The organism is Enterobacter sp. BNK-22, from assembly GCF_048684805.1.
Lineage (GTDB): Bacteria > Pseudomonadota > Gammaproteobacteria > Enterobacterales > Enterobacteriaceae > Enterobacter > Enterobacter quasiroggenkampii.
In genome coordinates this window covers 3,892,283-4,002,040 of sequence record NZ_JBLQTT010000001.1, presented here as the reverse complement: position 1 = coordinate 4,002,040, position 109,758 = coordinate 3,892,283, and the positions used below count along the sequence as shown (strand labels likewise).

Genomic DNA, 109,758 nt, shown 5'->3' with positions numbered 1-109,758 from the left:
GGATTCTACTTGCTCTGGGGCGACGTTCCAAAATGCCGATCGTCCGCGTGCTCTCCGTTATCTTCATTGAGTTCTGGCGCGGCGTACCGCTTATCACCGTCCTGTTTATGTCGTCGGTCATGCTACCGCTGTTTATGGCTGAAGGCACAACGATCGACAAACTGATCCGTGCCCTGGTCGGGGTAATTCTCTTCCAGTCCGCCTATGTTGCAGAAGTTGTGCGCGGAGGTCTGCAGGCGTTGCCTAAAGGCCAGTACGAAGCGGCAGAATCACTGGCGCTCGGCTACTGGAAAACGCAGGGGCTGGTCATTCTTCCCCAGGCACTCAAGCTGGTCATCCCGGGTCTGGTCAACACGATCATTGCCCTCTTCAAGGATACCAGCCTGGTGATCATCATCGGATTGTTCGATCTCTTTAGCAGCGTGCAGCAGGCAACCGTTGACCCTGTCTGGCTGGGCATGTCCACCGAAGGATATGTCTTTGCTGCCCTGATCTACTGGATCTTTTGTTTTAGCATGTCGCGCTACAGCCAGCATCTGGAAAAGCGCTTTAACACCGGGCGTACACCGCACTGAGGAAAATATGAGCCAAATAACTATGACACCCGCCGACGCGATGATTACGCTGGAAAACGTGAACAAATGGTACGGACAGTTTCATGTCCTGAAGGACATTAATCTCAAGGTCAAGCAGGGCGAACGCATTGTCCTGTGCGGCCCTTCCGGCTCCGGGAAATCCACAACCATTCGCTGCATTAACCATCTTGAAGAGCATCAGCAAGGACGCATCGTGGTTGATGGTATCGAGCTAAATGAAGATATCCGCAATATCGAACGCGTGCGTCAGGAAGTGGGAATGGTCTTTCAGCACTTTAATCTGTTTCCGCACCTGACCGTTCTGCAGAACTGTACGCTTGCACCGATTTGGGTACGGAAGATGCCGAAAAAGGAAGCCGAGGCGCTGGCAATGCACTACCTGGAGCGCGTACGTATCGCAGAGCATGCGAATAAGTTCCCTGGCCAGATATCGGGTGGCCAGCAGCAGCGTGTGGCTATCGCCCGTTCACTGTGTATGAAACCGAAAATTATGCTGTTTGATGAACCGACATCAGCTCTCGATCCGGAAATGGTGAAGGAGGTTCTGGATACCATGATTGGGCTGGCACAATCCGGCATGACTATGCTGTGCGTCACGCATGAGATGGGGTTCGCGAGAACCGTGGCTGACCGGGTGATCTTTATGGACCGTGGGGAGATTGTTGAGCAGGCGCCACCGGATGAGTTCTTTGCGCATCCGAAGTCAGAACGTACGCGAGCATTCCTGTCGCAGGTGATTCATTAATCTGCTGTTTTTGCCCGGTGGCGCTGCGCTTACCGGGCCTACCGTTTTCACGAGAATCATAACGCAAAAAGGCCATCCTTTCGGATGGCCTTTTCACTTGTTTGATGTCTGGCAGTTCCCTACTCTCACATGGGGAGACCCCACACTACCATCGGCGCTACGGCGTTTCACTTCTGAGTTCGGCATGGGGTCAGGTGGGACCACCGCGCTAAAGCCGCCAGACAAATTCTTTTACTTCTTGCCGAACTTTAACCTAAGTATAAAGTGGTGCTGATACCCAGAGTCGAACTGGGGACCTCACCCTTACCAAGGGTGCGCTCTACCAACTGAGCCATATCAGCACGCTAAATTTGATGCCTGGCAGTTCCCTACTCTCACATGGGGAGACCCCACACTACCATCGGCGCTACGGCGTTTCACTTCTGAGTTCGGCATGGGGTCAGGTGGGACCACCGCGCTAAAGCCGCCAGGCAAATTCTGTTAATCTGTATCAAGGCTGAATTTTGATTGTTCGTCTCTTCGCCAAAACATCTTCGGCGTTGTAAGGTTAAGCCTCACGGTTCATTAGTATCGGTTAGCTCAACGCATCGCTGCGCTTACACACCCGACCTATCAACGTCGTCGTCTTCAACGTTCCTTCAGGAGACTTAAAGTCTCAGGGAGAACTCATCTCGGGGCAAGTTTCGTGCTTAGATGCTTTCAGCACTTATCTTTTCCGCATTTAGCTACCGGGCAGTGCCATTGGCATGACAACCCGAACACCAGTGATGCGTCCACTCCGGTCCTCTCGTACTAGGAGCAGCCCCCCTCAATTCTCCAGCGCCCACGGCAGATAGGGACCGAACTGTCTCACGACGTTCTAAACCCAGCTCGCGTACCACTTTAAATGGCGAACAGCCATACCCTTGGGACCTACTTCAGCCCCAGGATGTGATGAGCCGACATCGAGGTGCCAAACACCGCCGTCGATATGAACTCTTGGGCGGTATCAGCCTGTTATCCCCGGAGTACCTTTTATCCGTTGAGCGATGGCCCTTCCATTCAGAACCACCGGATCACTATGACCTGCTTTCGCACCTGCTCGAGCCGTCACTCTCGCAGTCAAGCTAGCTTATGCCATTGCACTAACCTCCTGATGTCCGACCAGGATTAGCTAACCTTCGTGCTCCTCCGTTACTCTTTGGGAGGAGACCGCCCCAGTCAAACTACCCACCAGACACTGTCCGCAACCCGGATTACGGGTCTACGTTAGAACACCAGCCATTAAAGGGTGGTATTTCAAGGACGGCTCCACGCAGACTGGCGTCCACGCTTCAAAGCCTCCCACCTATCCTACACATCAAGGACCAGTGTTCAGTGTCAAGCTATAGTAAAGGTTCACGGGGTCTTTCCGTCTTGCCGCGGGTACACTGCATCTTCACAGCGAGTTCAATTTCACTGAGTCTCGGGTGGAGACAGCCTGGCCATCATTACGCCATTCGTGCAGGTCGGAACTTACCCGACAAGGAATTTCGCTACCTTAGGACCGTTATAGTTACGGCCGCCGTTTACCGGGGCTTCGATCAAGAGCTTCGCGTTGCCGCTAACCCCATCAATTAACCTTCCGGCACCGGGCAGGCGTCACACCGTATACGTCCACTTTCGTGTTTGCACAGTGCTGTGTTTTTAATAAACAGTTGCAGCCAGCTGGTATCTTCGACTGATTTCAGCTCCACCCGCAGGGGCTTCACCTACATATCAGCGTGCCTTCTCCCGAAGTTACGGCACCATTTTGCCTAGTTCCTTCACCCGAGTTCTCTCAAGCGCCTTGGTATTCTCTACCTGACCACCTGTGTCGGTTTGGGGTACGATTTAATGTTACCTGATGCTTAGAGGCTTTTCCTGGAAGCAGGGCATTTGTTACTTCAGCACCGTAGTGCCTCGTCATCACACCTCAGCGTTAAAAGGTACCGGATTTACCTGGAACCTCCGCCTACATGCTTAAACCGGGACAACCGTCGCCCGGCTAACATAGCCTTCTCCGTCCCCCCTTCGCAGTAACACCAAGTACAGGAATATTAACCTGTTTCCCATCGACTACGCCTTTCGGCCTCGCCTTAGGGGTCGACTCACCCTGCCCCGATTAACGTTGGACAGGAACCCTTGGTCTTCCGGCGAGCGGGCTTTTCACCCGCTTTATCGTTACTTATGTCAGCATTCGCACTTCTGATACCTCCAGCATGCCTCACAGCACACCTTCAACGGCTTACAGAACGCTCCCCTACCCAACAACACATAGTGTCGCTGCCGCAGCTTCGGTGCATGGTTTAGCCCCGTTACATCTTCCGCGCAGGCCGACTCGACCAGTGAGCTATTACGCTTTCTTTAAATGATGGCTGCTTCTAAGCCAACATCCTGGCTGTCTGTGCCTTCCCACATCGTTTCCCACTTAACCATGACTTTGGGACCTTAGCTGGCGGTCTGGGTTGTTTCCCTCTTCACGACGGACGTTAGCACCCGCCGTGTGTCTCCCGTGATAACATTCTTCGGTATTCGTAGTTTGCATCGGGTTGGTAAGCCGGGATGGCCCCCTAGCCGAAACAGTGCTCTACCCCCGAAGATGAGTTCACGAGGCGCTACCTAAATAGCTTTCGGGGAGAACCAGCTATCTCCCGGTTTGATTGGCCTTTCACCCCCAGCCACAAGTCATCCGCTAATTTTTCAACATTAGTCGGTTCGGTCCTCCAGTTAGTGTTACCCAACCTTCAACCTGCCCATGGCTAGATCACCGGGTTTCGGGTCTATACCCTGCAACTTAACGCCCAGTTAAGACTCGGTTTCCCTTCGGCTCCCCTATACGGTTAACCTTGCTACAGAATATAAGTCGCTGACCCATTATACAAAAGGTACGCAGTCACACCACGAAGGTGCTCCCACTGCTTGTACGTACACGGTTTCAGGTTCTTTTTCACTCCCCTCGCCGGGGTTCTTTTCGCCTTTCCCTCACGGTACTGGTTCACTATCGGTCAGTCAGGAGTATTTAGCCTTGGAGGATGGTCCCCCCATATTCAGACAGGATACCACGTGTCCCGCCCTACTCTTCGAGTTCACAACCTGTGTGCTTTCGTGTACGGGACTGTCACCCTGTACCGTGCGACTTTCCAGACGCTTCCACTAACACACAAGCTGATTCAGACTCTGGGCTGCTCCCCGTTCGCTCGCCGCTACTGGGGGAATCTCGGTTGATTTCTTTTCCTCGGGGTACTTAGATGTTTCAGTTCCCCCGGTTCGCCTCGTTAACCTATGTATTCAGTTAACGATAGTGCAACGAATTGCACTGGGTTTCCCCATTCGGACATCGCCGGGTCAAAGGTTCATATCACCTCGCCGGCGCTTTTCGCAGATTAGCACGTCCTTCATCGCCTCTGACTGCCAGGGCATCCACCGTGTACGCTTAGTCGCTTAACCTCACAACCCGAAGATGTTTCACTTCTGATTGCGAAAATTTGAGAGACTCGAACACACCTTAAAGATGTGTCGTTTCAATTTTCAGCTTGATCCAGATTTTTAAAGAGCAAATATCTCAAACGTGACTCGCAAGTCAGTTTTGAGATATGACGGCAGGTGACTTTCACTCACGAACCAGCAAGTGGCGTCCCCTAGGGGATTCGAACCCCTGTTACCGCCGTGAAAGGGCGGTGTCCTGGGCCTCTAGACGAAGGGGACACTGAAGTCTCAATCGCAAGACGCCTTGCTATTTACTTTTCATCAGACAATCTGTGTGAGCACTGCAAAGGCAGGTTCTTTAAGGTAAGGAGGTGATCCAACCGCAGGTTCCCCTACGGTTACCTTGTTACGACTTCACCCCAGTCATGAATCACAAAGTGGTAAGCGCCCTCCCGAAGGTTAAGCTACCTACTTCTTTTGCAACCCACTCCCATGGTGTGACGGGCGGTGTGTACAAGGCCCGGGAACGTATTCACCGTAGCATTCTGATCTACGATTACTAGCGATTCCGACTTCATGGAGTCGAGTTGCAGACTCCAATCCGGACTACGACGCACTTTATGAGGTCCGCTTGCTCTCGCGAGGTCGCTTCTCTTTGTATGCGCCATTGTAGCACGTGTGTAGCCCTACTCGTAAGGGCCATGATGACTTGACGTCATCCCCACCTTCCTCCAGTTTATCACTGGCAGTCTCCTTTGAGTTCCCGGCCTAACCGCTGGCAACAAAGGATAAGGGTTGCGCTCGTTGCGGGACTTAACCCAACATTTCACAACACGAGCTGACGACAGCCATGCAGCACCTGTCTCAGAGTTCCCGAAGGCACCAATCCATCTCTGGAAAGTTCTCTGGATGTCAAGAGTAGGTAAGGTTCTTCGCGTTGCATCGAATTAAACCACATGCTCCACCGCTTGTGCGGGCCCCCGTCAATTCATTTGAGTTTTAACCTTGCGGCCGTACTCCCCAGGCGGTCGACTTAACGCGTTAGCTCCGGAAGCCACGCCTCAAGGGCACAACCTCCAAGTCGACATCGTTTACGGCGTGGACTACCAGGGTATCTAATCCTGTTTGCTCCCCACGCTTTCGCACCTGAGCGTCAGTCTTTGTCCAGGGGGCCGCCTTCGCCACCGGTATTCCTCCAGATCTCTACGCATTTCACCGCTACACCTGGAATTCTACCCCCCTCTACAAGACTCTAGCCTGCCAGTTTCGAATGCAGTTCCCAGGTTGAGCCCGGGGATTTCACATCCGACTTGACAGACCGCCTGCGTGCGCTTTACGCCCAGTAATTCCGATTAACGCTTGCACCCTCCGTATTACCGCGGCTGCTGGCACGGAGTTAGCCGGTGCTTCTTCTGCGGGTAACGTCAATTGCTGAGGTTATTAACCTCAACACCTTCCTCCCCGCTGAAAGTACTTTACAACCCGAAGGCCTTCTTCATACACGCGGCATGGCTGCATCAGGCTTGCGCCCATTGTGCAATATTCCCCACTGCTGCCTCCCGTAGGAGTCTGGACCGTGTCTCAGTTCCAGTGTGGCTGGTCATCCTCTCAGACCAGCTAGGGATCGTCGCCTAGGTGAGCCGTTACCCCACCTACTAGCTAATCCCATCTGGGCACATCTGATGGCAAGAGGCCCGAAGGTCCCCCTCTTTGGTCTTGCGACATTATGCGGTATTAGCTACCGTTTCCAGTAGTTATCCCCCTCCATCAGGCAGTTTCCCAGACATTACTCACCCGTCCGCCGCTCGCCGGCAAAGTAGCAAGCTACTTTCCGCTGCCGCTCGACTTGCATGTGTTAGGCCTGCCGCCAGCGTTCAATCTGAGCCATGATCAAACTCTTCAATTTAAGTTTGATGCTCGTGAATTAAACTTCGTAATGAATTACGCATGTTCACTCAGAGACTTGGTATTCATTTATTGTCCAAAGACATTAAGAATCCATGTCACTTTGAGTGCCCACACAGATTGTCTGATAAATTGTTAAAGAGCAGTGCAACGCGGCTTTCGCTCACCGTTGCGAGGTGGCGTATATTACGCTTTCCTCTTTCAGAGTCAACCCGTTATTTCAGGATTTTTTCTCTTCAACCGACCGCGTTGTCTGTGAAGTGTTTCACATCCGCCGTGTCGATGGAGGCGCATTATAGGGATCCCAATTTTTAGCACAAGTATTTTTTAGATCTTTTTTTCCGACTGCTGATTTTCCGCGCTTTTCGCTGAAATCCCGCCCGATCTGCTTAAATATTGACGTATTTTGCCTTGCCTCGATCCATTAATACGATCAAAGTCTTCTGTATAGCGCTCATTCTTAGAGGTAGATATGTCTGAAGTATTGCGTCCTTATAAAGATCTGTTCCCCCAAAAAGGCGATCGCGTGATGATCGATGCCAGCAGCGTGGTCGTTGGTGATGTGCGAATGGCCGAAGATGTCAGCATCTGGCCGCTCGTCGCCATCAGGGGAGATGTTAACTATGTGTCGATTGGTGCACGTACCAACATTCAGGACGGTAGCGTTCTGCATGTCACGCACAAATCCTCCTATAACCCCGAGGGTAATCCCCTCATCATTGGAGAGGATGTTACCGTCGGCCATAAAGTGATGCTCCACGGCTGCACGATCGGAAATCGCGTCCTTGTTGGCATGGGGTCGATTTTGCTGGATGGCGTCATAGTAGAAGATGACGTAATGATTGGTGCCGGTAGCCTGGTTCCGCAGAACAAACGGCTGGAGAGCGGTTATCTCTATCTGGGAAGTCCGGTAAAACAGATCCGCCCCCTTAAGGAGGCAGAGATCGAAGGATTAAAATACTCGGCGAACAACTACGTAAAATGGAAGAATGACTATCTGGATCAGGATAACCAAACCCAGCCCTGATCGTCTTCCTGCTGTTCGCGGATTAAATCGCTGGCTTCCTCTTCAAGATCCCAGCGATTTTCGCAAAATACCGCTAGCGGGTCTGTGCCGCCAAAACGATGCAACAGCGTTTCTCCATGGATGGCGCAGGTAAGTTGCATGCCCTGCACCAGCACCGGAAAACAGACCGCTTGTTTATGCTCATCCCAGCTCTCTCTGTCCGGGAAATGAATAGCCTGATTCACGCCGAAAGCTCCTGCTTTAGCTTTTCAATGACCGGCTCGACCGCAGGCAACACGCCGTGCCAGAGCAGCACCGCATGCGCAGCCTGCCCCACCAGCATTCCCAGCCCATCGGCTAACTGTTTCGCGCCGTGTTGTTCACACCAGTTCAGGAAAGGCGTCTTCCCTTTCTGATAGAACATGTCATAGAAGTACATATGCGCACTGACCAGCGAAGCGGGGATCGCCGGGATCTCACCGTTGATGCCGCTGGATGTGGCATTAATGACAAGATCGAAATCACGTTCGGCAAGATCGTCAAGCGCTACCGCGCTCACGCTGCCGGTATGCGCAAACAACGCCGCCAGCGCTTCTGCCCGGGAAAAGGTTCTGTTCGTGATGGTCACCGAACAGTCCAGTGAAAGCAGAGGCAACAAAACGCCCCGCGATGCGCCACCCGCGCCAATCAGCAGGATTCGGAATCCGGGCTTGATAAAGGAGAGTCTTTCCAGATCGCTGAGTAAACCAATCCCGTCGGTGTTGTCCCCCAGAAGGCGTCCATCCTCAAGCCGTTTTAGGGTATTGACTGCACCAGCAAGTGAAGCGCGTTCGGTCAGCTCATCCGCACGTTCGAAGGCTTCTTCTTTAAACGGGACCGTCACATTCGCGCCTTTGCCCCCCGCGGCGAAAAAGGCCTCAAGCGTAGGGATAAAGGCATCCACTGGCGCCAGTGCGCGACCATAGGGGTGATCTATCTGCAGCTGCTCCGCGAACTGCTGATGGATCAACGGTGACTTGCTGTGTGCAATGGGATTACCAAAAACAGCATAGGTTTCCATGAGATTACCCCTGGCGAAAACGTTCGCCGGTCAAAGCGTCGCGAATTTCAGATGGATTCAGGCGCCCTCCCGTTTCACCGACAGCGACAGGGAAGTCATTCCCGAACTGCGCCAGCACTTCTTCGGTTGTCCGACATGGCGGCTGCCCGGTCAGGTTGGCGCTGGTTGAGACCAGTGGTTTACCAAATGCCATGCACAACTCCACCACCAGCGGATGGTCAGTGACCCGAACAGCAAGGGAATCAAAGCGTCCGGTTAACCAGCGCGGGGTTGTCGGCTGCGCCGGGAAGACAAAGGTGACCGGTCCAGGCCATACGGAGAAGATTGTCTCGCGCTGTGCTGGGGTTAGCATAGAGTCATCAATATAGGGCTTAAGCTGCTCGTAATTCGCAGCGATCAAAATCAGTCCTTTCTCGACGGGTCTTTGTTTCAGGGTAAGCAGACGGCTCACAGCCGTCTCGCTGTCAGGATCGCAACCGACCCCAAAAACAGCTTCAGTTGGATAGGCGATGACTTCTTCATTTTTCAGTACGTCCACTGCATGGGCAATGGAGCCTGATGGCAGGTTATTATTCACTATATTGATCCGCCGTTACCGGCTTTCCACATTGTTTACTGGCGCAGAAGCGTTTCATGCCTTGCGCGGTTTTCTTCTCTATCAGTAGCGGATAATTGCAATGAGGGCAGATTCCCGCTACCGGCTTAAAATTGATAACGAACTGGCAGTCAGGGTAGCGATCGCACGAATGGAAGGTCTTACCATAACGGGAACGGCGCTGTACCAGCTGACCGCGCTGACACTGAGGGCAGGCAATTGCCGTTTCATCAGGCTTATCAATTTGTTCCGTATGTTCACATTCCGGGTAGCGGCTACATCCAATAAACATGCCGAAACGCCCCTGGCGTAGCGCGAGTTCGCCACCGCAGAGAGGGCACAACTGGCCCTCCAGAATTTTGACGATATGTCCATCCGCCTGGCTTTTCAGAGGACGAACATAATCACATTCCGGATAGTGAGAACAACCGAGAAACGGGCCGTGTTTCCCGGACCGAATAACAAGTTCAGCCCCGCACTGCGGGCAGGGCTCGTTTTTGTGCACCGTGAACAGTGCTGATTTGGCCATAACAACTCTTGGTGCTGCACATTGAATTAGTGCAGCATACCTTCATTCACTTCAAAGAGTAATTCTTCCATTTGCTGATAGGCATTTTCACAGCCCGGGATATTAAACAGAACCATCAGGATCACCCACTTGAGATCTTCCAGTTCAAATTCTGCCGTATCCAGCGCCATGACGCGCTCTATCACCATTTCTCTCGTTTCGAGGTTTAGCACCTGAATCTGCTCAAGGAATAAAATGAATCCCCGGCAGCTGGCGTCCAGCCGTTCACACTCTTCAGCGGTATAAATGCGTACAGACAATGGGTCAGAAGCAAGCTGCATCGGTTCGGCAAGGCCTTCCTGATAATCAGCCAGTTTTTCCAGCCACATCAACGCATTGTAGATATCTTCCCGCTCAAATCCCGCATCGGTAAGATCCTGTGTCAACTTGTCCTGATCCACTCGCATTTCTGCTTCGTTATGGATGTAAGTCTCAAACAAATACATCAGTACGTCGAACATGGCATGCCCTCCTTAATCGGACATAGCCGCCGGGTACAGCTGCGATCCACCCTGCTAACTCCAGTTCGAGTAGCTGTGCTACCGTTACTGGCACAGGTTGGCCGGCACGTTCAGCGACAACGTCAACAGGTGTTACCTCATCTCCTACGTTAGCCAGGAGCTTGGGAAATGGCAATGCCACCTTTCCCTGATCTGATGAATATTGTCGCTTTTCGGGATCTTCCTGCAGCCATTGCAGCCCATATTGCAAATTTTCAAGAATGTCCCCGACTTCCGTTACTGGTGTTGCCCCCTGCTTAATCAGCCAGTGCGGTCCCTCGCATCCGGGATTACCTATCGGGCCTGGCAAGGCGAAGACTTCTCGCCCCTGTTCGAGCGCGCACCGTGCCGTGACCAGCGAACCGCTTCGCCGCGCGGCTTCGACCACCAGCACGCCTTTGCTAAGGCCGCTGATGATGCGATTACGACGCGGAAAGTTTGCCGGTCGGGGCTGCGCGGAAAGCGGAAACTCAGACACTATCGCGCCGTCAGACTCAATAAGCCGCATCGCCAATGCCTGATGCCGGCGTGGGTAAATGCTAAAAAGACCGTTCCCCAGCACCGCGACACTTCGTCCTTTTACTGACAGCGCCGCGCTGTGGGCAACGCCGTCAATACCACAGGCCAGCCCGCTGGTAATCGTGAAACCACTATGTGAAAGTTGTTCGCACAGGATTTTCCCCCATCGCTCGCCGTACCATGACGGCGCACGACTCCCTACCACCGCCAGCTGAACGGTATTAAGCGTCTCAGGGTTACCTTTTATGAATAAAGCCCCGGGATAGTCAGGGATCGTGCGGAGTAGAGGGGGATAAAGGGAATGATTGGCCGTTAATAAATGATGTCCCGGCTGCTCAAGCCATATCAGGCTACGTTCCAGCTCACTCTCATCGAACGCAACGAACCGTTCAGCCTGCTTTGCTGTCAGTCCAGCATTTCTTAAGACAAGCGTATCGATGCCTTCCTGCCTCTGCAATCGTGCAGCCGCTTCCACCATGACATCACCACACAGAGAACCTGTGTGCATGAGCCGTAGCCAAATCTCGGTAGACGTCATCCTTTCCCCTGCCATAAGCGCTCTCCGCAATCATTGCGATTGGTCACTGATGCTGTCAATCGATGGGGGATTTGTCTAGAATAGAGGGAGTATTCTTATCAACTCCTGAACACGACTCTGGAAATTTATGGCAGTTTTGCAAGTGTTACATATTCCGGACGAGCGCCTTCGCATCGTCGCTGAACCGGTCAAAGAAGTGAATGCAGAAATCCAGCGTATCGTTGATGATATGTTCGATACCATGTACGCCGAAGAAGGCATTGGCCTGGCGGCGACGCAGGTGGACATTCACAAGCGTATTATCGTGATTGATGTTTCGGAAAATCGCGATGGCCGCCTGGTGCTGATCAACCCTGAGCTGCTCGAAAAGAGTGGCGAAACCGGTATTGAGGAAGGCTGTCTGTCTATTCCTGAACAGCGTGCGTTAGTGCCTCGTGCCGAAAAAGTGAAAATTCGCGCCCTGGATCGTGACGGTAATCCGTTCGAACTGGAGGCAGACGACCTGCTGGCAATTTGTATTCAGCATGAGATGGATCACCTGGTCGGTAAACTGTTTATCGATTATCTCTCGCCGCTGAAACAGCAGCGTATTCGTCAGAAAGTAGAGAAATTGGATCGTTTGCGTTCTCGCGCATAACGTCCCCCCGGATACAAGGATCATCGTGTCTAAAACACTACGTATTATCTTCGCGGGAACCCCTGATTTTGCAGCGCGTCATCTTGACGCGCTGCTATCGTCTGGTCACCAGGTTGTAGGCGTCTTTACCCAGCCGGACCGTCCTGCTGGTCGCGGCAAAAAACTGATGCCGAGCCCGGTCAAAGTGCTGGCAGAAGAGCATGGGCTTCCCGTTTTTCAGCCCGCATCGCTGCGCCCACAGGAAAATCAGCAGCTGGTTGCTGACCTGAATGCCGACGTAATGGTGGTGGTGGCTTACGGTTTAATTCTGCCAAAAGCCGTGCTTGATATGCCGCGCCTGGGTTGTATCAACGTGCATGGGTCTCTGCTCCCACGCTGGCGTGGTGCAGCTCCTATCCAGCGCGCGCTGTGGGCGGGTGATGCCGAAACGGGCGTGACCATCATGAAGATGGACGTAGGTTTAGACACCGGCGACATGCTGTATAAACTGGCCTGCCCCATTACGCCAGACGATACCAGCGCCACGCTGTATGACAAACTGGCAGACCTTGGCCCACAAGGTCTTATCGAGACGCTTCAGCAGCTTGCTGACAATACGGCAAAACCGGAAGTTCAGGATGACGCGCTGGTAACCTACGCCGAAAAGCTGAGCAAAGAAGAAGCGCGTATCGACTGGTCCCTGTCCGCCGCTCAACTTGAACGCTGCATTCGCGCTTTTAATCCGTGGCCAATGAGCTGGATGGAAATTGATGAGCAGCCAGTAAAAGTCTGGAAGGCCTCCGTCATTAGCGGTGCGACGACGGCGGAACCCGGTACGATTATTGATGCCAGCAAGAACGGTATCCAGGTGGCGACTGCCCAAGGGATTTTGAATCTTGAATCGCTCCAACCGGCCGGTAAGAAAGCCATGAGCGCTCAGGATCTGTTAAATTCCCGTCGTGAATGGTTTATCCCGGGCAATCGCCTTGCCTGAGCAAATTTATTCTTAAGGCCCGGTGTTTCCGGGCATTTTTATTTTTACGGTTATGAAAAAACAAAATCTACGCAGTATGGCGGCCCAGGCCGTCGAGCAGGTTATCGAGCAGGGCCAGTCATTGAGTAACGTCCTGCCTCCCCTGCAGCAAAAAGTTTCTGATAAAGATAAAGCCCTGCTTCAGGAGCTCTGCTTTGGCGTCCTGCGCACACTCTCTCAGCTTGAGTGGCTGATTAATAAGCTGATGTCCCGCCCAATGACGGGCAAGCAGCGTACCGTACATTATTTGATTATGGTGGGTTTTTATCAGCTTCTTCATACCCGCATCCCACCTCACGCCGCGCTGGCAGAGACGGTGGAAGGTGCCGTTTCGATTAAACGTCCTCAGCTGAAAGGGCTGATCAACGGCGTATTGCGCCAGTTCCAGCGACAGCAGGATGAGCTTCTGGCTGAATTTGCCCAAAACGAAGCGCGCTTCCTGCATCCGGACTGGCTGTTGAAGCGCCTGAAAAAAGCTTATCCGCAGCAGTGGCAGGACATTGCCGATGCCAACAACCAGCGTCCGCCAATGTGGTTACGCGTGAATCGTAATCACCACACCCGTGACGCATGGCTGGCATTACTCGAAGAAGCGGGAATGAGCGGCTTCACCCATGACGCATATCCTGATGCCGTGCGCTTAGCATCGCCTGCACCGGTACATGCATTACCCGGCTTTGAAGAGGGTTGGGTAACGGTACAGGATGCTTCTGCTCAGGGTTGCATGACCTGGCTTGAACCCCAAAACGGTGAGCAGATCCTCGATCTCTGCGCCGCACCAGGGGGCAAAACAACGCATATTCTTGAAGTGGCTCCGCAGGCCAGCGTGATGGCAGTGGATGTTGATGAGCAGCGTCTTTCACGCGTCTATGACAACCTCAAGCGCCTGGGCATGAAGGCGCAGGTTAAGCAAGGCGATGGACGCAAACCCGCAGAATGGTGTGGTGAAACACAATTCGATCGCATTTTGCTGGATGCCCCCTGCTCTGCAACCGGCGTGATTCGTCGTCATCCGGATATCAAGTGGCTGCGCCGCGATCGTGATATTAACGAACTTGCCCAGCTGCAATCCGACATCCTCGACGCCATCTGGCCGCATCTCAAGCCCGGCGGCACGCTGGTGTATGCGACCTGCTCGGTACTTCCTGAAGAAAATAGTCAGCAAATCGCGGCCTTCCTTAAACGTACCCCGGACGCGGCGCTGCGCGATACGGGAACGCCTGAACGCCCGGGTCAGCAGAATCTGCCGGGTGCAGAAGAGGGTGATGGCTTCTTTTACGCTAAGCTAATCAAAGAGTGATGTTGAGAACAGGTCACGAGATATGAAGATTATCATTCTGGGCGCAGGACAGGTTGGCGGAACGCTGGCGGAAAACCTGGTTGGCGAAAACAACGACATCACCATCGTGGATACCAACGGCGATCGCCTGCGTGTTTTGCAGGACAAATTTGACCTGCGCGTTGTACAGGGCCATGGTTCGCACCCGCGCGTTCTTCGTGAGGCGGGCGCTGACGATGCCGATATGCTGGTTGCGGTGACCAGTTCTGACGAAACCAATATGGTGGCCTGTCAGGTGGCCTACTCGCTTTTCAACACGCCAAACCGAATCGCGCGCATCCGTTCTCCGGACTATGTCCGCGATGCTGAGAAGCTGTTTAACTCAGAAGCGGTCCCTATTGATCATCTCATCGCCCCAGAGCAGCTGGTTATCGATAATATCTACCGTCTGATCGAATATCCGGGCGCCCTGCAGGTAGTGAATTTTGCCGAAGGTAAAGTGAGCCTGGCCGTCGTTAAGGCCTATTACGGCGGGCCATTGATCGGCAATGCGCTTTCCACCATGCGCGAGCACATGCCGCATATCGATACGCGCGTCGCAGCCATTTTCCGTCACGACAGGCCAATCCGCCCGCAGGGCTCCACGATTGTCGAAGCCGGTGACGAAGTCTTCTTTATTGCCGCTTCACAGCATATTCGTGCGGTGATGAGTGAACTTCAGCGTCTCGAAAAACCCTATAAACGCATTATGCTAGTCGGCGGCGGCAATATCGGTGCAGGTCTGGCACACCGGCTGGAAAAAGATTACAGCGTGAAGTTGATCGAGCGCGATCAGCAGCGTGCTGCTGAACTGGCGGAAAAACTGCAAAATACGATCGTATTTTATGGCGATGCGTCCGATCAGGAATTACTGGCTGAAGAGCATATTGATCAAGTTGATCTCTTTATTGCCGTCACCAACGACGATGAAGCGAATATAATGTCCGCCATGCTCGCCAAACGCATGGGGGCCAAAAAGGTCATGGTGCTTATCCAGCGTCGGGCATACGTTGATCTGGTGCAGGGCAGCGTCATTGATATTGCCATTTCACCTCAGCAGGCGACCATTTCCGCGCTCCTGAGCCATGTGCGTAAAGCCGATATTGTCGGGGTGTCATCGCTCCGCCGCGGTGTCGCGGAAGCCATCGAAGCCGTGGCGCACGGAGATGAAACCACGTCACGCGTCGTGGGCCGTTCGATAGACGAAATTAAGCTGCCACCGGGAACGATTATCGGTGCCGTCGTGCGCGGAAATGATGTCATGATTGCCAATGATAATTTACGTATTGAGCAAGGCGATCACGTTATTATGTTCCTTACCGATAAAAAGTTTATTACCGACGTCGAACGTTTATTCCAGCCCAGCCCATTCTTCCTTTAATGTGTCGGGTGCCTGAAAAAGTGCACCCGCCCTTTATCCTTTTCATTTCTGTGCCTTTTATTTTTCATAACGTTTAATTATCCCGAATGGCAATTAGCTAATCATTTGTTAAACTTATAGTCGTCAGCTGGCACAAGGAGAACAAAATGAGTTTTATTAAAGAATTTCGCGAATTTGCGATGCGCGGAAACGTGGTGGATTTGGCAGTGGGTGTCATTATTGGTGCGGCATTCGGCAAGATTGTTTCATCATTAGTGGCCGACATTATCATGCCACCTTTAGGGTTGCTGATCGGGGGCATTGATTTCAAACAATTCGCTTTCACGCTGCGTGAAGCACAAGGTGATGTTCCGGCAGTCGTGATGCACTACGGCGTATTTATTCAGAACGTATTTGATTTCGTGATTGTGGCGTTTGCCATTTTTATGGCTATCAAGCTGATCAATAAGCTGAACCGTAAAAAAGAAGAGCCGGCAGCGGCGCCTGCACCTACAAAAGAAGAAGTGCTGCTGAGTGAGATTCGCGATCTGTTAAAAGAGCAGAACAACCGCGTTTAATCGAAAGCTTAAAGCAGGGAGGCCAGTGGTAAATAAGCGATTCGCTTGTTTGCCACTGGCCTCCCAGTTACCCCGTTTTGCATGCTTGTCTTTACGCAGATAACTCCCTTTCCCTTTTTTGTTCTTCTCAACACGTTGTCTGAATAGCGGGTCGTGAAGTAGTGCCTCAATGGCATTGTCTTTTATCTGTCCTTTCGTGTGCTGATAGCGGCTCATAAATTCTCCTGAGCATGGTTTATGACGACGGGAGTCTAGATCCGGATGGACTAAAAATCAACAGTCCCCGGTTTCTCCACTGGCCCCCTGTTCAAGGGCTTCCAGTATGGAACAATAAATACTGCTGTGGGCCGTGCCGCAACAAGCATCATTCAGCCTTTGCAGAGAGCGCTGCATGGTTTGCAGTTCCTGGATGCGTGCTTCTACTTCATCCAGCCGGGCCTGCACAATGCTTTTAGACTCCTGGCAGGTGTGATGTGCCGGATCGATGCGGATCGATAATAGCTCGCGGATCGAGTCTAATGTGAAACCGAGCTGGCGCGCATAACGAATAAACCGCAGGCGCTGCAGATCGTTATCGGTATAAAGTCGAAAGCCACCTTCAGTACGGACTTCATGGTCGATCATCTGCTGCTTTTCGTAATATCGGATGGTATCCGGCGTGACGTTAGCGAGCTTCGCAAGTTCACCGATACGGTACATAACTACTCCTCGTTAATTTTCCGCAACAAGCTTTCACCGTATTCACCGTGCAGAAAGTCAGTGCTCATTCCTGCCTGGCGCAGCTTAAGTTCAAGCAGGGCCAGACGGCGGCTCAGTTCAGAATGTCGCGGATCGTCCTGACGGATCCCTTTCAGCAGATCGGCCAGTTCAACAGCCTCTCTGCGCTGTTCAAGTTCCGGAGGGAGACAGCTTGCATTTTTCAGTAAACGGTAGCCCGCCCGTAGTTCAGGTGCAATGTGCGAGTCATCGTCAAGCACAAGGGGTTCGCCGCGTCCCGGAAGATCGTCGAATTCACCTTTTTTTTGGGCATCGCGAATATGGCGTTCTGCCCACTGGTCGAGCAACCACATTACCAGCTCCAGAGGATGAACAGAATTGATACAGGCATTGTAGAGAAGTGGGGATATCGCGGATATAAAAAAACCCGCCGAGGCGGGTTTTTTTACGTTACTGCAGATTACTCTGCAGCAGCTTCTGCTTTCTCTGAACGATCAACCAGCTCGATGTAAGCCATCGGCGCGTTGTCGCCTGCACGGAAACCACACTTCAGAATGCGAGTGTAACCACCGGCACGGCTCGCGAAACGCGGGCCCAGTTCGTTAAACAGTTTTGCCACGATCTCGTTATCACGAGTACGGGCGAATGCCAGACGACGATTAGCAACGCTGTCAGTCTTGGCAAGAGTAATCAGCGGCTCAACTACGCGACGCAGCTCTTTCGCTTTAGGCAGGGTCGTCTTGATGATCTCATGACGAACCAGTGAACCTGCCATGTTGCGGAACATAGCCTGGCGATGGCTGCTGTTGCGGTTCAGTTGACGACCACTCTTACGATGGCGCATGACCTTATCCTTCTCAGTAAAACCTTAACCTGTGATCCGGTTACTCGTCAGCAATGCTTGCCGGTGGCCAGTTTTCCAGGCGCATGCCCAGAGACAGACCACGTGAAGCCAGCACGTCTTTAATCTCAGTAAGAGATTTTTTACCCAGGTTCGGCGTTTTCAGCAACTCAACCTCGGTACGCTGTACCAGATCACCGATATAGTGGATAGCTTCTGCCTTGAGGCAGTTAGCAGAGCGGACAGTCAATTCGAGATCGTCAACAGGGCGCAGCAGGATCGGATCGAATTCTGGTTTCTCTTCTTTCACTTCCGGCTGACGTACATCACGTAAGTCAACGAAAGCTTCCAGTTGTTCTGCCAGGATGGTTGCCGCACGACGAATCGCCTCTTCAGGATCGATTGTGCCGTTGGTTTCCATTTCGATGACCAGCTTGTCCAGGTCGGTACGCTGTTCTACACGCGCTGCTTCAACATTGTAGGCAATACGCTCTACAGGGCTGTAGCATGCGTCGACCAGCAGACGGCCGATTGGGCGCTCATCTTCTTCCGAATGAATTCGGGCAGAAGCCGGCACATAACCACGACCGCGCTGAACTTTGATACGCATGCTAATTGCTGCGTTCTCATCGGTCAGGTGGCAGATCACGTGCTGCGGCTTGACGATTTCAACATCACCGTCGTGGGTGATGTCGGCTGCAGTCACAGGGCCAATGCCAGATTTATTCAGAGTAAGAATAACTTCATCTTTACCCTGAACTCTCACCGCCAGCCCTTTCAGGTTGAGCAGGATTTCAAGGATATCTTCCTGAACGCCTTCTTTGGTGCTGTACTCATGAAGTACACCATCAATCTCAACCTCGGTCACCGCGCAACCCGGCATCGATGAGAGCAGAATACGGCGCAGTGCGTTACCCAGAGTATGGCCAAAGCCACGCTCTAAAGGCTCAAGGGTCACCTTGGCGTGCGTCGAACTCACTTGCTCGATATCTACCAGGCGCGGTTTTAGAAACTCTGTCACAGAACCCTGCATTGTGTCCTCTCTTTGGTACTAAGCTTTACTTGGAGTAAAGCTCGACGATCAGGTGTTCGTTAATGTCCGCAGACAGATCAGAACGTTCTGGCTGACGCTTGAACGTACCTTCCATCTTGCCAGCATCAACTTCCAGCCAGGTTGGCTTTTCACGCTGCTCAGCCAGCTCCAGAGCGGCCTTCACGCGAGATTGCTTTTTCGCTTTCTCACGAATGCTAACAACGTCATTCGCTTTAACCTGATAAGAAGCGATGTTAACAACACGACCGTTTACCATGATTGCTTTGTGGCTAACCAGCTGACGTGATTCAGCACGAGTAGCGCCGAAGCCCATACGGTATACAACGTTGTCCAGACGACCTTCCAGCAGAGCCAGCAGGTTTTCACCTGTGTTGCCTTTCAGACGTGCTGCTTCTTTATAGTAGTTACGGAACTGACGCTCCAGCACACCGTACATACGGCGAACTTTTTGCTTTTCACGCAACTGCACACCATAGTCAGACAGACGCGGTTTACGCGCACCGTGCTGGCCAGGAGCTTGTTCAATTTTACACTTGGTATCGATCGCGCGAACGCCAGACTTAAGGAATAAGTCGGTGCCCTCACGACGGCTCAGCTTGAGCTTAGGACCCAAATATCTTGCCATTTTCTATCTCCAACTAACCTAAAAAACGGAGCGTTATACGCGACGTTTTTTCGGCGGACGACAACCGTTATGAGGGATCGGAGTCACATCAGTAATATTCGTGATGCGGAAACCAGCGGCGTTCAGAGCGCGAACAGTAGATTCACGACCCGGACCCGGACCTTTAACCATAACTTCCAGATTCTTGATGCCGTATTCTTTTACGGCTTCAGCGCAACGCTCTGCTGCAACCTGAGCTGCGAACGGAGTGGATTTGCGAGAACCACGGAAACCGGAACCACCGGCTGTTGCCCAACCCAATGCGTTACCCTGACGATCAGTAATAGTAACGATGGTGTTGTTGAAAGAAGCATGGATATGAGCCACGCCGTCAGAGACTTGTTTTCTTACACGTTTACGTGCACGAACTGGTGCCTTTGCCATTATTCAATCACCCCGATTATTTCTTGATCGGTTTGCGCGGACCCTTACGGGTACGTGCGTTGGTCTTAGTACGCTGACCGCGCACTGGCAGACCACGACGATGACGCAAACCGCGATAGCAACCAAGATCCATCAGGCGCTTGATGCTCATGCTGATTTCACGGCGCAGATCACCTTCAACGACAAATTTGGCAACTTCGTCACGCAGCGTGTCGATTTGTTCTTCAGACAGCTCACTGATCTTAACATCTTCAGCGATACCCGCTGCAGCCAGAATGGCTTTAGAACGGGTCTTGCCGACGCCGTAGATCGAAGTTAATGCGATCACAGCATGTTTCTGATCAGGAATGTTAATGCCTGCTATACGGGCCACTATGCACTCCTACTATTTAATATGTACGCACCATGCTGAAAAGCCCGTTTTCAGGATACTCAAATGGAAACGTACAGACATACAAAAGATTGGCTGGCTAATCTAGCCAGCTCAACCCAACTTTGCAAGAAAAATATGCGAAATAATCAGCCTTGGCGCTGTTTATGCTTCGGCTCGGCACTGCAAATCACACGGATGACACCATCACGCTTAACGATTTTGCAGTTACGGCATAATTTCTTGACGGAAGCACGAACTTTCATTTTTACTCTCCGTAACTTCTCAGGCGACCAATTAGCGGCCGTAGCCTTTCAGGTTCGCCTTCTTCAATGCAGACTCATACTGACTGGACATCATCAGAGTTTGCACTTGAGCCATAAAGTCCATAATCACGACAACAACGATAAGCAGTGAGGTCCCACCGAAGTAGAACGGTACTTTCATTGCATCACGCATGAACTCCGGGATCAGGCAGATAAAAGTAATATAGAGCGCACCAACCAAAGTCAGGCGGGTCATTACTTTATCGATATACTTCGCCGTTTGCTCTCCCGGACGAATTCCTGGTACAAATGCACCGGACTTCTTCAGGTTATCTGCTGTTTCACGCGGGTTGAAGACCAACGCCGTGTAGAAGAAACAGAAGAAGATGATCGCAGACGCATAGAGTAACACATAAAGTGGTTGCCCAGGCTGCAAATACAGCGAAATTGTTGTCAGCCAGTTCCAACCAGTACCGCCCCCGAACCATGACGCGATGGTCGCCGGGAACAGAATAATACTGGAAGCGAAGATAGCCGGGATAACCCCCGCCATGTTCACTTTCAGCGGTAAATGTGTGCTCTGTGCAGCATAGACACGACGACCTTGCTGACGTTTAGCGTAGTTCACCACAATGCGGCGTTGACCACGTTCAACGAAGACAACAAAGAACGTCACTGCAAATACTAATACTGCAACCAACAGCAACAGGAGGAAGTGCAGGTCGCCTTGACGCGCTTGCTCGATAGTGTGGGCGATGGCTGGCGGGAGGCCCGCAACAATACCGGCGAAGATAATGATTGAGATACCGTTACCGATACCACGCTCAGTAATCTGTTCGCCGAGCCACATCAGGAACATTGTCCCTGTGACCAGACTTACAACAGCGGTGAAGTAGAATGCAAAGCCCGGGTTTAACACCAGGCCCTGCATACCAGGCATATTCGGCAGACCGGTAGCAATACCGATCGACTGGAATATTGCCAGCACCAGAGTACCGTAACGGGTGTACTGACTAATCTTACGACGTCCAGACTCCCCTTCTTTCTTCAACTCTGCCAGGGCCGGATGAACGACCGTCAGCAGCTGGATAATAATAGATGCCGAAATGTACGGCATAATACCCAATGCGAAGATAGAAGCACGGCTGAGAGCACCACCAGAGAACATGTTGAACATTTCAATGATGGTGCCTCGCTGTTGCTCAAGCAGTTTGGCAAGTACAGCGGCATCGATACCAGGGATCGGAATAAAAGAGCCAATACGGAACACAATCAGCGCGCCGATAACAAACAGCAGTCTGCGTTTCAGCTCGCCAAATCCACCTTTGGCACTTTGAAAATCTAATCCCGGTTGCTTAGCCATCTGCTACTTATTCCTCAATTTTACCGCCAGCAGCTTCGATAGCAGCACGAGCACCTTTAGTAACACGCAGGCCACGAACAGTTACCGGAGTAGAAACTTCACCAGCCAGGATCACTTTCGCGAACTCGATCTGGATACCGATAATGTTTGCTGCTTTCAGCGTGTTCAGGTCTACAACGCCGCCTTCAACTTTCGCCAGGTCAGACAGACGGATTTCCGCTGTGATCGCTGCTTTGCGAGAGGTGAAGCCGAACTTCGGCAGACGACGGTACAGTGGCATCTGGCCACCCTCGAAACCGCGACGTACGCCACCGCCAGAACGAGAGTTCTGACCTTTGTGACCACGACCACCGGTTTTGCCGAGGCCAGAACCGATACCACGACCCAGGCGTTTACCCGCCTTTTTAGAGCCTTCGGCCGGAGACAGAGTATTTAAACGCATCTCTTACTCCTCAACTTTAACCATGAAGTAAACCGCGTTGACCATACCACGAACAGCAGGAGTATCCTCGCGCTCAACGGTATGACCAATACGACGCAGACCCAGGCCAAGCAGCGTTGCCTTGTGTTTCGGCAGACGACCGATTGCACTGCGGGTTTGAGTGATTTTAATAGTCTTTGCCATGGTCAATTACCCCAGAATTTCTTCAACGGATTTACCACGCTTGGCAGCGACCATTTCTGGAGAATTCATATTTTCCAGGCCATCAATAGTTGCACGAACCACGTTGATCGGGTTGGTGGAACCATATGCTTTAGCCAGAACGTTATGAACCCCAGCAACTTCCAGAACGGCGCGCATTGCACCACCGGCGATGATACCGGTACCTTCTGAAGCTGGCTGCATGAATACACGAGAACCCGTGTGAACACCTTTAACTGGGTGCTGCAGGGTGCCGTTGTTCAGCGCGACGTTAATCATGTTGCGACGGGCTTTTTCCATCGCTTTCTGGATCGCTGCTGGAACTTCACGCGCTTTACCGTAACCAAAACCAACGCGACCGTTACCATCGCCTACTACAGTCAGAGCTGTGAAGGAGAAAATACGACCACCTTTAACGGTTTTAGATACGCGGTTTACCGCGATCAGCTTTTCCTGCAGTTCGCCAGCCTGTTTTTCGATGTGAGCCATCTTACACCTCTACCTTAGAACTGAAGGCCAGCTTCACGGGCAGCATCTGCCAGTGCCTGGACACGACCATGATATTGGAACCCGGAACGGTCAAAGGAAACATTGCTGATGCCTTTTTCCAGAGCGCGTTCAGCAACAGCTTTACCTACAGCTGCAGCGGCGTCTTTGTTACCGGTGTACTTCAATTGTTCTGAGATAGCTTTTTCTACAGTAGAAGCAGCTACCAGAACTTCAGAACCGTTCGGTGCAATTACCTGTGCGTAAATATGACGCGGGGTACGATGTACCACCAGGCGAGTTGCACCCAGCTCTTTGAGCTTGCGGCGTGCGCGGGTCGCACGACGGATACGAGCAGATTTCTTATCCATAGTGTTACCTTACTTCTTCTTAGCCTCTTTGGTACGCACGACTTCGTCGGCGTAACGAACACCCTTGCCTTTGTAAGGCTCAGGACGACGGTAGGCGCGCAGATCTGCTGCAACCTGACCGATCAGCTGTTTATCAGCGCCTTTCAGCACGATTTCAGTTTGAGTCGGGCATTCTGCAGTGATACCGGCCGGCAGCGGATGCTCAACAGGGTGTGAGAAGCCCAGAGACAGGCCTACTGCATTCCCTTTGATAGCTGCACGATAACCTACACCAACCAGCTGAAGCTTTTTAGTGAAGCCTTCGGTAACACCAACAACCATTGAGTTCAGCAGGGCACGCGCGGTACCAGCCTGAGCCCATCCATCCACGAAACCATCACGTGGACCGAAGGTCAGAGCGTTATCTGCATGTTTAACTTCAACAGCTTTGTTGAGGGTACGAGTCAGCTCGCCGTTTTTACCTTTGATCGTAATAACCTGACCGTCGATTTTTACATCAACGCCGGCAGGAATAACGACCGGTGCTTTAGCAACACGAGACATTCTTTCCTCCGATTAGGCTACGTAGCAGATAATTTCGCCACCAAGACCAGCCTGGCGCGCTGCACGATCAGTCATAACACCTTTAGAGGTAGAAACAACTGCGATACCAAGACCAGCCATAACTTTTGGCAGCTCATCTTTTTTCTTATAGATGCGCAGGCCTGGGCGGCTGACACGCTGAATGCTTTCTACAACAGCTTTACCCTGGAAATACTTGAGAGTAAGTTCCAGTTCCGGCTTGGTGTCGCCTTCAACTTTAAAATCTTCGATAAAACCTTCTTCCTTCAGCACGTTGGCAATTGCCACTTTCAGCTTGGCGGAAGGCATGGTGACCGCAACTTTGTTCGCGGCCTGACCGTTACGGATACGGGTCAGCATATCCGCGATCGGATCTTGCATGCTCATCTGTCTTTACTCCCGTGATTCAATTGGTAATTACCAGCTAGCCTTTTTCAAGCCTGGCACTTCACCGCGCATAGCGGCTTCACGCAGTTTGATACGGCTCAACCCAAACTTGCCCACATAACCATGTGGACGACCTGTTTGACGACAGCGGTTACGCTGACGAGACGGGCTGGAATCACGCGGCAGAGACTGCAGCTTGAGAACCGCATTCCAACGATCTTCGTCGGAAGCGTTCACATCAGAAATGATCGCTTTCAGTTCAGCGCGTTTAGCGAAGAATTTATCAGCTAAAGCTACGCGCTTTACTTCGCGTGCTTTCATTGATTGCTTAGCCATTCAGTAACCCTACCTTACTTGCGGAACGGGAAGTCAAAGGCAGCCAGCAGAGCACGGCCTTCTTCGTCAGATTTCGCAGTAGTGGTAATGGTAATATCCAAACCACGCACGCGGTCGACTTTATCGTAGTCGATTTCTGGGAAGATGATCTGCTCACGGACACCCATGCTGTAGTTACCACGACCGTCGAAAGACTTAGCGGACAAGCCACGGAAGTCACGGATACGTGGAACAGCAATAGTGATCAGGCGCTCAAAGAACTCCCACATGCGTTCGCCACGCAGAGTTACTTTACAGCCGATCGGATAGCCCTGACGGATTTTGAAGCCTGCAACAGATTTGCGTGCTTTGGTGATCAGCGGTTTTTGACCGGAGATTGCTGTCAGGTCAGCTGCTGCGTTATCCAGCAGTTTCTTGTCAGCGATCGCTTCACCAACACCCATGTTCAGGGTGATCTTCTCGACCCGAGGGACTTGCATGACAGAATTGTAGTTAAACTCGGTCATGAGTTTCTTAACTACTTCGTCTTTGTAGTAATCATGCAGTTTCGCCATCGTACTACTCCAAATTACTTGATAGTTTCGCTGTTAGACTTGAAGAAACGGACTTTTTTGCCGTCTTCGAATCTAAAGCCTACACGGTCAGCCTTGCCGGTAGCCGCATTGAAGATTGCAACGTTAGAAACCTGAATAGCAGCTTCTTTTTCAACGATGCCACCTGGTTGGTTCAGGGCCGGAACCGGCTTCTGATGTTTCTTAACCAGGTTGATACCTTCAACGACAAGTTTGCCGGAAGACAGAACATTTTTTACTTTACCGCGTTTACCTTTATCTTTACCGGTTAACACGATAACTTCGTCATCACGACGGATTTTCGCTGCCATGATTCGCTCCTTAGAGTACTTCTGGTGCCAGAGAGATAATTTTCATGAACTTCTCAGTACGAAGTTCACGAGTTACCGGCCCAAAGATACGCGTGCCGATAGGCTGCTCGCTGTTATTGTTTAAAATAACGCATGCATTACCATCGAAGCGAATGACAGAACCGTCAGGGCGACGAACACCCTTCTTGGTGCGCACCACTACCGCCTTCAGCACATCACCTTTTTTGACCTTACCACGTGGAATTGCTTCCTTGATGGTGATCTTGATGATGTCGCCTACGCCTGCGTAGCGACGGTGCGAGCCACCCAGAACCTTGATACACATTACGCGACGTGCACCGGAGTTGTCGGCGACGTTCAGCATAGTCTGTTCTTGGATCATTTTAGTGCTCCGCTAATGTCAACTACTACCTGAGACTCTAAAATCAGAGCCGTTAAAAAGCCCCATATCGAGGGCGCGGCATTATAACACCGCTTCTGCAATATGGGTAGAAAAAATAAACGGCTCATCGCTGAGCCGTTTATTCGTATTGAGAAGGCGTACTGTATTACAGAACCGCTTTCTCTACAACGCGAACCAGCGTCCAGGACTTAGTCTTGGACAGTGGACGGCATTCACGGATTTCAACCTTGTCGCCGATACCACATTCGTTGTTCTCGTCATGTACGTGCAGTTTGGTCGTACGCTTGATGAATTTACCGTAGATCGGGTGTTTCACAATACGTTCGATAGCTACAACAATGGATTTCTCCATTTTGTCGCTAACAACACGACCTTGCAGAGTACGGATTTTATCGGTCATTACGCACCCGCCTTCTGAGTCAGTAAAGTCTTAACGCGTGCAACATTGCGACGCACTTGCTTCAGCAGGTGAGTCTGTTGCAGCTGGCCACTTGCAGCCTGCATACGCAGGTTGAACTGCTCACGCAGCAGGTTCAGCAGCTCAGCGTTCAGCTCTTCAACGCTTTTTTCACGCAGCTCTTTTGCTTTCATTACATCACCGTCTTAGTTACAAAGGTGGTTTTGATAGGCAGTTTCGCTGCTGCCAGGCCGAAGGCTTCACGGGCCAGCTCTTCCGGAACACCGTCCATTTCATAAAGGACTTTGCCCGGTTGGATCAAGGCAACCCAGTACTCCACGTTACCTTTACCTTTACCCATACGAACTTCCAGCGGCTTCTCGGTGATCGGTTTGTCCGGGAATACACGGATCCAGATCTTACCTTGACGCTTAACTGCACGGGTCATTGCACGACGTGCTGCTTCGATCTGACGTGCAGTCAGACGACCACGGCCAACAGCTTTCAGACCGAAAGTGCCGAAGCTAACATCCGTACCCTGCGCCAGACCACGGTTGCGGCCTTTGTGCACTTTACGGAATTTTGTACGCTTTGGTTGTAACATCAGCGACGCTCCTTATTTACGGCCTTTACGCTGCTGCTTTTTAGGTTGAGCAGCCGGTTTTTCCGGTTGTTCAACAGCAGCCATACCACCCAGGATCTCACCTTTGAAGATCCATACCTTAACGCCGATTACACCGTAAGTGGTGTGCGCTTCAGAGGTGTTGTAGTCGATGTCAGCACGCAGAGTGTGCAGCGGTACGCGACCTTCACGGTACCATTCGGTACGTGCGATTTCCGCGCCGCCCAGACGGCCGCTAACTTCAACTTTGATACCTTTAGCGCCCAGACGCATTGCGTTCTGTACAGCACGCTTCATAGCACGACGGAACATAACACGACGTTCCAGCTGAGAAGTGATGCTGTCAGCAACCAATTTAGCGTCCAGTTCAGGCTTACGAACTTCAGCGATATTGATCTGTGCAGGAACGCCAGCGATATCCGCTACGACCTTGCGCAGTTTTTCTACGTCTTCGCCTTTCTTACCGATAACGATGCCAGGACGAGCAGTGTGAATAGTCACACGGATGCTCTTCGCTGGACGCTCGATAACGATACGAGATACAGACGCTTTAGCCAGTTCCTTAGTCAGGTACTGACGTACTTTAAAATCGCTGTCCAGGTTGTCAGCGAATTCTTTGGTGTTCGCAAACCAGGTAGAGTTCCATGGTTTTACAATACCCAGGCGAATACCATTAGGATGTACTTTCTGACCCATTGCTAGTCTCCAGAGTCTCAGCGATCGGACACAACCACAGTAATGTGGCTGGTGCGCTTCAGGATGCGATCTGCACGACCTTTCGCACGCGGCATAATGCGCTTCATGCTTGGGCCTTCATCTACGAAAATTTTCGCGACTTTCAGATCGTCGATGTCAGCGCCATCGTTGTGTTCAGCGTTAGCAATGGCAGATTCCAGTACTTTCTTGACCAATACCGCAGCTTTCTTGTTGGTATAGGTCAGGATGTCCAGGGCCTGCGACACTTTCTTACCGCGAATCAGGTCAGCAACAAGGCGAACCTTCTGTGCAGAAGAACGAGCATGGCGATGTTGAGCTAAAGTTTCCATCTCTTCCTCCTACCTTATTTCTTCTTCGCTTTTTTATCAGCAGCGTGGCCGCGATAAGTACGAGTCGGTGCGAATTCACCCAGTTTGTGACCAACCATTTCGTCGGTAACAAAGACTGGAACGTGCTGACGACCATTATGGACAGCGATGGTCAAACCGATCATGTTAGGAAAGATCGTTGAACGACGGGACCAAGTGCGCAGGGGCTTCTTGTCTCCGCTTTCCACCGCTTTCTCTACCTTCTTCAGCAAGTGCAGGTCAATAAAAGGACCTTTCTTGAGAGAACGTGGCATGGCTTATCCTCTAAAATTATTTGCTACGGCGACGTACGATAAATTTATCAGTACGCTTGTTGCTGCGGGTCTTCTTACCTTTGGTCTGAACGCCCCACGGAGATACCGGGTGCTTACCAAAGTTACGACCTTCACCACCACCATGTGGGTGGTCGACTGGGTTCATCGCAGTACCGCGAACGGTAGGACGAACACCACGCCAGCGTGCAGCACCTGCTTTACCCAGAACGCGCAGCATATGCTCAGCATTGCCAACTTCGCCCAGAGTAGCGCGGCAGTCTGCTTCGACTTTACGCATTTCACCAGAACGCAGACGCAGGGTGACATAAGCACCATCACGCGCAACGATCTGAACGTAAGTACCCGCGGAACGCGCCAGCTGACCGCCTTTACCTGGTTTCATTTCTACGTTATGAACGGTAGAACCAACCGGGATATTGCGCATCGGCAGGGTGTTGCCTGCTTTGATTGCAGCATCAACGCCAGACTGAATCTGGTCGCCAGCTTTCAGGCCTTTAGGGGCCAGGATGTAACGGCGTTCGCCATCTTTGTACAGAACCAGCGCGATGTTCGCGGAACGGTTCGGATCGTACTCAAGACGTTCAACAACTGCTGGGATACCGTCTTTGTTGCGTTTGAAGTCAACAATACGATAAGCCTGCTTGTGGCCACCACCGATGTGACGAGTGGTGATACGGCCATTGTTGTTACGACCACCGGATTTGCTGTTTTTTTCCAGCAACGGAGCAAAAGGTTTGCCCTTGTGCAGCTCAGGGTTAACCACTTTAACTACGTGGCGACGACCCGGAGATGTCGGTTTACATTTAACAACTGCCATTGTATTACTCCTCCGACTTACTCAGCGCCGCCAACGAAGTCCAGATTCTGGCCTTCTTTCAGGGTGACGTAAGCTTTTTTCCAGTCGCTACGACGACCGATACGCTGTCCGTGACGTTTAACTTTCCCTTTAACTACCAGGGTGTTAACGACTTCGACTTCGACTTCAAACAGTTTCTGCACAGCAGCTTTGATCTCTGCTTTGGTCGCGTCTTTAGCAACTTTGAGAACGATGGTGTTTGTTTTTTCCATCGCAGTAGACGCTTTTTCAGAAACGTGCGGTGCGCGAAGCACCTTCAGCAGACGTTCTTCACGAATCATGCCAGCATCTCCTCAACTTGCTTAACAGCATCAGCAGTCATTACGACTTTGTCGAAGGCGATCAGGCTAACCGGGTCGATACCAGTCGCATCGCGTACGTCAACCTTGTGCAGGTTACGTGCGGCCAGGAACAGGTTCTCGTCCAGCTCACCGGTGATGATCAGCACATCTTCCAGAGCCATGTCTTTCAGTTTCTGTGCCAGCAGCTTAGTTTTAGGCGCTTCAACAGAGAACTTCTCGACAACGATCAGACGATCCTGACGTACCAGTTCGGACAGGATGCTTTTCAGCGCGCCGCGGTACATCTTTTTGTTAACTTTTTGACTGTGGTCCTGTGGACGCGCAGCGAAGGTCACGCCACCTGAACGCCAGATCGGGCTCTTGATAGAACCTGAACGCGCACGGCCGGTACCTTTCTGGCGCCATGGCTTTTTGCCAGAACCAGTTACTTCAGCACGAGTCTTCTGAGCACGAGTACCCTGACGAGCACCAGCTGCATAAGCAACAACAACCTGGTGAACCAGCGCTTCGTTGAAATCACGACCGAAGGTAGTTTCGGAAACAGTCAGCGCGCTCTGCGCGTCTTTCAATACTAATTCCATTGCTATCCCCTTACGCCTTCACAGCTGGTTTAACGATCAGGTCGCTACCGGTTGCACCCGGGACCGCACCTTTAACCAGCAGCAGGTTGCGCTCAGCGTCAACACGTACTACGTCCAGGCTCTGAACGGTTACACGTTCGTTGCCCAGCTGACCTGCCATTTTCTTGCCTTTGAACACTTTGCCCGGAGTCTGGTTCTGACCGATAGAACCCGGAACGCGGTGAGACAAGGAGTTACCGTGGGTAGCGTCCTGGGTACGGAAGTTCCAGCGCTTAACGGTACCAGCAAAACCTTTACCTTTAGAGGTACCGGTTACGTCAACTTTTTTAACGTCAGCAAACAGCTCAACGCTAATGTCCTGACCTACGGTGAACTCTTCGCCTTCAGCAAGACGGAATTCCCACAGACCACGGCCAGCTTCTACGCCAGCTTTAGCGAAGTGACCCGCTTCTGGTTTGGTTACACGGTTAGCTTTTTTAGCACCAGTGGTAACCTGAATAGCGCGGTAGCCATCGTTAGCCAGATCTTTAACCTGAGTAACGCGGTTTGCTTCAACTTCGATTACGGTTACTGGGATAGAAACGCCATCTTCAGTGAAGATGCGGGTCATACCCACTTTTTTACCGACTAAACCAATCATTGTTTCAACCTCTCAATCGCTCGATGACCTGATTAACCCAGGCTGATCTGCACGTCTACACCGGCAGCCAGATCCAGACGCATCAGAGCATCAACGGTTTTCTCAGTTGGCTCAACGATGTCAACCAGACGCTTGTGAGTGCGGATTTCGTACTGATCGCGCGCGTCTTTGTTAACGTGCGGAGAGATCAGAACGGTGAAGCGCTCTTTGCGGGTCGGCAGCGGGATCGGACCACGGACTTGCGCACCAGTGCGCTTAGCAGTCTCGACGATTTCCGCGGTTGATTGATCGATCAGACGATGATCAAACGCTTTAAGGCGGATACGGATTCTTTGGTTCTGCATGAGACCAGAGCTCCAATTATTTTATAAACGAAAATGATTACTCCTCAAACCCATTACGATTGATGGGAGAGTGTAACCGTTCTTACGTAGCTCCCCAATTGGGAGCATTGTTGAGTAACAAAATGAGCTACTCTGGTTCTGATTGAACCCGCCGTCAATTACGACAAGCCCGCGCATTATACGTAAATCTGGGCAAGACGCAAGTGCCGTTTAGAAATTAAGCGCCAATGTCGCAGGGTGCGTAAGAGCGCGCAACGTTTTATGCAATGTATTCTGCGGCGATGCTTTGTTTCGAGCCGCTACGCATCTCCGTTTTTTGTGCATTGCCGGACAGGCCGATTATAACGACTATGCGCTCAAACCCGTTTGAGGCCTTTTACATGCTAACCACCCTCCCCTTTCTGCTGATCTATCTTTCACTGACTGCCTTACTGGTACATGCCGATATTCGCTACGGTCTGCTTCCCGATAAATTTCTCTGCCCGCTGCTATGGGCTGGGCTGCTCTTCCAGCTCTGTATCCAACCTGATTTTCTGCCGAGCGCGGTGGCGGGTGCGATGGCTGGATATATTGGCTTTGCCGTTATTTACTGGGGCTACTGGTTTATCTGCCGGCGTGAAGGTATGGGATATGGCGATGTGAAATACCTGGCGGCGCTTGGTGCATGGCATGGCTGGTGCGTACTGCCAACGCTGGCGTTACTCGCGGCGCTGATGGCGCTTCTCTGCATACTTGTCTTTTCGTTAATCCGCCCTGATAAGAAGGCAATAAAAAACCCGCTGCCTTTTGGGCCATTTCTGGCAGCAGCGGGTTTATGCGTAGGCTGGAAGACGTTGCTTATTCTTCCACTTTAATCTGTGACTGAAGATAGTTTTGCAGGCCAATTTTAGCAATGAGATCCAGCTCTGTTTCCAGCCAGTCAATATGCCCTTCTTCATCGGCCAGGATCTGGATCATCATATCGCGACTGACGTAGTCATGTACGCTGTCAGCATAGGCAATGGCTTCACGGAGATCTTTAGCGCCTTCAAGTTCCAGCCTGAGGTCGGAACGCAGCATCTCTTCGACATCTTCTCCGATGCCCAGCTTGCCGAGATCCTGCAGGTTTGGAATGCCTTCAAGGAATAAAATACGCTCGATATATTTATCAGCGTGTTTCATCTCATCTATAGATTCATGGTACTCAACGTCGTTTAAACGTTTGAGTCCCCAGTTTTTGAACATTCTCGCGTGAAGAAAATACTGGTTGATTGCGACAAGCTCATTTCCCAATAATTTATTGAGATAACTTATGATTTTAACATCACCTTTCATTATATAGTCCCTCCGCTTCCACTCATTGAAGCGTAGATCGGGCTACAGGGATGTCAAAAAAAAGATGGGCGCTTACGCGATCTCTTTGTATTCCGGGATCTGCATCAGTTCGTCCTGCATGATCTCTCGCGCAGCACGTACACATTTACCGCATTGATTTCCCACCGGAACAAATTTGCGAAGCTGCTGGAATGACTGGGGCTGAAACTGGCGAACGGCCTGACGTATTTTTTTGTCGCTTACACCATTACATAAACAAACGTACATAGAAACTCCCGTTCAAATTATGCGCAAAGTGTAAGTGAGAATGGTTATGATTACAATAGCACAAACGCCAGAATGCGGGGCGGGAGCAGGCAAAAAATGCGAAATTTTGTGACAACGCCTGAGCGGCAGAAAACAAAAAAGGACGCCGAAGCGTCCTTTTTTTATTCGGGGATAATTAATTAGCCCAGAACTTTAGCAACAACGCCCGCGCCAACGGTACGGCCACCTTCACGGATTGCGAAACGCAGACCGTCGTCCATCGCGATTGGGTGGATCAGAGTCACAACCATCTTGATGTTGTCGCCTGGCATTACCATCTCAACGCCTTCTGGCAGTTCGATGGTACCGGTCACGTCAGTCGTACGGAAGTAGAACTGTGGACGGTAGCCTTTGAAGAACGGAGTATGACGGCCGCCTTCGTCTTTGGACAGGATGTACACTTCAGATTCGAACTTGGTGTGTGGCTTGATTGAGCCTGGCTTAGCCAGAACCTGACCACGTTCGATTTCTTCACGTTTGATACCACGCAGCAGAACACCAACGTTCTCACCAGCACGGCCTTCGTCCAGCAGTTTGCGGAACATTTCAACGCCAGTACAGGTAGACTTCGCAGTCTCTTTGATACCAACGATTTCAACTTCTTCACCAACTTTGATGATACCGCGCTCTACACGACCGGTAACAACGGTACCACGACCGGAGATGGAGAATACGTCTTCGATTGGCAGCAGGAATGGCTTGTCAATCGCACGCTCTGGTTCTGGGATGTAAGAATCCAGGAAACCAGCCAGTTCGATGATTTTCGCTTCCCACTCAGCTTCGCCTTCCAGCGCTTTCAGAGCAGAACCACGAACGATTGGGGTATCGTCGCCTGGGAAATCGTACTGAGACAGCAGTTCACGAACTTCCATCTCTACCAGTTCCAGCAGCTCTTCGTCATCAACCATGTCGCACTTGTTCAGGAACACGATGATGAAAGGAACGCCTACCTGACGACCCAGCAGGATGTGCTCACGAGTCTGAGGCATTGGGCCGTCAGTCGCAGCAACAACCAGGATCGCGCCGTCCATCTGCGCAGCACCGGTGATCATGTTTTTAACATAGTCGGCGTGGCCTGGGCAGTCTACGTGTGCGTAGTGGCGAGTCGGGGTGTCATATTCAACGTGGGAAGTGTTGATGGTGATACCACGAGCTTTTTCTTCTGGTGCGTTATCGATCTGGTCGAATGCACGAGCAGAACCACCGTAGGTTTTAGCCAGAACGGTAGTGATTGCAGCAGTCAGGGTAGTTTTACCATGGTCAACGTGGCCGATAGTACCAACGTTGACGTGCGGTTTTGTACGTTCAAATTTTTCTTTAGACACGGCTATATTCCTTACTATAGTGCTCTCCCCTGTGGAGAGAGCACGGGACTTAGGTTTTAATCCTGTGGATTACTTACCACGGGCTTCAATAACGGCCTGAGCAACGTTGTTAGGCGCATCATCATACTTCAGGAATTCCATGGTGTATGATGCACGACCTTTGGTCAGAGAACGCAGCTGAGTTGCATATCCGAACATTTCAGACAGCGGAACTTCAGCGTGGATCTTAACGCCAGTTACTTCGGATTCCTGACCACGCAGCATACCGCGACGACGGCTCAAGTCACCGATAACGTCACCGGTGTTCTCTTCAGGAGTTTCTACTTCAACCTTCATGATTGGCTCAAGCAGAACTGGTTTTGCTTTCTTAAAGCCTTCTTTAAAGGCAATAGACGCAGCCAGTTTAAACGCCAGTTCAGAGGAGTCAACGTCGTGGTAAGAACCGAAGTGCAGACGAACACCCATGTCAACAACCGGATAGCCAGCCAGAGGGCCCGCTTTCAGCTGTTCCTGGATGCCTTTATCAACGGCTGGGATGTATTCGCCAGGAATTACACCACCTTTGATGTCGTTGATGAACTCGTAACCTTTCGGGTTAGAGCCCGGCTCCAGTGGGTACATGTCGATCACAACGTGACCGTACTGACCGCGACCACCAGACTGCTTAGCGTGTTTACCTTCAATGTCGGTAACTTTCGCGCGAATCGCTTCGCGGTAAGCAACCTGAGGTTTACCCACGTTCGCTTCAACGTTGAATTCACGCTTCATACGGTCAACGATGATGTCCAGGTGCAGTTCACCCATACCAGCGATGATGGTCTGGTTAGATTCTTCATCAGTCCATACGCGGAATGATGGGTCTTCTTTCGCCAGACGGCCCAGAGCCAGACCCATTTTTTCCTGGTCAGCTTTGGTTTTTGGTTCAACTGCGATGGAGATTACCGGCTCTGGGAATTCCATACGCTCCAGAATGATCGGGTGATCCGGGTCACACAGGGTGTCACCAGTGGTCACGTCTTTCAGACCGATAGCTGCAGCGATGTCGCCCGCACGAACTTCTTTGATCTCTTCACGTTTGTTAGCGTGCATCTGTACGATACGGCCAAAACGCTCACGCGCCGCTTTCACGGAGTTCAGGATGGTGTCACCGGAGTTAACCACACCAGAGTAAACGCGGAAGAAGGTCAGGTTACCCACGAATGGGTCGGTAGCAATTTTGAACGCCAGTGCAGAGAATGGCTCTTCGTCGCTTGCGTGACGCTCAGCCGGGGTATCTTTACCGTCGTCCAGGATGCCGTTGATCGCAGGAACGTCAACTGGGGATGGCAGGTAGTCAACTACCGCATCCAGCATCGCCTGAACACCTTTGTTCTTGAACGCAGAACCACAGGTTACCAGGATGATTTCGTTGTTCAGAACGCGCTGACGCAGAGCTTTTTTGATCTCTTCTTCAGTCAGTTCTTCACCACCCAGGTATTTCTCCATCAGCTCTTCAGAAGCTTCAGCAGCGGATTCGATCAGGTTCTGGTGCCATTCGTCAGCCAGGTCCTGCATTGCAGCTGGGATATCTTCGTATTCGAAGGTAACGCCCTGGTCTGCATCGTTCCAGTTGATGGCTTTCATTTTCACCAGGTCGATAACGCCGGTGAAGCCTTCTTCAGCACCAATTGCCAGCTGCAGCGGAACAGGGTTCGCGCCCAGACGGGTTTTGATCTGACCAACAACTTTCAGGAAGTTAGCACCCATACGGTCCATTTTGTTAACGAACGCGATGCGTGGAACTTTATATTTGTTCGCCTGACGCCATACGGTTTCAGACTGTGGCTGAACACCACCAACTGCGCAATAAACCATTACCGCGCCGTCAAGAACACGCATGGAACGTTCTACTTCGATGGTGAAGTCAACGTGCCCTGGGGTGTCGATGATGTTTACGCGATGCGGTTCATACTGCTTAGCCATACCTGACCAGAATGCAGTAGTCGCTGCGGAGGTGATAGTGATACCACGCTCCTGCTCCTGTTCCATCCAGTCCATGGTGGCTGCGCCGTCATGAACTTCACCGATTTTGTGGTTTACACCGGTGTAGAACAGAATACGTTCGGTAGTAGTGGTTTTACCGGCGTCGATGTGCGCACTGATACCGATGTTACGGTAGCGTGCGATGGGTGTTGTACGAGCCATTTGATTCCTCGTTTATATCTTTAGGCGTTCAGTTAAGTTACCCAGAGCGGGCGGCTTCTCTGAAGCGCCCGCCTGGTGACTAAGACTCCGAAGGGATTACCAACGGTAGTGTGCGAACGCCTTGTTGGCTTCTGCCATACGGTGAACGTCTTCACGTTTCTTAACTGCAGTACCTTTGTTGTCTGCAGCATCAGAAAGTTCGTTCGCCAGACGCAGAGCCATGGATTTATCACCGCGTTTACGAGCAGCTTCAACGATCCAACGCATTGCCAGGGCATTACGACGAACCGGACGAACTTCAACTGGAACCTGATAAGTAGAACCACCAACGCGGCGGGACTTAACTTCTACAGTTGGGCGAACGTTGTCGAGAGCGACTTCGAAAGCTTCCAGTTCATTTTTACCAGAACGCTGAGCCAGGGTCTCAAGCGCGCTGTATACGATTGCTTCTGCAGTAGATTTTTTACCATCTACCATCAGGATATTGACAAATTTTGCCAGCAGTTCTGATCCGAATTTCGGATCTGGAAGAATTTTACGCTGACCAATGACGCGACGACGTGGCATGGGAATACTCCGTTGTTAATTCAGGATTGTCCAAAACTCAAAGAGTTTAGTGTGACATTAAGATAAATCAGTTTGGCCTTACTTAACGGAGAACCATTAAGCCTTAGGACGCTTCACGCCGTACTTGGAGCGAGCCTGCTTACGGTCTTTAACACCTGAGCAGTCCAGCGCACCACGAACGGTGTGGTAACGAACACCCGGAAGGTCTTTAACACGACCGCCACGGATCAGGATCACGGAGTGCTCCTGCAGGTTGTGACCTTCACCACCGATGTAGGAAGTCACTTCGAAACCGTTAGTCAAACGCACACGGCATACTTTACGCAGTGCGGAGTTTGGTTTTTTAGGAGTGGTGGTATATACACGAGTACATACGCCACGTTTCTGCGGGCAGGCTTCCAGCGCAGGCACGTTGCTTTTCGCAACTTTGCGTGCACGTGGTTTGCGTACCAGCTGGTTAACTGTTGCCATTAAATAGCTCCTGGTTTTAGCTTTTGCTTCGTAAACACGTAATAAAACGACCTCATACAATATGAGGACGCGAAATTTTAGGGCTACGTCGAAAAGGTGTCAAGAAATATACAGCGATCTCAAATCACCAGTTCATTTGACTGGCGTGCGTCACAGTAAGATTGACGAAATCAGTATAGCCAACCACGTCAATTTTGGCTGAAATTTGACCAGAAAGACCCCGCGCATCCAGATCGTCTTTCAGCGCAGAGACTGTTATGGGGGCATTCGTGAGAATTTCAACGAAACGACTGCCTTCAAGTGCGGCAAGCACGCCGTCCTGAATCAGCAGCAGGTCATCACCGTCGCGCAGCATACTCAGTAACGCGTCGATGTCACATTGCCATGGTGAATGGCTCAAAGTATGGAGCATGGCAGCCTCAGAAAGTCAGAACGGTATCGTAGTGGGAAAGGTGTTCGCGCAACGCCGCAGAAGACACGACGGTCACATCCAGCACGAAAGGCGTCTTCTCATCCAAACCGCGAGCGGCCAGCGAATCGGCGCAGACATACAGGGTTTCAATGTCGTACAGCGGCAGCACTTTGAAGGTCGCGATGTAATCCCGCGCCAGAATGGCCTGTGGCTGCTGACCCGCCAGAAGCTGAAACACCCCGTCCCCCAAAAAGAAGACGCCGATATCTTCGGTCAGCGCGGATGTCGCAAGTAACGCATCGAGCCCTTCGCGGCCGGAAGCGCTGCCGTGCGGCGCAGACGTAAAAACAAATGCCACGCGCTTCATCAGAATTGCACCACTCTGTCGCAGGTTAACGCCGCCTGTGCCAGCGCACCCAGGCCACTTAACGAAAAACCGGGCTGCAGGTTAGAACCCGATAAACCAAGACGCGCGGCTTCGGTTGCATCGGTCACGCCGCGGCGCAGTGCCGCCGCGACGCAGATATGCAGTTCTACGCCCTGCTTTTCGTTTAGTGCCTGCCAGCCGCGCACAACGTCAAACTCATCGCTCGCCGGTGACGTAAACTGGTTCGCGTTATACACCCCTTCCCGATAGAAGAAGACGCTCGCCAGCTCATGTCCGGCTGCCAGCAGCGCATGCGCAAACTGCAGCGCGCTGCTGGCCTGCTGAGTCCCGTACGCCGGGCCTGTCACCATTAACGCAAAACGCATTACTTGTCTTGTCCCAGGAAATCACCGCTTTTGAACTGGCGAATATAGAGATAGACCGTGTGCTTGGAGATGTTCAGACGATCGGCCACCTGGTTGATGGCGTCTTTAATATCAAAAATCCCTTTTTCATAGAGATTGAGCACGATCTGACGATTCTTGGCGTTGTTAGAGACGTTGCGATCGGCATTCACCTCTTCAATGGTGAACTCCAGCGTCTGCGTCACAAGATCTTCGACGGAAGAGGCAAAGTTAACAGAAGAGCCAACATCCGGCGTTTCGGGTGGAACAAAGGTGCTCATGATCTGCGAGAATGGCACATCAAGGTTCATGTTGATGCACAGCAGCCCAATCACGCGATGCTCGCGGTTTCGAATCGCGATGGTTTCTGACTTCATCAGCACGCCGCTTTTGGCGCGGGTGAAATAGCATTTGGAGACGCTGCTGTCCGCGCCGGTCATGTCATGCAACATACGCAATGCAAGGTCGGTAATTGGCGAACCAATTTTACGGCCAGTATGCTCACCATTCGCAATGCGGATGGCGGAACACTTCAGATCTTGCAGGGAGTGCAATACGATTTCGCAGTGGGAGCCAATGAGCATCGCTAACCCGTCCACTACCGCTTCATAGGATTTCAGAATATCGAAGTCGGTCTGATCGAAAGGACGTTGATCCAGTAAATCAAGTTCACTGGTTTCGTTGGTTAAAAGCGACCTGGACATGAAAAAAACACTCCTTTTCAGGAGCCTGTCGTTAGGTTTTCAGGGCAGGCTCATTATCTACACGGACAACTAAATTAATACAGCGTGCCTAACGCTTTCCAGTGTTAATTATACCTGCCCCACAATAAAAACCGCCGCCTTAAAGGCGGCGGTTTTTTTTCAGCATTACTTCTTAGCGGCAGCGGCTTTATCGTCAGCCGGTGCGTCTGCCTTGGCATCCGCTTTCGGTGCCGGTTTGATATCCAGCAGCTCTACGTCAAAGACCAGGGTAGAGTTGGCAGGGATACCCGGAACGCCGGTTTTGCCATAGGCCAGATCCGGTGGAATAACCATCTTGATCTTGCCGCCTTTCTTGATGTTTTTCAGGCCTTCAGTCCAGCCCGGGATCACACCATCCAGACGGAAGGAGAGCGGCTCGCCACGGGTGTAAGAGTTATCAAACTCTTTACCGTCGATCAGCGTACCTTTGTAGTTCACGACAACGGTGTCGCTGTCTTTAGGCGCATCGCCGGTGCCTTCTTTCTCAACTTTGTACACCAGGCCAGTCGAAGAGGTTTTCACACCCTTCTCTTTAGCAAAGGCATCGCGGTAGGCTTTGCCTTTCGCTTCGTTGTCTTTAGCGTCCGCGTCCATCTTGGTCTGCGCGGCGCCCTTCACACGCGCTTCGAACGCCTGCAGAGTCTGTTCAATTTCCTGGTCAGACAGCTTGCTCTTATCGGCAAATGCGTCCTGAACGCCCGCGATCAGCTGAGCTTTATCCAGTTTGATGCCCAGTTTCTCTTGTTCTTTCAGAGAGTTTTCCATGTAACGACCCAGAGATGCGCCCAGTGCGTAGGCGGATTTCTGGTCGTCATTTTTGAACGCCGCTTTGCTGTCTGCAGTGGCAGCAGGCTTCGCAGCAGTATCAGCAGCGAATGACAGCGGCGCGTTCAGCGCAACAGCCATCGTCGTCGCCAGCAGCGTTACTTTAAACAGTGATTTCATCCATATCTCCAGGGCCTGGGGACTCTCACCCCAGCGTTAAACGTAAATGAGTGACGTACTATAAAACGTTGCAGAAGAAATCTACAGACAGACACGTCCAATTCTCGCCACTTTTCAGACTATTTTTGTTTAAATAAGTTTCTTGCCAGAGGGATGCGAACTGTACTTAAGGATAAACTCAGTTAAACTGCGCCGCCGCTGGGCCATTATGGCGAATCTGAAATAAACGAGGTGAATGATGAAGGATACAACGATAGAAGCGAGAATGGCTGAGCTGGAAAGCCGCCTGGCTTTTCAGGACATCACCATCGAAGAGCTAAACCAGACCGTGACCGCACATGAGCTCGAAATGGCGAAACTGCGGGATCATATGCGCCTGCTGACGGAAAAGCTGAAGGCTACGCAGCCGTCGAACATTGCCTCTCAGTCGGAAGAGACGCCACCTCCTCATTATTGAGGCGTAAAAAAAGCGGGATTATCCCGCTTTTTTATTTTCCGCATGACGGAATTAGTGGCAGCCGCAGCCGCCGTTACCGCAACCACCTTTACCGTGGCCGTGGTCATGACCATGGTCGTGCCCGTGACCACCGCAGCAGCCATCGTGGCCGTGATCGTGGTCATGGTCGTGACCGTGCGCACCGTGAACGTGGCCATGAGCCAGCTCTTCTTCGGTCGCTTCACGGATCGCAACAACTTCTACGTTGAACTTCAGGTTCTGGCCAGCCAGCATGTGGTTGCCGTCAACCACGACGTGGTCGTCTTCCACTTCGGTGATTTCAACTGGAACCGGGCCCTGGTCGGTTTCTGCCAGGAAGCGCATGCCAACCTGCAGTTCGTCAACGCCCATGAACACGTCTTTAGGAACGCGCTGAACCAGGTTGTCGTCATACTGACCGTAAGCGTCGTTCGCGCCTACAGCAACGTCAAATTTGTCGCCAACTTCATGACCTTCCAGCGCGTTTTCCAGGCCGGAAATCAGGGAACCGTGACCATGCAGGTAGTCAAGCGGCGCACTCACCGGAGACTCATCAACCAACACACCGTCTTCTGTACGTACCTGATAGGCCAGGCTGACCACCAGGTCTTTTGCTACTTTCATGATATCTCCTGAGCGTGGGAAAATTGCTGGCGCAGATTGTAGCGGAAATCTGCACCTGTGTACCCTTTAGCTTAAAAAAACTCAGGGCATATCGCTAGTCCGGATGAAAAATCCCGATAACTTGCTCTTCTTTGCGAACGTGATCGCGGGCCTCTTTGTCGGCCTCACGCATCTGGTGACCGCACTTAACACACTCAACAACATCAATATTATTTTCCCGCCACATCGCCAGGGTATCTTGTGCCTGGCAGGTCGGGCATTTTGCACCCGCGATAAAGCGTTTACGTACAGCCATCTTTCGTTACCCTTTATTCAAATTCATCCCAGCCATCGAGCTGGCGTCGTTCCTGCTGCATCTCGCGCTGGAAGATCTCCTCCAGCTCGCGACGCGCTTCCCGCACGCGGGAGATCTGCGCCGTATCGGTATGTACCGGCATCAGCTCGCGCAGCATCCGCATATCCAGCCGGCGGAAGTGCATCTGGGCACGCTGTGCCTGATGCGGATGCATGCCAAGCGAGATCAGCGCCTTGCGCCCCAGCTCCAGCGCACTGGAAAACGTCTCACGGGAGAAGTGTTTCACACCCGCCTGCAATAATTCGTGAGCTTCAACACGTCCCCGCGCACGCGCCAGAATATGCAGATGCGGGAAATGCTGCTGGCAGAGATCCACCAGCTTCATCGTGTCTTCCGGGTCGTTACAGGTAATGACGATGGACTCTGCCGCCTCTGCCCCCGCCGAGCGCAGTAGCTCGAGCTGGGTCGCATCGCCGTAGTAAACCTTGTAGCCGTATTTGCGCATCAGGTTCACCGCGCTGATATCCCGCTCCAGCACCGTAATGCGCATTTTGTTCGCCATCAGCAAACGCCCGATCACCTGTCCAAAGCGGCCAAAGCCCACCACGATCACCTGGGGCTTATCATCCTCCACCCACGGCGCTTCGTCTTCATCGTCTGTCGGATTCAGGCGGCGCGACAGCAGTTTATCCACCAGCTTCATCAACAGCGGCGTGGTCATCATTGACAGCGTGACCGTCACCAGCAAAAGCGCCATCTGATCGTCTTTAAACAGCTTCTGGGAGGAGGCGGTAGAGAACAGCACAAACGCGAACTCGCCTCCCTGGCTTAACACGCTGGCAAACTGCATGCGTTCCGAACTGCGCAAGCCGTAAATGCGCGCCATGACGTACAGCACCAGCGTTTTCACCGCCACCAGGATGGCCACGCTCACCACAACCCACAGCAGATGGGTATAGAGCACGCCAAGGTTGAGCGCCATCCCCACCGAAATAAAGAACAGGCCTAACAGCAGCCCTTTAAAGGGATCGATGGCAATTTCCAGCTCGTGCCGGTATTCACTTTCCGCCAGCAGCACCCCGGCGATAAAGGTCCCGAGCGCCATCGACAGCCCCAGCGCATCCATAAACAATGCCGACCCCAGCACCAGCAGCAGCGTCGCGGCGGTAAACACCTCGCGCACGCCGGACGCGGCAATAAAGCGAAACACCGGACGTAACAGGAAACGTCCGCCAATCAGCATCCCCGCGAAGGCCAGCACCTTCATCGCGATTTTCGCCCAGTCGAAGTGGTCGTCGCCGGAGCCCGCCAGCAGCGGCACCAGCGCCAGCGCCGGGATGACCGCCAAATCCTGGAACAGCAGCACCGAAAAACCCAGCTGACCGGCTTCGTTGCGGTTCATCCCCTTGTCGCGCATCAGCTGCAGGGCCATCGCCGTCGACGACATCGCAAGGCCTATCCCGCCGATCACCGCCGCCTGCCAGGAGAAATTCGTCAGCATTAACAGGCCCCCCAGAATCGCGGCGCTGAACACCACCTGCGCGGCACCCACGCCAAAGATGGAGCGTCGGAGCTGCCACAATTTAGAAGGGTTGAGCTCAAGGCCGATGATGAACATCAGAAACACCACGCCCAGTTCGGAGAAGTGAAGAATTTCATCTACATCGCTGATGAATCCCAGTCCCCAGGGGCCAATCGCGATCCCCGCCAGCAGATACCCCAGTACCGCACCGATACCAATACGCGCAGCAAGCGGCACCGCGACGACGGCCGCAAATAAAAACAGCACCCCGGCGAGGAGCAAATTCGATCCTTCCATTAACGACCTCCTGCCGGAATCGGTGACGCCAGCCATTCACCATAGGCTCTGGCGTGGCTGGCCAGTTCTTTCGGATCCTGACGTCGGGCCCAGTAGACAATAATCGGGCTCATCCAGTGCATACGGCACATTGCCGCCGTCAGCTCGAAAGGCCGCAGAATGTCGCTCATCGGATAACGGTTCAGCCCGTCGTGGCGGTAAGCGCTTTCGGGTTCACCGGTCGTAATCACGCTACGCCAGTACTTTCCCGCCAGCTGGTTGCCCCCCACCCCGCTGGAGAAGCCCCGGCTCAGCACGCGGTCCAGCCACTCTTTGAGCAGCGCCGGACAGCTGTAGGTATAAAGCGGATGCTGGAACACAATCACGTCATGCTGACGCAGCAGTTCCTGCTCGTAAGGAATATCAATAAAGAAATCAGGATAGTGCGCGTAGAGATCGTGCACCGTCACGTTACTGAGCTGTGTGGCCGGCTTAAGCAGCACCCGGTTTGCCACCGAGTCCTGAGATTCCGGATGGGCATACAGCAGCAGCACTTTTGCTGTCTGAAACATCATTCCCCTCCCGGTCTTGTTTCTGTTTTTGTGTATCGTTGTTGTTTTGGGCTACCATGGCGGCCCGGTGCGGAAAATGGCCCACACCTTACATTATCATAATGACAAATTAACATAGTCGGAACATACGGCGCTTCTATGATTGTTTTCTCCTCGTTACAAATTCGTCGCGGCGTGCGCGTCCTGCTGGATAACGCCACTGCTACCATCAACCCAGGCCAAAAAGTGGGTCTGGTCGGCAAAAACGGCTGTGGTAAATCCACGCTGCTGGCGTTGCTGAAAAACGAGATTAGCGCGGATGGCGGTAACTTCACCTTCCCGGGGAACTGGCAGCTCGCCTGGGTGAACCAGGAGACGCCAGCCCTGAGCGAACCGGCACTCGACTATGTTATCGACGGCGACCGGGAATACCGCAAGCTCGAGGCGGAACTTAACGCCGCTAACGAGCGCAACGACGGCCACGCCATTGCCACCGTTCACGGCAAGCTGGACGCCATCGACGCGTGGACCATTCGCTCCCGCGCCTCCAGCCTGCTTCACGGCCTGGGCTTCAGCAATGAACAGCTGGAACGCCCGGTCAGTGACTTCTCCGGTGGCTGGCGCATGCGCCTCAACCTGGCGCAGGCGCTGATCTGCCGCTCTGACCTGCTGCTGCTCGATGAACCGACTAACCACCTCGATCTCGATGCGGTTATTTGGCTGGAGAAGTGGCTCAAGAGCTATCAGGGCACTCTGATTCTGATCTCCCACGACCGAGACTTCCTCGACCCGGTGGTGGATAAAATCATTCATATCGAACAGCAAACGATGTTCGAGTACACCGGCAACTACAGCTCCTTCGAGCGCCAGCGCGCGACGCGTCTTGCCCAGCAGCAGTCCATGTACGAAAGCCAGCAGCAGCGCGTGGCGCACCTGCAGAGCTTTGTGGATCGCTTCAAGGCCAAAGCGTCAAAAGCAAAGCAGGCCCAGAGCCGCATCAAGATGCTGGAGCGCATGGAGATGATCGCCCCGGCGCACGTCGACAACCCGTTCCACTTCAGCTTCCGCGCCCCGGAAAGCCTGCCAAATCCGCTGCTGAAAATGGAAAAAGTCAGTGCGGGCTATGCCGACCGCATTATTCTCGACTCCATCAAGCTCAACCTGGTGCCGGGTTCACGTATTGGTTTGCTGGGACGCAACGGTGCCGGTAAATCGACGCTAATCAAACTGCTGGCGGGCGAGCTTAACCCGGTCAAGGGTGAAATCGGCCTGGCGAAGGGCATCAAGCTGGGTTACTTCGCCCAGCATCAGCTGGAATTTTTACGCGCGGATGAATCCCCGATTCAGCATCTCGCGCGTCTGGCGCCGCAGGAGATGGAGCAGAAGCTGCGCGACTACCTCGGCGGCTTCGGCTTCCAGGGCGATAAGGTCACCGAAAACACCGAGCGTTTCTCGGGCGGTGAAAAAGCCCGTCTGGTGCTGGCGCTGATCGTCTGGCAGCGCCCGAACCTGCTGCTGCTCGATGAACCGACCAACCACCTGGATCTCGATATGCGTCAGGCGCTGACCGAAGCGCTGATTGAGTTCGAAGGCGCACTGGTGGTGGTTTCGCACGACCGTCACCTGATCCGCTCCACCACGGACGATCTCTACTTAGTGCACGATGGCAAAGTCGAACCGTTCGACGGCGATCTGGAAGACTACCAGCAGTGGCTGACGGACGTGCAGAAGCAGGAGAACCAGCCGGAGGAGTCGACGAAAGACAACGCCAACAGCGCGCAGGCACGTAAAGACCAGAAGCGCCGTGAAGCGGAGCTGCGCACTCAGACGCAGCCGCTGCGTAAAGAGATTGCCCGTCTCGAAAAAGAGATGGAAAAGCTCAACGCCACGCTTGCTACCGTTGAAGAGAAGCTCGGCGACAGCGGTCTGTATGACCAGAGCCGTAAAGCCGAACTGACGGACTGCCTGCAAACCCAGGCGAAAACCAAATCCAGCCTCGAAGAGTGCGAGATGGCGTGGCTGGACGCGCAGGAACAGCTGGAAGCGATGCTGCAGGCTGACTGATCCACCGGGAGGGCTATGAGTTTCGATAACACGAGCGAGATTACATTCCGCAAGCTCAGCATCTTCATGACGTTTATGGAGAAGGGGAATATCGCGCGTACCGCCGAAACTCTGGGCCTGAGCGGCGTCAGCGTTCACCGTGCGCTGCACACGCTGGAAGAGAACGTGCGCTGCCCGCTCTTTACCCACAAGGGGCGTAACCTGATTGCTCTCCCTTCCGCCTGGACCTTGCTGGAATATTGTCAGGAAGTGATGCAGGTGATGGAGCGCGGGCTGGAAGCGTCGCGCAAAATTGCCGGGATCGGCCAGGGGCGGCTGCGCGTGGGGACGCTCTACTCGCTCACCCTGGAAACCGTGCCGCGCCTGATCATGGGCATGAAGCTGCGCCGTCCGGATCTGGAAATGGATCTGACGATGGGCTCCAACGAAACCCTGCTGCACATGCTGGATGAAGGCTCGCTGGACGCCATTCTTATCTCCATTTCCGAGAGCGATATCGACCGTAACAGCCTGGAAGTGCTCCCCCTGTTCCATGACGACATCTTCCTTGCCGCACCGGCCTCCGCGACGCTCAATACCCGCGGCCCGGCCGATCTGCGCGACTATAAAGATCGAAAATTTGTCTCTCTTGCGGAAGGGTTCGCCACCTATGCAGGCTTCCAGGAGGCGTTTCATATCGCCGGGTTCGAACCGGAGATTGTTACCCGGGTGAATGACATTTTCTCGATGCTCAGTCTGGTGCAGGCGGGAGTGGGCTTTACGCTAATGCCGGGCAGGATGAAAAAGGTCTATGAGAATTCCGTGCAGCTCCTGAAGCTTGCCGAACCATACCAGATGCAACAGCTGATCGCCATCGTCTTTGCCCGCAACCGCGAGCAGGATCCAAGCCTGCGGGCGCTGGCCGCCGAAGGGCGGATGTATGCCCGCAGTTTGCAGGATAGTGCCTGATGTTATTGCCCGGTGGCGGCTGCGCCTTACCGGGCTAAACCATCACGCACGGAGTCGCTTAGCCAGATGTACCGCCACATCAACTCCGCTGCGCTCCAGCGAAATGGTCTCTCCTTCCCACGGCGCCTGACGCGTCAGGCAGGTCAGTACGCCGCCGGGGGGCATCTCGATCGCCAGCCGGGCTTCGCGTTCATTCGCTGAAATCATCGCCTCCTGCCAGCGCACCGTACGCGCCATGTTCATCGCCAGATCGTCGGCGATCTTTTCCGGCTGCCACAGCACGCGCCCGGTGCTGCCGCTCAGGTAGGCGCAGCGTGGGCGTGAAAGCGTGACCGATTCAAACGCCGTTGCCAGCTTTTGCGCAGGTGCTGTCAGCAGTTCGCAGTGCGACGGCACGCTGACCGCCAGCCGTTTGGCCTTGCTCGCCCCTTTCGCCAGCGCGCGCGATGCCGCCTCCGCCATTCCTTCATCGGTTCCGGCAATCACGATCTGCGTTTCGGCATTCAGGTTGGCAATATAGGTCCCGGTGCCCTGGATAAGGTCTTCCACCTGCGGCAGAGTGAGCCCCATAATTGCCGTCAGGCCGTAGCCGTGCGGATACGCCTGCTCCATCAGATCGCCACGCAGCGCCACCAGCTTCAGCGCATCCGTGAAGTCCAGCGCGCCTGCGATGACCGCCGCCGGATAAGCGCCGATGGACAGCCCGCTGACGATATCCGGCGTCACGCCGCGCCGTTCCAGCTGGCGCGCCCAGGCCACGCCTGCAATTAGCAGGCAAAGCTGAACCGCGCGGGTGTGGGTTAACGCGTCTGCGCTATCCAGCGTATCCACTTCGGCGCCAAGCACCTCACGCGCCTGAGCCAGTTCCGTTCCCGGCAGGTTTTGCAGCATGCCTTCGTGCTGCGTGCCCTGCCCCGGAAAGGTAAACACTATTTTCATCACTCCTCCCTGCGCCACGGATCCGCCACCAGGCGCGGTCCACGGCGGGTTTTCAGCAGCGTTTTGCCGTCGCGCAGCCACTCCGCCAGCGCGAAACCGCCCTCGGGCGTATCCACCTGCGTATCGGCACGACACAGCGCGCGGCTTAGCCGGGACTGCCACGTCGTCAGGGCGTCCGGTGAGATTGGCAGTGGAGCGCGGATAAGCAGATCGAGATCGCTGTCGGTATGGATCACCGGGATACCGGTCGCCAGCGCGTAGCCGGTACTGCCGGTAATGCCCCATGTCCACGGCCACGCCTGCTGAGAAAGCTGAAGCGCCACCTGAACGGGTGGCTGAGTCACAAAGGGCGAGCGCAGCAGTTCGGCCGCAGCGCTCAGGTCTTCCGGTGAAACCACGCGTAACACGTTTTCGGGCTTCACCCATCCGGCCGCCCGCTGGTCGCGACGTAAACCGCGTACGCCAACGGGGATCCGGCCTTCGCTATCCACATCACGCCGCACCACCACCGGCAGGCCGGTATGCCAGGCGGCCTCCACCCAGGATTCAGTGATGCCTTCCAGCGCATCGCGGGCAGTAAGCCAGATAAGGTCGTGCGGGCGTAATGGGGTAGTCATGGTTACATTCCTGAAGTCAGCGAGATAAACAGCGGCAGCGACAGGATACACAGGACGGAGCTTAACAGCAGCACGGCTTCTGCATCTGGCGACTGCACGCCAAAGCGGTTACCGAACACAACGCCGAAGAAGCCCGCAGACAGCGCAATCATCAGGATAGCGGTGATCGCCACGGAGCCGTGCAGACCAAAAATCAAGACGATACCCCAGGCAATGGCTGGCTGAATCAGCAGCTTAGCGATCGTGGAGGTGATGACCATGGTATTAATCTGCAGCGTACGGGCAGAGAGGATCACCCCGGTCAGGAACAGCGCCGCAGCGGTCGCGGACAGTCCCAGCGGTTTGATCGCCGCCAGCACCAGCTCCGGCATTTTGATGCCGATGGCGGACAAAATCACGCCCAGCAGCGGGCCCATCACGATCGGTTTTTTAATGGAACGCCACATCAGCACCGGCAGCATTGAGAGCGTTGAGCCGGAGCTATTGCCCTCAGCGCGCGCTTTTTCACGCTCCAGAATGAGCAGGCAGAACGGGGTCATCAGCACCGAACCGCAGGCGATGGAGACCGCGACGGAGAGCGACGTAGAGGAACCTTCACCCAGCACGCTGCCCAGAATCGGCAGACCCAGCGCTGCATAGTTGGGCAACGCGACGGTGAGCGTCAGCACGGCCGCATCCTGTGGCGATTTCTTAAAGACGCCGGTGGCGAGGAAGTAGATGACCGCATAGGTGATCCACATCGCCAGCGTCAGCACCAGAATCAGCGGCGACTGGGCAACGATGCCGGTCCACGGGGTTTGCACGGTGGCGCTGAACAGCGCTGCAGGGAGTGCAAAATCCATTACGAAGATATTAAGCAGGGAAACATTTTTGTTATCGACCATCTTTGCCTTGCCGGCCCAGAATCCCAGCAGCATGATGACGAAAATCGGTGCAAGAGCATGAACAATTACGTAAGTCATAAATCACCTGTAGTAAAAAAGTTTTAGCACTGGCGCGATGATTATTATTTTCAGGATGCAGGTTCCCGCGTGGGCGCTGTCACGCGCCCACGGGTTGATGCATCTGGCAGGTCTCTTTTTACTTACCAGCTGGCTCGCATACGTTCGCGTACGAGCGCCGAGCTGCGGCGATTGTCAGCACCCAGACGGTTTTTCAACGTGGTGTCCTGACGAGCGTCACTGATGGCCTGTTGCAGGGTGGATTTCACCAGCGTCAGATCGTTATCGGACGGGGCATCCGGGTTGCTGATATCCAGCAGGTTAGAGAGCAGCCCCAGCGTGGCGTAGTTGCTGATGTCGTAGGCCATTGGCGGAATGGTCGCCGCCAGTTTTTCCAGCGCGTCGACGGTACGCAGCGTGATGCGCGCCGCAGACTCTTTGCCCATCGCGTGGATCAGCACGCCTTTGTCGTTAAAGGCGATCAGACGGTTAGCCTGGTAGCCGTGCGCCAGGAACGCGCCGGACATCGCCTTGCCGACGATAAGCCCAATCACCGGGTGACCGGCCAGGCGGGCATTTGCATAGGCTGCTGCCGCACCGGCCAGCGCCTGATGAATCCCAAACGCCTCTTCGCGTCGGCCATAGGCCTGGCTTGGGACGTCGATCACCGCCACAATCGGGCGCTTCACGGGTTTGTCAGCATCCGCCGCGACGGTTTCACTGACCACTTTCGCCAGGGTCCAGCCTTCCAGCAGCCCCACTTCTCCTTTCGCCGCGCGCGGGAAGTGGTTGTTGGCATCCGGGACGACGGCAACAAAACGTACCGCCTCGCCGTTTAGCTCACCGTCTGCCGCCCGGACGGACGGGCATAGCCCCTCGATACGTTTGGCGTTCGGGGCGAGGATGTCCAGCCAGCGTTCGCCACGGCTCATTGCGTTACTCATCATTTCACCTCCCGGGCAAAAAGCGCGTTAATCTGTTCGGCATCAGCCTGTTTGCGGGTGTCGAAATTCGTCAGACGGGCGAGGTAATCATCGTAGTTATCGGTGCGATGTTTCGCGGGAACGCCTTTAGCAATCGCGTCGTTCATCGCCTGTTTCACCGCGTTGATACCGTCGCCGACGAGCGCATCCACCAGCCCGCTTTGATAGCGCACTTCACCGCCGGTCATGCTCCAGATAAACGGGCGATCGCGGGAGTCATACTCCTCAATGCCCGCCTCCTGCTCGATAACCTGCGGGCCGTTGAGGCCAAGACGCGCTTCGCGGGTCACGATCAGGTAGCTGCACAGCGCCGCCGCGATGGACATCCCGCCGAAGCAGCCCACGGTTCCGGCCACAATGCCAATAACCGGCGTGTAGCGACGCAGGTCCACAATCGCCGCGTGGATATCGGCAATCGCCGCCAGGCCGAGGTTCGCCTCCTGCAGACGCACGCCGCCGGTTTCGAGGCACAGTACCGCCTGAGTCGGAATGCCGTTGCGGTTATCCTCCGCCGCCAGCTCCAGCGCCGCCGCCATTTTGGCGCCGGAGACTTCGCCCATGCTGCCGCCCTGGAACGCGCCTTCAATCGCCACGACGACGGCAGGCTTGCCGTTGATGGTGCCCTTCGCCACCATCATGCCGTCGTCCGCCTGCGGCACAATGCCCTGTGGCCCAAGCCACGGAGAAATAATGCCTTCAAACGGATCCAGCAGTTCGCGGTAGCTGCCCTCGTCGAGCAGGGCCTGCGCGCGCTGGCGCGCTTTCAGTTCGATAAAGCTGTTGTCATCACGCATGGCTCACCCCCTCAAAAACCTGTTCGATGCGAATGCGCGCCACGCCCGGCGTCGCGCCGAAGTCGTGGATGGTCAGCTTCCCTGCGGGCAGGCTGCTGACGGTTTGCAGACGGTTGAACAGCGCCTCCCAGCGCCCCCGGCTGTTATCCACGGAGGTGGTGATATCAATGGTTAACGTCTGACCCGGTTCGGCGGTGAAGAGCACCTCCATATCCCCGGAACCGACTACCCCTGCCAGCGCCCTGCCGCTTAACGTGCGGCTGGCTGGCACGGTCAATGTGATTTTTTCCATAACATCCTCTTAATGCTTTGAATTTGGCGTTTCGACGCGGTCGAGAAACAGCGTGGCGGCAAGCAGGTCGGCAGCGCCGCCCGGTGAGGCGTTGAGCGCCAGCATCTGACGGTCTAACCTCGCCAGCGCCTGCTGGCCCGCAGGCGTTGCGCTGCCGCCGGCATTCAGCACCGCACGGGCGCCGTCCTGCATAGCATCAAGCCCTTCCATTCCGGCACGTGACAGCACGCAGGTGTCGGTGAGTGAGGTCATGATGGCCATCAGCGCGTCGAGCCTGGCGTGCGTTTCGCTGCTGCCGTTGAGGCGGCTCAGACGAAGCTGCGGCAGCGCGCGCTGCATAACGTGCGGGAACGCCTGCTGCGCCTCTTCACGCGCGCCCGGCACGCGGTAACGGTGCGTGGCGCGCAGGCCTTTACTGAACACCTTCGGCGCCGCGTCGTCCGGCAGTCTCGCCAGCTGTGCGGCGGTGCGGGCGACGTCTTGCGCCCTGGCATCACCGCCGAGCATCGCCACCGCGCTGACCAGCAGCCCCAGCGCCCAAATCGCGCCGCGATGGGTGTTTACGCCACCGGTTGCGGCCATCATCTGCTGCTCGCCTTCGCGACCGAGTCGCCCGACGGTTTGCCGAAGTGCGATATCTGCCGGGCGCTGCCAGCTTTGCAGCGCCAGCGCCTGAAACGTGGAGGTCAGGCTGTGCGCGGAGCGCTCCATCAGCGCAAGGGATAAATCGTGGTGCGCGCCGTTCCCCGACTGTCCACCAGACCGGGTTTCGGGCTTAAACGTGCTTCGTCAATCAGACACTGCGTGGCGGTTCGCGCCAGCCATTCGGCACCGCCTTCAACCTGAATCTGGGGGAGAAGTTTCATTACCAGCTCCGGAATTTCGCAGGTGGGTTATAGAGACCGCCGGACCATTCCACGAGATCAGACACGCTACCTGCCGCCAGCAGAGAGCGGGTGGCATCAGTGCGGCGGATCCCCATATCTTCCGGATAGAGCACCTTGCCGCTCTGACGCAGCTCCGCCACGCGTTTGGCATCTACGCCCAGCCCGAGGTCGGTGATCCCCGCGACGGCGGCGACCATGGCGCGACGCTCTTCCAGATCTTTCGCCCGATAGAGGTAGGCAATCCCCTCTTCCGTCAGCACGTGGGTGACGTCATCGCCGTAGATCATCACCGGCGCCAGCGGCATACCGGAGGCTTTCGCCACGTCAACGGCATCGAGTTTTTCCACGAAGGTCGGCTTCACGCCCGCCTGGAAGGTTTCCACCATCTGCACGACCAGTTTTTTGCCACGCTGCATTGGGTCAGGTTCGGTGATCATGTTCAGCCAGGCTGGCGTGGCGTGGCGACGACCGTGCGGGTCGTGACCCATGTTTGGCGCACCGCCGAAGCCGGACAGACGACCACGGGTCACGGTTGAGGAGTTGGCGTAGCCGTCCACCTGCAACGTAGAGCCGATGAACATATCCACCGCGTACTGACCTGCCAGCTGGCAGAACGCGCGGTTGGAGCGCATGGAGCCGTCGGCACCGGTAAAGAAGACGTCCGGACGCGCGCGGATGTACTCTTCCATCCCCAGCTCGCCGCCGAAGCAGTGCACGCTCTCGACCCAGCCGCTTTCGATGGCCGGGATCAGCGTTGGATGCGGGTTCAGCGTCCAGTGTTTACAGATTTTGCCTTTGAGCCCGAGCTGTTCACCGTAGGTAGGCAGCAGCAGCTCGATCGCCGCAGTGTTAAAGCCGATCCCGTGGTTCAGGGACTGCACCTGGTGTTCCGCATAAATACCCTTGATGGCCATCATCGCCATCAGGATGTGTTCCTGTTTAATCAGGCGCGGGTCGCGGGTAAACAGCGGTTCGATAAAGAACGGCTTATCGGCCACCACCACGAAGTCAATCCACGAGCCCGGAATGTCCACGCGCGGCAGGTCACACTCGTCATCCACCAGCTCGTTCACCTGCGCGATGACGATGCCGTCGTGGAACGCGGCGGCTTCCACCAGCGCCGGGGTATCTTCGGTGCTCGCCCCGGTATAGAGGTTGCCTTTGCGGTCGGCTTTAAAGCCGGCAATCAGCGCCACGTTGGGCGACAGGTCGACGTAGAGACGGGAGTAGAGTTCGATGTAGGTGTGAATCGCGCCGATTTCGAGCTGACCATCCTCCAGCAGTTGGGAGATGCGCAGGCTCTGCGTTCCGGAGAAGGAGAAATCCAGCTTGCGGGCGATGCCTTTCTCAAAGATATCCAGATGTTCGCTACGGCCAACGCTCGGCATGATCATATGCAGGTCGTGGACGATCTGCGGGTTCACTTCGGCCAGCGAGCGGGAAAGGAAATCGGCCTGCTTCTGGTTGTTACCTTCCAGCACGACCTTGTCGCCTGGCGCGATCAGTTTTTCCAGCATGGCGACGAGATCGCCGGTTGGCAGTACCTTGCCCTGCACCGGTACGGAGGCCAGACGACGCGCTTTTTCGCTGCGTCGCGTGTTCCATTGCCGGGTGGGTGTTTGCCCAGATAACATTATTAACCTCCTGATTCAGCTAATCATTTTGATTTGCTTAACGTTGAGTAAAGTGTGCGCTCTGGTGAGAAAGGCATCAATTAAGCGTAGAGCTGAATCATTAGCCTGAGAGTAATAATCAAGGTAAATATTTGTGATCGGGATCAGTTCATGTTTCGGAAAACCAGGCTAAACGGGGTACAATTCGGAAAGTATCGTTAATTTCTGACAAGAATCAGCATCGCGCTTATGACCCAAATCATTCCATCAGGCTTCGAGATTGCAGCCGAAGACAGCACTGAGTTCGTGCCTATGCGCGGCGTCGCCAATCGCCATTTGCAGACCATGCTGCCGCGACTGATCCGCCGCAAGGTGCAATTCACCCCACACTGGCAGCGGCTAGACCTGCCAGACGGTGACTTTCTGGATCTCGCCTGGAGCGAAGCGCCTGATCAGGCTCGCCATAAGCCGCGGCTGGTGGTTTTTCACGGTCTGGAAGGCAGCCTGCACAGCCCGTATGCGCACGGGTTAATTGAGGCGGCCAAAGCGCGCGGCTGGCTCGGCGTGGTGATGCATTTTCGCGGCTGCAGCGGCGAACCGAATCGTCAGAAACGCATCTATCACTCGGGTGAAACCGAAGACGGCACGTGGTTTTTACACTGGCTGCGGGACAACTTCGGTACCGTGCCCACCGCGGCCGTAGGCTACTCGCTGGGCGGCAATATGCTGGCCTGCCTGCTGGCTAAAGAGGGGGAAAGCGTCCCGCTGGATGCCGCCGTCATCGTCTCCGCCCCGTTCATGCTGGAGCAGTGCAGCTACCACATGGATAAAGGCTTTTCCCGCGTCTATCAGCGCTACCTGCTCAACCTGCTGAAGGCCAACGCGGCGCGTAAACTGAAGGCCTACCCGGACACCCTCCCGGTCAGCCTGCGCCAGTTGAAAAAAGTGCGCCGCATTCGCGAATTCGACGATCTGATCACCGCGAAAATTCACGGCTTCGCCGATGCGATTGACTATTATCGTCAGTGCAGCGCCATGCCGCTGCTCAGCAAGATCACGCAGCCGACGCTGATCATTCATGCCAAAGATGACCCGTTTATGGATCATCACTCGATTCCCGCTCAGGAATTCCTGCCCGACAACGTTCACTATCAGTTGACCGAGCACGGCGGCCACGTCGGGTTTATCGGCGGCACGCTGCGCCGCCCGAAAATGTGGCTTGAGACGCGTATTCCTGACTGGCTAACCCCTTATCTGGACGGTGCAACATGATTATTCCCTGGCAGGATCTGGCTCCCGAAACGCTCGATAATCTGATTGAAAGCTTTGTATTACGCGAAGGCACCGATTATGGTGAACAGGAACGCTCGCTTGAGCAAAAGGTCAACGATGTAAAGCGCCAGCTGAAAAGCGGCGACGTGGTGCTGGTGTGGTCAGAACTGCATGAGACGGTCAATATCATGCCCCGCAACGCGTTTCAAGGCTGATCTTCCACCCTTTTCAGTCAGGGAGTTGCTATGTCTGCCAGACATCCGGTTATTGCCGTTACGGGGTCGAGTGGTGCGGGAACCACCACCACCAGCCTCGCATTTCGCAAGATTTTCGCCCAGCTGAATCTCCGTGCGGCGGAGGTCGAAGGCGACAGCTTTCACCGCTACACGCGTCCGGAGATGGACATGGCCATCCGTAAGGCGCGCGATCTGGGAAAACATATCAGCTACTTCGGTCCGGAAGCCAATGACTTCGGCCTGCTGGAACAAACCTTTATTGAGTACGGTCAGAGCGGCAAAGGGCAGTCTCGCAAGTATCTGCATACCTATGATGAAGCCGTTCCCTGGAATCAGGTGCCGGGTACCTTTACCCCCTGGCAGCCCCTGCCGGAACCCACCGACGTGCTGTTTTACGAAGGATTACACGGCGGCGTGGTCACGCCGCAACACGACGTGGCGCGCCACGTGGACCTGCTGGTTGGCGTGGTGCCTATCGTTAACCTGGAGTGGATCCAGAAGCTGACGCGTGACATGAGCGAACGCGGCCATTCGCGAGAGGCGGTGATGGACTCGGTGGTGCGCTCCATGGAAGATTACATCAACTTCCTGACGCCGCAGTTCTCCCGCACCCATATCAACTTCCAGCGCGTGCCGACGGTGGACACCTCCAACCCGTTCGCGGCCAAAAGTATCCCATCCCTGGATGAGAGCTTTGTGGTGATCCATTTCCGCAATCTCGAAGGCATTGATTACCCCTGGCTGCTGGCGATGCTGCAGGGCTCGTTTATTTCTCACATGAATACATTGGTCGTGCCGGGCGGAAAAATGGGGCTGGCGATGGAGCTCATCATGACGCCGCTGGTGGAGCGGTTGATGGAAGGAAAGCAGATTGCGTGACGTCTGTTGCCGGATGGCGCTTCGCTTATCCGGCCTACGTTCGTGCAGTTGTAGCTTTTGTAGGGCGGGTTAGCGAAGCGCCACCCGCCAAAAGATTAAGCCTCGATCACTTCATACGAATGGGTGATTTTTACCGCTTTCTCCAGCATTAACGCCACAGAGCAGTACTTCTCGGCAGACAGGTCCACCGCACGTGAAACCGCCGCGTCTTTCAGCGCTTTACCGGTGACCACAAAGTGCAGATTAATGTGGGTGAACAGGCGTGGCGCCTCTTCGCGACGTTCTGACGTCAGTTTCACCTCACAATCCGTCACGTCATGACGACCTTTTTGCAGAATCGACACCACGTCAATGGCGCTGCATCCCCCTGCCGCCATCAGCACCATTTCCATTGGGCTGGGCGCTTTATCGCCGGAGTTACCGTCCATTAAAATCTGGTGCCCTGACGCGGATTCGCCCAGGAACGTTAAACCTTCAACCCACTTCACGCGCGCTTGCATATTCTTAAACTCCAACGTTGCATTTTTGGTGACAGATTACGCGTGCGTTACATTTCTCGCAATGGAAGGCGACCTGCATCATGCTGAAGCGAGACACCAGGAGACACGCGGCGAAAGCTATGCTAAAACACTCAGGATGCTACAGTAATACATTGACGTTACACATGTATGCAGAGGACATCAAACTTTACTGGCTGCGAAACGTTACGGTAGCCGACTTCCCAGGGTATGGGTAAGAATTCGATTGCAACCCCAGAGTCCGGATGCATCTGATGACTCTGGTGACAGCTTATAACAGAGGATAACAGCGCATGGTGCTTGGCAAACCGCAAACAGACCCGACTCTCGAATGGTTCTTGTCTCATTGCCACATTCATAAGTACCCATCGAAGAGCACGCTGATTCACCAGGGTGAAAAAGCGGAAACGTTGTATTACATCGTTAAAGGCTCGGTGGCAGTGCTGATCAAAGATGAAGAAGGGAAAGAGATGATCCTTTCTTATCTGAACCAGGGCGATTTCATCGGTGAACTGGGCCTGTTTGAAGAGGGCCAGGAACGTAGCGCCTGGGTTCGTGCAAAGACAGCATGTGAAGTGGCTGAAATTTCTTACAAGAAGTTCCGTCAGCTGATTCAGGTTAACCCTGATATTCTGATGCGTCTCTCTTCCCAGATGGCGCGCCGCCTGCAGGTCACCTCAGAGAAAGTGGGCAACCTCGCCTTCCTGGACGTGACGGGCCGCATCGCACAAACTCTGCTGAACCTGGCGAAACAGCCGGACGCCATGACCCACCCGGACGGCATGCAAATTAAAATTACCCGTCAGGAAATTGGTCAGATCGTTGGTTGCTCCCGTGAAACAGTGGGCCGTATCCTGAAAATGCTGGAAGATCAAAACCTGATTTCCGCCCACGGTAAAACCATCGTGGTCTACGGAACGCGTTAATTCCGCTCAAACGGCGTGCCATCGCAAGGTGTCACGCCGTTTTTGTCTCTACTCCCCATGTGGCGCAGGCTGATCTATCACCCGGAAGTTAACTACGCACTGCGACAAACGCTGGTGTTGTGTCTACCCGTGGCCATAGGCCTGATCCTCGGACATCTTCAGCAAGGCCTGCTGTTTTCCCTCGTGCCCGCCTGCTGCAACATCGCCGGTCTGGACACGCCGCATAAGCGCTTTTTCAAACGCCTGATTATTGGTGGCTGCCTGTTTGCCGGCTGTAGCCTCGCCGTACAGCTGTTACTGGCTCGTGATATCCCGCTGCCGCTGATCCTGACCGTGCTGGCGATGACGCTCGGCGTCACGGCGGAAATCAGTTCGCTGCACGCTCGCCTGCTTCCCGCGTCGCTGATTGCGGCCATCTTCACGCTAAGCCTCGCCGGGAATATGCCGGTGTGGGAGCCGCTGCTGATCTACGCCCTGGGGACACTGTGGTACGGGCTGTTCAACTGGTTCTGGTTCTGGCTGTGGCGGGAACAGCCGCTGCGCGAATCCCTGAGCCTGCTCTATGTGCAGCTAGCGGAGTACTGCGAAGCCAAATACACCCTGCTGACCCAGCATACCGATCCGGAAAAAGCCTTACCGCCGCTGCTGACGCGCCAGCAGAAGGTGGTGGATCTGATAAGCCAGTGCTATCAGCAGCTGCATATGCTCGCCGCCAACAAGAACCACGAATACAAACGGCTGCTGCGCACCTTCCAGGTCGGGCTGGATCTGCAGGAGCATATCTCCGTGAGCCTGCACCATCCGCAGGAGGTGCAAAAGCTGGTCGAGCGCAGCCACGCCGAAGCGGTGATCCGCTGGAACGCGCAGACCGTCTCGGCACGACTGCGGGTGCTGGCTGACGACATTCTTTACCACCGCTACCCCACGCGCTTTAACATGGAAAAACAGCTCGGCGCGCTGGAGAAAATCGCCCGTCAGCATCCGGATAACCCGGTCGGCCAGTTTGCCGCCTGGCACTTCAGCCGCATCGCCCGCGTGCTGCGCACCCAGCGCCCGCTCTATCCGCGCGATCTGATGGCGGATAAGCAAAAACGGCTGCCGTTATTGCCCGCGCTCAGGAGCTATCTGTCGCTTAAATCGTCCGCCCTGCGCAACGCCGCACGGATTAGCGTGATGCTCAGTACCGCCAGCCTGATGGGCATGGCGCTGCATCTGCCGAAACCCTACTGGATCTTAATGACCGTGCTGTTTGTCACCCAGAACGGCTACGGCGCCACGCGGGTGCGTATTCTGCATCGGGCGGGCGGCACCATGGCCGGGCTGATCATTGCGGGCGTGACGCTGCACTTCCACGTGCCGGAAGGCTACACCCTGGCAGGGATGCTGGCGATCACGCTGGTGAGCTACCTGATTATCCGCAAAAACTACGGCTGGGCGATGGTGGGCTTCACGGTGACGGCGGTATACACCCTGCAGCTACTCACGCTCAATGGCGAACAGTTTATTGTCGCCAGGCTGATCGATACCCTGATCGGCTGCCTGATTGCCTTCGGCGGTATGGTCTGGCTCTGGCCGCAGTGGCAAAGCGGACTGCTCAGGCAGAACGCCCACGACGCGCTGGAAGCCGACCAGCAGGCCATTCGCCTGATCCTGAGCGACGACCCGCAGCCCTCCCCGCTGGCGTATCAGCGCATGAAGGTCAACCAGGCGCACAACGCCCTGTTTAACTCGCTCAATCAGGCGATGCAGGAGCCGGGCTTTAACTCGCACTATCTGGCCGATATGAAGCTCTGGGTGACGCACAGCCAGTTTATCGTCGAGCACATTAACGCCATGACCACGCTGGCGCGCGAGCACACGATGCTCACGCCGGATCTGGCGCAGCGCTATTTGCAGTCGTGTGAAATTGCGTTGCAGCGGTGTCAGCAGCGTCTGGAGTATGACTCGCCGGGTGAGTCGGGGGATTCAAATATTCTGGAAGCGCCGGAAACGCTGACCCACGGCCCAATGAGCACCCTGGAACAGCATTTACAGCGCGTGCTGGGGCATCTGAACACCATGCACACCATTTCGTCGGTGGCATGGCGTCAGCGTCCGCATCATGGGGTTTGGTTAACGCGCGTGCTGAAACGAACGCCGTACTAATTCTGCTGGACGATCTTTGCAACCGCCGCGGCAAAGCGGGTTAATCCGTCTTCAATATCCTTATCTTCCACCACCAGCGACGGCGCAAAGCGCATGACGTCCGGCCCGGCGTTGAGCACCATCACCCCTTCGCGAGCGGCGGCGTGCAGGAAATCACGCGCGCGGCCCTTGTACTGCGGCTTCAGCTCAGCGCCAATCAGCAGCCCCATCCCACGGATCTCGTTGAACACGTCGAACTGCTCATCAATCTTTTTCAGGTGTTTCACAAACAGCTCGCGCTTCGCGCTAACGCCGTTCAACACCTCTGGCGTGTTGATGATGTCGAACGCGGCACTCGCCACGGCGCTCGCCAGTGGGTTACCGCCGTAGGTTGAGCCGTGAGAACCGACATGGAACGCGGAGGCGATCTCCTGCGTCGTCAGGACCGCACTTACCGGGAATCCACCGCCGAGCGCTTTCGCGCTGGTCAGAATATCCGGCGTCACGCCGTAGTGCATATAAGCAAACAGGTCCCCGGTACGTCCCATCCCGCACTGCACTTCATCAAAGACCAGTAGCGCCTGATGTTCGTCGCACAGCGCGCGCAGCCCTTTCAGGAATTCCGGGGTTGCCGCGGTCACGCCACCTTCCCCCTGAATAGGTTCCACCACCACCGCGCAGGTGTGGTCGTCCATCACCGCTTTTACCGCGTGCAGATCGTTAAACGGCACGTGGACGATGTCGGCCGGTTTCGGGCCAAACCCGTCGGAATACTTCGGCTGGCCGCCAACGGAGACGGTAAAGAAGGAGCGCCCGTGGAAAGCATTATGGAAGGCGATGATTTTGGTTTTATACGGGCTGTGGCGCGTAGTCGCGTAGTAGCGCGCCAGCTTAAAGGCGGTTTCGTTGGCTTCGGTGCCGGAGTTCATAAACAGCACGCGCTCGGCAAAGGTCGCCTCAATGATCTTGCGGCCCAGGCGCAGCGCCGGTTCGTTGGTGAACACGTTGCTGGTGTGCCACAGGGTTTCGCCCTGGGTTTTCAGCGCCTCCACCAGCGCGGGATGGCAATGACCCAGCGCCGTGACCGCAATTCCGCCCGCGAAATCCACATACTCTTTACCCTGCTGATCCCAGACGCGGCTGCCTTTTCCCTTCACCGGGATAAACTCAGCCGGTGCATAAATCGGCAGGATCACTTCATCAAATGTTGCGCGGGTAATTGCTGGTTGTTCAGTTGCCATGTCATGCCCATCCATTTTATGTCACATTGATTGTGAAAATATAATCACAAAATATGCATAAAAAATCACAGCAAGGCAACAGATATTCAGCGATGGAGGAAATTTGCCAGCAGCGCGTGCCCCTGCTCGCTGAGGATACTTTCCGGATGGAACTGCACGCCTTCGAGATCCCATTCGCGGTGGCGAATCCCCATGATCTCCTGCGTATCGCTCCAGGCGGTCACCTCAAAGCCGTCAGGCAGCGTCGGCGGGTCAATCACCAGCGAGTGGTAGCGCGTCACGGTTAACGGATTATTGAGCCCCATGAACACCCCGGTGCCCGCGTGCGTAACCGGCGAGGTTTTACCGTGCATCACTTTGGCGGCCCGCACGATGGTGGCGCCAAACGCCTGGGCAATCGCCTGATGACCCAGGCAGACGCCCAGGATCGGCAGCCTGCCGGCATAGTGCTGGATAACCTCCAGCGAAATACCCGATTCCGACGGGGTGCAGGGGCCGGGTGAAATCACGATTTTCTGCGGAGCCAGCGTCTCGATATCGGCGAGCTCGATCTCGTCGTTGCGACGAACAACCACCTCTGCACCCAGTTCGCAAAAATACTGGTAAAGGTTCCAGGTGAAGGAATCGTAGTTATCAATCAGCAGAATCATGGCGGCTCCCGAAAAAAATGCCGCCCTATTCTACTCAGATTCCCGCGCTTCGCTCACTACTTTGGCAAAGATAGCGTTTAGCGCGGTTAAATCCCCCGTTGCGCCGCTGCGGTTAGCGGTCACCCACTGCTCAGGATCGATATCGCGCCAGTCCAGCGCGTAACCCGCGTGAAGCGCCAGTTGCTCGAAGAACACCCGTTGGGCAATGCCATTGCCGCGCATAAACGGGTGCAGCATGTTGATTTCGCAGTAATAGTGGCTAACCCGGTCAACAAACGCCGCTTTCTCAAGGCCCACAAGATACTTTTCGCTTTCCAGCGCCGCCATCAGTTCATTCCCCATCTTCTCGATGTATTCGAAATGGCAGAAGGGAATATCCCCCTTGAAAATATCGTCGGTACGGAACTCACCTGCCCGCTTCATCTCTCTGCGGTAGAGATGGCGGTGAATAAGGCACAGATGGGGTAACCCGGGCGCGGAAGGCCCAAGCTCAAGGGTCTCAATGTCGGGCTCCGATGGACCATTACCTTTCTCAAGGAGACAACTGGCCTCAAAGTTGACGCTACGCTGCTGCTCCCAGAGACGGGATTTTTGCTTGTCGGTGAGTTTTTTCACTTAACGCCTCCCTGAATAGTCCGTTTGCCACAAGTATAAGCAGCAAAACGCGCTTTCGCAGAGAGGGCGACATCACGCGGGCAGGAGAAGCCCGCGTTCAGAAGAATTACGGCAGAACTTTTGCGGAGAGGATCACGACAGGTTTTGACGGCACATTCTGGTACGGACCGACGTCGTGAGTAGGCACCTGAGAAATCTTGTCGGCGACGTCCATCCCTTTCACAATTTTACCGAAAACGGCATAGCCGAAGTCGCGCTGACCGTGGTCGAGGAAGGCGTTATCCGCCACGTTGAGGAAGAACTGGCTGGTCGCGCTGTCTTTGTCCGCGGTACGCGCCATAGAGATCGTGCCGCGCTTATTCAGCAGGCCGTTATCCGCTTCGTTTTTGATTGGCGGGTTCGGCTGTTTCTGCTGCATCTGCTCGTTGAAGCCGCCGCCCTGAATCATGAAGCCCGGGATCACGCGGTGGAAGGTAGTGTTGTTGTAGAAGCCGCTGTTCACATAGTCGAGGAAGTTTTTCACAGAAACCGGAGCTTTCTGGCTATTCAGTTCCAGCTCAATATTCCCGGCGGAGGTGGTCAGCAGAACGTGAGGGTCCCCTTTTGCTGCCAGCGCAGCAGGGGAAACGGCAGAAAGAGCAAACACAGCTGCGACAGCCGCCAGTGTTGATTTGAGCATGAGAATTCCTTAACAAAGCGCAGTATAAAAAGCGAATGGCTTGATTCTAAAGAGCAGTATGAACGGAGACCAGCCTTTTACCTAATTTTACGAAATTGAAACAGTTGTAACCACGCAAACGATTGGTTTTATCGCCTTTTTATGTGATCACGATCACATAAAAACTTGCAATGAACTTCTAATTTCTCTTAAAAGATATGAATAGATCACTTTAATGTCTAAAATCTGCCCGCTCTCAGCGCCCGATGGGCGCTTTTCTTTTTCTGAACAGGCAAGACATGACTAACAGCAATCGCATCAAGCTCACATGGATCAGCTTCTTCTCCTACGCCCTGACCGGCGCGTTGGTGATCGTCACCGGGATGGTGATGGGGAATATCGCAGACTACTTCCAGCTGCCGGTTTCCAGCATGAGTAACACCTTCACCTTCCTCAACGCGGGGATCCTGATCTCTATCTTCCTGAATGCCTGGCTGATGGAAATCGTGCCGCTGAAAACCCAGCTTCGCTTCGGCTTTGTACTGATGGTCGCCGCCGTGGCGGGGCTGATGCTGAGCCACAGCATCGCCCTGTTCTCTGCCGCCATGTTCGTGCTCGGCCTGGTTAGCGGGATCACCATGTCGATCGGTACGTTCCTGATTACCCATATGTATGAAGGCCGCCAGCGCGGCGCGCGCCTGCTGTTTACCGACTCCTTCTTCAGCATGGCCGGCATGATCTTCCCGATGGTTGCGGCCGTTCTGCTGGCCCGCAGCATTGAATGGTACTGGGTCTATGCCTGCATTGGTCTGGTCTACGTGGCGATCTTTATTCTGACCTTCGGCTGCGAGTTCCCGGTACTGGGCAAGAAAGCGCAAACCACGGCAGAGCCTGTGGCGAAAGAGAAATGGGGTATCGGCGTGCTGTTCCTCTCCATCGCCGCCCTGTGCTACATCCTGGGCCAACTGGGCTTTATCTCCTGGGTACCGGAATACGCCAAAGGTCTGGGCATGAGCCTGAACGATGCGGGTAAACTGGTGAGCGATTTCTGGATGTCTTACATGTTCGGCATGTGGGCGTTTAGCTTCATCCTGCGCTTCTTTGACCTGCAGCGCATTCTGACCGTACTGGCAGGTCTGGCGACCGTGCTGATGTATCTGTTCATCAACGGTTCCCCGGAACATATGCCGTGGTTCATTCTGACCCTGGGCTTCTTCTCCAGCGCGATCTACACCTCGATCATCACCCTGGGCTCTCTGCAGACCAAAGTGGCCTCGCCGAAGCTGGTTAACTTCGTTCTGACCGGCGGCACCATCGGCACCATGCTGACCTTCGTGGTGACGGGCCCGATCGTTGCCCACAGCGGCCCGCTGGCCGCGCTGCACACCGCGAACGGTCTGTACGCCGTGGTGTTCATCATGTGCTTCATCCTGGGCTTTGTGACCCGCCACCGCCAGCACAACGCGGTAGCGGCATCGCACTAAACCCTGCGCCCCTTTGCATTACGCAGAGGGGCTGTTTCTGGCGAAACTGACCTCTTCTCCTCCGGTATCCATCTGGATCCAGGTCTGCGCCAGCTGCGTGGTGGCGATAATCCGCCCCTGACGAATCGACCAGCGCACCGGCACCTGACAGCGCACCGCTTCAAACCCGCTCTCCGCAGGCAAAATAATCAGATTTGCCGGGTTTCCCGTTTCAATACCGTAATCGCTCAGGCCGAAGGTACGGGCGCTGTTATGGGTGATCAGGTTCAGGCCGCTGTCGATTTGCGGATAGCCCATCATCTGGCAGACGTGTAGCCCCATATGCAGCACCTGCAGCATATTGCCGGTGCCGAGCGGGTACCACGGGTCGAAGACGTCGTCGTGACCAAAGCAGACGTTAATGCCCGCCTCCTGCAGTTCTTTCACGCGGGTGATACCGCGACGCTTCGGATAGTCATCAAAGCGCCCCTGCAGGTGGATGTTGACCAGCGGGTTAGCAACGAAGTTAATCCCCGACATCTTCAGCAGACGGAAGAGCCGCGAAGTGTAAGCGCCGTTGTAGGAGTGCATGGCGGTGGTGTGGCTGGCCGTCACGCGCGGACCGATGCCAGCCTCATACGCCAGCGTGGCCACCGTCTCGACAAACCGCGACTGTTCGTCGTCAATTTCATCGCAGTGGATATCCAGCGGTCGGTCATACTTCTTCGCCAGTTCAAAAGCGATGTGCAGCGACTGGACGCCATATTCCCGGGTAAATTCGAAGTGCGGGATCGCCCCCACCACGTCGGCCCCCAGTTTTAACGCCTCTTCCAGCAGCGCCGCGCCGTTCGGGTAAGAGAGAATACCTTCCTGCGGAAACGCGACGATTTGCAGCGTTACCCACGGCGCCACCTCCTGCTTGACCTCCAGCATCGCCTTCAGGGCGGTGAGCGTCGGGTCAGAGACATCCACATGGGTGCGGACAAACTGGATGCCGTTAGCGATTTGCCACTTCAGCGTTTTCCAGGCGCGTGCTTTCACATCCTCATGGCTGAGCAGCGCCTTGCGCTCCGCCCAGCGTTCAATGCCTTCGAACAGCGTGCCGGACTGGTTCCAGTTCGGCTCCCCCGCCGTCTGGGTGGTATCAAGATGAATATGCGGCTCGATGAACGGTGGGAGAGCGAGACCACCGCGCGCGTTCAGTACCTCATAACTTTCGGCGTGAGTATCGTCCATGGGGGTGATGTCACCAAATCGCCCGTTCTCGATGGCAAGTTGCCACAGCCCATCCCGACCCGGTAAACGCACATTCTGAACAAGCCATAACGGTGATGTAGACATACCTTTCCCCTCATAAACGCAGCTGATATTCAGGCGTATCGATTTTTGCAAAACCGCCCCTGAGTTGTACACAAATTCAACGAACACGAAAAGCCTGCGATTTCCGCCACTTATAAAAATCCTGACAAATCAGTCATATACCACCTAAGGAGTAGGCGAAGACGTATTTGATTTGCATCAATAAGCGCCCCTGCTGAATCGTTAAGGTAGGCAATAATAGAAAAGAAATCGAGGCAATAATGAGCAAAGTCAGACTCGCTATCATCGGTAACGGTATGGTCGGCCACCGCTTTATTGAGGATCTTCTCGATAAGGCCGATGCTGAGCAGTTCGATATTACCGTGTTCTGTGAAGAACCCCGCAAGGCGTACGATCGTGTGCACTTGTCTTCCTACTTCTCCCATCATACCGCCGAAGAGCTCTCTCTGGTGCGCGAAGGTTTCTACGAGAAGCATGGCGTAAAAGTGCTGGTGGGCGAACGCGCTATCACCATCAACCGTCAGGAAAAAGTGATCCACTCCAGTGCTGGCCGTACGGTTTTTTACGACAAGCTGATCATGGCGACAGGCTCGTACCCGTGGATCCCGCCAATTAAAGGCTCGGAAACACAGGATTGCTTCGTTTACCGTACCATTGAAGATCTCAACGCTATCGAATCCTGCGCGCGTAGAAGCAAACGCGGCGCGGTCGTCGGCGGCGGCCTGCTGGGTCTGGAAGCGGCAGGCGCGCTGAAAAACCTCGGCGTGGAAACCCACGTCATCGAATTTGCCCCGATGCTGATGGCCGAACAGCTCGACCACATGGGTGGTGACCAGCTGCGTCGTAAAATCGAAAGCATGGGCGTGAAGGTTCACACCAGCAAGAACACCAAAGAGATCGTTCAGGAAGGGACTGAAGCGCGCAAAACCATGCGCTTTGCCGACGGTAGCGAGCTGGAGGTGGATTTCATCGTCTTCTCCACCGGTATTCGTCCACGCGACAAGCTGGCGACGCAGTGCGGTCTGGCCGTGGCGCAGCGCGGCGGGATCATGATTAACGACACCTGCCAGACCTCCGATCCGGATATCTACGCCATCGGCGAATGCGCCAGCTGGAACAACCGCGTATACGGCCTGGTGGCGCCGGGCTACAAAATGGCGCAGGTCGCCGTGGATCATATCCTCGGTAACGAAAACGCCTTCACCGGCGCAGACATGAGCGCCAAGCTGAAGCTGCTGGGCGTGGATGTAGGAGGTATTGGCGATGCGCACGGCCGCACCCCGAATTCCCGCAGCTACGTCTATCTGGACGAAAGCAAAGAGGTCTACAAACGACTCATCGTCAGCAAGGACAACAAAACCCTGCTCGGCGCGGTGCTGGTGGGCGACACCAGCGACTTCGGTAACCTTCTCCAGCTGGTGCTCAACGCCATCGAGCTGCCGGAAAACCCGGACGCGCTGATCCTCCCGGCGCACGCCTCCAGCGGCAAGCCGTCCATCGGCGTGGATAAACTGCCGGACAGCGCGCAGATTTGCTCCTGCTTCGACGTGACCAAAGGCATGCTGATCTCCGCGATCAACAAAGGGTGCCACACCGTTGCGGCGCTGAAAGCGGAAACCAAAGCCGGTACTGGCTGCGGCGGCTGTATTCCGCTGGTCACTCAGGTGCTGAACGCCGAACTGGCGAAACAAGGCATCGAAGTGAACAACAACCTGTGCGAGCACTTCGCGTATTCTCGCCAGGAGCTGTACCACCTGATCCGCGTGGAAGGCATTAAGTCCTTCGACGAACTGCTGGCGAAGCACGGCCACGGCTACGGCTGTGAAGTGTGTAAACCGACCGTCGGCTCCCTGCTGGCCTCCTGCTGGAACGAGTACGTGCTCAAGCCCGAGCATACGCCGCTGCAGGACACCAACGACAACTTCCTGGCCAACATCCAGAAAGACGGCACCTACTCCGTGATTCCACGCTCGGCCGGTGGTGAAATCACGCCGGAAGGGCTGGTCGCGGTGGGCCGTATCGCACGTGAATTTAACCTCTACACCAAAATTACCGGCTCCCAGCGTATCGGCCTGTTTGGCGCGCAGAAGGACGACCTGCCGGAAATCTGGCGTCAGCTGATTGAAGCGGGCTTCGAAACCGGCCACGCGTACGCTAAAGCGCTGCGCATGGCGAAAACCTGCGTGGGCAGCACCTGGTGTCGCTACGGCGTCGGCGACAGCGTGGGCTTCGGCGTTGAGCTGGAAAACCGCTACAAAGGCATCCGTACCCCGCACAAAATGAAGTTCGGCGTCTCCGGCTGCACCCGCGAATGTGCGGAAGCGCAGGGTAAAGACGTGGGTATTATTGCCACCGAGAAAGGCTGGAACCTGTATGTGTGCGGCAACGGCGGGATGAAACCGCGCCATGCGGACCTGCTGGCGGCGGATCTCGATCGCGACACGCTGATTCAGTATCTCGACCGCTTCATGATGTTCTACATCCGTACCGCCGATAAGCTGACCCGTACCGCCTCCTGGCTCGATAACCTCGAGGGCGGCATCGATTACCTGAAATCGGTCATCATCGACGACAAGCTGGGCCTGAACGAACATCTGGAAGCGGAGATGGCGCGCCTGCGCGAGGCGGTGATCTGCGAATGGACGGAAACCGTCAACACCCCGGCGGCGCAGACGCGCTTCAAACACTTTATCAACAGCACACAGCGCGACCCGAACGTACAGGTTGTGCCGGAGCGCGAACAGCATCGTCCGGCGACGCCGTATGAACGTATTCCGGTCACGCTGGTGGAGGAAAACGCATGAGCCAGTGGGTAAACATCTGCAATATTAACGACATTCTCCCCGCCACCGGCGTCTGTGCGCTGCTGGGCAACGAGCAGGTGGCGATTTTCCGCCCTCGCCACGATGAACAGGTTTTTGCCATCAGCAATATCGACCCGTTCTTTGAGGCCAGCGTGCTCTCCCGCGGCCTGATTGCCGAGCACCAGGGTGAACTGTGGGTCGCCAGCCCGTTGAAAAAGCAGCGTTTCCGCTTAACCGACGGACTCTGCATGGAAGATGAAAGCTTCTCGGTCAAACACTACGACGTCCGCGTGAAGGACGGCGAGGTGCAGCTGAAAGCGTAACCCCTCGCCTTTTCAACAGGAAAGGCTTATGACCCCTTATGGGTAACGGCAGGAAAAACCGTATGTTCTGTACGATTCCTGCTGTTATCCTGACGTCAATTCTTCCCCCGCCATGAATGCTGTGAGGTAACGTCGTGGATCACCTGCCGATTTTTTGTCAATTACGCAACCGCGACTGCCTGCTCGTGGGCGGCGGCGACGTGGCCGAGCGCAAAGCGCGCCTGCTATTAGAGGCTGGCGCCCGCCTGACCGTGAATGCCCTGTCCTTCGTTCCCCAGTTTGAGGTTTGGGCCCAGGAAGGGATGCTCACGCTGGAGCAGGGCGCGTTTAATGAATCCCTGCTGGATACCTGCTGGCTAACCATTGCCGCGACGGATGACGATGAAGTGAACCAGCGCGTGAGCGACGCCTGCGAGTTACGTCGTATCTTCTGCAACGTAGTGGATGCGCCGAAAGAGGCCAGCTTTATCATGCCGTCGATTATCGACCGCTCGCCGCTGATGATTGCGGTCTCGTCCGGGGGACGTTCGCCGGTTCTCGCGCGTCTGCTGCGGGAAAAACTGGAAGCCCTGTTGCCCCAGCATCTTGGCCAGATTGCGCATTATGCCGGGCAGCTGCGTTCACGCGTGAAGCAAACCTTCGCGACCGTGGGCGAGCGCCGTCGCTTCTGGGAAAAATTCTTTGTGAACGACAGGCTGGCGCAGTCGCTGGCGAATCAGGACACCAAAGCCGTTGAAGAGACGACCGAACAGCTGCTGAGCGAACCGCTGGACCATCGCGGCGAAGTGGTGCTGGTGGGCGCAGGCCCCGGTGACGCGGGTTTGCTGACGCTGAAAGGGCTACAGCAGATCCAGCAGGCCGATATTGTGGTGTACGACCGTCTGGTGTCCGATGACATCATGAATCTAGTCCGTCGCGATGCCGACCGCGTCTTCGTGGGCAAACGGGCGGGCTACCACTGCGTGCCGCAGGAGGAGATCAACCAGATCCTGCTGCGCGAGGCGCAGAAAGGTAAACGCGTGGTGCGCCTTAAGGGCGGCGATCCGTTTATCTTTGGTCGCGGCGGCGAGGAGCTGGAAACCCTGTGCGACGCCGGCATTCCGTTCTCTGTCGTGCCCGGCATTACGGCGGCGTCCGGCTGTTCAGCGTACTCTGGCATTCCGCTGACCCATCGCGACTACGCTCAGAGCGTGCGTCTGGTGACGGGCCACCTGAAGACCGGCAGCGAGCTGGACTGGCATAACCTGGCCGCTGAAAAGCAGACGCTGGTGTTCTACATGGGGCTCAATCAGGCCGCCACGATTCAGGCGAAGCTGCTGGAGCACGGTATGAATGCGGATATGCCCGTCGCGCTGGTCGAAAACGGCACCGCCATTACGCAGCGCGTGGTGGATGGTGTACTGACGCAGTTAGGCGAGCTGGCGCAGCAGGTTGAAAGCCCGGCGTTGATCGTGGTAGGTCGCGTGGTTGAACTGCGCGACAAACTGAACTGGTTCTCCAATCACTAACGCATATTCTCCCTTCCTGGAGTAGTCCTTAAGCGGACTACTCCCCTCTTACGCCTACCGATAACATACCGCCTGCATAGTGGAACTTTTCCATTTATTCCCTCGTATTACATCCATTTTTTAGACAAGGAATGCATATGTTCAAACTGGCAAAAGCCGCCGTTCTGGTTGGCCTGTTATCGACGCTGACGGCCTGCACCGGTCACGTACAGAACACCAAAAATAATTGCAGCTACGATTATCTGCTGCACCCGGCGATCTCCATTTCGAAAATCATCGGTGGTTGCGGCCCGGCAGCACAGCAGTAAGCGTTTTACAGGCGTAAAAAAAACCGGGGTGTCCCGGTTTTTTTGTTGGCGTAGAGCGGTTTTTTGTCGGGTGGCGCTAACGCTTACCCGACCTACACGGTCCCGTAGGCCGGGTAAGGCGGAGCCGCCACCCGGCAAAGCAGGCTTAAGGTTTACCCACAAACCCAATCGCTTCATACACCGCTTTCAGGGTTTCGGACGCGCGCGCGCTGGCTTTTTCCGCGCCCTCTTTCATCACTTTCTGCAGGAAAGCTTCGTCGTTACGGTAGCGGTGATAACGCTCCTGCAGCTCGGTCAGCATGCCGGAAACGGCATCTGCCACTTCGCCTTTCAGGTGGCCGTACATCTTGCCTTCGAAGTGTTTTTCCAGCTCAGGGATGCTCTGGCCGGTGACGCCGGAGAGGATATCCAGCAGGTTGGAGACGCCCGCTTTGTTCTGCACGTCGTAGCGCACTACAGGCGGCTCGTCGGAATCGGTCACCGCGCGCTTGAGTTTTTTCACCACCGATTTCGGATCTTCCAGCAGGCCGATAACGTTGTTGCGGTTATCGTCAGACTTGGACATCTTCTTGGTCGGCTCCAGCAGCGACATCACGCGCGCGCCGGACTTCGGAATGAAAGGCTCAGGCACTTTAAACACATCGCCGTAGATCGCGTTAAAGCGCTGGGCGATATCGCGGCTCAGCTCCAGGTGCTGCTTCTGGTCTTCACCCACCGGGACCTGGTTAGTCTGGTACAGCAGAATGTCTGCCGCCATCAGCACCGGATAGTCAAACAGACCGGCGTTGATGTTTTCAGAGTAGCGCGCGGATTTATCCTTGAACTGGGTCATGCGACTCAGCTCGCCGAAATAGGTGTAGCAGTTCAGCGCCCAGCCCAGCTGCGCATGCTCCGGCACGTGAGACTGAACGAAGATAGTGCTCTTCTCTGGATCAATACCGCAGGCCAGATACAGCGCCAGGGTGTCCAGCGTGGCTTTGCGCAGCTTCTCAGGATCCTGACGCGCGGTAATCGCATGGAGATCGACGATGCAGTAAATGCAATGGTAGTCATCCTGCATGCTGACCCACTGACGTAACGCACCCATGTAGTTACCAATGGTCAATTCACCTGAAGGCTGTGCGCCACTAAAAACGATGGGCTTAGTCATTATTCAATTCCTGATGTTCACTGTGCGAAAGCCCGAGTGCGGGCAACAAATCTTTGAAGTGGTCGAAAACGACGTCCGGCTCACTCAGCGTGATGGCTTCACCGTAGTTGTAGCCATAGGTTAACCCCACGGAAGGACACCCGGCCGCGCGGGCAGCCAGAATATCATTGCGGGAATCGCCGACAAAGAGCAGCTCCGCAGGCGTTAAGGATAATTTTCCTGCCACCAGCAGCAGCGGTTCCGGATGAGGCTTTTTGTTTTGCACATCGTCGCCGCCCACAATCACGGAGAAAAACTTCGCGATATCGAGCGCGTCGAGCAGCGGTGCGACAAACGGCGTGGGTTTGTTGGTCACCAGACCCAGCGGGATGCCCTTCGCGTGCAGCGCACTCAGCGTTTCCTGAACGTCCGGGAACAGGAAGCTGCCCTCTTCGACGGTCTCTTCATAGAAACGATCGAACAGTTTGCGCAGAATACGCAGCTGCTCTTCCTGCGGGATGTCCGCGTGATCGACGCTCGGTTTCCCCTGGGCGGAACGCTGTGACGCACGCTCCTGACGCGCCCACGTCAACGCGCGCTCCATCAGAACATCGGCGCCGTTGCCAATCCACGTAACGACACGCTCTTCACCCGCAACGGGGAGTTCAAGTGCATACAGCGCCTGGTCAACGGCGCTCGTTAAGCCCGGCGCGCTGTCAACCAGCGTGCCGTCGAGGTCGAATGCCACACCCCGAATAGCCTGTAATTTATCCATGACTTACCTTCGCCAGCTCGCGGCGCATTTCATCGATGACTTTTTTGTAATCCGGTTGGTCAAAAATGGCTGAACCGGCAACGAACATATCCGCGCCTGCCGCCGCAATTTCACCAATGTTATTCACTTTCACGCCGCCGTCCACTTCCAGACGAATATCGTAGCCTGACTCGTCAATACGACGGCGGACTTCACGCAGCTTATCCAGCGTGTGAGGAATGAATGACTGGCCGCCAAAGCCCGGGTTAACGGACATCAGCAGGATCACGTCCAGCTTGTCCATGACATAGTCGAGATAGCTCAGCGGCGTGGCCGGGTTAAACACCAGACCCGCTTTACAGCCGTTCTCTTTGATCAGCTGCAGCGTGCGATCCACATGTTCAGAGGCTTCCGGATGGAAGGTGATGATGCTGGCACCCGCCGCGGCGAAGTCAGGCACGATGCGATCAACCGGTTTCACCATCAGGTGAACGTCGATCGGGGCGGTAATGCCATAGTTGCGCAGCGCCTTGAGCACCATCGGACCGATGGTCAGGTTTGGAACGTAGTGGTTATCCATCACGTCGAAATGGACGACATCCGCGCCAGCCGCCAGTGCGTTGGCAGTGTCTTCACCCAGGCGGGCAAAATCGGCCGACAGAATTGAGGGAGCAATCAAAAACTGTTTCATCCGCTTCTCCTTGAAATGTGTTTACCGGCGGGCAAAACGGCTCAGGGGCGATAAAGAGCCAGGAGTTCGTCCACCTTTTTACGTGTGCCGCCGTTGCTGCTAATGCTACGCCGCACTTTAACCTGAAAATGCTTCGCGGCTTTGTACCATTCGCGCGTATCAGGCGTGTCGTGATTCGAAATTAACACCGGAATTCTTTTGCTGACCAGCTTTTCCGCCATCTCCGCCAGGCGCGCCTGCTCGGCAGGGCTGAAGCTGTTAGTGTGATAGGCGGTGAAGTTCGCCGTCGCAGACAACGGCGCATATGGCGGGTCACAGTAAACCACCGAATTTACGCCAGCCAGCTCCATACACTCTTCATAGGAGAGGCAATGGAACTCCGCGTTCTGCGCTTTTTCGGCAAAGTGATACAGCTCGTCCTGTGGGAAATACGGGCGCTTATAGCGGCCAAACGGCACGTTAAATTCCCCACGAAGATTATACCGGCACAGGCCGTTGTAACCATGCCGGTTGAGATAGAGGAACAGCAGGGCTCTGCGGAACGGATCCTGGCTCTGGTTAAACTCCGCGCGGAACTGGTAGTACACGTCCGGGTTATTATTCTCGGGCGTAAACAGTTTGCGCGCCTCGGCGACATACTCATCGGTACGCAGCTTAACGATGTTATAGAGGCTGATAAGGTCGCTGTTGATATCCGCCAGGATATAACGAGAAAAATCGGTGTTGAGGAACACCGATCCCGCACCCACGAAAGGTTCGATAAGGCACTCGCCTTTAGGCAGGTGCTTTTTAATATCATCGAGCAGGGGGTATTTCCCCCCTGCCCATTTCAGAAAAGCGCGATTTTTTTTCATGCTGACTAACTGATTACACCTTCTCCGGCTGTGGAGAAAGCTCCGACAGCATCCTGCGCTTTAAACATTACTTCAGATCGGCCTGAACCTGATGAATCGGCTTCGCCCATGGGTTCTTCGCCTGAACGTCAGCTGGCAGCGCCGCTACGGCACGTTTTGCTTCATCTTTGGACGAATAAACACCGCTCACCAGCACATACCACGGCTGACCGTTACGGGTCGTCTGATAAACAACGTAGTTTTTCAGATTTGATTTCTTCGCCCAACTGTTGAGGTTGTCATAGTTGGACGAACTGCTCAGCTGCAGCGTGTAGTTGCTGGATGGCGCAGACTTCAGCGATCCAACGTTGCCTGCCGTTTTACCTGCCGCGCTGCTGGAGGCTGTTGCCGTCGCTGCTGGCGCCGCTGTGGCAGCCGGTGCCGTGGTGGTCGCCGTGGCTTTCGGCGCAGTCTGCGTGACGGGCGCTTTAGCAGGCTCGCTCACCGCAGCCGTTTCAGTGTGTTTCGGCTGCGCCGGAACAGCTTTCACTTCAGGCGCCTTCACCACTGCCTGAGGTTTGGTTTCACGCTTAGGCTCAATCACCGCCTGCTTACGTTCAGGACGTGTCGCAGTCTGCGTCTGGCGCGGTTTGGTTTCCGTCGCAGCCGTTTGCGGCTGAGCGTTACCACCGCGAACCGGGGCAACGGTTGCAGGTTCAGTTGGCAGCGTAGAGTTAACCACGACGTTATCAACCTGCTGCTGGTTCTGCGGCTGCGTCAGCGCATTGTTCAGGTCTCCCTGAACTTCCACACGCTGCTGACCTTCAGGCGCAGCAGGTGCCTGACCCTGAGCAGGGGTTGAAGAAACAGGCGGCAGAGAAACATCCTGCGGCGCTGTGGTGTTCCCTGCGGTCTGCTCAGCAGAAGTGGCACCCGGCGCTGGCTGTGCACCATTCGCCTGGTCAGACGCATCGTTACCGGAAAGGTTGATGCTCTTCTCAGCGGAAGCCGTTTGCTCGGTTGTGTTCGTTGACGGTGCTTTAAGCGCGGAGCCAATGCCGACAATCAGCAGCACAAGCACCAGAATGCCAAGGCCCATCATAATATACTGGCGGGAAGCCGGTTTTGGCGCAGCGGCTTTTTTACGTTTACGCGGGCGACGCTCTACAGGCTGTTCGTCCATTGAATCTTCTTCGGACTCATAATCCTCTTCTGCTCGCTCTTCGTGCGCGTTGCGGCTGCGCGAAGGACGACGATCGTCTGCATCCAGATCAACATCGTCAAAGTTGATCTGCGGCTCGTTATCACGTTCTGAAGATTGACGAGAACGACCAGTACGACGATCGCTGGGATCGGGTTTCAGCTCGTCTTCTGGTTTGAATTCATCCATTTAACACCCCACTCAAAGGCTTATGCCAACGACTTTGCATTTCACCTGAAGCTAAACGACCACCTGCGACAGTGGCCTGACCTTTCTAGTTGTTACGCCTGCTGACAGTCAGCGATAGCGCCAAGAACGACATCGTGCGGCACTCCGCCGCGTACTTCACTCTTCCCTATTGCAAGCGGGAGTACAAGACGCATCTCACCTGCCAATACTTTTTTATCGCGCATCATGTGGGGTAAATACGCTTGCGCCGACATCTCCTGCGGCCCGGTCACCGGCAAACCAGCACGCTCAAGCAGCGCAATGATACGTGCCGTCTCTTCCGGTTTGAACTGTCCGAGACGTTCAGAGGTGCGGGCAGCCATCACCATGCCGGCCGCGACGGCTTCACCGTGCAGCCAGTTGCCGTAGCCCATTTCGGCTTCAATCGCGTGACCAAACGTATGCCCAAGATTCAGTAAAGCACGTAAGCCCGTTTCACGCTCGTCTGCGGCAACAACTTCTGCTTTCAGCTCACAGCAACGACGAATGCAGTATGCCAGTTTTGCCTCATCGAGGCCCAGCAACGCATCCATATTCTCTTCAAGCCAGCTAAAGAACTCACCGTCCAGAATAATGCCGTATTTGATCACTTCCGCCAGACCCGAAGCCAGTTCGCGCTTCGGCAGCGTTTTCAGACAGTCGAGATCCACCACCACCGATGCGGGCTGGTAGAACGCGCCAATCATGTTTTTACCGAGCGGATGGTTCACTGCCGTTTTGCCACCGACTGAGGAGTCGACCTGGGACAGCAACGTGGTTGGGATTTGAATAAAACGGACGCCACGCTGATAGCTTGCGGCCGCAAAGCCGGTCAGATCGCCCACAACACCGCCGCCCAGGGCAAGCAGTGTTGTATCGCGACCATGCGGTTTTTGCAGCAATGCGGTAAAGACGGTATCCAGTACCGTCAGGCTTTTATACTGCTCGCCATCGGGGAGAATCACACTGTCGACTTTTACGCCCGCCTGCTCAAGCAGGTGGCGCACACGGTCGAGATAAAGCGGAGCCAGCGTCTCATTGGTGACCAGCATCGCCTGATCACCCGCTTTCAGTGGTAAAAAGGAAGCTGGGTCGTTAAACAAACCAGCCGCGATGGTGATAGGGTAACTACGTTCCCCGAGAGTAACTGTAATCCTCTCCATGACGCGACATCCACCTTTAATGCTTTTACCCGCAGGCGAGTGTATATAAAGCCAGAATCAGTTGCTTTCCAGCATATGAATAATCTGGTTTGCAACCACTTTAGCGCTCTGGTCGTCAGTACGAATGGTCACATCAGCAATCTCTTCATACAGCGGATTGCGTTCATCGGCCAACGCTTCCAGAACTTCGCGTGGTGGCGTTTCAACCTGCAGCAGCGGGCGCTTTTTATCGCGCTGCGTACGTGCCAGCTGTTTCTCGATGGTCGTCTCAAGATAGACCACTACGCCACGGGCGGAGAGACGGTTGCGGGTTTCGCGAGATTTCACAGAGCCGCCGCCTGTTGCCAGAACGATGCCCTGTTTTTCCGTGAGTTCGTTGATCACTTTTTCTTCTCGGTCACGGAAACCTTCTTCGCCTTCTACGTCGAAAACCCAGCCCACATCAGCTCCGGTTCGTTTCTCAATCTCTTGATCAGAATCGTAAAATTCCATATTGAGTTGTTGAGCTAACTGACGCCCAATAGTGCTTTTGCCGGCACCCATAGGCCCAACCAGAAAGATATTGCGTTTCTCTGCCATTTTATCGGTACTACTAAGACTATTCGTTAATGGTAATCCCCGCTTCGCAGACACCCGGCGTAGCAGGACATGAACTGAAACCTCATATGCAATAGAGCGAGAGTCAGACTAAAAATTATCTCAATACTCCGGCTTGTTTGGCAACTGATTAAATCACCGCGCCGGGCGCATAAGGTAATAAGACGTAAGTCCAACTCAAATCGGTACTCCTTGTATGCTAATTCATGCCCCACGTCAAACATCTGCAACAAACTGAATGCAAAATCATTGCGGGGATCGTTACCCGTCAGCGAATACCGACCAGACGTGGTGTAATAAACACCACTAATTCACGCCGTTCATTGTCTTTCCCGTCATGACGAAAAAGCGACCCAATCCAGGGGATGCTTCCCAGACCGGGTACGCTGTCACTGCCGGTTTTGTTCTTCTGGGAAAAAATTCCGCCCAACGCCAGCGTTTCTCCACTTTTTACCTCCACCTGGGTTTCTATCTCCTGCTTGTCGATAGCCAACGTTTCGCCATCGGCCTGCTGCAGAACCTGTCCCGGCATATTTTCGCTGATGTGTAGTTTCAGGCGCACACGTCCCCCCGGTAAGACCACCGGTGTGACCTCCATTCCGAGTACCGCCTCTTTAAACTCAACGGAGGTGGCGCCGCTTTCCCCGCTTGAGACCTGATACGGAATTTCGCTGCCCTGCTTGATACTGGCCGGTTGCCCGTGCGAGGCCAGCAGCCGCGGGCTGGCGATGATATCGACCTGCTGTTTTTGCTCCAGCGCTGAGAGCTCCAGATCCAGCAGCCGACCATTGATCCTCCCGATATTAAAACCCACGTGGCTGGTGGCGCTGGCGACGGAAAGATCGCTGCCCAGTGTCGTCAGCTGTCCAACCTTGCCCGCGTCGGTAGCGTCGGCGAGATTCCACTTCACCCCAAGCTCACGCAGGCTTTTTTCGTTAATGGTCACAATATGCGCCGCCAGCTCGACCTGCTCGATGGGAATATCCATCTGGGCGGCCCAGCGCTGCAGTGTTTCCACCACCGTCTGGTTATCGCGGATCAGCAGGCGGTTGGTACGCGTGTCGACAGACAAACTCCCCTTTGGGCTCAGGAGTTTTTCCGCGGCTTTTTGCAGCTCCCCAGCGTCGGCATAGGAAAAGGGAATGCCCTGAGTGACCAGCGGGGCATCAAGCTGTCGACGCGCCTGTTCCTGCTCTGAACGCTCCCGCTGCTCACGCTGCCAGGCCGCGGTATGCACATAAAAAATGCCGCCTTCCTCGCGCAAGACGAGTCCGGCACTGGTGACAACCGTCCGTAACGCCTGCCGCCAGGGTACGCGCGTCAGGTTAAGCGAAAGCGTGCCGCTGACATCAGGCGATACCACCAGATTACGGTTCTCCTGTGCGACCAGGGCCTGTAACACCTGAACCACAGGAACGTCATCCACCACCAGCGTGACCGGTTTTGGCTCGACGGCCCACAGGGGATGGCTGAACGCCAGCAGCCACAGCATTATCCGTAAATTCATTTTTGTCCGTTCCTTCTCGTTACCACGTCCATTTTCCCGGGTCACAGGTGTCACCCACATCAACTGCCAGCTCCGCTGCATTGATGGCTGTTATCCTCCAGCCTGACGGGAAGCGCTCATGCGTTTTCAGCCGATACCAGCGCTTTTGCCCATCCTGTAAAATGCCGATAGTCTCCTGCCCTTCCACCATGCCGCGAAAGTGCCACTGCGCCAGCTCGCCAATGGCGCAAGGATCGTCCGGGGGACGAAACGGATCGCGCATACCGGTTAATAGCAGCACTGAGCAAACCAGCAAAAATCGCGCGCTATTTCGCATGTTCCAGCTCCAGCCGCAGGCGTAACGCCGAACCTTGTGGCGAAATCGTGAAAGCCGCGATCTGCACATCCTGCTGTGCCAGCCGGGAAAAAAGCTCCGGAATGGCCTGCCACTCCGCATCCAGCGCCAGCTCCCCTCCATTTTGCAGCGGCTTCCAGTGAACCAGCGTCGTGTTATCGCCCTGAAAATTGAGCGGGGAGAACGGCGTCAGCGCCCGTGCTTTTACAGCGTCCGGACGAAACGGCACCTTTCTGACGGCAGGCCATAACGCCGCGTTCGTGCTCACATCTTGAATCAGCTGGCGTAGTTGTTCAGCACACTGCTTGTCTACCGGTCTGAGCAACGCCCCCCACGCGACCAGTCCTGCCAGGAGACTCCCCAGACACCAGCAGAGGACCCGATGCCGGGAACGGCTTTCGCACCAGCGTTCTACCAGGGTATCCACGCGTTACTCCTCGCTTTTGAGATGAAGCGTAAACAGCCAGTGCCCCCGGCTATCCTGCCGAAGCTCGCCCGCCGTCCCGGACGTAAAGCCCGCGAGTTGTCCCAGCCCATCGCGCAGGACAGAGAGGGCCGGCAGGGTGATGGCATAACCGGTCAATATCAGCGCAGGCGGCTGATAGCGCAGCTCTGTCAGCCAGACCTGTGCCGGAATGTCGCTGGAAAGGGATTCCAGCACCGGTTGCCATGCGCGTCGTTGCAGGGTCTGCACGGGCATTTGCGCCTGTGCGGTCAGTCTTTGTCGGGCGACAAGCGCGTGCTGCACGGACTGCATTCCCGTCAGATCCGTTTGCAACGCGCGCAGCCTCACGAGATGGTTCATCCGCAGACAGAAAAAGACCACGAACAGCAACAGCACTGTGCCGACACACATTGCGCCCCAGAAACGCAGGCATCGCGTACGCCGCTGCTGTCGCCAGGGCAGAAAGTTCAGGATGCTCATTCGGGCACCTCGCTCATGGCCAACGCCAGCGCAACGGTATAATCAGCCCCGCATTCCGGCAGCGGAGCCTGGCAGCGCGCCAGGATTTCCCACGGGTCACGTTGGCGATCAAACAGCGCGATGTCATTTGGCCCCAGAGCCAGCAGCGCCGCCAGTTCGGCCACGTTTTCTGCTTCGGTAGTTAAGCGGCGTCCCCACTGGTGGCGCATCGCCCAGAGCCACTGCCGATCGTCCCGCCAGGCGACGCACTGCGCCGGTGCCAGCGCAGGAAGAAGATTCGTCAGCGCGCTAGCATCCGGGGTAATGGTCACCAGCCGCAAACGCAGCGTTTTCGCCAGCGCCAGAAGGGTGTCGACCTCCTTGTTTTGTGCGGCCGTCACCTGAAAGGTATTGCTGAAAGTATCCTGCGCGTAATCGAAACAGAGCGTATCGGCAGACATCTCCAGTTCACGGGCGAGCGCGGCGCCAAGCCATGAGAGCTGCTCGCTGTCGCGCAGCGCAACGGTTGGACGGGGAAGCGACCGCTGCAGGGTGCGTGCTGCCGGGAAAGAGAGGAACACCCGATGGGCATGCGGCAGCGTTTTTCGCCAGTCGCGTAACGCATCAACCAGCTGTTCTGGCTGACAAATTTTGCCGTCACGAATGATGTCTTCGGCCAGCGGGATTGCCCACCAGCGCCGCAGGCGCCAGCCGGTCTTCTCCCGGGCCAGCGCCACGATCAGCACCCTATCCTGTTGAATATGAACGCCCGTTTGCCATGTTTTGAAGGCCATGCTTCACGATCTCCTTATCGCCCGTCGCCCTGACGGCTATATCAATGAATCAGGCTTGCCTTTATACTACCGCGCGATTGTTTAGAAACTGCCCAAGTGAAACCAAATGGGAAATCTCCGGTGAAGTTCGTTAAGTATTTATTCATCCTTGCAGTCTGTTGCATTCTGCTGGGAGCAGGCTCGATTTACGGTTTGTACAAATATATTGAGCCACAGCTACCTGATGTCGCCACGCTTCGCGATGTGCGACTCCAGATCCCGATGCAGGTCTATAGCGCCGATGGCGAGCTCATGGCGCAGTATGGCGAGAAGCGTCGTATTCCGTTGACCTTAAACCAAATCCCTCCGGTGATGGTGAAAGCCTTTATCGCCACGGAGGACAGCCGTTTTTACGAGCACCACGGTGTCGATCCGGTGGGGATTTTCCGTGCCGCGAGCATTGCGCTGTTCTCAGGTCACGCCTCTCAGGGGGCGAGCACCATTACGCAGCAGCTGGCGCGTAACTTCTTCCTCAGCCCTGAAAAGACGCTGACGCGTAAGATCAAAGAGGTGTTCCTTGCGATCCGTATTGAGCAGTTGCTGAGCAAAGACGAGATCCTTGAGCTGTACCTCAATAAAATCTACCTGGGCTACCGTGCCTATGGCGTGGGGGCGGCCGCGCAGGTGTACTTCGGTAAGCCTGTTGAGCAGCTCACCCTAAGCGAAATGGCCACCATCGCCGGTTTGCCAAAAGCGCCGTCCACGTTTAACCCGCTCTACTCGCTCGACCGCGCCACTGCCCGTCGTAACGTCGTCCTGTCACGTATGCTGAGCGAAGGCTATATCAGCCAGAGCGAGTATGACCAGGCGCGCAACGACGTCATTGACGCTAACTACCACGCCCCGGAGATCGCCTTCTCAGCGCCTTACCTGACCGAAATGGTTCGCCAGGAGATGGTGAATCGCTATGGCGACAAGGCCTATGAAGATGGCTATCGCGTGTACACCACCGTCACCCGTAAAGTGCAGCAGGCGGCGCAGGAAGCGGTACGCAACAACGTGATAGACTACGATATGCGTCACGGCTATCGCGGCCCCTCAAACGTGCTCTGGAAGGTGGGCGAAAGCGCGTGGGACAGCAAAAAAATCACCAGTACGCTGAGAGCGCTGCCTACCTACGGTCCGCTCCTTCCTGCGGTGGTGACGCAAGCCGATCCTCAGGAAGCCGTTGCAACGCTCGCGGACGGTACGTCCGTCTCCCTGCGCATGGACGGTATCCGTTGGGCGCGTCCGTACCGTTCGGATACCCTGCAGGGCGCCACGCCGCGTAAAGTGACCGATGCGGTACAGACCGGGCAGCAAATCTGGGTGCGCAAGGTCGGCGAATCCTGGTGGCTGGCGCAGGTGCCGGACGTCAACTCGGCCCTGGTTTCTATCAATCCGCAGAACGGCGCTGTACTGGCCCTGGTCGGCGGGTTCGATTTCAACCAGAGCAAATTTAACCGCGCCACCCAGGCGCTGCGTCAGGTCGGTTCCAATATCAAACCGTTCCTCTACACGGCCGCGATGGATAAGGGGCTGACCCTCGCCAGCATCCTCAACGACGTGCCGATCTCCCGCTGGGATGCGGGTGCGGGTTCCGACTGGCAGCCGAAGAACTCCCCTGCGGAGTATGCCGGCCCGATTCGCCTTCGTCAGGGTCTGGGACAGTCGAAAAACGTGGTGATGGTGCGTGCCATGCGCGCGATGGGCGTCGACTATGCCGCAGAGTATCTGCAGCGCTTCGGTTTCCCGGCGCAGAACATCGTTCGCACCGAGTCGCTGGCGTTAGGCTCAGCCTCCTTTACGCCGCTTCAGGTCGCGCGCGGATACTCGGTGATGGCCAACGGCGGCTTCCTGATTGACCCGTACTTCATCAGCAAGATCGAGAACGATCAGGGCGGCGTGCTGTTCGAGGCGAAGCCGAAAATTGCCTGCCCTGACTGCGATATTCCGGTCATTTATGGCAATACGCCGAAATCCGAGGTGCTTGAGAATAAGGACATGGAAGATCCTGCCGTGTCGCAGGAGCAGCAGAACGGCGTGGTGCCGCAGCCGCAGCTCGAGCAGGCGAACCAGGCGCTGGTCGCGCAGATCGGCGCGCAGGAGTACGCCCCGCATGTGATCAACACGCCGCTGTCGTTCCTGATCAAGAGCGCGCTGAACACCAATATCTTCGGTGAGCCAGGCTGGCAGGGTACCGGCTGGCGCGCAGGGCGCGATCTGCAGCGCCATGATATCGGCGGTAAAACGGGGACAACCAACAGCTCGAAAGACGCGTGGTTCTCCGGTTACGGTCCCGGCGTAGTGACCTCGGTCTGGATCGGCTTCGACGATCACCGCCGCGATTTAGGACGTACCACGGCATCCGGCGCGATTAAAGATCAGATTTCCGGCTACGAAGGCGGCGCGAAGAGCGCGCAACCGGCCTGGGACGCCTACATGAAGTCCGTTCTTGAAGGCGTGCCGGAGCAGCCGCTGACGCCACCGCCGGGCGTGGTGACGGTCAATATCGACCGCAGCACGGGCCAGCTCGCCAACGGTGGTAACAGTCGCGAAGAGTATTTCATTGAGGGCACGCAGCCAACCACACAGGCGGTGCATGAGGTGGGTACAGAGATCATCGATAACGGCGAAACGCACGAGCTGTTCTAAAAATAAAAATGCCCGGTAAAAACCGGGCAAAGCATCATAGGCCGGGTAAGGCGAAGCCGCCACCCGGCTTTTTTTATGGCCTACAGTCGCCCCTGCCCCTTCAACCACTCTCGTACCAGGAACAGCGCGCTCACGTTGCGAGCCTCATTAAAGTCAGGGTCTTCCAGCAGATCCATCAGGTGCGCCAGCGGCCAGCGAACCTGCGGCAGCGGCTCCGGCTCATCCCCTTCCAGCGATTCAGGATAGAGATCTTCCGCCACCACAATATTCATTTTGCTGGAAAAATAGGACGGCGCCATGCTCAGTTTTTTCAGGAATGAAAGCTCATTCGCCCCGAAGCCCACCTCTTCTTTCAGCTCGCGGTTGGCCGCTTCAAAGACGGTTTCACCCGGGTCGATGAGCCCTTTCGAGAACCCAAGCTCGTAAGATTCCGTTCCCACCGCGTATTCGCGGATCAAAATCAGATGATCGTCGACAATCGGCACAATCATCACCGCTTCGCGCGACGAGGGGCGCATACGTTCATAAACGCGACGCACACCGTTGCTGAACTCCAGATCCACACTTTCGACATTAAACAGGCGCGATTTGGCGACAGTTTCAACATTCAGAATGGTGGGTTTTTGTAGTGGTTTGCTCATCTTGATGGGTCTTAGCAGTGAGAACTGGGGTTATTGTGCGATACGCCGCACGGTTTCGGCAATGTCAATTGTTCTTTATTTACATTTATGCAACGTATTTGGGATCAATCCTCAATTCAAAACAAATGTCAAGAGGTTGAAATGTTTCCAGGAATTTGCTGATATCGCGCCATAACAGGCTTTGCTATCATCACCGGTCACTGGGATGCGCTTCAGAATGCTCAAGTTCGACTCCATACTTGCCGATAGCCAACCACAGACACTCATTCAATGTAAAGGTGCTACTGACTACACCTGTAAGAAGATAAGTAAGATGGGGAAAGCATGAGCACCATTTTGATTGTTCTCGCTGCTATGCTGGCCGGCGCATTGGTTGCAGGGTGGTTGTACAGGCGTCGCGTACAGCGACGTTATCGTCTGCCCTTTTTAAATGCATTTGCGGGCGCGACCACGCGTAAACTCACGCAAGAAGAGCGCGATGCAGTTGAAAACTATCTCGAAATCCTGAACCGTTCTCAGCTCACGCCTGGGCCAACGGGAGCCACCACTGCGCCCGTCGCGCTAAAGCTTAATGCGCAAAGTGACACCGTGCTCTGCGTGACGCGTTCCATCACGCGCTACGGCATTACCACTGATGACCCCAACAAATGGCGCTATTACCTGGATTCCGTCGAAGTGCATCTGCCTCCGTCATGGGAGCAATACATTAATGACGAAAACAGCGTTGAGCTGATTCACACCGATTCATTGCCTCTGGTTATCTCGCTTAACGGCCACACGCTGAATGAATATCTTCAGGAAGCCCCGCGTTTTGCGCTGGAACGCGCCAGTTCAACGCAGGCCTCCATTCGTGGCGAAGAGACAGAGCAGATTGAACTGCTGAACATTCGCCAGGAAACCCATGAAGAGTACGCCCTGAGCCGACCGGACGGTATTCGTGAAGCTCTGCTGATCGTCGCCGCTTTCCTGCTCTTTTTTATCTGCCTGCTGACGCCGGATGTGTTTGTCCCCTGGCTGGCAGGCGGTGCGGTGCTGCTGCTGGCGGGCGGACTTTGGGGGCTCTTTGCTCCACCGGCCAAAACCTCGTTGCGCGAGATCCACTGCCTGCGTGGTACGCCAAAGCGCTGGGGTCTGTTCGGTGAAAACGATCAGGAACACCTCAACAATATTTCGCTGGGAATTATTGACCTGATCTACCCGCGCCACTGGCAACCGTGGATTGCGCAGGATCTGGGCCAGAAAACCGATATTGATATCTACCTTGACCGCCACGTTGTGCGTCAGGGGCGCTTCTTATCCCTGCATGATGAAGTGAAAAATTTCCCGCTTCAGCACTGGCTTCGCAGCACGGTCATTGCCGGAGGCGCGGCGCTGGTCTTAGTCATGCTGCTGCTCTTTGTGCCGCTGGATATGCCCATCAAATTCACCCTGTCGTGGATCAAAGGGGCGCAAACCATTGAAGCGACCAGCGTCAACAAGCTGGATGAAGCCGGTGTCCGCGTGGGGGACACGCTGCGCCTGAAGGGAACCGGGATGTGTAATATTCACACGCCGGGGGCATGGAACACGCGCCAGAACTCACCGTTTATGCCGTTTGATTGCTCGCAAATTATCTGGAACGACGCACCGCCGCTGCCGCTGCCGGAATCCGAAGTGGTGAATAAAGCCACGGCCCTCACCCAGACGGTTAACCGCCAGCTGCACCCGAAACCGGACGATGATTCGCGCGTCAGCCCCGCGCTGCGCTCGGCCATTCAAAAGTCAGGCATGGTTCTGCTGGATGATTTTGGTGACATCGTTCTGAAAACGCAGGATCTCTGTTCTTCGCAGGATGAGTGCATACGTCTTAAAAATGCCCTGGTAAACCTGGGGAACAGTAAAGACTGGGACTCGCTGGTGAAACGCGCAGAAGCGGGGCGGCTGGATGGCGTCAACGTGCTGCTGCGTCCGGTGAGCGCTGAATCGCTGGATAACCTGGTCGCCACTTCCACGTCGCCGTTCATGATGCGCGAGACCACTCGAGCGGCTCAGGCGCTGAACAGCCCGGCACCGGGCGGGTTTGTGATTGTCAGCGATGAGGGCAGCGACCTGGTCGATCAGCCTTATCCGCAGGTTGCGCTTTACGACTACCCGGCGCAGGAGCAGTGGAGTCAATTCCAGCGCCTGGCGCAGATGCTGATGCAAACGCCGTTCAGTGCCGAAGGGATCGTCACAAGCCTCTACACCGACGCCAACGGCACTCGCCATATCGGTCTGCACCGGATGCCGGATAGCGCAGGGCTATGGCGTTACATCGGCACCTCTCTGCTGATGACCGCAATGCTGATTACCATTTTCTGGAACGGCTTTATGGCCCTGCGCCGCTACCAGCGCTCGCGCACCCGGCTTGCCGAGATCCAGCAATATTACGAAAACTGCCTCAATCCTAAGCTGATCCCCTCCTCTGAGAGCCTGATCTGATAACGTCGTTGCGCGACAAGATGTGCTACCCTGTCGCGCACGTTTCTTCTGGCTGGAGTTCCCCTTATGCATCTTGATATCGCCTGGCAGGAGGTTGATACCGTTCTGCTGGATATGGACGGCACGCTGCTCGATCTCGCCTTTGATAACTATTTCTGGCAAACGCTGGTTCCAGAAACCTATGGCGAGCAGCAGGGGATCTCCCCGGCAGAAGCGCAGGCATTCATTCGTTCGCAATATAGTGCCGTGCAACATACGCTAAACTGGTACTGTCTTGACTACTGGAGCGAGCGCCTCGGTCTGGATATTTGTGCCATGACCACCGCCCAGGGTCCACGCGCCGTGCTGCGCGAGGATACGGTTCCGTTCCTGGACGCGCTGAAAGCAAGCGGCAAGCGCCGCATTTTGCTGACCAACGCGCATCCCCATAACCTGGCCGTGAAGCTGGAGCATACGGGTCTGGCATCACACCTTGATTTATTACTTTCCACCCACACATTTGGTTATCCGAAAGAGGATCAGCGGTTGTGGCATGCGGTGAAGGAAGAGACGGGTTTGCAGCCGGAACGCACGCTGTTCATTGATGACAGCGAACCCATTCTGGATTCCGCGGCTAAGTTTGGCATTCGCTATTGTCTGGGCGTCACCAATCCTGACTCTGGCCTGGCTGAAAAAAGCTATCTGCGCCATCCGGGACTGAACGACTATCGCCAGATGATCCCCTCACTGACCGTGAAGGAGAGGCCATGAAAGAAAAAACCTCTGACGGGGTAAGACTGGATAAATGGCTGTGGGCGGCGCGTTTTTATAAGACGCGCGCCCTTGCCCGCGAGATGATTGACGGCGGAAAAGTGCATTACAACGGCCAGCGCAGCAAACCAAGCAAGCTGGTTGAGCTGAATGCCACCTTAACGCTGCGTCAGGGCAACGATGAACGTACGGTAGTGATTAAAGCCATTACCGAACAACGACGGCCGGCAGCCGAAGCCGTACTGCTTTATGAAGAGACGGCGGAAAGCATAGAAAAGCGCGAGAAGACCGCGCTGGCGCGCAAAATGAATGCGCTGACCATGCCCCACCCGGACCGGCGACCGGACAAAAAAGAGCGCCGCGATCTGATGAAATTTAAACACGGTGAGACCGAGTAACCCTCACCTGCACGAGAGACTATTATGGCCCAACACGACCAATTACACCGCTATCTGTTTGAACAATTCGCCGTGCGCGGCGAGCTGGTCACCGTATCCGAAACCTGGAAACAGATTCTGGAAAACCACAACTACCCGCTGCCGGTGAAGACCCTGTTGGGCGAACTGCTGGTTGCCACCAGCCTGCTCACGGCGACGCTGAAATTTGCTGGTGACATCACCGTGCAGCTGCAGGGTGACGGCCCGATGACGCTGGCGGTCATCAACGGCAATAACCAGCAGCAGATGCGCGGCGTGGCGCGCGTTCAGGGCGACGTGCCTGAGAATGCTGACCTCAAAACGCTGGTGGGTAATGGCTACCTGGTGATCACCATCTCCCCAGAGGAAGGTGAGCGCTATCAGGGCGTGGTGGGTCTGGAAGGCGATACCCTCGCAGCCTGCCTGGAAGATTACTTCATGCGTTCTGAACAGTTGCCGACGCGCCTGTTCATCCGCACCGGTGAAGTAGACGGCCAGCCTGCTGCGGGCGGGATGCTGCTGCAGGTTCTGCCTGCGCAGGACGCGCAGACCAATGATTTTGAGCACCTGGCGACGCTGACCGAAACCATCAAAGCGGAAGAGCTGTTCAATCTGTCGGCGACCGACGTGTTGTGGCGTCTGTACCACGAAGAAGAAGTGACCGTTTACGACCCGCAGTCTGTGGAGTTTAAGTGCACCTGCTCCCGCGAGCGCTGCGCTGGCGCACTGAAAACCCTGCCGGATGAAGAGATCGACAGCATCATGGCGGAAGACGGCGAAATTGATATGCACTGTGACTACTGCGGTACGCACTATGTGTTCAATTCGATGGATATCGCTGAGATCCGCAATAACGCCTCCCCGGCGGATCCGCAGGTTCACTAAACCTCTCTTCCCCTCACCTTAACCTTCTCCCCAAAGGGGAGAGGGCTGGGCTGAGGGGCAAAAAACTCCACCCAAGCTGAATCGTTTTCCCAATGTAACTCTTACGTAATTTTCTTACGTGTATGCGATTACATTCACATTCTTTCCGATAAAATCACCAGCCTTTAACCTTTTCGGAACATTTTCCCCAACCAAAAAGCGATTCCTGCGATAATCCGCCTGCGCTGTGACTGGAGTCGCAGCGTTTTCCGTTAGTAAGGGTTTTGTCCAGATGCGTGAATCTATGAGCCCCGTCGCGGTAAACAACCTCAGAAAAACCCTACAATTTCAGGCAGTACATATTGGCTAAGGAGCAGTGATATGCGTGTTACTGGTTTAACCCCGCAAGATCTCAAGGCTTATGGTATTCACGACGTCCAGGAAGTCGTCTACAACCCCGACTACGATACGCTGTATCAGGAAGAGCTCAATCCAGCACTGGAAGGATACGAGCGCGGTGTGTTGACGAATCTTGGTGCTATCGCCGTCGATACCGGTATCTTTACCGGTCGTTCGCCGAAAGATAAGTATATCGTCCGAGACGAAACCACCCGCGATACGCTGTGGTGGGCTGACAAGGGCAAAGGGAAGAACGACAACAAACCGCTCTCTCCGGAAACCTGGCAGCACCTGAAAGGGCTCGTCACCCATCAACTTTCCGGCAAGCGTTTGTTTATTGTCGACGCTTTCTGCGGCGCTAACGCCGACACCCGTCTCTCCGTACGTTTTATCACCGAAGTGGCCTGGCAGGCGCATTTCGTGAAAAACATGTTTATTCGTCCAACCGACGAAGAGCTGCAGGACTTCACCCCTGATTTCATCGTGATGAACGGCGCGAAATGCACCAACCCACAGTGGAAAGAGCAGGGTCTGAACTCCGAAAACTTTGTTGCCTTCAACCTGACCGAGCGTATCCAGCTGATCGGTGGTACCTGGTACGGCGGCGAAATGAAGAAAGGGATGTTCTCGGTCATGAACTACCTGCTGCCGCTGCGGGGCATCGCCTCCATGCACTGCTCGGCTAACGTCGGTGAAAAAGGCGACGTGGCGGTCTTCTTCGGCCTTTCCGGCACCGGGAAAACCACCCTGTCTACCGATCCAAAACGTCGTCTGATTGGTGATGACGAACACGGCTGGGATGACGACGGCGTATTCAACTTTGAAGGCGGCTGCTACGCGAAGACCATTCGCCTGTCTGAAGAGGCCGAGCCGGATATCTTCCACGCGATCCGTCGCGATGCGCTGCTGGAAAACGTCACCGTGCGTGCCGACGGCTCCATTGACTTCGACGATGCGTCGAAAACGGAAAACACCCGCGTCTCTTATCCGATCTACCACATCGACAATATCGTGAAGCCGGTGTCAAAAGCGGGTCATGCCACGAAGGTTATTTTCCTGACGGCGGATGCGTTCGGCGTGCTGCCTCCGGTGTCTCGCCTGACGGCCAGCCAGACGCAGTACCACTTCCTTTCCGGTTTCACCGCCAAGCTGGCGGGTACCGAGCGCGGCGTGACGGAGCCAACCCCAACCTTCTCCGCCTGCTTCGGCGCAGCCTTCCTGTCGCTGCACCCGACGCAGTATGCTGAAGTGCTGGTGAAACGCATGCAGGCATCCGGCGCGCAGGCATACCTGGTGAACACCGGCTGGAACGGCACCGGCAAACGTATCTCCATCAAAGATACCCGCGCCATTATCGACGCCATTCTGGATGGTTCTCTGGACGACGCCGAAACCTTCACGCTGCCGATGTTTGACCTGGCGATCCCAACGTCGCTGCCGGGTGTGGATACGCATATCCTCGACCCGCGCAATACGTACGGTTCGCCGGAGCAGTGGCGTGAGAAAGCGGAATCGCTGGCGAAGCTGTTTATCGAGAACTTCGAGAAGTATACCGATACCCCGGCGGGTGCTGCGCTGGTGAGTGCGGGTCCAAAACTGTAGTCCATGTCGGGTGGCGGCTTCGCCTTACCCGACCTGCAAAAAAGGGTGGCTCGTGCCACCCTTTTTTCAACTCTCTTTCACCTGCCCTCGCGTCACCGGAACCGGCAACCAGGCGCGAATGCTCAACCCACCCCGCTCGCTGGTACCAATCTCCAGCAGTCCGTTATGGTTATCCACAATACGCTGCACAATCGCCAGGCCTAAGCCCGTACCGCTGGTGCTGCGCGCGCTGTCGCCGCGCACAAACGGCTGGAACAGATGCTTACGCTGCTCGGGCTTGATGCCCGGACCGTCGTCTTCAACCTGGAACCAGGCGCGGTTGAGCTCAGAGCCGCTGCTGACCTTAATCCAGCCGTTGCCGTAGCGCGCCGCGTTAACCACCATGTTGGCCACCGCGCGCTTAATGGAGAGCGGGTGCATGCGTACCTGGATCTCGCCCGCCTGAAGGTCGGTATCAATCTCGCGCTCGTAGCCGCTTTCCGCCGCCACCACTTCGCCCAGCACCGCGTTCAGATCCGCCATCTCCATCGGCATCTCCTGACCGGTGCGCAGGTAGTCGATGAACTGCTCGATGATGGCGTTGCACTCTTCGATATCCTTGTTGATGGACTCGGCGAGATAACCGTCCTCTTCTCCCATCATCTCCGTCGCCAGACGGATACGCGTCAGTGGGGTGCGCAGGTCATGGCTCACGCCCGCCATCAGCAGCGTACGGTCATCCGCCAGCTGCTTCACGCCTGCCGCCATATGGTTAAACGCACGCGTCACCGAGCGGACTTCCGAGGCGCCATACTCGCGCAGCGGAGGAGGAATAATGCCTTTACCGACCTGCAGCGCAGCGTGCTCCAGGTCGACCAGCGGTCGGTTCTGTATACGGATAAACAGCCAGGCCCCGCCTATCGCCAGCAGCATGATCGCCAGGGTATAGCGGAACAGCGGCGAGAAATCGCCCTGATGGATTTCGGTCAGCGGGACGCGCACCCAGATGTTGGGTGACAGCCAGGTTTTCAGCCAGACGACGGGCGAGCTTTTGTTGACCTCAACGCGCACTTCCGTCGGGCCACCCAGCTGTTGCGCCATCTGCTGGCTGAGGAATTCATAGTGCTGCGCCCAGCGCAGGCCCGCGTCTTCCGCCGCTTCATTCGAGTAGAGCGAGATACCCAGTTCACGGTAGATTTCACGACGAAACGCCGGGGGAACGACGAGCTGCGTGCCGTCCTCCAGCTGCAGCTTATCGGTCATCAGCATACGCACTTCGTAGGCCAGGACCTTATTGAACTGCTGGAGGCTCGGCAGGATCGCAAAGTTCAACACCACCAGGTAGGTCGTCACCAGGCTGACGAACAGCAGGGTGACGATCAGTAACAGGGTGCGGGCAAACGAGCTTCGCGGCGAGAAGCGCATTCGCCTCATGCTTTAGAGCCGTCCGGGACGAACACGTAGCCCAGACCCCATACGGTCTGAATATAACGAGGATGCGCCGGATCTTCTTCCACCATGCGGCGCAGGCGGGAGATCTGCACGTCGATAGAGCGTTCCATAGCGGAGTATTCGCGACCGCGCGCCAGGTTCATCAGCTTGTCACGAGAAAGCGGTTCACGCGGGTGGCTGACCAGCGCTTTCAGGACCGCAAACTCGCCGCTGGTGAGCGGCATTGGCTCGTCTTCACGGAACATTTCGCGCGTGCCGAGGTTCAGCTTGAACTTGCCGAAGGCAATAACGGCTTCTTCCTGCGACGGCGCGCCCGGCAGTTCGTTCGCCTGACGACGCAGCACGGCGCGAATGCGCGCCAGCAGTTCACGCGGGTTAAACGGTTTTGGAATATAGTCGTCGGCGCCGATTTCGAGGCCCACGATACGGTCAACTTCTTCGCCCTTCGCCGTCACCATGATGATCGGCATCGGGTTGCTCTGGCTGCGCAGACGGCGGCAGATAGAAAGCCCATCTTCGCCAGGCAGCATCAGGTCGAGAACCATCAAATGGAAAGATTCACGGGTCAGCAGACGGTCCATCTGCTCAGCGTTCGCGACGCTACGAACCTGGAAGCCCTGCTCGGTCAGATAACGTTCCAGCAGCGCACGCAGGCGCATGTCGTCATCCACGACCAGAATTTTGTAGTTTTCTTGCATTGTGTGTACTCCCAAAGGTTCGGATAGTCTTTGTAACAGCGTATTCTAAAAAAGTGCACGTATTCGACCAGTTAATTCTGGTATAAATTCTAGTCGAAATTGTTACAAAGCATATTTAACAGCAGCTTATCTGTTCATTTCATCACATAAATCATTATTAATCCTGTCTGTTACACTGTGTGGTACGTATTGTGCGCAAAACAGAGAACCGGCAGCAAAGGCAGCACCATGAAAACGCCCCTGATCACCCGCGAAGGGTACGAGAAACTCAAAAAAGAGATGGATTTCCTCTGGCGCGAAGAGCGTCCTGAGGTAACCAAAAAGGTGACCTGGGCCGCGAGCCTGGGCGATCGCAGCGAAAACGCTGACTACCAGTACAACAAGAAGCGGCTGCGCGAAATTGACCGCCGGGTACGCTATCTGACGAAATGCCTCGAAAATCTAAAAATTGTCGATTACTCCCCGCAGCAGGAGGGCAAAGTGTTCTTCGGCGCGTGGGTGGAGATTGAAAACGACGACGGTGACACCCTGCGCTTTCGCATTGTCGGCTACGATGAAATTTTTGGTCGTAAGGATTACATCTCCATCGACTCGCCGATGGCCCGCGCGCTGCTGAAAAAGGAAGTGGGCGATCTGGCCGTCGTGCAGACCCCAGCCGGAGAAGCCAGCTGGTACGTTAATGAGATCGTCTACGTAAAATAGTCCGAGAGCGCCCTCCCCGGCTGGCATTTTGCCGTGTCAGCCCGTATAACTATCCCCTGATTTTTTCGACTCAACAGATGATAAAGCCATGATGAAAGATTCGCTCTGCCGCATTATTGCGGGTGAACTTCAGGCCAGAGCCGAACAGGTAGAAGCTGCCGTTCGCCTGCTTGATGAAGGGAACACCGTGCCGTTTATTGCACGCTATCGTAAGGAAGTCACCGGCGGTCTGGATGACACGCAGCTGCGTAACCTGGAAACCCGTCTCGGTTATCTGCGCGAACTGGAAGAACGTCGTCAGGCGATCCTCAAATCCATCGGCGAACAGGGCAAGCTGACCAGCGAACTGGAAAGCGCCATCAATGGCACCCTGAGCAAAACCGAACTCGAAGACCTCTATCTGCCGTACAAGCCGAAGCGCCGTACGCGCGGACAGATTGCCATTGAAGCGGGTCTTGAGCCGCTGGCCGACCTGCTGTGGAACGAACCGTCCCACGATCCGGATACCGAAGCGGCGAAATTCATCGACGCCGACAAAGGCGTAGCGGACACCAAGGCCGCCCTCGACGGCGCGCGCTATATTCTGATGGAGCGCTTCGCCGAAGACGCTGCCCTGCTCGCCAAAGTGCGTGATTACCTGTGGAAGAACGCCCACATCGTCTCTACCGTCGTCGCGGGTAAAGAGGAAGAAGGCGCGAAATTCCGCGACTACTTCGATCACCACGAACCGATTTCCACCACCCCTTCCCACCGCGCGCTGGCAATGTTCCGCGGCCGCAACGAAGGCGTGCTGCAACTCTCCCTGAACGCCGACCCGCAGTTTGACGAGCCGCCGAAAGAGAGCCACTGCGAGCAAATCATCATCGACCATCTCGGTCTGCGTCTGAACAACGCCCCGTCTGATAGCTGGCGTAAAGGCGTGGTGAGCTGGACCTGGCGCATCAAGGTGCTGATGCACCTCGAAACCGAGCTGATGGGCACCGTGCGCGAACGTGCCGAAGATGAAGCGATTAACGTGTTCGCCCGCAACCTGCACGACCTGCTGATGGCTGCCCCTGCTGGCCTGCGCGCGACCATGGGTCTCGATCCGGGTCTGCGTACCGGTGTAAAAGTCGCTGTCGTTGACGGCACCGGCAAGCTGGTCGCCACCGACACCATCTATCCGCACACCGGCCAGGCAGCGAAAGCGGCCGTCGTGGTGGCGGCGCTGTGCGAAAAATACAACGTCGAGCTGGTCGCCATCGGCAACGGTACGGCGTCCCGCGAAACCGAGCGTTTCTATCTCGACGTGCAGAAGCAGTTCCCGAAAGTGACGGCACAGAAAGTGATCGTCAGCGAGGCCGGGGCGTCCGTCTATTCCGCGTCCGAGCTGGCGGCACAGGAGTTCCCGGACCTGGACGTTTCCCTGCGCGGCGCGGTCTCGATCGCTCGCCGTCTGCAGGATCCGCTGGCGGAACTGGTGAAGATCGATCCGAAATCGATCGGCGTGGGCCAGTATCAGCACGACGTGAGCCAGACTCAGCTGGCGCGCAAGCTGGATGCGGTCGTGGAAGACTGCGTAAACGCCGTTGGCGTTGACCTGAACACCGCCTCCGTTCCTCTGCTGACCCGCGTGGCGGGCTTAACCCGCATGATGGCGCAGAACATCGTCGCCTGGCGCGACGAGAACGGCCAGTTCCAGAACCGTCAGCAGTTGCTGAAGGTAAGCCGTCTGGGGCCAAAAGCGTTTGAGCAGTGTGCGGGCTTCCTGCGCATCAACCACGGCGATAACCCGCTCGATGCCTCCACCGTTCACCCGGAAGCGTATCCGGTGGTGGAACGCATCCTGGCCGCTACCCAGCAGGCGCTGAAAGATCTCATGGGCGACAGCAGCGCCCTGCGCAACCTGAAAGCCGTCGATTTCACCGACGACAAATTTGGTGTGCCAACCGTTACCGACATTATCAAAGAGCTGGAAAAACCGGGCCGCGATCCGCGTCCTGAGTTCAAAACCGCGACCTTTGCTGACGGTATCGAGACCATGAACGACCTGCTGCCAGGCATGGTGCTGGAAGGTGCGGTGACTAACGTCACCAACTTTGGCGCGTTCGTGGATATCGGCGTGCATCAGGATGGCCTGGTCCATATCTCATCCCTTGCCGACAAGTTCGTTGAAGACCCGCACACCGTGGTCAAAGCGGGCGACATCGTGAAGGTCAAAGTGCTGGAAGTGGACCTGCAGCGCAAGCGTATCGCGCTCACCATGCGTCTGGACGAGCAGCCGGGTGACACCAACGCGCGCCGCGGCGGCAACGGTGGGGGCCGCGAGCAGCAGCGTCCGGCCGCGAAAGCGGCAAAACCGCGTGGACGTGATGCCCAGCCTGCAGGCAACAGCGCGATGATGGATGCGCTGGCGGCCGCGATGGGTAAAAAACGCTAAGGTCATAAATGCCCGGTGGCGCTGCGCTTACCGGGCCTACGGTTTTGTAGGCCGGGCAAACGCAGTGCCGCCCGGCAAGCAGGCCGCAGGGAATTAAAATAAATAGTATGTAGCCATATTTAAACCGCTAATTATCACCCCGTTAACAAATACTCCGCTTTTCGTTTTCCCGGCATTTCAGCAAATATTGAGCAAGGTCAAAAAGGCCGTAAATTAATATCGCAAACAACATTCCGTCACAGTTTTAATATTGCTGATAAAAACTATTCTCATTATCATCGCATAGTAGATAATTTAACCTTTCGTGGAATCAGGCGTTATGCAATTCACTCCAGACAGTGCATGGAAGATTACCGGTTTTACCCGCGAAATTAGCCCGGCCTATCGGCAGAAGCTGCTGTCGCTGGGCATGCTGCCCGGCTCGTCATTCCAGGTCGTACGCGTGGCGCCGTTAGGCGATCCGGTTCATATCGAAACCCGACGCGTGAATCTGGTCCTGCGTAAAAAAGACCTCGCGTTAATAGAAGTCGAAGCCTTATCCCGATAACAAGCCAGCGGTTTCAGTGAGTCTAAAAAAATGAAAAAGTTAACTATTGGCTTAATTGGCAATCCTAATTCCGGCAAGACCACGCTTTTTAACCAGCTGACCGGGGCTCGCCAGCGCGTGGGCAACTGGGCGGGCGTGACGGTTGAGCGTAAAGAGGGCCAGTTCACGACGACAGACAACCAGGTGACGCTGGTTGACCTTCCCGGCACCTACTCCTTAACCACTATTTCGTCGCAAACCTCGCTCGATGAGCAAATCGCCTGTCACTATATTCTTGGCGGCGACGCGGATCTGCTGATCAACGTGGTCGACGCCTCAAACCTCGAGCGTAACCTTTATCTGACGCTGCAGCTGCTGGAGCTGGGTATCCCCTGCATCGTGGCGCTCAACATGCTCGATATCGCAGAGAAACAAAAGCTGCGCATCGACGTCGATGCCCTCTCCGCGCGCCTGGGGTGCCCGGTCGTTCCGCTGGTCTCGACGCGCGCGCGCGGTATTGATGCGCTGAAGCTGGCCATTGACCGTCACGCGGGAAATCGCGACGTTGAGCTGGTGCATTACGCGCAGCCTCTCCTGCGTGAAGCCAACGTGCTGGCGCAGGAGATGGATAACAGCATGCCTGCGAAACAGCGCCTGTGGCTTGGCCTGCAGATGCTGGAAGGGGATATCTACAGCCGCGCTTACGCCGGGCATGCGGCCGATAAGCTGGACGTGACGGTGGCCCGTCTTAGCGACGAGCTGGACGACCCGGCGCTGCACATCGCCGATGCCCGTTACCAGGCCATCGCCTCGATTTGCGACGTGGTCAGTAACGCGCTGACGGCGGAACCCAGCCGCTTTACGGCGGCAGTGGATAAGATTGTGCTTAACCGCTTCCTCGGTTTGCCCATCTTCCTGCTGGTGATGTACGTGATGTTCCTGCTCGCCATTAACATCGGTGGCGCACTGCAGCCGATTTTTGACGCCGGTTCCGTCGCGCTCTTCGTCCACGGGATCCAGTGGGTGGGTTACACCCTGCACTTCCCGGAATGGCTCACCATCTTCCTCGCACAGGGGATCGGCGGCGGTATCAATACCGTTCTGCCGCTGGTGCCGCAGATCGGCATGATGTACCTGTTCCTCTCGTTCCTGGAAGATTCCGGCTACATGGCGCGCGCGGCGTTCGTGATGGATCGTCTGATGCAGGCGCTGGGCCTGCCGGGTAAATCCTTCGTCCCGCTGATCGTCGGCTTCGGCTGTAACGTGCCGTCGGTGATGGGCGCGCGCACGCTGGATGCACCGCGTGAACGTCTGATGACCATTATGATGGCGCCGTTTATGTCCTGCGGTGCCCGACTGGCGATCTTTGCGGTCTTTGCGGCAGCCTTCTTTGGCCAGCAGGGTGCGCTGGCGGTCTTCTCGCTGTATGTGCTGGGCATCGTGATGGCGATCCTGACCGGTTTAATGCTCAAGCACACCATCATGCGCGGTGAGGCGTCACCGTTCGTGATGGAGCTGCCGGTGTACCACGTCCCCCATCTGAAAAGCCTGGCGATCCAGACCTGGCAGCGTCTGAAAGGCTTCGTCCTGCGCGCCGGTAAGGTGATTGTCATCGTCAGCGTTTTCCTGAGCGCCCTGAACAGCTTCACCCTGAGTGGACAGGCAGCGGATAACATTAACGACTCTGCCCTCGCCTCCGTCAGCCGCGTCATCACGCCGGTCTTCAAACCGATTGGCGTGCATGAGGATAACTGGCAGGCAACCGTCGGGCTGTTTACCGGCGCGATGGCAAAAGAGGTGGTTGTCGGTACCCTGAACACGCTCTACACCGCCGAGAACATTCAGGAGCAGGAATTTAACCCGGCGGAGTTTCACCTCGGTGACGAACTGCTGGGTGCCGTAGAGGAAACCTGGCAAAGCCTGAAGGACACCTTCAGCCTGAGCGTGCTGGCGAACCCGATTGAGGCGAGCAAAGGCGACGGTGAGATGGCGACCGGTGCCATGGGCGTGATGGGCGAGAAGTTTGGCAGCGCGTCCGCGGCCTACAGCTACCTCATCTTCGTTCTGCTCTATATTCCGTGCATCTCCGTGATGGGGGCGATTGCCCGCGAGTCCAGCCGCGGCTGGATGGGGTTCTCCATCCTGTGGGGGTTAAACATTGCCTACTCGCTGGCGACGCTGTTTTATCAAACCGTTAACTTCAGCCAGCATCCGCGCTACAGCCTGGTCTGCATTCTTGCGGTTGTGCTGTTCAACGTGGTCGTTCTCGGTCTGCTGCGGCGGGCACGCAGCCGCGTCGACATCGACCTGCTGGCAAACCGTAAAACCGCCGCAACCTGCTGCAATAGCCCGGCGGGCGACTGTCACTAAGGAGCACACATCATGGCATCGTTGATTCAGGTTCGTGATCTGCTGGCGCTGCAGGGGCGAATGGAGGCGAAACAGCTGAGCCTCAGCCTGCATACGCCGCAGCCGATGATCGATGCCATGCTGGAAAGACTGGAAGCCATGGGGAAAGCGGTGCGGATTCAGGAAGAGCCGGACGGTTGTCTGTCCGGCAGCTGTAAACATTGCCCGGAAGGAAAAGCCTGCCTCACGGAGTGGTGGTCACTTCGCGAATAAAGACGGTCAGCGCCGAACAAAACTCGTCAGGATGTGAGATAAACGGCGCGTGTGCCGCTTTAGCGACCACCATTGATTGGCTTTTCGGCCACAGATCATCCAGCAGCGGAGCCACTTTGCGCGGCACAATTCCGTCAAGGTAACCATAAATACGCAGATGCGGTATCGTCAGGGAGGCCAGCGGCGCGCGCAGGTCAACCGTTTTCAGCAGCTCAAGACCGCCATTAAGCACCTCAACCTCCGGCATCGGCAGCGACAGCACGGTTTGCTTCAGCGTACGGGCATCCTTACGGGCGGTTTCAGTTCCCATCGTCTGCAGGGCGAGGAACCGCTCTACGGTCCGCTGGAAATCTTCGCTCAGCTGCTGCTGGAAGCCCGCCAGTACCTCGGGTTTTATCCCCGGCCACGCGTCCTGCGCGCTAAAACAGGGCGACGACGCCACCGTCACCAGCGCTTTTACGCGGTCAGGCCGCGACAGCGCAATCTGGCTTGCCACCAGCCCGCCCAGGCTCCAGCCCAGCCAGACAGCGTTTTGCGGCGCAGCGTCCAGAACCTGCTGTGCCATCTCATCAAGCGACATGGCCCCAAAACCGCGGCTGCGGCCAAAGCCAGGTAAGTCCACCAGATGCAGCGTGAAATGCGAGGCAAGTTCCTCACGTATGCAATGCCATATCTCTGCATTCAGGCCCCATCCGTGCAGCAGCACAAGATGGCAATTTCCTGTCCCTACGGTCTGCCACCACAGCGTCTTCATCAGTTACTGTTCTCTTTTTTCACATGGAGGTTGCACATGCTAACAGTACCTGGGTTGTGCTGGCTATGCAGAATGCCGCTGGCACTCAGCGGATGGGGCATCTGCTCCGTCTGCACGCGATCGCTGCAATGGCGTATCGGGACCTGTCCACAATGCGGTTTACCGGCTACCAATCCCTCTTTGCCCTGCGGCCGCTGCCTGAAAAAATCCCCGCCGTGGAGTGCGCTGGTGGCAGTGGATGATTATGTTCCGCCGCTGAGCAGGCTGATTCACGCGCTGAAGTTTTCCGGCCAGAGTGCGCTAGCTCAGCCCCTTGCCCGACTGCTACTGCTGGCGGTTTTGCAGGCGCGGCGCCACCGCGCATTGCCGAAAATCGACAGGGTGGTAAATGTCCCCCTGTACCGACGTCGGCACTGGCGGCGGGGCTATAACCAGAGTGACCTAATCTGCCGTCCCCTCGCCCGGTGGCTTGGCTGTCAGTATGATGCCCGCACGCTGACACGTGTTCATGCCACCGCCATCCAGCATCAGCTCAGCGCCCGGCTTCGCAAAAGAAACCTCAAAAATGCCTTTCGCCTTGAATTGCCGGTCGACGGTCTCCATATCGCGATTGTGGATGATGTCGTCACCACAGGCAGTACCGTTGCTGAACTTTCCCGACTGCTTTTGCAAAGCGGCGCCGCGTCGGTTCAGGTATGGTGTCTGTGCCGTACCTTGTAGCCCTTCTTCAATGGGCGTATGATTATACCCAGGTAATTTAGTCAACTATTAGGCCAAAGCTATGATCCGTATTTCCGATTCTGCACAAGCGCACTTTGCCAAACTGCTGGCAAATCAGGAAGAAGGGACGCAGATCCGCGTGTTTGTGATTAATCCAGGCACTCCGAATGCAGAATGTGGTGTTTCTTATTGTCCTCCGGACGCTGTGGAAGCCACCGACACTGCCCTTAAATTTGAACAGCTCACCGCCTATGTTGATGAGCTGAGCGCACCGTATCTTGAAGATGCGGAGATTGACTTCGTCACCGATCAGCTGGGTTCTCAGCTGACCCTGAAAGCGCCGAACGCGAAAATGCGTAAAGTGTCTGACGATGCCCCGCTGATGGAGCGCGTTGAGTATCTGCTGCAATCCCAGATCAACCCACAGCTGGCTGGCCACGGCGGCCGTGTTTCCCTGATGGAAATCACCGACGAAGGTTTTGCCATTCTGCAGTTTGGCGGCGGTTGTAACGGTTGTTCAATGGTCGATGTCACCCTGAAAGAAGGGATCGAGAAGCAGCTGCTGAACGAGTTCCCGGAACTGAAAGGCGTGCGTGACCTGACCGAACACCAGCGCGGCGAGCACTCCTACTACTGATTCAGTGCCCGTCTGTATTGCCCGGTGGCGCTACGCTTACCGGGCCTACAAAACCCTGCTCCCCCTCTTCGTTCCCCTCTATATGTTGACCTGCGTCTCATAATTCACATTTTGCCTTCCAGGGTGATTCTCAATCACGCCATGTTACCCGTATCATTCTCATGGGCACTAAACACACTCATAACAGCCGACTAAACTTAATCGTTTAAAAGGCATCAGTATTAGTGCCGTTACTTCTCTGTTCCCAGTTGGGACAATCGGAATTTGTCGTTGAAACAATGACGTTACCCATAACAATTCAAAGGCCAGGTAAATCATGCCATTAGTCATCGTTGCTATCGGTGTTGTGTTATTACTGCTCTTGATGATCCGCTTCAAAATGAACGGATTTATCGCTCTGGTTCTGGTGGCGCTTGCAGTCGGTCTGATGCAGGGGATGCCGCTGGTGAAAGTTATCAGCTCGATTAAAGCCGGTGTCGGCGGCACGCTCGGCAGCCTGGCGTTGATCATGGGCTTCGGCGCCATGCTCGGTAAGATGCTGGCGGACTGCGGCGGCGCCCAGCGTATTGCCACCACGCTTATCGACAAATTTGGTAAGAAGAACATTCAGTGGGCAGTGGTGTTAACCGGCTTTACCGTCGGTTTCGCGCTGTTCTATGAAGTGGGCTTCGTATTGATGCTGCCGCTGGTGTTCACCATTGCGGCTGCCGCGAGCATCCCGCTGCTGTATGTCGGTGTGCCTATGGCCGCGGCGCTGTCCGTGACCCACGGCTTCCTGCCGCCGCACCCGGGTCCAACCGCTATCGCGACCATCTTCCACGCGGATATGGGTAAAACCCTGCTGTTCGGTACGATTCTGGCGATCCCGACGGTGATTCTGGCAGGCCCGGTTTATGCCCGCTTCCTGAAAGGGATTGATAAGCCTATCCCGGAAGGTCTGTACAGCGCTAAAACCTTCACCGAAGAAGAGATGCCTGGCTTTGGCGTCAGCGTCTGGACCTCTCTGGTACCGGTGATCCTGATGGCGATGCGCGCCGTGGCAGAGATGATCCTGCCGAAAGGTCATGCGTTCCTGTCCGTGGCGGAATTCCTGGGTGATCCGGTGATGGCAACGCTGATTGCCGTGCTGATCGCGATGTTCACCTTCGGTCTGAACCGTGGCCGCTCCATGGATCAGATCAACGACACGCTGACCTCTTCCATCAAAATCATTGCCATGATGCTCCTGATCATCGGCGGTGGCGGTGCGTTCAAACAGGTTCTGGTCGACAGCGGCGTGGACAAATACATCGCCGCGATGATGCATGAAACCAACGTGTCGCCGCTTCTGATGGCCTGGTCTATTGCCGCAGTTCTGCGTATTGCGCTGGGCTCTGCGACCGTTGCGGCGATCACCGCCGGCGGCATCGTTGCGCCGTTGATTGCCACCACGGGCGTGAGCCCTGAGCTGATGGTTATCGCCGTCGGTTCCGGTAGCGTGATTTTCTCTCACGTTAACGACCCGGGCTTCTGGCTGTTCAAGGAGTACTTCAACCTGACGATCGGTGAAACCATCAAGTCCTGGTCCGCGCTGGAAACCATTATTTCGGTGTGCGGTCTGGTCGGGGTGCTGCTGTTGAATATGGTGGTCTGATGCCCTAAGTCGGGTGGCGGCTACGCCTTACCCGACCTACATGAGCACTACCGGATAATAAAAAACCCGCCACTGGCGGGTTTTTTATTACTTCTTCCCGGCAGCTTTTCGCCGCTTATCCAAATCCTTAATCAGCCTGTTCACCCCGTCATCGGCAAACATCGCCTCAAGCGTGGTGGACAGCTTGCGACGCCAGTTCTTGTACTGATAGCTGGTGCCCGGGATGTTCACCGGCTCCGCCATATCAATCCAGTCTTCCGGCTGCAGCCCCAGCAGGGCGCTATTGCTGTCGGCAATGTAACGCTGCAAACCACGGTTGAGCGTGGAGGTCATGGACATCAGCGACGCCTTATGCCCGGCACGTTTTGGCAGACAGCACTGCTTGTGCAGCGCATCCAGCAGCCCCTGTTTGGAGAGTTCGCGATCCTGATACAGGCCGCGTAACACCTCTTCATCAGGATACAGGCCCAGCGTTTTGCCAAGGGTCAGATCGCCGCTTTCCCAATAGCCACGAAGCGTAGGAAGGTCATGCGTCGTCGCGACTGCCATTGACTGTTCAGGGTACGCTTGCGGCGCGCGGAAGGTTTTCTCATGATCGTTTTCAAAATAGAGCACTTTATAGGAGTAGACGCCGCTGTCACGGAGCTTGCTGACAATTTCCACCGGCACGGTACCGAGATCTTCACCGATCACCATGCACTGATGACGCTTGCTTTCCAGAGCCAGGATCGACAGCAGATCGTCAACCGGATACTGCACGTACGCCCCGTGATCCGCCGTTTCACCGTACGGGATCCACCACAGGCGCAGCACGGACATCACGTGGTCGATACGCAGCGCGCCGCAGTTCTGCATGTTCGCGCGCAGCAGGTCGATGAACGGCTCGTAGGCGCGCGCCGCCATGACGTGCGGATCCATCGGCGGTAATCCCCAGTTCTGGCCGAGCGGCCCCAGGATATCCGGTGGTGCCCCCACGGAGGCCTTCAGGCAGTAAAGCTCACGGTCGCACCAGGTTTCCGCGCCGCCTTCCGCCACGCCCACGGCCAGGTCACGGTACAGGCCAATCGGCATTTTATAGCCCTGGCTCACCTGCCAGCAGGCGGCAAACTGGCTGTACGCCAGCCACTGCAGCCACAGGTAGAAGTCCACTTCATCGGCATATTTTTTACAGAACGCTTTCACTTCCGGCGTGTCGACGGATTGATACGCTTCAGGCCAGACCGGCCAGCCCCAGCGCATTTCGTCCTCTTTCACCTGATACGCATGCAGCGCATCGAACGCCGCCTGCCAGTACAGGCTCTCGCCCTCCTGCGTCACAAACTGGCGGAACGCCGCCATCTGCTCGTCATCGCGCTGCGAAAAGCCTTTCCACGCCAGGCGCAGCGCGGCCATTTTCAGCGCCGTGACGGTGGAGTAATCCACCCAGTCGGCTTCGCGCGCCTGCTTCAGCGCCTGCTGCGTGGTGCTGAGTTTCCACCAGGCCTGCGCCTCATGGCTGTTTTTGAAATCATCTAAGGCGTTAACGTCGATATAAATCACGTTCAGCCAGCGACGGGACGACGGGCTGTACGGGCTGGCGCTCTCCGGGTTGGCCGGGTAGAGGGCGTGGATCGGATTGAGGCCGATAAACGCGCCGCCGCGCTCGCCCACGGATGCCAGCATGTTCTTCAGATCGCCAAAATCACCGATGCCCCAGTTGCTGTCGGACCGCAGCGTATAGAGCTGCACGCAGGCGCCCCACAGCTTTTTGCCTTCAAGCAGCGCCTGCGGCTCGTAGCAGCGTTTTGGCGCGACGATCACCCGGCAGTGGAAACGCCGATCGTCCTGGGTGAGCGTCAGGGTGTGATAGCCCTCCGGCAGCTTCGCCGGAAGGTTGAGCGTTTTGCCGCCGGTGGCGTGGCCTTTGTGCTGATGCCCCTCTTCGGTCGTGAGCAGCCAGCTAAACTCGCCGCGCCCCTCCACCGCGAGCGGCATCTTTTTGCCTGCAGTGAATACCTTCACGTTCGGCACCGGCGCAGCCGACGCTTTCGCGTCGGTTTTGTGCATAGCGTCCAGCAAACGTCTTTTGGTGTCGGCGCCAATAGACTGTGGTTTGCCGTGAGCATTAATGTAACTGAGGCTAATTCCCGCCGCCTGCGCGGCACTGTCCAGACGTTTACTCTCCATCGCGCTTCCTTAGCGTTTTGCCTGCCAGATACGGGCCTGATAATCACGGATTGAGCGGTCAGAGCTGAACATACCGCAGCGCGCGGTGTTCAGGATGCACGCGCGGGTCCACGCTTCCTGGTCGCGATACAGCACATCGACCTGTTTTTGCGCGTCGACATAGGCCGTGAAGTCCGCCATCACCAGATACGGGTCACCGCCGTGTTTGTCCATGCTGTGCAGCATCTGGTCAAACGCGTGCTTGTCGCCGTCGCTGTATTTGCCGCTCTCCAGCTCTTTCAGCACCGCATCAAGCACTTTGTCTTTCTTACGCCATTTCACCGGGTCGTAGCCTTTGGCCTTGATGGCTTTCACCTCTTCCACGGTGTGGCCGAAGATAAAGATATTCTCTTCGCCCACCTTCTCGGCGATTTCGACGTTGGCCCCGTCGAGCGTGCCGACGGTCAGCGCGCCGTTCAGCGCCAGCTTCATGTTGCCGGTACCGGAGGCTTCTTTCCCTGCGGTTGAGATCTGCTCGGAGATATCTGCCGCCGGGATCAGCATTTCAGCCGCCGAGACGCAGTAATCCGGCAGGAACACCACCTTCAGCTTGTCGCCCACTTTCGGATCGCTGTTGATCGCCGCCGCCACTTTATTGATGGCGAGGATGATGTTTTTCGCCAGATAGTAGCCCGGGGCCGCTTTCGCACCGAACAGGAACACGCGCGGGACGCGATCGGCCTGCGGGTTCTCGCGGATCTCTTTGTACAGCGCCAGAATGTGCAGCAGGTTCAGGTGCTGGCGTTTGTACTCGTGCAGACGCTTGATCTGAATATCGAAAATCGCATTCGGGTTGATCTCAATCCCGGTACGCATTTTCACAAACTCCGCCAGGCGAACTTTGTTCTCCAGCTTGATCGCCCGGTACTGCTCGCGGAATTTCGCGTCGTCAGCGTATTTTTCCAGGTTGATGAGCTGGTCCAGATCGTTGGCCCACTCTTTCTTCAGGGTCTTGTCCAGCAGGCCCGCCAGCAGCGGGTTGCACTGCTTGATCCAGCGACGCGGCGTGATGCCGTTGGTCACGTTGTGGAATTTGGTTGGCCACAGCTGGTGGTATTCCGGGAAGAGGTCTTTGACCACCAGATCCGAGTGCAGCGCCGCCACGCCGTTCACCGCAAAGCCGCTCACCACGCACATGTTCGCCATGCGTACCTGCTTATCGTGAACCACCGCCAGCTTCGCCCAGACCGCCTTGTTGCCCGGCCAGGTTTTATCCACGAGCTTTTTAAACTGGTCGTTAATCTTGTTGATGATCTGCATGTGGCGCGGCAGCAGCGTTTTCACCAGCTTCTCATCCCAGCACTCCAGCGCTTCTGGCATCAGCGTGTGGTTGGTGTAGGCAAAGGTACGGCTGGTAATGGCCCAGGCGTCGTCCCAGCTCAGCTGATGCTCGTCGATCAGCACGCGCAGCAGTTCCGGGATGGCAATGGTCGGGTGCGTGTCGTTGAGCTGAATGACTTCGAAGTCCGGCAGCTGCGCCAGCTTGCGGCCCGCCAGGTGATGGCGACGCAGAATGTCCGCCACGGAGCAGGCGCACTGGAAGTACTGCTGCATCAGGCGCAGCTTTTTACCGGCCAGGTGGTTGTCGTTCGGATAGAGGACTTTGGTCAGCTTCTCGGCGTCGATGCCCTGCTGCTCGGCCCGCAGGAAATCGCCGTCGTTGAATTTAGTCAGGTTAAACGGGTGAGCGTGTTTCGCCTGCCACAGACGCAGCGGCTGCGCCACGCCGTTACGGTAGCCAAGCACCGGCAGATCCCAGGCTTCGCCGGTGATGGTGAACGCCGGTTCCCAGAGACCTTGTTTCGTCACTTTCCCGCCAATGCCAACCTGCACGTCAAGCTGCGCGTTATGGCGGAACCACGGATAGGTATTGCGATGCCAGTCGTCCGGCGCTTCCATCTGGTGGCCGTCAGCAAACGACTGACGGAACAGGCCGTACTGGTAGTTCAGGCCGTAGCCAATCGCCGACTGGCCGACGGTCGCCATGGAGTCAAGGAAGCAGGCCGCCAGGCGTCCCAGACCGCCGTTGCCCAGCGCCGGATCAATCTCTTCTTCCAGCAGGTCGGTCAGGTTAATGTCGTGTTCTTTAAGGACGTCACCGACCTCCTGATACCAGCCGAGGTTCAACAGGTTGTTGCCCGTCAGACGGCCAATCAGGAATTCCATTGAAATGTAGTTTACATGGCGCTGGCCTTTTACCGGTTTTGCCAGGGGTTGAGCATCCAGCTGCTCTGCGAGCGCACCGCTCACTGCCTGCCACCACTGGTGAGGCGTCATCTCGTTTGCAGCATGAAGGCCAAAACGCTGCCACTGACGCGTCAGGGCAGCCTGGAATTGAGCTTTGTTGAAGGTAGGCTGTGACATAGGGGATCGGCATCCTTTAGAAAGAAAACACAAGTTGGCGCTAGTGTGCCTGGCTCATTTCCCCTCTTCCTCCTCCCGAGGGGGATTAGACAGGGAGGAGTAGCGGGGATGAGCAGAAAAGTGTGATCAAGGCCACTCTCAGAGCATAGTTCGAGTGTGCCCGGAAGATAAAAAAGTAACCGAGGAGAATGTCAAAGAAATGAAATGCGGTTTCGGGTGAAATTAAACCCCGCCGAAATAATTACTTACGTAGAATAATATTGCGGCAATCGGGAAATCGCTAAGGAGATTATTAATCTCCCTTAACTTTACCAGAAGTATATTAAATTCGACGTCACTATCCCTTTCTGAAACCAGTTTCAGCGCAGCCGTAGCACAGCCATACAAGCCAGCATTGACGGGGCATTAAAGACCTTTTCAGAAAGTTCCCTCCTCTGTCTGAATGTTTTGTGACAGAGTGCAAATTCACAGCCACCAAATCCAGACATAACTTGCAATAGTTAACTTATTGGCCGACCTTATAACCATTAATTACGAAGCGCAAAAAAAATAAAATCTCTCGTTCCCCACAGTGAAGTGAAACCTATGTTGATTCCGTCTAAATTAAGTCGCCCGGTTCGTCTTGACCACACAGTGGTCCGCGAGCGTCTGTTGGCTAAACTTTCCGGCGCGCATAATTTCCGACTGGCGCTGGTTACGAGCCCTGCAGGTTATGGAAAAACAACGCTCATTTCGCAATGGGCCGCAGGTAAGAGCGATCTTGGCTGGTACTCTCTTGATGAAGGCGATAACCAGCAGGAGCGCTTTGCCAGCTATCTGATTGCCGCGATACAGCAAGCCACCCATGGACACTGCGTTGCCAGTGAGGTGATGGTGCAAAAGCGCCAGTACGCCAGCCTGTCCTCCCTTTTCTCTCAGCTGTTTATCGAACTGGCTGAATGGCATCGCCCGCTTTACGTGGTGATTGATGATTACCATCTCATCACTAACCCGGTGATTCATGAATCAATGCGTTTCTTCCTGCGCCATCAGCCGGAAAACCTGACGTTAGTGGTGCTGTCACGCAATCTGCCGCAGCTGGGTATTGCCAACCTGCGCGTGCGCGATCAGCTTCTGGAAGTGGGTAGCCAGCAGCTGGCCTTTACCCACCAGGAAGCAAAACAGTTCTTTGACTGCCGCCTGACCTCACCCATTGAGGCCGCTGAAAGCAGCCGCCTGTGTGATGACGTCGCGGGCTGGGCCACGGCGCTGCAGCTCATCGCCCTCTCTGCCCGGCAAAACAACAGTCCAGCCCATCAGTCAGCGCGGCGTCTGGCCGGCATCAACGCCAGCCACCTCTCTGATTACCTGGTGGACGAGGTGCTGAACAGTGTCGATCCCTCGACGCGTAATTTCCTGCTGAAAAGCTCGCTGCTGCGCTCCATGAACGATGCCCTCATCGTGCGGGTGACGGGCTGTGAAAACGGTCAGCTGCAGCTCGAAGAAATTGAACGTCAGGGCCTTTTCCTGACGCGCATGGACGATCCCGGCGAGTGGTTTAGCTATCATCCGCTGTTTGGTAGCTTCCTGCGCCAGCGCTGTCAGTGGGAGCTGGCGGTTGAACTGCCGGAGATCCACCGCGCCGCTGCCGAAAGCTGGATGGCACAGGGCTTCCCGAGCGAGGCCATCCACCACGCGCTCGCTGCAGGGGATGCCAGCATGCTGCGCGATATCCTCCTCAATCATGCGTGGGGCCTGTTTAACCACAGCGAGCTGACGCTGCTGGAAGAGTCCCTCAAAGCCCTGCCGTGGGAAAGCCTGCTGGAGAATCCGCGTCTGGTGCTGCTGCAGGCCTGGCTGATGCAGAGCCAGCATCGCTACAGCGAAGTGAACACCCTGCTGGCGCGTGCCGAGCAGGAGATGGAAAGCGAGATGGATACCACCCTGCACGGCGAGTTCAACGCGCTGCGCGCTCAGGTGGCCATTAACGATGGCGACCCGGACGAAGCGGAACGGCTGGCGATGGTTGCGCTGGATGAACTGCCGCTGGCCAACTTCTACAGCCGCATCGTGGCGACCTCCGTACACGGCGAAGTGCTGCACTGCAAAGGTGACCTCACGCGTTCGCTTTCACTGATGCAGCAAACCGAACAGATGGCGCGTCGTCATGATGTCTGGCACTACGCGCTGTGGAGCCTGATCCAGCAGAGCGAGATTTTATTCGCGCAGGGGTTCCTGCAGGCTGCCTGGG

Annotated in this window: 120 protein-coding genes, 2 tRNA genes, 4 rRNA genes and 1 pseudogene (2 of these 127 only partly in view); 37 read left to right on the top strand and 90 right to left on the bottom strand. The window is 55.5% G+C overall.

Translation table 11 applies throughout. The features are described from left to right. Both ACMGGE_RS18940 and ACMGGE_RS18935 read left to right on the top strand, forming a co-directional pair. Positions 1 to 575, top strand: the 3' portion of a protein-coding gene (locus ACMGGE_RS18940) for an amino acid ABC transporter permease (protein WP_048225192.1). Its footprint begins 529 nt before the window's first position; 575 of the gene's 1,104 nt are visible here — the last part of the coding sequence; the start codon falls outside the window, past its left edge; the stop codon is at positions 573 to 575. A 7-nt stretch (positions 576 to 582) separates the two neighbouring features. Continuing rightward, positions 583 to 1,341 (top strand): amino acid ABC transporter ATP-binding protein, encoded by a 759-nt coding sequence (locus ACMGGE_RS18935; RefSeq protein ID WP_014171880.1) that lies wholly within the window; start codon positions 583 to 585, stop codon positions 1,339 to 1,341. A gap of 106 nt (positions 1,342 to 1,447) precedes the next feature. On the opposite strand, the gene rrf (ACMGGE_RS18930) is transcribed toward ACMGGE_RS18935, so the two are convergent. From rrf (ACMGGE_RS18930) to ACMGGE_RS18905, 6 genes are all read right to left on the bottom strand, one after another. Further along, positions 1,448 to 1,563 (bottom strand): 5S ribosomal RNA (rrf, locus tag ACMGGE_RS18930). A gap of 43 nt (positions 1,564 to 1,606) precedes the next feature. Continuing rightward, positions 1,607 to 1,682 (bottom strand) — tRNA-Thr (locus tag ACMGGE_RS18925). Positions 1,683 to 1,696: 14 nt separating this feature from the next. Beyond that, positions 1,697 to 1,812 (bottom strand): 5S ribosomal RNA (gene rrf, locus ACMGGE_RS18920). 72 nt (positions 1,813 to 1,884) lie between these two features. Next, positions 1,885 to 4,788 (bottom strand): 23S ribosomal RNA (locus tag ACMGGE_RS18915). 182 nt (positions 4,789 to 4,970) lie between these two features. Continuing rightward, positions 4,971 to 5,046 (bottom strand) — tRNA-Glu (locus tag ACMGGE_RS18910). Positions 5,047 to 5,131: 85 nt separating this feature from the next. Next, a 16S ribosomal RNA gene (locus tag ACMGGE_RS18905) occupies positions 5,132 to 6,673 on the bottom strand. The 16S, 23S and 5S rRNA genes sit together here with 2 tRNA genes alongside, the layout of an rRNA operon. A gap of 471 nt (positions 6,674 to 7,144) precedes the next feature. Here ACMGGE_RS18905 and ACMGGE_RS18900 point away from each other — a divergent pair. Next, a complete protein-coding gene (locus ACMGGE_RS18900; RefSeq protein WP_045909525.1) occupies positions 7,145 to 7,699 on the top strand; it encodes a gamma carbonic anhydrase family protein in 555 nt (184 codons plus the stop codon). Here the strand turns inward: ACMGGE_RS18900 and ACMGGE_RS18895 are convergent. From ACMGGE_RS18895 to dprA, 6 genes are read right to left on the bottom strand one after another with little or no spacing between them, the layout of a single operon-like run. Further along, positions 7,675 to 7,923: a DUF1488 domain-containing protein gene (locus ACMGGE_RS18895; RefSeq protein WP_023345007.1), complete on the bottom strand. Its 249-nt coding sequence runs from the start codon at positions 7,921 to 7,923 to the stop codon at positions 7,675 to 7,677. The genes ACMGGE_RS18900 and ACMGGE_RS18895 overlap by 25 nt on opposite strands. Further along, a complete protein-coding gene (gene aroE, locus ACMGGE_RS18890; RefSeq protein WP_420294048.1) occupies positions 7,920 to 8,738 on the bottom strand; it encodes a shikimate dehydrogenase in 819 nt (272 codons plus the stop codon). Before aroE ends, ACMGGE_RS18895 begins: the two co-directional genes overlap by 4 nt. A 4-nt stretch (positions 8,739 to 8,742) precedes the next feature. Next, a complete protein-coding gene (tsaC, locus tag ACMGGE_RS18885; protein WP_420294047.1) occupies positions 8,743 to 9,315 on the bottom strand; it encodes an L-threonylcarbamoyladenylate synthase type 1 TsaC in 573 nt (190 codons plus the stop codon). After that, positions 9,308 to 9,862, bottom strand: coding sequence for a type I DNA topoisomerase (locus tag ACMGGE_RS18880; protein WP_045909528.1), 555 nt, complete (start codon positions 9,860 to 9,862; stop codon positions 9,308 to 9,310). The genes tsaC and ACMGGE_RS18880 overlap by 8 nt, the downstream gene beginning before the upstream one ends. Before the next feature lie 26 nt (positions 9,863 to 9,888). Then, on the bottom strand, positions 9,889 to 10,362 hold the full coding sequence (gene smg / locus ACMGGE_RS18875; protein WP_008503477.1) for a DUF494 family protein Smg: 474 nt from the start codon (positions 10,360 to 10,362) through the stop codon (positions 9,889 to 9,891). Continuing rightward, positions 10,334 to 11,458, bottom strand: coding sequence for a DNA-protecting protein DprA (gene dprA / locus ACMGGE_RS18870; RefSeq protein ID WP_048030966.1), 1,125 nt, complete (start codon positions 11,456 to 11,458; stop codon positions 10,334 to 10,336). Before dprA ends, smg begins: the two co-directional genes overlap by 29 nt. 127 nt (positions 11,459 to 11,585) lie before the next feature. Here dprA and def point away from each other — a divergent pair, with 127 nt between their 5' ends. The 5 genes from def (at position 11,586) to mscL (ending at position 16,363) form a co-directional block, all read left to right on the top strand. After that, positions 11,586 to 12,095 (top strand): peptide deformylase, encoded by a 510-nt coding sequence (def, locus tag ACMGGE_RS18865; protein ID WP_008503479.1) that lies wholly within the window; start codon positions 11,586 to 11,588, stop codon positions 12,093 to 12,095. Between the two features lie 25 nt (positions 12,096 to 12,120). Further along, positions 12,121 to 13,068 carry a methionyl-tRNA formyltransferase gene (fmt, locus tag ACMGGE_RS18860; protein ID WP_048030956.1) on the top strand — a complete coding sequence of 316 codons (948 nt, stop codon included), beginning with the start codon at positions 12,121 to 12,123 and terminating at the stop codon, positions 13,066 to 13,068. A gap of 52 nt (positions 13,069 to 13,120) precedes the next feature. Continuing rightward, positions 13,121 to 14,407, top strand: a complete 1,287-nt coding sequence (gene rsmB / locus ACMGGE_RS18855) for a 16S rRNA (cytosine(967)-C(5))-methyltransferase RsmB (protein WP_262802723.1) — start codon at positions 13,121 to 13,123, stop codon at positions 14,405 to 14,407. Positions 14,408 to 14,429: 22 nt separating this feature from the next. Then, positions 14,430 to 15,806, top strand: coding sequence for a Trk system potassium transporter TrkA (gene trkA / locus ACMGGE_RS18850; RefSeq protein ID WP_025759209.1), 1,377 nt, complete (start codon positions 14,430 to 14,432; stop codon positions 15,804 to 15,806). 146 nt (positions 15,807 to 15,952) lie between these two features. Then, positions 15,953 to 16,363 carry a large-conductance mechanosensitive channel protein MscL gene (gene mscL, locus ACMGGE_RS18845; RefSeq protein WP_025759210.1) on the top strand — a complete coding sequence of 137 codons (411 nt, stop codon included), beginning with the start codon at positions 15,953 to 15,955 and terminating at the stop codon, positions 16,361 to 16,363. Here the strand turns inward: mscL and ACMGGE_RS18840 are convergent. The 31 genes from ACMGGE_RS18840 to rpsJ form a co-directional block, all read right to left on the bottom strand. Next, positions 16,337 to 16,579: an alternative ribosome-rescue factor A gene (locus tag ACMGGE_RS18840; protein ID WP_045909530.1), complete on the bottom strand. Its 243-nt coding sequence runs from the start codon at positions 16,577 to 16,579 to the stop codon at positions 16,337 to 16,339. The genes mscL and ACMGGE_RS18840 overlap by 27 nt on opposite strands. A 57-nt stretch (positions 16,580 to 16,636) precedes the next feature. Next, positions 16,637 to 17,062, bottom strand: coding sequence for a Zn(2+)-responsive transcriptional regulator (zntR, locus tag ACMGGE_RS18835; RefSeq protein WP_420294046.1), 426 nt, complete (start codon positions 17,060 to 17,062; stop codon positions 16,637 to 16,639). 2 nt (positions 17,063 to 17,064) lie between these two features. After that, positions 17,065 to 17,433 carry a DUF1992 domain-containing protein gene (locus ACMGGE_RS18830; protein WP_420294045.1) on the bottom strand — a complete coding sequence of 123 codons (369 nt, stop codon included), beginning with the start codon at positions 17,431 to 17,433 and terminating at the stop codon, positions 17,065 to 17,067. 107 nt (positions 17,434 to 17,540) lie between these two features. Beyond that, complete coding sequence (gene rplQ, locus ACMGGE_RS18825; protein ID WP_001216368.1) at positions 17,541 to 17,924, bottom strand: 50S ribosomal protein L17; 384 nt, start codon at positions 17,922 to 17,924, stop codon at positions 17,541 to 17,543. Between the two features lie 40 nt (positions 17,925 to 17,964). Beyond that, a complete protein-coding gene (locus tag ACMGGE_RS18820; RefSeq protein ID WP_002919219.1) occupies positions 17,965 to 18,954 on the bottom strand; it encodes a DNA-directed RNA polymerase subunit alpha in 990 nt (329 codons plus the stop codon). A 25-nt stretch (positions 18,955 to 18,979) separates the two neighbouring features. After that, the gene (gene rpsD / locus ACMGGE_RS18815) at positions 18,980 to 19,600 is read right to left on the bottom strand and encodes a 30S ribosomal protein S4 (RefSeq protein ID WP_004868345.1); all 621 of its coding nucleotides are present in this window, start codon (positions 19,598 to 19,600) and stop codon (positions 18,980 to 18,982) included. Between the two features lie 33 nt (positions 19,601 to 19,633). Further along, a complete protein-coding gene (gene rpsK, locus ACMGGE_RS18810; RefSeq protein ID WP_003863312.1) occupies positions 19,634 to 20,023 on the bottom strand; it encodes a 30S ribosomal protein S11 in 390 nt (129 codons plus the stop codon). 16 nt (positions 20,024 to 20,039) lie between these two features. Next, positions 20,040 to 20,396, bottom strand: a complete 357-nt coding sequence (rpsM, locus tag ACMGGE_RS18805; RefSeq protein ID WP_003863308.1) for a 30S ribosomal protein S13 — start codon at positions 20,394 to 20,396, stop codon at positions 20,040 to 20,042. A gap of 146 nt (positions 20,397 to 20,542) precedes the next feature. Then, positions 20,543 to 20,659: a 50S ribosomal protein L36 gene (gene rpmJ, locus ACMGGE_RS18800; protein ID WP_000868187.1), complete on the bottom strand. Its 117-nt coding sequence runs from the start codon at positions 20,657 to 20,659 to the stop codon at positions 20,543 to 20,545. Between the two features lie 31 nt (positions 20,660 to 20,690). Continuing rightward, positions 20,691 to 22,022, bottom strand: a complete 1,332-nt coding sequence (gene secY, locus ACMGGE_RS18795) for a preprotein translocase subunit SecY (protein ID WP_003863305.1) — start codon at positions 22,020 to 22,022, stop codon at positions 20,691 to 20,693. Between the two features lie 7 nt (positions 22,023 to 22,029). Beyond that, positions 22,030 to 22,464 (bottom strand): 50S ribosomal protein L15, encoded by a 435-nt coding sequence (gene rplO, locus ACMGGE_RS18790; RefSeq protein ID WP_003863304.1) that lies wholly within the window; start codon positions 22,462 to 22,464, stop codon positions 22,030 to 22,032. Positions 22,465 to 22,467: 3 nt separating this feature from the next. Beyond that, positions 22,468 to 22,647 (bottom strand): 50S ribosomal protein L30, encoded by a 180-nt coding sequence (gene rpmD / locus ACMGGE_RS18785; RefSeq protein WP_003863301.1) that lies wholly within the window; start codon positions 22,645 to 22,647, stop codon positions 22,468 to 22,470. Between the two features lie 6 nt (positions 22,648 to 22,653). Then, positions 22,654 to 23,154, bottom strand: a complete 501-nt coding sequence (rpsE, locus tag ACMGGE_RS18780) for a 30S ribosomal protein S5 (RefSeq protein WP_003863299.1) — start codon at positions 23,152 to 23,154, stop codon at positions 22,654 to 22,656. Positions 23,155 to 23,168: 14 nt separating this feature from the next. Then, positions 23,169 to 23,522: a 50S ribosomal protein L18 gene (rplR, locus tag ACMGGE_RS18775; protein WP_003863297.1), complete on the bottom strand. Its 354-nt coding sequence runs from the start codon at positions 23,520 to 23,522 to the stop codon at positions 23,169 to 23,171. Between the two features lie 9 nt (positions 23,523 to 23,531). Further along, positions 23,532 to 24,065 carry a 50S ribosomal protein L6 gene (gene rplF, locus ACMGGE_RS18770; RefSeq protein ID WP_003863296.1) on the bottom strand — a complete coding sequence of 178 codons (534 nt, stop codon included), beginning with the start codon at positions 24,063 to 24,065 and terminating at the stop codon, positions 23,532 to 23,534. A gap of 12 nt (positions 24,066 to 24,077) precedes the next feature. Beyond that, entirely contained in the window at positions 24,078 to 24,470 is a 393-nt protein-coding gene (gene rpsH, locus ACMGGE_RS18765; RefSeq protein WP_006178918.1) for a 30S ribosomal protein S8, read from the bottom strand. 30 nt (positions 24,471 to 24,500) lie between these two features. Continuing rightward, positions 24,501 to 24,806 (bottom strand): 30S ribosomal protein S14, encoded by a 306-nt coding sequence (gene rpsN, locus ACMGGE_RS18760; RefSeq protein ID WP_003863291.1) that lies wholly within the window; start codon positions 24,804 to 24,806, stop codon positions 24,501 to 24,503. A gap of 14 nt (positions 24,807 to 24,820) precedes the next feature. Further along, positions 24,821 to 25,360 (bottom strand): 50S ribosomal protein L5, encoded by a 540-nt coding sequence (rplE, locus tag ACMGGE_RS18755; RefSeq protein ID WP_001096202.1) that lies wholly within the window; start codon positions 25,358 to 25,360, stop codon positions 24,821 to 24,823. A 14-nt stretch (positions 25,361 to 25,374) separates the two neighbouring features. Beyond that, positions 25,375 to 25,689, bottom strand: a complete 315-nt coding sequence (gene rplX, locus ACMGGE_RS18750; protein WP_003863287.1) for a 50S ribosomal protein L24 — start codon at positions 25,687 to 25,689, stop codon at positions 25,375 to 25,377. 10 nt (positions 25,690 to 25,699) lie between these two features. Beyond that, positions 25,700 to 26,071: a 50S ribosomal protein L14 gene (rplN, locus tag ACMGGE_RS18745; protein WP_002919748.1), complete on the bottom strand. Its 372-nt coding sequence runs from the start codon at positions 26,069 to 26,071 to the stop codon at positions 25,700 to 25,702. A 166-nt stretch (positions 26,072 to 26,237) separates the two neighbouring features. Beyond that, complete coding sequence (rpsQ, locus tag ACMGGE_RS18740) at positions 26,238 to 26,492, bottom strand: 30S ribosomal protein S17 (protein ID WP_008503489.1); 255 nt, start codon at positions 26,490 to 26,492, stop codon at positions 26,238 to 26,240. Then, on the bottom strand, positions 26,492 to 26,683 hold the full coding sequence (rpmC, locus tag ACMGGE_RS18735) for a 50S ribosomal protein L29 (RefSeq protein WP_003863282.1): 192 nt from the start codon (positions 26,681 to 26,683) through the stop codon (positions 26,492 to 26,494). Before rpmC ends, rpsQ begins: the two co-directional genes overlap by 1 nt. After that, the gene (rplP, locus tag ACMGGE_RS18730; RefSeq protein WP_002919759.1) at positions 26,683 to 27,093 is read right to left on the bottom strand and encodes a 50S ribosomal protein L16; all 411 of its coding nucleotides are present in this window, start codon (positions 27,091 to 27,093) and stop codon (positions 26,683 to 26,685) included. The genes rpmC and rplP overlap by 1 nt, the downstream gene beginning before the upstream one ends. Positions 27,094 to 27,105: 12 nt before the next feature. Next, positions 27,106 to 27,807 (bottom strand): 30S ribosomal protein S3, encoded by a 702-nt coding sequence (gene rpsC / locus ACMGGE_RS18725; RefSeq protein ID WP_000529945.1) that lies wholly within the window; start codon positions 27,805 to 27,807, stop codon positions 27,106 to 27,108. Positions 27,808 to 27,824: 17 nt separating this feature from the next. Then, the gene (gene rplV, locus ACMGGE_RS18720) at positions 27,825 to 28,157 is read right to left on the bottom strand and encodes a 50S ribosomal protein L22 (protein ID WP_002919773.1); all 333 of its coding nucleotides are present in this window, start codon (positions 28,155 to 28,157) and stop codon (positions 27,825 to 27,827) included. A 14-nt stretch (positions 28,158 to 28,171) separates the two neighbouring features. Beyond that, the gene (rpsS, locus tag ACMGGE_RS18715) at positions 28,172 to 28,450 is read right to left on the bottom strand and encodes a 30S ribosomal protein S19 (protein ID WP_001138117.1); all 279 of its coding nucleotides are present in this window, start codon (positions 28,448 to 28,450) and stop codon (positions 28,172 to 28,174) included. A 16-nt stretch (positions 28,451 to 28,466) separates the two neighbouring features. Next, positions 28,467 to 29,288 (bottom strand): 50S ribosomal protein L2, encoded by an 822-nt coding sequence (rplB, locus tag ACMGGE_RS18710; protein ID WP_008457150.1) that lies wholly within the window; start codon positions 29,286 to 29,288, stop codon positions 28,467 to 28,469. A gap of 17 nt (positions 29,289 to 29,305) precedes the next feature. Next, positions 29,306 to 29,608, bottom strand: a complete 303-nt coding sequence (gene rplW / locus ACMGGE_RS18705) for a 50S ribosomal protein L23 (protein ID WP_000617546.1) — start codon at positions 29,606 to 29,608, stop codon at positions 29,306 to 29,308. Continuing rightward, positions 29,605 to 30,210 (bottom strand): 50S ribosomal protein L4, encoded by a 606-nt coding sequence (gene rplD, locus ACMGGE_RS18700; protein ID WP_000424395.1) that lies wholly within the window; start codon positions 30,208 to 30,210, stop codon positions 29,605 to 29,607. Before rplD ends, rplW begins: the two co-directional genes overlap by 4 nt. A 10-nt stretch (positions 30,211 to 30,220) precedes the next feature. After that, the gene (gene rplC, locus ACMGGE_RS18695) at positions 30,221 to 30,850 is read right to left on the bottom strand and encodes a 50S ribosomal protein L3 (protein ID WP_003863274.1); all 630 of its coding nucleotides are present in this window, start codon (positions 30,848 to 30,850) and stop codon (positions 30,221 to 30,223) included. A 32-nt stretch (positions 30,851 to 30,882) separates the two neighbouring features. Further along, a complete protein-coding gene (gene rpsJ / locus ACMGGE_RS18690; RefSeq protein WP_001181005.1) occupies positions 30,883 to 31,194 on the bottom strand; it encodes a 30S ribosomal protein S10 in 312 nt (103 codons plus the stop codon). A 380-nt stretch (positions 31,195 to 31,574) separates the two neighbouring features. Between rpsJ and ACMGGE_RS18685 the strand changes: the two genes are divergently transcribed. Then, entirely contained in the window at positions 31,575 to 32,048 is a 474-nt protein-coding gene (locus ACMGGE_RS18685; protein ID WP_262823603.1) for a prepilin peptidase, read from the top strand. On the opposite strand, the gene bfr is transcribed toward ACMGGE_RS18685, so the two are convergent. From bfr to fkpA, 11 genes are all read right to left on the bottom strand, one after another. After that, entirely contained in the window at positions 32,032 to 32,508 is a 477-nt protein-coding gene (gene bfr, locus ACMGGE_RS18680) for a bacterioferritin (RefSeq protein WP_008503492.1), read from the bottom strand. The two genes, ACMGGE_RS18685 and bfr, sit on opposite strands and share 17 nt — an antisense overlap. A gap of 72 nt (positions 32,509 to 32,580) precedes the next feature. Then, positions 32,581 to 32,775 carry a bacterioferritin-associated ferredoxin gene (bfd, locus tag ACMGGE_RS18675; protein WP_008503493.1) on the bottom strand — a complete coding sequence of 65 codons (195 nt, stop codon included), beginning with the start codon at positions 32,773 to 32,775 and terminating at the stop codon, positions 32,581 to 32,583. A 179-nt stretch (positions 32,776 to 32,954) separates the two neighbouring features. Further along, a complete protein-coding gene (tuf, locus tag ACMGGE_RS18670) occupies positions 32,955 to 34,139 on the bottom strand; it encodes an elongation factor Tu (RefSeq protein ID WP_014068448.1) in 1,185 nt (394 codons plus the stop codon). A gap of 69 nt (positions 34,140 to 34,208) precedes the next feature. After that, the gene (gene fusA, locus ACMGGE_RS18665; protein WP_008503004.1) at positions 34,209 to 36,323 is read right to left on the bottom strand and encodes an elongation factor G; all 2,115 of its coding nucleotides are present in this window, start codon (positions 36,321 to 36,323) and stop codon (positions 34,209 to 34,211) included. A 96-nt stretch (positions 36,324 to 36,419) separates the two neighbouring features. Next, positions 36,420 to 36,890 carry a 30S ribosomal protein S7 gene (gene rpsG, locus ACMGGE_RS18660; RefSeq protein ID WP_004106370.1) on the bottom strand — a complete coding sequence of 157 codons (471 nt, stop codon included), beginning with the start codon at positions 36,888 to 36,890 and terminating at the stop codon, positions 36,420 to 36,422. Positions 36,891 to 36,986: 96 nt separating this feature from the next. After that, complete coding sequence (gene rpsL, locus ACMGGE_RS18655) at positions 36,987 to 37,361, bottom strand: 30S ribosomal protein S12 (protein WP_000246815.1); 375 nt, start codon at positions 37,359 to 37,361, stop codon at positions 36,987 to 36,989. A 124-nt stretch (positions 37,362 to 37,485) separates the two neighbouring features. Continuing rightward, a complete protein-coding gene (tusB, locus tag ACMGGE_RS18650; RefSeq protein ID WP_045909310.1) occupies positions 37,486 to 37,773 on the bottom strand; it encodes a sulfurtransferase complex subunit TusB in 288 nt (95 codons plus the stop codon). A 7-nt stretch (positions 37,774 to 37,780) separates the two neighbouring features. Beyond that, complete coding sequence (tusC, locus tag ACMGGE_RS18645) at positions 37,781 to 38,140, bottom strand: sulfurtransferase complex subunit TusC (RefSeq protein ID WP_262802583.1); 360 nt, start codon at positions 38,138 to 38,140, stop codon at positions 37,781 to 37,783. Then, complete coding sequence (gene tusD / locus ACMGGE_RS18640; RefSeq protein ID WP_023294706.1) at positions 38,140 to 38,526, bottom strand: sulfurtransferase complex subunit TusD; 387 nt, start codon at positions 38,524 to 38,526, stop codon at positions 38,140 to 38,142. The genes tusC and tusD overlap by 1 nt, the downstream gene beginning before the upstream one ends. After that, positions 38,526 to 39,248, bottom strand: a complete 723-nt coding sequence (locus ACMGGE_RS18635) for a helix-turn-helix transcriptional regulator (RefSeq protein WP_045330517.1) — start codon at positions 39,246 to 39,248, stop codon at positions 38,526 to 38,528. Before ACMGGE_RS18635 ends, tusD begins: the two co-directional genes overlap by 1 nt. Positions 39,249 to 39,413: 165 nt before the next feature. After that, on the bottom strand, positions 39,414 to 40,232 hold the full coding sequence (gene fkpA / locus ACMGGE_RS18630) for an FKBP-type peptidyl-prolyl cis-trans isomerase (protein WP_008503008.1): 819 nt from the start codon (positions 40,230 to 40,232) through the stop codon (positions 39,414 to 39,416). 238 nt (positions 40,233 to 40,470) lie between these two features. Here fkpA and ACMGGE_RS18625 point away from each other — a divergent pair, with 238 nt between their 5' ends. Continuing rightward, positions 40,471 to 40,689: a protein SlyX gene (locus ACMGGE_RS18625; protein ID WP_008503009.1), complete on the top strand. Its 219-nt coding sequence runs from the start codon at positions 40,471 to 40,473 to the stop codon at positions 40,687 to 40,689. 51 nt (positions 40,690 to 40,740) lie between these two features. Here the strand turns inward: ACMGGE_RS18625 and slyD are convergent, their stop codons facing one another. From slyD to kefG, 4 genes are all read right to left on the bottom strand, one after another. Beyond that, positions 40,741 to 41,331, bottom strand: a complete 591-nt coding sequence (gene slyD / locus ACMGGE_RS18620; RefSeq protein ID WP_008503010.1) for a peptidylprolyl isomerase — start codon at positions 41,329 to 41,331, stop codon at positions 40,741 to 40,743. A 94-nt stretch (positions 41,332 to 41,425) separates the two neighbouring features. Next, entirely contained in the window at positions 41,426 to 41,626 is a 201-nt protein-coding gene (locus tag ACMGGE_RS18615; protein ID WP_010436300.1) for a YheV family putative zinc ribbon protein, read from the bottom strand. Between the two features lie 13 nt (positions 41,627 to 41,639). Then, complete coding sequence (gene kefB, locus ACMGGE_RS18610; protein ID WP_045909312.1) at positions 41,640 to 43,445, bottom strand: glutathione-regulated potassium-efflux system protein KefB; 1,806 nt, start codon at positions 43,443 to 43,445, stop codon at positions 41,640 to 41,642. Then, complete coding sequence (gene kefG, locus ACMGGE_RS18605; RefSeq protein ID WP_420294044.1) at positions 43,445 to 43,999, bottom strand: glutathione-regulated potassium-efflux system ancillary protein KefG; 555 nt, start codon at positions 43,997 to 43,999, stop codon at positions 43,445 to 43,447. The genes kefB and kefG overlap by 1 nt, the downstream gene beginning before the upstream one ends. A 135-nt stretch (positions 44,000 to 44,134) precedes the next feature. On the opposite strand from kefG, the gene ACMGGE_RS18600 reads away from it, so the two are divergent. Then, the gene (locus ACMGGE_RS18600; RefSeq protein WP_167214974.1) at positions 44,135 to 46,039 is read left to right on the top strand and encodes an ABC transporter ATP-binding protein; all 1,905 of its coding nucleotides are present in this window, start codon (positions 44,135 to 44,137) and stop codon (positions 46,037 to 46,039) included. Positions 46,040 to 46,054: 15 nt separating this feature from the next. Then, positions 46,055 to 46,987: a LysR family transcriptional regulator gene (locus tag ACMGGE_RS18595; RefSeq protein WP_021242218.1), complete on the top strand. Its 933-nt coding sequence runs from the start codon at positions 46,055 to 46,057 to the stop codon at positions 46,985 to 46,987. Positions 46,988 to 47,029: 42 nt separating this feature from the next. Here the strand turns inward: ACMGGE_RS18595 and mdcH are convergent, their stop codons facing one another. The 8 genes and pseudogenes from mdcH to mdcA form a co-directional block, all read right to left on the bottom strand. Next, positions 47,030 to 47,926, bottom strand: coding sequence for a malonate decarboxylase subunit epsilon (mdcH, locus tag ACMGGE_RS18590; protein ID WP_420294043.1), 897 nt, complete (start codon positions 47,924 to 47,926; stop codon positions 47,030 to 47,032). Further along, entirely contained in the window at positions 47,926 to 48,543 is a 618-nt protein-coding gene (locus ACMGGE_RS18585) for a malonate decarboxylase holo-ACP synthase (RefSeq protein ID WP_420294042.1), read from the bottom strand. Before ACMGGE_RS18585 ends, mdcH begins: the two co-directional genes overlap by 1 nt. Before the next feature lie 2 nt (positions 48,544 to 48,545). Continuing rightward, positions 48,546 to 49,505 carry an AEC family transporter gene (locus tag ACMGGE_RS18580; RefSeq protein ID WP_111967823.1) on the bottom strand — a complete coding sequence of 320 codons (960 nt, stop codon included), beginning with the start codon at positions 49,503 to 49,505 and terminating at the stop codon, positions 48,546 to 48,548. Positions 49,506 to 49,627: 122 nt separating this feature from the next. After that, complete coding sequence (gene mdcE / locus ACMGGE_RS18575; RefSeq protein WP_420294195.1) at positions 49,628 to 50,428, bottom strand: biotin-independent malonate decarboxylase subunit gamma; 801 nt, start codon at positions 50,426 to 50,428, stop codon at positions 49,628 to 49,630. Next, positions 50,428 to 51,261, bottom strand: a complete 834-nt coding sequence (locus ACMGGE_RS18570; RefSeq protein WP_420294041.1) for a biotin-independent malonate decarboxylase subunit beta — start codon at positions 51,259 to 51,261, stop codon at positions 50,428 to 50,430. The genes mdcE and ACMGGE_RS18570 overlap by 1 nt, the downstream gene beginning before the upstream one ends. Beyond that, positions 51,254 to 51,553, bottom strand: a complete 300-nt coding sequence (gene mdcC / locus ACMGGE_RS18565; RefSeq protein WP_023294711.1) for a malonate decarboxylase acyl carrier protein — start codon at positions 51,551 to 51,553, stop codon at positions 51,254 to 51,256. The genes ACMGGE_RS18570 and mdcC overlap by 8 nt, the downstream gene beginning before the upstream one ends. A 9-nt stretch (positions 51,554 to 51,562) precedes the next feature. Then, positions 51,563 to 52,419: pseudogene (locus ACMGGE_RS18560) on the bottom strand (triphosphoribosyl-dephospho-CoA synthase). Continuing rightward, on the bottom strand, positions 52,419 to 54,074 hold the full coding sequence (mdcA, locus tag ACMGGE_RS18555) for a malonate decarboxylase subunit alpha (protein ID WP_420294040.1): 1,656 nt from the start codon (positions 54,072 to 54,074) through the stop codon (positions 52,419 to 52,421). Before mdcA ends, ACMGGE_RS18560 begins: the two are co-directional and overlap by 1 nt. Positions 54,075 to 54,302: 228 nt before the next feature. Between mdcA and ACMGGE_RS18550 the strand changes: the two genes are divergently transcribed. From ACMGGE_RS18550 to ACMGGE_RS18540, 3 genes are read left to right on the top strand one after another with little or no spacing between them, the layout of a single operon-like run. Next, the gene (locus ACMGGE_RS18550) at positions 54,303 to 55,325 is read left to right on the top strand and encodes a hydrolase (RefSeq protein ID WP_045909321.1); all 1,023 of its coding nucleotides are present in this window, start codon (positions 54,303 to 54,305) and stop codon (positions 55,323 to 55,325) included. Further along, complete coding sequence (locus ACMGGE_RS18545; protein ID WP_420294039.1) at positions 55,322 to 55,540, top strand: YheU family protein; 219 nt, start codon at positions 55,322 to 55,324, stop codon at positions 55,538 to 55,540. Before ACMGGE_RS18550 ends, ACMGGE_RS18545 begins: the two co-directional genes overlap by 4 nt. 30 nt (positions 55,541 to 55,570) lie before the next feature. Further along, positions 55,571 to 56,440, top strand: a complete 870-nt coding sequence (locus ACMGGE_RS18540) for a phosphoribulokinase (RefSeq protein WP_008503017.1) — start codon at positions 55,571 to 55,573, stop codon at positions 56,438 to 56,440. 95 nt (positions 56,441 to 56,535) lie between these two features. On the opposite strand, the gene ACMGGE_RS18535 is transcribed toward ACMGGE_RS18540, so the two are convergent. Beyond that, on the bottom strand, positions 56,536 to 56,940 hold the full coding sequence (locus ACMGGE_RS18535) for an OsmC family protein (protein WP_014885509.1): 405 nt from the start codon (positions 56,938 to 56,940) through the stop codon (positions 56,536 to 56,538). A 311-nt stretch (positions 56,941 to 57,251) separates the two neighbouring features. Here ACMGGE_RS18535 and crp point away from each other — a divergent pair, with 311 nt between their 5' ends. After that, on the top strand, positions 57,252 to 57,884 hold the full coding sequence (crp, locus tag ACMGGE_RS18530) for a cAMP-activated global transcriptional regulator CRP (RefSeq protein ID WP_000242758.1): 633 nt from the start codon (positions 57,252 to 57,254) through the stop codon (positions 57,882 to 57,884). A 57-nt stretch (positions 57,885 to 57,941) separates the two neighbouring features. Beyond that, the gene (locus tag ACMGGE_RS18525) at positions 57,942 to 60,029 is read left to right on the top strand and encodes a YccS/YhfK family putative transporter (RefSeq protein ID WP_045909322.1); all 2,088 of its coding nucleotides are present in this window, start codon (positions 57,942 to 57,944) and stop codon (positions 60,027 to 60,029) included. On the opposite strand, the gene argD is transcribed toward ACMGGE_RS18525, so the two are convergent. The 4 genes from argD to ppiA all read right to left on the bottom strand — a co-directional run bounded on the left by argD (position 60,026) and on the right by ppiA (position 63,193). Further along, complete coding sequence (argD, locus tag ACMGGE_RS18520) at positions 60,026 to 61,249, bottom strand: bifunctional acetylornithine/succinyldiaminopimelate transaminase (protein ID WP_262805738.1); 1,224 nt, start codon at positions 61,247 to 61,249, stop codon at positions 60,026 to 60,028. The two genes, ACMGGE_RS18525 and argD, sit on opposite strands and share 4 nt — an antisense overlap. A gap of 86 nt (positions 61,250 to 61,335) precedes the next feature. Then, entirely contained in the window at positions 61,336 to 61,899 is a 564-nt protein-coding gene (pabA, locus tag ACMGGE_RS18515) for an aminodeoxychorismate synthase component 2 (RefSeq protein ID WP_420294038.1), read from the bottom strand. Positions 61,900 to 61,929: 30 nt separating this feature from the next. Further along, complete coding sequence (locus ACMGGE_RS18510) at positions 61,930 to 62,514, bottom strand: putative adenosine monophosphate-protein transferase Fic (RefSeq protein WP_420294037.1); 585 nt, start codon at positions 62,512 to 62,514, stop codon at positions 61,930 to 61,932. A gap of 106 nt (positions 62,515 to 62,620) precedes the next feature. Beyond that, entirely contained in the window at positions 62,621 to 63,193 is a 573-nt protein-coding gene (gene ppiA, locus ACMGGE_RS18505) for a peptidylprolyl isomerase A (RefSeq protein WP_014885514.1), read from the bottom strand. Positions 63,194 to 63,471: 278 nt separating this feature from the next. Here ppiA and tsgA point away from each other — a divergent pair, with 278 nt between their 5' ends. After that, entirely contained in the window at positions 63,472 to 64,656 is a 1,185-nt protein-coding gene (gene tsgA / locus ACMGGE_RS18500) for an MFS transporter TsgA (protein WP_420294036.1), read from the top strand. An 18-nt stretch (positions 64,657 to 64,674) separates the two neighbouring features. Here tsgA and ACMGGE_RS18495 read toward each other — a convergent pair whose 3' ends face one another. After that, positions 64,675 to 65,976 carry a cytosine deaminase gene (locus ACMGGE_RS18495; RefSeq protein ID WP_157189811.1) on the bottom strand — a complete coding sequence of 434 codons (1,302 nt, stop codon included), beginning with the start codon at positions 65,974 to 65,976 and terminating at the stop codon, positions 64,675 to 64,677. Positions 65,977 to 66,215: 239 nt separating this feature from the next. Between ACMGGE_RS18495 and nirB the strand changes: the two genes are divergently transcribed. The 4 genes from nirB to ACMGGE_RS18475 all read left to right on the top strand — a co-directional run bounded on the left by nirB (position 66,216) and on the right by ACMGGE_RS18475 (position 70,898). Next, entirely contained in the window at positions 66,216 to 68,759 is a 2,544-nt protein-coding gene (nirB, locus tag ACMGGE_RS18490) for a nitrite reductase large subunit NirB (protein ID WP_420294035.1), read from the top strand. Next, positions 68,756 to 69,082 carry a nitrite reductase small subunit NirD gene (gene nirD, locus ACMGGE_RS18485; protein WP_008503027.1) on the top strand — a complete coding sequence of 109 codons (327 nt, stop codon included), beginning with the start codon at positions 68,756 to 68,758 and terminating at the stop codon, positions 69,080 to 69,082. The genes nirB and nirD overlap by 4 nt, the downstream gene beginning before the upstream one ends. A gap of 134 nt (positions 69,083 to 69,216) precedes the next feature. Beyond that, positions 69,217 to 70,590, top strand: a complete 1,374-nt coding sequence (cysG, locus tag ACMGGE_RS18480) for a siroheme synthase CysG (protein ID WP_420294034.1) — start codon at positions 69,217 to 69,219, stop codon at positions 70,588 to 70,590. Between the two features lie 137 nt (positions 70,591 to 70,727). Further along, on the top strand, positions 70,728 to 70,898 hold the full coding sequence (locus ACMGGE_RS18475) for a YhfL family protein (protein WP_008503029.1): 171 nt from the start codon (positions 70,728 to 70,730) through the stop codon (positions 70,896 to 70,898). A 145-nt stretch (positions 70,899 to 71,043) separates the two neighbouring features. On the opposite strand, the gene trpS is transcribed toward ACMGGE_RS18475, so the two are convergent. The 12 genes from trpS to pilM all read right to left on the bottom strand — a co-directional run bounded on the left by trpS (position 71,044) and on the right by pilM (position 81,012). Further along, positions 71,044 to 72,048, bottom strand: a complete 1,005-nt coding sequence (gene trpS / locus ACMGGE_RS18470) for a tryptophan--tRNA ligase (protein WP_045333928.1) — start codon at positions 72,046 to 72,048, stop codon at positions 71,044 to 71,046. Next, positions 72,041 to 72,802, bottom strand: a complete 762-nt coding sequence (gene gph, locus ACMGGE_RS18465) for a phosphoglycolate phosphatase (protein ID WP_045909330.1) — start codon at positions 72,800 to 72,802, stop codon at positions 72,041 to 72,043. The genes trpS and gph overlap by 8 nt, the downstream gene beginning before the upstream one ends. Further along, the gene (rpe, locus tag ACMGGE_RS18460; protein ID WP_008503032.1) at positions 72,795 to 73,472 is read right to left on the bottom strand and encodes a ribulose-phosphate 3-epimerase; all 678 of its coding nucleotides are present in this window, start codon (positions 73,470 to 73,472) and stop codon (positions 72,795 to 72,797) included. The genes gph and rpe overlap by 8 nt, the downstream gene beginning before the upstream one ends. A gap of 41 nt (positions 73,473 to 73,513) precedes the next feature. After that, entirely contained in the window at positions 73,514 to 74,326 is an 813-nt protein-coding gene (gene dam / locus ACMGGE_RS18455; RefSeq protein ID WP_045909331.1) for an adenine-specific DNA-methyltransferase, read from the bottom strand. 67 nt (positions 74,327 to 74,393) lie between these two features. Then, entirely contained in the window at positions 74,394 to 75,695 is a 1,302-nt protein-coding gene (gene damX / locus ACMGGE_RS18450) for a cell division protein DamX (RefSeq protein ID WP_414456095.1), read from the bottom strand. A gap of 92 nt (positions 75,696 to 75,787) precedes the next feature. Further along, a complete protein-coding gene (gene aroB, locus ACMGGE_RS18445; RefSeq protein WP_024907920.1) occupies positions 75,788 to 76,876 on the bottom strand; it encodes a 3-dehydroquinate synthase in 1,089 nt (362 codons plus the stop codon). A 57-nt stretch (positions 76,877 to 76,933) separates the two neighbouring features. Beyond that, positions 76,934 to 77,455 (bottom strand): shikimate kinase AroK, encoded by a 522-nt coding sequence (gene aroK / locus ACMGGE_RS18440; protein WP_003861630.1) that lies wholly within the window; start codon positions 77,453 to 77,455, stop codon positions 76,934 to 76,936. Positions 77,456 to 77,741: 286 nt separating this feature from the next. Next, the gene (gene hofQ / locus ACMGGE_RS18435) at positions 77,742 to 78,980 is read right to left on the bottom strand and encodes a DNA uptake porin HofQ (RefSeq protein ID WP_235403442.1); all 1,239 of its coding nucleotides are present in this window, start codon (positions 78,978 to 78,980) and stop codon (positions 77,742 to 77,744) included. A 19-nt stretch (positions 78,981 to 78,999) separates the two neighbouring features. Further along, complete coding sequence (locus tag ACMGGE_RS18430; protein ID WP_420294033.1) at positions 79,000 to 79,296, bottom strand: HofP DNA utilization family protein; 297 nt, start codon at positions 79,294 to 79,296, stop codon at positions 79,000 to 79,002. Then, positions 79,286 to 79,741: a HofO gene (locus tag ACMGGE_RS18425; RefSeq protein WP_420294032.1), complete on the bottom strand. Its 456-nt coding sequence runs from the start codon at positions 79,739 to 79,741 to the stop codon at positions 79,286 to 79,288. Before ACMGGE_RS18425 ends, ACMGGE_RS18430 begins: the two co-directional genes overlap by 11 nt. Positions 79,742 to 79,744: 3 nt before the next feature. Further along, complete coding sequence (locus ACMGGE_RS18420; RefSeq protein WP_420294031.1) at positions 79,745 to 80,239, bottom strand: PilN domain-containing protein; 495 nt, start codon at positions 80,237 to 80,239, stop codon at positions 79,745 to 79,747. After that, the gene (gene pilM / locus ACMGGE_RS18415) at positions 80,236 to 81,012 is read right to left on the bottom strand and encodes a pilus assembly protein PilM (protein ID WP_420294030.1); all 777 of its coding nucleotides are present in this window, start codon (positions 81,010 to 81,012) and stop codon (positions 80,236 to 80,238) included. The genes ACMGGE_RS18420 and pilM overlap by 4 nt, the downstream gene beginning before the upstream one ends. Before the next feature lie 120 nt (positions 81,013 to 81,132). On the opposite strand from pilM, the gene mrcA reads away from it, so the two are divergent. Then, on the top strand, positions 81,133 to 83,685 hold the full coding sequence (mrcA, locus tag ACMGGE_RS18410; RefSeq protein ID WP_420294029.1) for a peptidoglycan glycosyltransferase/peptidoglycan DD-transpeptidase MrcA: 2,553 nt from the start codon (positions 81,133 to 81,135) through the stop codon (positions 83,683 to 83,685). An 80-nt stretch (positions 83,686 to 83,765) separates the two neighbouring features. Here mrcA and nudE read toward each other — a convergent pair whose 3' ends face one another. Continuing rightward, positions 83,766 to 84,326, bottom strand: coding sequence for an ADP compounds hydrolase NudE (gene nudE, locus ACMGGE_RS18405; RefSeq protein WP_008503041.1), 561 nt, complete (start codon positions 84,324 to 84,326; stop codon positions 83,766 to 83,768). A gap of 324 nt (positions 84,327 to 84,650) precedes the next feature. Here nudE and ACMGGE_RS18400 point away from each other — a divergent pair, with 324 nt between their 5' ends. The 5 genes from ACMGGE_RS18400 to pckA all read left to right on the top strand — a co-directional run bounded on the left by ACMGGE_RS18400 (position 84,651) and on the right by pckA (position 90,817). Then, positions 84,651 to 86,786 carry an intracellular growth attenuator family protein gene (locus ACMGGE_RS18400; protein ID WP_420294028.1) on the top strand — a complete coding sequence of 712 codons (2,136 nt, stop codon included), beginning with the start codon at positions 84,651 to 84,653 and terminating at the stop codon, positions 86,784 to 86,786. Positions 86,787 to 86,852: 66 nt separating this feature from the next. Further along, positions 86,853 to 87,536 (top strand): GMP/IMP nucleotidase, encoded by a 684-nt coding sequence (yrfG, locus tag ACMGGE_RS18395; RefSeq protein WP_048027692.1) that lies wholly within the window; start codon positions 86,853 to 86,855, stop codon positions 87,534 to 87,536. Beyond that, complete coding sequence (hslR, locus tag ACMGGE_RS18390) at positions 87,533 to 87,934, top strand: ribosome-associated heat shock protein Hsp15 (protein ID WP_420294027.1); 402 nt, start codon at positions 87,533 to 87,535, stop codon at positions 87,932 to 87,934. Before yrfG ends, hslR begins: the two co-directional genes overlap by 4 nt. Positions 87,935 to 87,958: 24 nt before the next feature. Beyond that, positions 87,959 to 88,837, top strand: a complete 879-nt coding sequence (gene hslO, locus ACMGGE_RS18385; RefSeq protein WP_023309492.1) for an Hsp33 family molecular chaperone HslO — start codon at positions 87,959 to 87,961, stop codon at positions 88,835 to 88,837. Positions 88,838 to 89,197: 360 nt separating this feature from the next. Continuing rightward, positions 89,198 to 90,817: a phosphoenolpyruvate carboxykinase (ATP) gene (gene pckA / locus ACMGGE_RS18380; protein WP_021242192.1), complete on the top strand. Its 1,620-nt coding sequence runs from the start codon at positions 89,198 to 89,200 to the stop codon at positions 90,815 to 90,817. 66 nt (positions 90,818 to 90,883) lie between these two features. Here pckA and envZ read toward each other — a convergent pair whose 3' ends face one another. Further along, positions 90,884 to 92,230, bottom strand: coding sequence for a two-component system sensor histidine kinase EnvZ (gene envZ, locus ACMGGE_RS18375; protein WP_008503047.1), 1,347 nt, complete (start codon positions 92,228 to 92,230; stop codon positions 90,884 to 90,886). Then, positions 92,227 to 92,946 carry a two-component system response regulator OmpR gene (ompR, locus tag ACMGGE_RS18370; RefSeq protein WP_001157751.1) on the bottom strand — a complete coding sequence of 240 codons (720 nt, stop codon included), beginning with the start codon at positions 92,944 to 92,946 and terminating at the stop codon, positions 92,227 to 92,229. Before ompR ends, envZ begins: the two co-directional genes overlap by 4 nt. Before the next feature lie 228 nt (positions 92,947 to 93,174). Between ompR and greB the strand changes: the two genes are divergently transcribed. The 5 genes from greB (at position 93,175) to feoC (ending at position 99,215) form a co-directional block, all read left to right on the top strand. Then, a complete protein-coding gene (greB, locus tag ACMGGE_RS18365) occupies positions 93,175 to 93,648 on the top strand; it encodes a transcription elongation factor GreB (RefSeq protein WP_008503048.1) in 474 nt (157 codons plus the stop codon). An 88-nt stretch (positions 93,649 to 93,736) separates the two neighbouring features. Continuing rightward, positions 93,737 to 96,067, top strand: coding sequence for a Tex family protein (locus tag ACMGGE_RS18360; RefSeq protein WP_420294026.1), 2,331 nt, complete (start codon positions 93,737 to 93,739; stop codon positions 96,065 to 96,067). Positions 96,068 to 96,386: 319 nt separating this feature from the next. Next, positions 96,387 to 96,614, top strand: coding sequence for a ferrous iron transporter A (gene feoA, locus ACMGGE_RS18355; RefSeq protein ID WP_008503050.1), 228 nt, complete (start codon positions 96,387 to 96,389; stop codon positions 96,612 to 96,614). A 30-nt stretch (positions 96,615 to 96,644) separates the two neighbouring features. After that, entirely contained in the window at positions 96,645 to 98,963 is a 2,319-nt protein-coding gene (gene feoB, locus ACMGGE_RS18350; RefSeq protein ID WP_420294025.1) for a Fe(2+) transporter permease subunit FeoB, read from the top strand. Positions 98,964 to 98,975: 12 nt separating this feature from the next. Continuing rightward, positions 98,976 to 99,215, top strand: coding sequence for a [Fe-S]-dependent transcriptional repressor FeoC (feoC, locus tag ACMGGE_RS18345; RefSeq protein ID WP_045909345.1), 240 nt, complete (start codon positions 98,976 to 98,978; stop codon positions 99,213 to 99,215). Here the strand turns inward: feoC and bioH are convergent. Continuing rightward, a complete protein-coding gene (bioH, locus tag ACMGGE_RS18340; protein ID WP_069720566.1) occupies positions 99,187 to 99,969 on the bottom strand; it encodes a pimeloyl-ACP methyl ester esterase BioH in 783 nt (260 codons plus the stop codon). The genes feoC and bioH overlap by 29 nt on opposite strands. Positions 99,970 to 100,005: 36 nt before the next feature. Between bioH and gntX the strand changes: the two genes are divergently transcribed. The 3 genes from gntX to gntT all read left to right on the top strand — a co-directional run bounded on the left by gntX (position 100,006) and on the right by gntT (position 102,959). Next, positions 100,006 to 100,689 carry a DNA utilization protein GntX gene (gene gntX / locus ACMGGE_RS18335; protein ID WP_196353029.1) on the top strand — a complete coding sequence of 228 codons (684 nt, stop codon included), beginning with the start codon at positions 100,006 to 100,008 and terminating at the stop codon, positions 100,687 to 100,689. 61 nt (positions 100,690 to 100,750) lie between these two features. Next, positions 100,751 to 101,326 (top strand): Fe-S biogenesis protein NfuA, encoded by a 576-nt coding sequence (nfuA, locus tag ACMGGE_RS18330; RefSeq protein ID WP_008503055.1) that lies wholly within the window; start codon positions 100,751 to 100,753, stop codon positions 101,324 to 101,326. A 316-nt stretch (positions 101,327 to 101,642) separates the two neighbouring features. Beyond that, positions 101,643 to 102,959 carry a gluconate transporter gene (gene gntT / locus ACMGGE_RS18325; RefSeq protein ID WP_024907902.1) on the top strand — a complete coding sequence of 439 codons (1,317 nt, stop codon included), beginning with the start codon at positions 101,643 to 101,645 and terminating at the stop codon, positions 102,957 to 102,959. Positions 102,960 to 103,046: 87 nt separating this feature from the next. Here the strand turns inward: gntT and malQ are convergent, their stop codons facing one another. After that, positions 103,047 to 105,125, bottom strand: coding sequence for a 4-alpha-glucanotransferase (gene malQ, locus ACMGGE_RS18320; RefSeq protein WP_420294024.1), 2,079 nt, complete (start codon positions 105,123 to 105,125; stop codon positions 103,047 to 103,049). Between the two features lie 9 nt (positions 105,126 to 105,134). Then, complete coding sequence (gene malP, locus ACMGGE_RS18315) at positions 105,135 to 107,528, bottom strand: maltodextrin phosphorylase (RefSeq protein ID WP_420294023.1); 2,394 nt, start codon at positions 107,526 to 107,528, stop codon at positions 105,135 to 105,137. A gap of 585 nt (positions 107,529 to 108,113) precedes the next feature. On the opposite strand from malP, the gene malT reads away from it, so the two are divergent. Further along, on the top strand, positions 108,114 to 109,758 hold the 5' portion of the coding sequence (malT, locus tag ACMGGE_RS18310) for an HTH-type transcriptional regulator MalT (protein WP_045909015.1). It continues 1,061 nt past the right edge of the window; 1,645 of the gene's 2,706 nt are visible here — the first part of the coding sequence; it begins with the start codon at positions 108,114 to 108,116; the stop codon falls past the right edge of the window.

Excerpts from the sequence above, each read along its gene's own strand:
- gph (WP_045909330.1), bottom strand. The coding sequence starts at position 72,802 with ATGGATAAATTACAGGCTATTCGGGGTGTGGCATTCGACCTCGACGGC.
- rplX (WP_003863287.1), bottom strand. The coding sequence starts at position 25,689 with ATGGCAGCGAAAATCCGTCGTGATGACGAAGTTATCGTGTTAACCGGT.
- ACMGGE_RS18570 (WP_420294041.1), bottom strand. The coding sequence starts at position 51,261 with ATGCGTGATGACAACAGCTTTATCGAACTGAAAGCGCGCCAGCGCGCG.
- secY (WP_003863305.1), bottom strand. The coding sequence starts at position 22,022 with ATGGCTAAGCAACCGGGATTAGATTTTCAAAGTGCCAAAGGTGGATTT.
- mdcC (WP_023294711.1), bottom strand. The coding sequence starts at position 51,553 with ATGGAAAAAATCACATTGACCGTGCCAGCCAGCCGCACGTTAAGCGGC.
- ACMGGE_RS18615 (WP_010436300.1), bottom strand. The coding sequence starts at position 41,626 with ATGGCTGTACGTAAACGCTTTATCGCGGGTGCAAAATGCCCGACCTGC.
- ACMGGE_RS18545 (WP_420294039.1), top strand. The coding sequence starts at position 55,322 with ATGATTATTCCCTGGCAGGATCTGGCTCCCGAAACGCTCGATAATCTG.
- rpmJ (WP_000868187.1), bottom strand. The coding sequence starts at position 20,659 with ATGAAAGTTCGTGCTTCCGTCAAGAAATTATGCCGTAACTGCAAAATC.
- trkA (WP_025759209.1), top strand. The coding sequence starts at position 14,430 with ATGAAGATTATCATTCTGGGCGCAGGACAGGTTGGCGGAACGCTGGCG.
- tsgA (WP_420294036.1), top strand. The coding sequence starts at position 63,472 with ATGACTAACAGCAATCGCATCAAGCTCACATGGATCAGCTTCTTCTCC.
- ACMGGE_RS18580 (WP_111967823.1), bottom strand. The coding sequence starts at position 49,505 with ATGACTTACGTAATTGTTCATGCTCTTGCACCGATTTTCGTCATCATG.
- ACMGGE_RS18585 (WP_420294042.1), bottom strand. The coding sequence starts at position 48,543 with ATGACTACCCCATTACGCCCGCACGACCTTATCTGGCTTACTGCCCGC.
- ACMGGE_RS18535 (WP_014885509.1), bottom strand. The coding sequence starts at position 56,940 with ATGCAAGCGCGCGTGAAGTGGGTTGAAGGTTTAACGTTCCTGGGCGAA.
- rplN (WP_002919748.1), bottom strand. The coding sequence starts at position 26,071 with ATGATCCAAGAACAGACTATGCTGAACGTCGCCGACAACTCCGGTGCA.
- def (WP_008503479.1), top strand. The coding sequence starts at position 11,586 with ATGGCAGTTTTGCAAGTGTTACATATTCCGGACGAGCGCCTTCGCATC.
- ACMGGE_RS18880 (WP_045909528.1), bottom strand. The coding sequence starts at position 9,862 with ATGGCCAAATCAGCACTGTTCACGGTGCACAAAAACGAGCCCTGCCCG.
- bioH (WP_069720566.1), bottom strand. The coding sequence starts at position 99,969 with ATGAAGACGCTGTGGTGGCAGACCGTAGGGACAGGAAATTGCCATCTT.
- tusC (WP_262802583.1), bottom strand. The coding sequence starts at position 38,140 with ATGAAGCGCGTGGCATTTGTTTTTACGTCTGCGCCGCACGGCAGCGCT.
- greB (WP_008503048.1), top strand. The coding sequence starts at position 93,175 with ATGAAAACGCCCCTGATCACCCGCGAAGGGTACGAGAAACTCAAAAAA.
- hslO (WP_023309492.1), top strand. The coding sequence starts at position 87,959 with ATGGCCCAACACGACCAATTACACCGCTATCTGTTTGAACAATTCGCC.
- rplD (WP_000424395.1), bottom strand. The coding sequence starts at position 30,210 with ATGGAATTAGTATTGAAAGACGCGCAGAGCGCGCTGACTGTTTCCGAA.
- ACMGGE_RS18475 (WP_008503029.1), top strand. The coding sequence starts at position 70,728 with ATGTTCAAACTGGCAAAAGCCGCCGTTCTGGTTGGCCTGTTATCGACG.
- rpsD (WP_004868345.1), bottom strand. The coding sequence starts at position 19,600 with ATGGCAAGATATTTGGGTCCTAAGCTCAAGCTGAGCCGTCGTGAGGGC.
- pilM (WP_420294030.1), bottom strand. The coding sequence starts at position 81,012 with ATGGCCTTCAAAACATGGCAAACGGGCGTTCATATTCAACAGGATAGG.
- ACMGGE_RS18685 (WP_262823603.1), top strand. The coding sequence starts at position 31,575 with ATGCTAACCACCCTCCCCTTTCTGCTGATCTATCTTTCACTGACTGCC.
- slyD (WP_008503010.1), bottom strand. The coding sequence starts at position 41,331 with ATGAAAGTAGCAAAAGACCTGGTGGTCAGCCTGGCCTATCAGGTACGT.
- zntR (WP_420294046.1), bottom strand. The coding sequence starts at position 17,062 with ATGTACCGTATCGGTGAACTTGCGAAGCTCGCTAACGTCACGCCGGAT.
- aroE (WP_420294048.1), bottom strand. The coding sequence starts at position 8,738 with ATGGAAACCTATGCTGTTTTTGGTAATCCCATTGCACACAGCAAGTCA.
- rpsE (WP_003863299.1), bottom strand. The coding sequence starts at position 23,154 with ATGGCTCACATCGAAAAACAGGCTGGCGAACTGCAGGAAAAGCTGATC.
- ACMGGE_RS18820 (WP_002919219.1), bottom strand. The coding sequence starts at position 18,954 with ATGCAGGGTTCTGTGACAGAGTTTCTAAAACCGCGCCTGGTAGATATC.
- dam (WP_045909331.1), bottom strand. The coding sequence starts at position 74,326 with ATGAAAAAAAATCGCGCTTTTCTGAAATGGGCAGGGGGGAAATACCCC.
- gntT (WP_024907902.1), top strand. The coding sequence starts at position 101,643 with ATGCCATTAGTCATCGTTGCTATCGGTGTTGTGTTATTACTGCTCTTG.
- ACMGGE_RS18420 (WP_420294031.1), bottom strand. The coding sequence starts at position 80,239 with ATGAGCATCCTGAACTTTCTGCCCTGGCGACAGCAGCGGCGTACGCGA.
- smg (WP_008503477.1), bottom strand. The coding sequence starts at position 10,362 with ATGTTCGACGTACTGATGTATTTGTTTGAGACTTACATCCATAACGAA.
- ompR (WP_001157751.1), bottom strand. The coding sequence starts at position 92,946 with ATGCAAGAAAACTACAAAATTCTGGTCGTGGATGACGACATGCGCCTG.
- ACMGGE_RS18400 (WP_420294028.1), top strand. The coding sequence starts at position 84,651 with ATGAGCACCATTTTGATTGTTCTCGCTGCTATGCTGGCCGGCGCATTG.
- ACMGGE_RS18900 (WP_045909525.1), top strand. The coding sequence starts at position 7,145 with ATGTCTGAAGTATTGCGTCCTTATAAAGATCTGTTCCCCCAAAAAGGC.
- rplW (WP_000617546.1), bottom strand. The coding sequence starts at position 29,608 with ATGATTCGTGAAGAACGTCTGCTGAAGGTGCTTCGCGCACCGCACGTT.
- damX (WP_414456095.1), bottom strand. The coding sequence starts at position 75,695 with ATGGATGAATTCAAACCAGAAGACGAGCTGAAACCCGATCCCAGCGAT.
- rsmB (WP_262802723.1), top strand. The coding sequence starts at position 13,121 with ATGAAAAAACAAAATCTACGCAGTATGGCGGCCCAGGCCGTCGAGCAG.
- nudE (WP_008503041.1), bottom strand. The coding sequence starts at position 84,326 with ATGAGCAAACCACTACAAAAACCCACCATTCTGAATGTTGAAACTGTC.
- ACMGGE_RS18495 (WP_157189811.1), bottom strand. The coding sequence starts at position 65,976 with ATGTCTACATCACCGTTATGGCTTGTTCAGAATGTGCGTTTACCGGGT.
- hofQ (WP_235403442.1), bottom strand. The coding sequence starts at position 78,980 with ATGAATTTACGGATAATGCTGTGGCTGCTGGCGTTCAGCCATCCCCTG.
- rpsQ (WP_008503489.1), bottom strand. The coding sequence starts at position 26,492 with ATGACCGATAAAATCCGTACTCTGCAAGGTCGTGTTGTTAGCGACAAA.
- nfuA (WP_008503055.1), top strand. The coding sequence starts at position 100,751 with ATGATCCGTATTTCCGATTCTGCACAAGCGCACTTTGCCAAACTGCTG.
- rpe (WP_008503032.1), bottom strand. The coding sequence starts at position 73,472 with ATGAAACAGTTTTTGATTGCTCCCTCAATTCTGTCGGCCGATTTTGCC.
- gntX (WP_196353029.1), top strand. The coding sequence starts at position 100,006 with ATGCTAACAGTACCTGGGTTGTGCTGGCTATGCAGAATGCCGCTGGCA.
- rpsC (WP_000529945.1), bottom strand. The coding sequence starts at position 27,807 with ATGGGTCAGAAAGTACATCCTAATGGTATTCGCCTGGGTATTGTAAAA.
- rpsH (WP_006178918.1), bottom strand. The coding sequence starts at position 24,470 with ATGAGCATGCAAGATCCGATCGCGGATATGCTGACCCGTATCCGTAAC.
- feoC (WP_045909345.1), top strand. The coding sequence starts at position 98,976 with ATGGCATCGTTGATTCAGGTTCGTGATCTGCTGGCGCTGCAGGGGCGA.
- ACMGGE_RS18830 (WP_420294045.1), bottom strand. The coding sequence starts at position 17,433 with ATGTGGTTGCTCGACCAGTGGGCAGAACGCCATATTCGCGATGCCCAA.
- ACMGGE_RS18635 (WP_045330517.1), bottom strand. The coding sequence starts at position 39,248 with ATGTCCAGGTCGCTTTTAACCAACGAAACCAGTGAACTTGATTTACTG.
- rplB (WP_008457150.1), bottom strand. The coding sequence starts at position 29,288 with ATGGCAGTTGTTAAATGTAAACCGACATCTCCGGGTCGTCGCCACGTA.
- nirD (WP_008503027.1), top strand. The coding sequence starts at position 68,756 with ATGAGCCAGTGGGTAAACATCTGCAATATTAACGACATTCTCCCCGCC.
- bfr (WP_008503492.1), bottom strand. The coding sequence starts at position 32,508 with ATGAAAGGTGATGTTAAAATCATAAGTTATCTCAATAAATTATTGGGA.
- ACMGGE_RS18625 (WP_008503009.1), top strand. The coding sequence starts at position 40,471 with ATGAAGGATACAACGATAGAAGCGAGAATGGCTGAGCTGGAAAGCCGC.
- rplC (WP_003863274.1), bottom strand. The coding sequence starts at position 30,850 with ATGATTGGTTTAGTCGGTAAAAAAGTGGGTATGACCCGCATCTTCACT.
- rpsN (WP_003863291.1), bottom strand. The coding sequence starts at position 24,806 with ATGGCTAAGCAATCAATGAAAGCACGCGAAGTAAAGCGCGTAGCTTTA.
- aroB (WP_024907920.1), bottom strand. The coding sequence starts at position 76,876 with ATGGAGAGGATTACAGTTACTCTCGGGGAACGTAGTTACCCTATCACC.
- bfd (WP_008503493.1), bottom strand. The coding sequence starts at position 32,775 with ATGTACGTTTGTTTATGTAATGGTGTAAGCGACAAAAAAATACGTCAG.
- pckA (WP_021242192.1), top strand. The coding sequence starts at position 89,198 with ATGCGTGTTACTGGTTTAACCCCGCAAGATCTCAAGGCTTATGGTATT.
- ACMGGE_RS18600 (WP_167214974.1), top strand. The coding sequence starts at position 44,135 with ATGATTGTTTTCTCCTCGTTACAAATTCGTCGCGGCGTGCGCGTCCTG.
- crp (WP_000242758.1), top strand. The coding sequence starts at position 57,252 with ATGGTGCTTGGCAAACCGCAAACAGACCCGACTCTCGAATGGTTCTTG.
- rpsJ (WP_001181005.1), bottom strand. The coding sequence starts at position 31,194 with ATGCAGAACCAAAGAATCCGTATCCGCCTTAAAGCGTTTGATCATCGT.
- rpmD (WP_003863301.1), bottom strand. The coding sequence starts at position 22,647 with ATGGCAAAGACTATTAAAATCACTCAAACCCGCAGTGCAATCGGTCGT.
- rplE (WP_001096202.1), bottom strand. The coding sequence starts at position 25,360 with ATGGCGAAACTGCATGATTACTACAAAGACGAAGTAGTTAAGAAACTC.
- ACMGGE_RS18525 (WP_045909322.1), top strand. The coding sequence starts at position 57,942 with ATGTGGCGCAGGCTGATCTATCACCCGGAAGTTAACTACGCACTGCGA.
- argD (WP_262805738.1), bottom strand. The coding sequence starts at position 61,249 with ATGGCAACTGAACAACCAGCAATTACCCGCGCAACATTTGATGAAGTG.
- rplR (WP_003863297.1), bottom strand. The coding sequence starts at position 23,522 with ATGGATAAGAAATCTGCTCGTATCCGTCGTGCGACCCGCGCACGCCGC.
- feoA (WP_008503050.1), top strand. The coding sequence starts at position 96,387 with ATGCAATTCACTCCAGACAGTGCATGGAAGATTACCGGTTTTACCCGC.
- mdcE (WP_420294195.1), bottom strand. The coding sequence starts at position 50,428 with ATGAGTAACGCAATGAGCCGTGGCGAACGCTGGCTGGACATCCTCGCC.
- tusD (WP_023294706.1), bottom strand. The coding sequence starts at position 38,526 with ATGCGTTTTGCGTTAATGGTGACAGGCCCGGCGTACGGGACTCAGCAG.
- ACMGGE_RS18935 (WP_014171880.1), top strand. The coding sequence starts at position 583 with ATGAGCCAAATAACTATGACACCCGCCGACGCGATGATTACGCTGGAA.
- hslR (WP_420294027.1), top strand. The coding sequence starts at position 87,533 with ATGAAAGAAAAAACCTCTGACGGGGTAAGACTGGATAAATGGCTGTGG.
- tusB (WP_045909310.1), bottom strand. The coding sequence starts at position 37,773 with ATGCTCCATACTTTGAGCCATTCACCATGGCAATGTGACATCGACGCG.
- ACMGGE_RS18550 (WP_045909321.1), top strand. The coding sequence starts at position 54,303 with ATGACCCAAATCATTCCATCAGGCTTCGAGATTGCAGCCGAAGACAGC.
- envZ (WP_008503047.1), bottom strand. The coding sequence starts at position 92,230 with ATGAGGCGAATGCGCTTCTCGCCGCGAAGCTCGTTTGCCCGCACCCTG.
- rpmC (WP_003863282.1), bottom strand. The coding sequence starts at position 26,683 with ATGAAAGCAAAAGAGCTGCGTGAAAAAAGCGTTGAAGAGCTGAACGCT.
- pabA (WP_420294038.1), bottom strand. The coding sequence starts at position 61,899 with ATGATTCTGCTGATTGATAACTACGATTCCTTCACCTGGAACCTTTAC.
- mdcA (WP_420294040.1), bottom strand. The coding sequence starts at position 54,074 with ATGTTATCTGGGCAAACACCCACCCGGCAATGGAACACGCGACGCAGC.
- ACMGGE_RS18540 (WP_008503017.1), top strand. The coding sequence starts at position 55,571 with ATGTCTGCCAGACATCCGGTTATTGCCGTTACGGGGTCGAGTGGTGCG.
- fkpA (WP_008503008.1), bottom strand. The coding sequence starts at position 40,232 with ATGAAATCACTGTTTAAAGTAACGCTGCTGGCGACGACGATGGCTGTT.
- rpsG (WP_004106370.1), bottom strand. The coding sequence starts at position 36,890 with ATGCCACGTCGTCGCGTCATTGGTCAGCGTAAAATTCTTCCAGATCCG.
- rplF (WP_003863296.1), bottom strand. The coding sequence starts at position 24,065 with ATGTCTCGTGTTGCTAAAGCACCGGTCGTTATTCCTGCCGGCGTTGAT.
- kefB (WP_045909312.1), bottom strand. The coding sequence starts at position 43,445 with ATGGAAGGATCGAATTTGCTCCTCGCCGGGGTGCTGTTTTTATTTGCG.
- kefG (WP_420294044.1), bottom strand. The coding sequence starts at position 43,999 with ATGATGTTTCAGACAGCAAAAGTGCTGCTGCTGTATGCCCATCCGGAA.
- ppiA (WP_014885514.1), bottom strand. The coding sequence starts at position 63,193 with ATGCTCAAATCAACACTGGCGGCTGTCGCAGCTGTGTTTGCTCTTTCT.
- yrfG (WP_048027692.1), top strand. The coding sequence starts at position 86,853 with ATGCATCTTGATATCGCCTGGCAGGAGGTTGATACCGTTCTGCTGGAT.
- fusA (WP_008503004.1), bottom strand. The coding sequence starts at position 36,323 with ATGGCTCGTACAACACCCATCGCACGCTACCGTAACATCGGTATCAGT.
- ACMGGE_RS18840 (WP_045909530.1), bottom strand. The coding sequence starts at position 16,579 with ATGAGCCGCTATCAGCACACGAAAGGACAGATAAAAGACAATGCCATT.
- nirB (WP_420294035.1), top strand. The coding sequence starts at position 66,216 with ATGAGCAAAGTCAGACTCGCTATCATCGGTAACGGTATGGTCGGCCAC.
- mscL (WP_025759210.1), top strand. The coding sequence starts at position 15,953 with ATGAGTTTTATTAAAGAATTTCGCGAATTTGCGATGCGCGGAAACGTG.
- ACMGGE_RS18360 (WP_420294026.1), top strand. The coding sequence starts at position 93,737 with ATGATGAAAGATTCGCTCTGCCGCATTATTGCGGGTGAACTTCAGGCC.
- rpsL (WP_000246815.1), bottom strand. The coding sequence starts at position 37,361 with ATGGCAACAGTTAACCAGCTGGTACGCAAACCACGTGCACGCAAAGTT.
- rpsK (WP_003863312.1), bottom strand. The coding sequence starts at position 20,023 with ATGGCAAAGGCACCAGTTCGTGCACGTAAACGTGTAAGAAAACAAGTC.
- ACMGGE_RS18595 (WP_021242218.1), top strand. The coding sequence starts at position 46,055 with ATGAGTTTCGATAACACGAGCGAGATTACATTCCGCAAGCTCAGCATC.
- rplV (WP_002919773.1), bottom strand. The coding sequence starts at position 28,157 with ATGGAAACTTTAGCTCAACATCGCCATGCTCGTTCTTCTGCACAGAAG.
- malQ (WP_420294024.1), bottom strand. The coding sequence starts at position 105,125 with ATGGAGAGTAAACGTCTGGACAGTGCCGCGCAGGCGGCGGGAATTAGC.
- malP (WP_420294023.1), bottom strand. The coding sequence starts at position 107,528 with ATGTCACAGCCTACCTTCAACAAAGCTCAATTCCAGGCTGCCCTGACG.
- rpsS (WP_001138117.1), bottom strand. The coding sequence starts at position 28,450 with ATGCCACGTTCTCTCAAGAAAGGTCCTTTTATTGACCTGCACTTGCTG.
- rplP (WP_002919759.1), bottom strand. The coding sequence starts at position 27,093 with ATGTTACAACCAAAGCGTACAAAATTCCGTAAAGTGCACAAAGGCCGC.
- mdcH (WP_420294043.1), bottom strand. The coding sequence starts at position 47,926 with ATGAAAATAGTGTTTACCTTTCCGGGGCAGGGCACGCAGCACGAAGGC.
- trpS (WP_045333928.1), bottom strand. The coding sequence starts at position 72,048 with ATGACTAAGCCCATCGTTTTTAGTGGCGCACAGCCTTCAGGTGAATTG.
- dprA (WP_048030966.1), bottom strand. The coding sequence starts at position 11,458 with ATGACGTCTACCGAGATTTGGCTACGGCTCATGCACACAGGTTCTCTG.
- feoB (WP_420294025.1), top strand. The coding sequence starts at position 96,645 with ATGAAAAAGTTAACTATTGGCTTAATTGGCAATCCTAATTCCGGCAAG.
- rplO (WP_003863304.1), bottom strand. The coding sequence starts at position 22,464 with ATGCGTTTAAATACTCTGTCTCCGGCCGAAGGCTCTAAAAAGGCGGGT.
- rplQ (WP_001216368.1), bottom strand. The coding sequence starts at position 17,924 with ATGCGCCATCGTAAGAGTGGTCGTCAACTGAACCGCAACAGCAGCCAT.
- aroK (WP_003861630.1), bottom strand. The coding sequence starts at position 77,455 with ATGGCAGAGAAACGCAATATCTTTCTGGTTGGGCCTATGGGTGCCGGC.
- ACMGGE_RS18430 (WP_420294033.1), bottom strand. The coding sequence starts at position 79,296 with ATGCGAAATAGCGCGCGATTTTTGCTGGTTTGCTCAGTGCTGCTATTA.